Below are 115,343 nucleotides of genomic sequence, written 5' to 3'. Positions count from 1 at the left end.
CGGGCGAGTCCCACCAGTCCCGTGCCTCGGTGATCCCGGGGAAGGCGATCATCACCACGTCCCCGGGCCAGGCGCCCTCCTTCACCTCGTGGCGCGTGACGTGCACCAGGAAGCGTCCGCCGAACGGCTCCAGCGTCGCGGGGATGCGCTCCATGTACTCCGCGATGTCGGGGTGCGGTGCCGCCGGCTGCAGACGGGCGATGGCGTACGCGGTCATGGCGTCCTCCACGGTGTGTCGGGCTGGTACGCGGCGATCGTGGCACCGGGCCAGGGGCGGGGTCGATGACCTCGGAGGTAAGGGAACGGGGTACGGCGCAGGGATCGGGCGGCACGGCCGGTCGGCGGTGTCCGTCACCCGTACGAGCGCACCGGGCGGGCCGGCGGCAGGGGAGCCGGACCATGCGACAGGCGCCCTGCCGGGGCCCGTAGCACAGTGGTGACCATGAATCGTCACCGTCGCCCGCCCCGGCGCGCCCCATGGATCGCCGGCGGCGCCGCCGCGCTGGTCCTCGGAGGCGTCGGCGTGTGGGTGTGGGTGGCGCAGGACGACGGCACCCCCAGCCCCAGGCCGTCCGCCTCGAACGACCTGACCCTGCCGACGCTGGGTCCGCTGCCGACGCCGACCACCGGGACGTCGTCGCCGGGGCCCAGCGGCACGGGCGGGACCGGGGGTCCGGTGCCGACGGCGTCCCGTCCCGGCGGGGCGGCCGAGCCGAGCGGCGGTCCGGCGACCCGACCGTCACCGCCCGGGCAGGGACGGACGCAGCCGCCGGGTGTGCCCGACCAGGGTGCCGGGACCGGGCCCGCCGTACCGGACGGCGGGGCAGGCACCGAGCCTCCGCGAGTGGCGGGCACGTCCGGGGTCGCGCCGTCCAGCCGGGCGCCGGGGTTCGTGCCTGCGCCGCCCACCTCGACGGGCGGGGCGGGAACGGGTACCGACACGGGCACGGGCGCACCGGAGGGGCCCACTCCCCCGGCACGGTCGGCAGCACCCGAGGCCCCGCGCCGGTCGGCCGCCCCTGAGCCGGCGCCTTCGATGCACCCGGCTCCGGCCACGGTGACGCCCCCCGGACCGCGTATCCCTCCGCCGCCCGGGACCGGGACACGCGTGCCCACGGCCCACCCGTCGGTCTCCCCCGCACCGCGGCAGCCGGCCGAGACGGCCACGCCCGAGCCCGCGTCGACCGCCCCGACCGCCCCGACCGCGAAGCCCACCGGAGAGGCGACCGGGAAGCCAAGCACGAAGCCCGCCACCGAGCCGAAGCCCTCGGCCACTCCCCCGCCGACCGACGCCCCCACCACCACCTGGTACACCTCCTCCACCGCCACCGACGCCGCCCGCCGCATGTCCGCCGCAGGCACCGTCGGAGACGCCGCCTGCACCCTGTCGGCCGTGGGGCGGCCCGACCCCGCCCTGGTGCCGCACGAGAGCCGGATCGGGATCGGGCACCACGGCACGTACTGGTGCCTCGTCTGGTGAACCCGTTCCGGTGATCCGGAGCGGGCCGTCTCCGCGTAGGCTGCCCTCGGTACGAACACGGCTGCGCGGGGGAGCACATGACGGCTGGGACGGCACCGAGGTGGGACTCGGCACTCGAATCGGTGACGGTCTACGCGCAGGGCGCGCTGTGCCGTCGCGTCGCCCGGGGCGCGGTCCCGGCGGACGGACAGGTACGGGTGCCGGGGCTGCCGCGCTCGCTCGACCCTCACTCGCTGCGCGCCCGCGTCCTCGGTGCGCCGGGTACGCAGGTCACCGAGGCGCGGGCGGAGATCCACGCGGAGCCGGTGGACGAGGACGCCGTCGCCGAGGCGCGGCGTGAGGTCGGCCGGCTGACCGAGGCGTACCACGCCGCCGCCGCCCGGCGGGACCGGCAGTTGAAGCGCATCGAGGAGGTCGGCGCGCTGCGTCCGGTGCCGCCCGGCCGTAAGCGCGAGGACCCGCATCGCCGCACTCCGGTGGACGCCTGGCTGGAGCTGGCCGGCTTCGTCGACGAGCGCCTGACCGTGCTGCACGACGGGCTCCGCGACCTGGAGGACGAACTCCGGCGCCTGGAGCACGAGATGGAGGTGGCGCAGGACCGGCTGGCCCGGGCGAGCACCGACGCCCCGGTGCCCGGGGTGGCCTCCTCGTACACGGCGGTGCTGACCCTGCGCGGCGCGGCCGGTGCGGAGGCGGAGGTCGAGATCGAGTACGGGGTGCCCGGCGCCGTCTGGGTGCCTGCGTACCGCCTCACGCACCGTCAGGGTGAGGACAGCGGACCGCTGCTGCTGCGGGCCTCGGTCGCGCAGCGGTCCGGTGAGGACTGGACGGGCGTGCGGATCGCCTTCGCCACGGCCGATCTGCGGCGCCGTACCGACCTGCCCCGGCTGCGGTCGGTCCGTATCGGGCGCAGCCAGCCCGCGCCGGCCCCGTCCGGCTGGCGGGAGCCTCCGGCCGGGCTGACCGGCCTGTTCGCCGGGTACGACGCGGCGGGTCCGCGGCCGGAATCCGATGTGATCGCGGGGACGCGAGCGGGCGGGTTGGTCGCGGGCGGTCCCGTCGAGGACACCGCGGTCACGGTGGGCGCCGCCTACGGCGCTCCGTCCCCTCCGGCGCCCTCCGCACCGCCCGCCCCCGGTGCCGCGTACGGCGCGCCCGCTCAGGGCTTCGGTGGTCCGGCGGCGCCGGGCTCGGCTCCCGCCCCGGACCGGGGGCGGCCCCGGTCCCGTCCCGGTTCCGGCCCCCGCCCGGCCGCCGCACCGCGCGCGGGCGGCGGGAGCTATGCGGCCGCCCCGGAGTCGGCGGCAGCCGCGCCGTACGCGCCGCCTCCGCCCGTCCCGGGGCCGCCCCGGCCGGACGAGGCGGAACTCGACTACAGGGCCCTCGTGCTGGGCGGACCCGACGAGCCGGGCGATCGCCGGGGCCGGCTCTTCCCGGACACGGGCTTCGACCCGGTGACCGCCGAGTACCGTCGGCGCGCCGAGAGGCCAGCCGCGCTGCCGCTGCCCGGGCACGCCGTGCGGCCCCGGGAGTCGGCGGGCTCGTTCGACCACCGTTACGACGCGGCGGCGCCCGCCGACATCCCGTCGGACGGCACCTGGCACACGGTCACGGTCGGCGAGATCGCGGTGGGTCTGCGCACGGAGTACGTGTGCGTTCCGGCGGTGGAGCAGACCGTGTACGCGACGCTGGTGCTGTCCAACGCGACCGATCAGGCGCTGCTGGCCGGCCCGGTCGAGGTGAGTGTCGACGGGGAGTACCAGCTGACCGCCGCCCTGCCCACCCTCGCGCCGGGCGGTGTGCGCCGCCTCGGGCTGGGGCCGGCGGAGGCCGTCCGTGTCACCCGGCGGGCGCACCTCACCGAGTCGACCGCGGGGCTGCGCAACAACGTCACCGTGCTCGACCACCGTGTCCATGTGGAGCTGGCGAACCGGCTCCCGGCGGCGGTCCGCGTCGAGGTGCGCGAGCGGGTGCCGGTCACCTCGGAGGCGGACGTGCGGATCGAGGAACGGGCCGGCTGGGCCGAGCCCGAGGACACCGCGGACCGGGAGCGGCACGCCCCGGGCACCCGGATCTGGCGGGTCGACCTGCCGGCCGGCGGCACCGTCGCCCTCGACGGCGGCTACGAGATCAGGATCCCGGCCGGCAAGGCCCTGACCGGCGGCAACCGCAGGAGCTGACACAGACATGTCTACGTCACCGTCATCGGAGCCGACCACCCCGGTTCCCCTCCCCGTCACGGCCGTCACCTGCACCGAGGACCGTGCGCACGTCGAGCGCACCGCGACGCTCGAACTGCGCCCCGGGACGCAGCTCCTGCGGCTCGGTCCGGTCAGCGCCCTGGCCGTCGACAGGACCCTGCACGCCGAGCTGACCGCCGGTTTCCCGGCGACCGTGCTCGATGCGCGCATCGTGCGCGCGTGGACGCCGCGCGGGCCTGAGCCTTCCGGTGACGACTCTCCGCTGCGCCGCCGGGTGACCTACCTGGAGGAGGAGCGGCTGGTGCTTGAGCAGCGCCGGGACCGGCTGAAGGCGCGCGGTGAGGCGCTCGGCCGGCTCGCCGCCGATCTGCTCCGGGAGATCGGCGAGGGCGCCGGCCTCGGCGAGGCCGAACGGGACCGCTGGGAGCGGGAGCTGGACCGCGTCGACGAGGAGCGGGAAGGGCAGGCCGAGCGGCTGCGCGAGGTGGAGACGCGGCTGCGGGTGCTCTCCGACGAGCTGCGCGAGACCGAGCAGGCCCTCGCCGACGCGGAGACGGAGCCCGCCGAGTTGGTCGGGCACGTCGAGCTGACCGTGGAGGCGTCCGGTGAGGGAACGGCGGAGCTGCGGCTGAGCCATCTCACGCCGTGCGCGCTGTGGCGGCCCGCGTACCGGGCCACGCTGGTCGGCGACCGGCTCACCCTGGAGACGGAGGCGATGGTCTGGCAGCGCACCGGAGAGGACTGGTCGGGTGCACGGCTGACGCTGTCCACGGCGCGTTCGTCGGCGGCCACGGAGCCGCCGGTGCTCGGCGAGGACCGGCTGACCCTCCAGGACCGCTCCCCCGAGGAGCGCCGCACCGTCCGTGTCGACCTGCGGGAGGAGGAGATCGCGGACCTGGGTCCCGCTCCCGTGCTCGGGCTGCCGGGGGTGGACGACGGTGGCGAGGTCCGCGTCCTGCATGCCCCCGGCCCGGTGTCCGTGCCGTCCGACGGGCGCGCCCACCGGGTGCCGGTGTCGTCGTTCACCACGGCCGCGCGCAGTGAGTACGCCTGCGCGCCGGAGCTGTCGCCGCTGGTGACGCAGGTGGTGCGGGCCGACAACCGGTCCGGGCACGCGCTGCTGGCGGGGCCGGTTGATCTGATCCGCGGCAACGGGTTCGTCGGGCGCGGCACGCTGGAGTTCACCGCTCCGGGGGCCGCCGTCGAGCTGGCCTTCGGCAGCCGGGACGACCACCGGGTGGTACGGGAGACCGAGGAGACCCGGGACACGACGGGGCTGACCCAGCGGACCGTGCTCACGCGGACCGTGCGGCTGCATCTGTCGCGGTTCTCCGCGCCGGACGAGCGGGACGACCGGGTGGTCGTCGTGCGGGAGCGCGTCCCGGTGTCCGAGGTGTCGGCGGTGGAGGTGCGTCTGCGGGAGGAGGCGTGCTCGCCCGCGCCGGACTCCGTGGACGCGGACGGCATCGCCCGCTGGGAGGTGACGCTCCCTCCGGGCGGGCACCGCACGCTCACGCTGGTCCACGAGGTGTCGGCGAGCAGCAAGGTCACCGGCCTCTGAGCCGACGCGCTTCGCGCCCCTTCCCCGGCCCGCACGGTGAACATGCCGTGCGGGCCTTCACATGAGCTTGACGGGCACAGGGGTGGGAACACGCGAAGTCTTGCTATACAGTTCGTCAGCAAGCGGGTTACCCGCGGTAATGGCGTACGGACTCGACTCGAGGAGGCCCCGGCATGGCTCTGACCACCTCCCGGGCACAGCACCCGGATCAGCCGTCGGACGACGGCGTCGACGTGGCCCGTCGGCTGCTCGACTCGTCCGCGCAGCTCTCGTACGACCCGCTCACCGAGGTCGACTGGGACACTCCGCTGGACAAGGACTTCCACGGCGCGAGCCCGGAGTGGAGCACGCTCTACGGCACCGCGTACTGGGAGGAGATGAGCGACGCGCAGCGCAAGGAGCTGACGCGGCAGGAGGCGGCGTCGGTCGCCTGCACCGGCATATGGTTCGAGATGATCCTCCAGCAGATGATCCTGCGGGACATCTACTCCAAGGACCCCACGGACGAGGCGTTCCAGTGGGCGCTGACCGAGATCGCCGACGAGTGCCGGCACTCGATCATGTTCGCCCGTGGCGCGAAGAAGCTCGGCGCACCGGCCTACCGCCCGCGCCGGGTGGCGGTCGAACTGGGCCGGCTGTTCAAGACCACCGCCTTCGGCGAGGCCGCCTACGCGGCGATCCTGGTCGCCGAGGAGGTCCTCGACGTCATGCAGCGCGACTGGATGCGCGACGAGCGGGTGGTGCCGTTCGTCCGCACCATCAACAACATCCATGTCGTCGAGGAGTCTCGGCACATGATGTTCGCGCGCGAGGAGACGAGGAAGCACCTCGCCCGCGCCGGCCGCGTGCGCCGCCGCATCCACGCGGTGATGATCGCGATCGCCGCGTACGTCATCGTCACCAGCATGGTGAACCGCGAGGTGTACGCGAACGCGGGCCTGGACGAGGAGCGTGCGCTGCGCGAGGCCCGCGCCAACGAGCACCACAAGTCCATGGTGCGGGCGAGCTGTTCGGGCCTCATGGAGTTCCTCTCCTCCTGCGGACTGCTCACCCGTCCCGCCCTCTTCTGGTACAAGCGCGCCCACCTCATCTGACCACGTACGACCTGCCCTCACCGGGCCCTCAGCGGAGCGGACGACCATGGCCTTCGCGATCACCCAGACCTGCTGCAGCGACGCCACCTGTGTGTCCGTCTGCCCGGTCAACTGCATTCATCCGACGCCGGAGGAACGCGCCTTCGGCAGCACGGAGATGCTGCACATCGACCCGAAGAGCTGCATCGACTGCGGCGCCTGTGCGGACGCCTGCCCGGTGGACGCGATCTTCCCGGTCGAGCGGCTGACCGGGGGGCAGCGGGAGTACGCCCGCATCAACGCGGCCTACTACGAGGGCGAGGAGCACCGGCCCGAACAGCCGGTCCGTGGGCCGGTGTTCCACGACTGGGGCGCGCCGTCGTTCGACCGGGTGCTGCCGCCTGACTTCGGGCCGCTCAGGGTCGCGGTCGTCGGCACCGGCCCGGCCGGGATGTACGCGGCGCGGGACCTGCTGCTGCACACGCCCGCCGAGGTGACGCTGATCGACCGGCTGCCGGTCGCCGGCGGTCTCGTCAGGTACGGGGTTGCACCCGACCACCCGTCCACGAAGAAGGCCGGCGAGAGCTTCGCCCGCTTCCTCACCCACCCGCGGGTGCGGCTGTGTCTGGGCCTGAAGGTGGGCGACGGCGGTGTGTCGGCGGACGAACTGGCCGCCCACCACGACGCGGTGATCTACGCCGTCGGCGCGCCGGAGGCCCGGCGGCTCGGCGTCCCTGGCGAGGACCGGCCGGGCAGCGTCGCCGCGACCGAGTTCGTCGCCTGGTGCAACGGGCATCCCGACGTCGCCCCGGACGCCTTCGGCCTGTCGGCGGACCGGGTCGTCGTGGTGGGCAACGGCAATGTCGCGCTGGACGCCGCACGCCTGCTGGTGTCCGACCCGGCGACGCTCGCAGGAACCCCGATCGCCGCGCACGCGCTGGCGGAGCTGCGGCGCAGCAAGGTGCGCGAGGTGGTGGTGCTGGGCCGGCGCGGCCCGGAGCACGCGGCGTACACGCGCACGGAGTTGCTCGCGCTGAAGCATCTGTCCGGTGCGGAACTGCTGGTCGACGACCACGACCCGGCCGTGGGCGCGGCCATCGACGGGGCGGCGGCCCCGGACAAGGCCGCGGTGCTCAAGGACGTACGGCGGGAGGCCGTCGACTGGTCCCTGCCGCCGGCGGCGGACGGCCCGCGCCGCATCGTGCTCCGCTTCCGCTCCGCGCCCGCCGAGGTGTGCGGGGAGGGGTCGGTGCGCGCGGTACGGGTCACCGGCGCGGCGGGCGAGACGGAGATGACGGCCGGCCTGGCCCTCCGCGCGGTGGGCCACCGCGGGACGCCGCTCGACGGGCTCCCGTTCGACGAGTCCACGGGCACGGTGCCCAACGACCGGGGCAGGGTGACCGGCCGCCCGGGCGCCTACGTGGTCGGCTGGGTCAAGCGAGGCGCCTCCGGTGGCATCGGCGCCAACCGGGTCTGCGCGACGGAGACGGTCGGCTCGCTGCTCGACGACGCGGTGTCGGACCGCCTGCCCGCACCGACGGGCAGCGCGCGGGCGTTCCGGAGACTGGCCCGGCGGAGGGGGCGCTGAGGTCCCGGCCGGGGCGGGCCCCGTCGCCGAAGTCCGGCGTTCGGCTCAGCCCGCCGTTTCGGGGTCCGGCACGCGCACCCGGCGCGTCGTCCGCCGACGGGTGGCGCACCGCGCCCCCGCCGCCGGCAGGGCGGAGACCACCGCGCAGGTGACGGTGAGCCCGTTGAGCCACCCGTACTCGGAACTGGGGTACGTCGTCCCGTCCTCCAGGACGCAGTCGAAGGCCGGAGGCAGGTACGAGGCGCGATGGCCGACGAGCTGCTCCACGAGGTGAGGGGCGGCGTCGCGGCAGGCGGGCGGGGGGAAGGAGTCCGTCCCGGAACGGGACTCGTGGTCGGACAGCTGCACGGCGCCGAGGGCCATGACCAGAAGCATGACCGCGGCTGCCGCCGCCATGCCGGCGCCCCAGCGCAGCAACCGCACGCCCCCGTCGGGGTGCCGGCCCGGCAGGACGCCGGACAGCAGCCTGATGACCACGACGACGGCCCACACAGGAGTGGCGAAGAGAGCTGCCATGCCGAGCAGGGCGAACACGATCCGGCTCCTCGTATCGACTGCCGTACGGGCGTCCGGCACAGCCTGGCGGTGCTCCAGCTCTCCCGACCGTGGAACGCGGTGAGCGTGTGACGCCGTGCCGGTGATCGGTGGATGTGCGGGGTCCGCGCGTTACGGAGGCCGCGGGAGGGGGCACTGGAGCCGAATCCGTCGTCCGAGAGGGGCGAGGGAGAAGGGAGAGTGCCGGGTGCTGTGGAAGACCTTCCGGTGGGCGTTCGCCGTGACGGCCGTCGGGCTGGTGGGCGGGGTGCTGTACGACGGGTGGGCGGCGCTCGGGATCGTCGCCATCCTCGCCGTACTGGAGATCTCGCTGTCCTTCGACAACGCGGTCATCAACGCCGGCATCCTCAAGAAGCTCAACGCCTTCTGGCAGCGGATCTTCCTCACCATCGGCATCCTCATCGCCGTGTTCGGCATGCGGCTGCTGTTCCCGGTGGTCATCGTGTCCGTCAGCGCGCGGCTGGCGCCGCAGGAGGCCGTGCACCTGGCGCTCACGGACAAGGAGCGCTATCAGGAGCTGGTGACCGACGCACATCCGTCGATCGCGGCGTTCGGCGGCATGTTCCTGCTGATGATCTTCCTGGACTTCATCCTCGAGGACCGCGAGACCAAGTGGATCGGCCGGGTGGAGCGGCCCCTGGCGCGGCTCGGCCGGATCGACATGCTGTCGGTGTGCGTGGCCCTCGTCGTGCTGCTGGTCACCTCGATGACGTTCGCCACCCAGGCCCACCAGCACGGCGGCCACCACGCCGACAAGGCGCAGACCGTGCTGGTCTCGGGAGTCGCGGGACTCATCACCTATCTGGTGGTGCACGGGCTGTCCGGCTTCTTCGAGTCCAGGCTGGCCGGGCAGCAGGGCGACGAGGAGGGCGACGAGGCCGCGGGCGGGCGCTCCGGGCTCGCGCTGGCCGGCCGGGCCGCCTTCTTCACCTTCCTGTACCTCGAGGTGCTGGACGCGTCCTTCTCCTTCGACGGGGTCATCGGCGCCTTCGCCGTCACCAACGACATCGTGCTGATGGCGCTGGGTCTCGGCATCGGCGCCGTCTACGTGCGGTCACTCACCGTCTATCTGGTGCGCCAGGGCACGCTGGACGACTACGTGTACCTGGAGCACGGCGCCCATTATGCGATCGGCGCCCTCGCCGCGGTGCTGCTCGTCAGCATCCGCTACGAGGTGAACGACATCGTGACCGGCCTGATCGGCGTCATCCTCATCGGCGCGGCGTTCTGGTCGTCCGTCCGTCTCAACCGGGCCACGGCGGGCTGACCGGCGGCTTCGGATGTCCCCCGGTCAGGGGCCGGACGGGGTTCCGTCGACGTAGGGGGCAAGGATGTCGGCGACCGTCCTGTTGCGGGGGGCGGGGACGCCGAGTTCACCGGCGAGGTCGGCCACTCCCCCGCTGAGCCAGGGCAGTTCGAGACGGTGGCCGTGTTCGAGGTCGTTGTGCATGGACGACGTCATGTCGGCGGGGAGGGTGTCGCAGAAGGCGAGCTGCCGCTCTGCGAAATCCTCGGCCAGCTCGACGCCCGACGCGCGCGCGACGGCCACGGCCTCCGCCATGACGTCCCGCAGCAGCATCCGCGTCCGCTCGTGGGAGCGGACGACGCCGATGGGCCGGCGGACGGCCGTGGTGGTGGCCGAGTGGCCGACGAGGAAGACGTACTTCTCCCAGATCACCCGGTCGACGTCCGCGCTGACCTCGGCGTCGATGCCCGCCTCGCTGCACGCCTGCAGGAACTGACGCGCCACCGGCTCCTGCTCGGGGTGACGGGCGCCGAAGACCATGCGCTGCAGGGTGCCGTTGTGCCGGACGACGCCCGGTTCCTCGATGAAGGCCGAGATGAAGCACGCGCCGCCGAGCAGGGACTCGGCGGGCAGATGGCGGGCGAGGACGGTGTCCTTGTGCACGCCGTTCTGCAGGGACAGCACGGGCGTGCCGGCCAGCTCGGAGGCGCCCAGCCCACGGGCGACGTCCTCGGTGTCCCACAGCTTCACGGCGACGATCACCAGGTCCGCGCCGTCCACGTCGGCGACGCTCTCCACCACCGAGCCGGACGAGGTGCGCAGGTCCCCCAGCGGGCTGCGTACGAGAAGCCCCGAACGCCGTACGGCCTCCAGGTGGCGGCCCCGGGCCACGAAGGTCACCCCGTGGCCCGCCGCGGCGAGCCGCGCCCCGAAGTAGCCCCCGACCCCGCCCGCTCCGACAATCGCGATCCGCATGGCCACCCGTCTCCCTTGATAACCGTTTCCGAGGTTACTATCACCGTATGGGAGCCGCGCCGCAAGCACCGCGCACCAGGGTCACCGCCCGGGCACGTGATCTCCGGTTCGACGCCGGTTCGCTGTCGCTGAACCTCGTGGCGACAGTGGGGCGCCGGCCTGTCGGCCCGGTGGAGCGGATGGGCGACGCCGAACGGCTGGCCGCTTGGTGCCGTGGCGTGGGGCTGACCCCGGCGCCCGGGTACGACGCGAAGGCGCTGCTGCGGTCGCTGCACGCCTTGCGTGACGCGGCGTACGACATCGCCTCGTCGCTGCTGGACGGGCACCACCCCTCCCCCGCGTCCGTGGAGCTGGTCAACGACCTCGCCGCCTGCGAACCGCCCGTCGCGCGGCTGGAGTTGACGTCGACCGGCGTACGACCGACGCCGGGCAGCGACCTGCTCACCGAGGACGCCCTGCTGTCGGCGGTCTCGCGGGACCTGATCGAGCTCGTCTCCGACGCGTCACGCAGGGAGCGGCTGACGACGTGCGCGTCCGAGGTGTGCCGGATGCTCTACCTCGACCCGCCCTCGGGCCGTACCCGCCAGTGGTGCTCCATGCGGCGCTGCGGCAACAACGCCAAAGCGGCGGCGCACCGGCGGCGCAGGGCGGCGACGGCCGAGGGCTGACCACCGGGGCCGGGCACCGCCTGGAACGAGACGGATCGTCTTGTTAAGGTGGGTCGTATGCGCCACTACTTCTTTCTCTGAGTCCGGGCACGGCCGACGCCGCCGTCATCGCCCGCTGTCACCTCTCTCACCTCAGGGAAAGACCCATGCGCGCACGTGCCCACGCCCTCGCGCCCGCCTCCGCGGCGCAGCTGTCCGTCAAGGACCTCACCAAGTCCTACGGCGCCCGCACGATTCTCGACCAGATCACCTTCACCGTCCGCCCAGGTGAGCGAGCTGTCGTCATCGGGGAGAACGGGGCCGGCAAGTCCACCCTGCTGCGGCTCCTCGCCGGGGCCGAGACACCTGACGACGGCGAGGTCACCGCCGTCTTCCCCGGCGGCACCGGCCACCTCACCCAGACCCCCGAACTGGAGCCCGACCGCAGCGTGCAGGACGCGGTCGACCACGCCCTCGCCCCGCTGCGCGCCCTGGAGCGCAGGCTGCGTACGGCGGAGGAGCGCCTCGGCGAGGCTTCCGAGGCCGAACTCGCCGCCTACGGCAACCTGTTGAACACGTACGAGCAGCGCGACGGCTACCGGGCCGATGCGCGGGTGGACGCCACCATGCACGGCCTGGGGCTGGCCGGTGTGACCCGCGACCGGCTGCTCGGCACGCTCTCCGGAGGCGAGCAGTCCCGGCTGGCGCTCGCCTGCGTCCTGGCCGCGGACCCCGAACTGCTGCTGCTCGACGAACCGACGAACCATCTCGACGCGTCCGCGGTGCACTGGCTGGAGGAACGGCTGCGCGCGCACCGCGGCACCGTCGTGGCCGTCACCCACGACCGGCCGTTCATCGAGCGGATCGCCACCACGATCCTGGAGGTCGACCGGGACACCCGCGCGGTACGCCGGTACGGCGACGGCTGGGCCGGGTACCGGGCGGCGAAAGCGGCCGCTCGGCGCCGCGCCGAGCAGGAACACGCGGAGTGGATCGAGGAGGTGGCCCGCACCGAGGAGTTGCTGGAGGCGGCGGGCCGGCGGCTGTCCGGCACCGGCGGCGACCCCCGGCAGGGGTTCGGCAAGCACCGCCGGTCCCACGAGGCGAAGCTGGGCGGCCAGGTACGGGCGGTGCGCGAGCGGCTGGCCCGGCTGCGGCGCGCACCGGTGCCGGCGCCGCCCGAGCCGCTACGGTTCACGGCGACTCCGGCGGTGGAGGACGCCGAACGGCCCACCGTGGACACGGGTTCGGCACTCGCGACCGTCGAGCTCGAAGACATCGGCGTCGGTGAACGACTGAGGCTGGACGGGCGGTTGGTCGTCCAGCCCGGGCAACGACTGTTGGTCACCGGGGAGAACGGGGCCGGCAAGTCGACCCTGTTGCGGGTGCTGGCCGGGGACCTGGAGCCGGACAAGGGGTCGGTGCACCGCCCCGCCACCGTCGGTCATCTGCCGCAGGAGCTGCCCGCCCGCGTGGGGCGGCTCCCGCTGCTCGCCGCGTTCGCCGCTCGGCTGCCGGGGCCGGTCGAGGAGCACCGTGACACGCTGCTGTCGCTGGGGCTGTTCCGCGAGGAGGACCTGACGGTGCCGGTCGCGGCGCTGTCGGCCGGGCAGCAACGACGGCTGCAGATCGCCCGGTTGGTGACCCGGCCGGCGGACCTGCTGGTCCTCGACGAGCCGACCAACCATGTGGCGCTCGACCTCGTCGAGGACCTGGAGGCGGCGCTGGCCGCGTATCCGGGTGCCGTGGTGGCCGTGTCCCACGACCGCGGCTTCCGGGCACGCTTCCCGGGTGAGCGGCTCCGGTTGAGGGAAGGGCGGCGGGTCTGACCGCGTGTGCTCACCGCTCCCGCGGCTGCACTTGGGTGCGTCCGGCGGCACCGTCCATGCGTGTGCGTGTGCGTGTGCGTGCCGTCGGGCCCGTCGCCCGTGCCCGGCCCTCGTCCGACCGGTACGCCGGCGGACTCCCGCCCCGGCCTGCCGGGCCCGTTCAGCCGGTCCGGAGGGCCGTGCGGAGCGTGCGGACGGCCTGCTCGACGGCCGCAGTGGCCGCCTGGGTGCTCCGTAGGGAGTTCAGCATCATGAAGTCGTGCAGGGTGGCGTTGTAGCGGATGTTCGTCGTCGGGACCCCCGCCTGCAGCAGCTTGCGTGCGTAGGCTTCGCCCTCGTCGCGCAGAACGTCGTTCTCGTCGACGACGACGAGGGCCGGGGGGAGGCCGCGGAGTTCGTCGAGACCGGCTCGCAGCGGTGAGACCGTGATCTCGGCGCGCTGGGCCGGGCCGGTGGTGTAGCAGTCCCAGAACCACGCCATGGCCGTGGCCGTGAGGTGGGGTCCGTCGGCGAATTCCTCGTAGCTGGCGGTGTCCTGGGCCGCGTCGGTCGCGGGGTAGTACAGGGACTGGTGGACGAAGGTGACGTCACCACGCTGCTTGGCCATGAGGGCCAGCGCGGCCGTCATGTTCCCGCCGGCCGAATCGCCCGCGACGGCCATGCGTGTGCTGTCGAGGCCGTACTGCGCTCCGTTGCCGGTGATCCACCGCGCGGTGGCGTAGGCCTGTTCGACGGCGACGGGACAGCGGGCCTCCGGCGAACGGTCGTACTCGACGAACACGACGGCCGCATCGGCTCCGGTCGCCAGCTCCCGCACCAGCCGGTCGTGGGTCATGGCGTCGCCGAGCACCCATCCCCCGCCGTGCATGTAGAGGACGACGGGAAGGGGGCCCGTGGATCCGGGGGGTTCGACGATGCGTACCCGCACGTCACCCACGCCGGCGGCGACGGTCACCCACTCCTCGTCGACGTCCGGCTTGTCGGTCGGGGCGGCCTGCACCTCGTCCAGGACCTTGCGCGCGCCTTCGGGACCCAGGTCGTGGACGAACGGAGGCCGTGAGGCGGTGTCGGCGAACTCCTGCGCCGCCCGCTCGAGGATCGGCTTGCTCATGAGCGATCTCCTTGGTCCCGGGGCCACGCGGCCGTGCGGGTCGCTCGGCAGCCTTCAGGCTCCTCCGAGCCGCGGTGGTGCTCCGCCGCGGCCGGGAACGAGGGACCGCCGACGGTACGGAGTACGCCTTTCCATCGTGCCGACCGGCTCTCGGCGTCGCACCCCGTGGAGACGACGGGCCGCCGGCCGGCCACAGCTGACCGCGCGGCTCACCTGGTCTCTCGACAGCGAACGATCGCGTGGAGGACGAGCCGGCCCGCGCACGCGCCGACCGCGTACCAGAACAGGTCCGGTGCGTTGAAGGTCGAGCCGAGGACCAGACGGGCGGCGGTGCTGCGCGCGGACAGCTCGGCGGGCAGCCCGGTGAGCTGGAGCAGCTCCACGGCCCAGCTCACCGCGAGCGCGATGCCCGACGCCCGCGCGGGCGTAGAGCGCGGAGCCACCAGCACGACCAGGGCGAGGATCAGAAGGGTGTACAGCGCGTCCCCGCCGTACTTGGCGACGTCGCCCGTCGCCACCGCCCGCAGGCCCAGTCCCGCGCCGACGGTCAGCAGCGCCGCGACCGCCGCAAGGAGGCGCGTACGGCCCGTCGTGTCCGGTGCGGGCGGTCCGTTCCCGTCTGCGGGGCGGGCGGGTCCGACAGCTCTGTCACTCATGAGGGGCGAGTGTGCCAGCCGCCGCCCGGAGGACCGTTGCCGACCTGTGTCCTAGGAGGTCCCGGACCACTGAACGGGGCGGACGGCGCGCACGTTAGTGAAGGGCGGACGGCCTCTGCGCCGCCCCTCCCCCTGCCCTGCGCACCGGCCACTGCAAGGAGTCCCACCATGGGCGTCACCGACCGGCTCGACCGTCACCAGCCGCTGGTCCTCGGTCTGTTCCGCATCGTCATCGGCCTGCTGTTCACCAGTGAGGGCGCGGCCACCCTGTTCGGCGTGCTGGACCGGGACGCCACGCCCGCCGGCGACTGGCCCTTCTGGTACGCGGGGGTGATCGAGCTGGTCTGCGGCGTGCTCATCCTGCTCGGGGTCCTCACCCGGGCCGCCGCGTTCCTCAGCTCGGGCGCCATGGCCTTCGCCTACTTCACCGAGCACCAGCCGGACGACCTCTTCCCCCTTCAGAACGGCGGCCTTTCGCCGGCGCTGTTCTGCTGGGCGTTCCTGCTGCTGGTGTTCTTCGGGCCCGGGGCCCTGGCCCTGTCGGGCCTCTTCCGCCGGGACGCCGCGGCCGCGTCCCGAGTCCGCGGCTAGCCGGGCACGGAAGCCGCCCCCGGCAGCTCGCCGGGGGCGGCTTCCGCATGGCCGGGACGACTTCCGCGTTGACAGGCAAGTGAGCACTTGCCTATCGTGATGGCGTGGCCGACGACCTCTTCAAAGCTCTGGCGGACGGGACCCGCCGCACGATCCTCGACGAGCTGACGGAGAAGTCCGGACAGACACTGTTCGAGATCTGTGCGCGCCTGAGCATGAAGCACGGGCTCGGCATCTCACGTCAGGCGGTGTCGCAGCACCTCGCCGTCCTGGAGGCCGCCGGGCTCGTCGAGACCCGGCGGGAGGGCCGGTACAAGTTCCACGACCTGAACGTCGCGCCGCTGCGGCACATCACCGAGCGCTGGCCCCACCCCCCTGCCCACGCACCGGAGAAGGACCCCTCATGAAGATCCACCTGACCAGTGTCTTCGTCGACGACCAGGCGAAGGCCCTGCGCTTCTACACCGACGTCCTCGGCTTCGTGAAGAAGCACGACGTGCCCCTGGGCGAGACGGACCGGTGGCTCACCGTCACCTCACCCGAAGAGCCGGACGGCACCGAGCTGCTGCTCGAGCCGTCCCACCACCCCGCGGTCAAGCCCTACCGGGACGCCCTCGTGGCCGACGGCATCCCCCTCGCGGTGTTCGCGGTGGACGACGTACGGGCGGAGTACGAGCGCCTGCGGGAGCGGGGTGTCCACTTCATCCAGGAGCCGCTGGAGATGGGGCCCGTCACGACCGCCGTCCTCGACGACACGTGCGGGAATCTGATCCAGATCGCGTCGCAGGCGTAGACCCGGCCGCCTTCGGCCGTTCCCGACCTCAGCGCACCCCACAGTTGAACACGTTCAAAACTGCGGGATAGGGTGAGGGACCTGAAGAGGCCGGAGGGGTCCTATGAAGATCGTTCTGCCCGGGGGGACCGGACAGGTGGGCTCGATCCTGGGCCGCGCGCTGAGCGCGGCCGGGCACGAGGTCGTCGTGCTGACCAGGCGGCCTCGCCGCCCCCGGGACGTCGCGTGGGACGGGGTGACCCTGGGCCCCTGGGCCCAGGTGGTCGACGGCGCGGACGTCGTGATCAACCTGGCGGGACGGAGCGTCTCCTGCCGGTACACCCCGGAGAATCTCCGCGCCATGATGGACTCCCGCGTCGACTCGGCACGGGTCGTCGGTGAGGCGATCGCTTCAGCTCGTCGGCCGCCGAAGGTGTGGCTCCAGATGAGCACCGCGACGATCTACGCCCACCGGTTCGACGCGGCCAACGACGAGGCGACCGGCGTCATCGGCGGCGCGGAGAGCGGCGTGCCGGACTACTGGGCGTACAGCGTCGAGATCGCGAAGAACTGGGAGCGGGCGCAGGAGGAAGCGGCGACTCCCGGCACCCGGAAAGTGGCCCTGCGGGCCGCGATGGTGATGAGCCCTGACAGGGGCGGGGTGTTCGACATGCTGTCGTGGCTCGCCCGGCTGGGGCTGGGCGGTCCGGTCGCGGGCGGCGGGCAGTACGTGTCGTGGATCCACGACGAGGACTTCGTCCGGACGGTGGAGTTCCTGATCGCCCGGGAGGACATGGAGGGCGCGGTGAATCTCGCCGCGCCCGGTCCGCTTCCTCAGCGGGAGTTCATGCGGGTGCTGCGGTCGGCCTGGGGGGTCCCGGTGGGGTTGCCGGCGAGCCGGTGGATGGCGGAGGCGGGGGCGTTCGTGCTGCGCTCGGACACGGAGTTGCTGTTGAAGAGCCGGCGGGTGGCGCCGGGGCGGTTGGCAGACGCGGGGTTCGCATTCGCCCGGAGCGGGTGGGAGGGGGCAGCGGGAGATCTCGTGCGGAGGGCGCGGGGTGCGCGGGCGGGGGCCGGTCGTCGTCGGGTGCGGGTGGGTGGGAGTTGATCGCGCAGTTCCCCACGCCCCTGAGAGGCCTCGGGTGTGCGGGTGAGTTGGAGACTGGCCGCGCAGTTCCCCGCGCCCCTGAGGGTGGTCGCGTGCGGGTCGGTGGGGCCTGATCGCGCAGTTCCCCGCGCCCCTGAGAGGCCTCGGGTGCGGGTGGGTGGGGTCGGTCGCGCAGTTTCCCGTGCTCCTCGGGGCGCTTCACGCGAAGCGCCACAGGTGGTCCTCCGTGCCGTTGTCCTCGTACTGGACCACCTGCGCGCTGTCCGCCGTCGACATGCCGTCCACGCCCAGGACCTTGCCGCTGTGGCGGTTACGGATGCGGTACCAGCCGTCTCCGTCGTCGACCAGGGTCCAGAGGTGGTCGGGGGTGCCGTTGTCCTCGTACTGCACCACCCGGGCGCTGTCCGCCTTCGACATGCCGTCCACGCCCAGCACCTTGCCGCTGTGACCGTTGCGGATCAGGTACCAGCCCTCTCCCTGGTCGATCAGCTGCCAGGCGTGGTCGCCGGTCCCGGTGTTCGCGAACTGCACCACACGGGCGCTGTTCTCGGTGGACATCCCGTCCACGGCGAGGACCTTGCCGCTGTGCCGGTTCTCGATCCGGCGGTACGGCGGCTCGGGCGTCCAGGGCCGCCCGTCCGGGGACGCCGTGGGGAACGCGGTGATCCGCAGCCGGGCCGCGCCCATCGGGATCAGCGTGACGCGCTCCACCGGGGCGTCGCTGCGGACGGGACCGTCCTGGAGGGGGGTGACGACGTGCTCGTCGTCGGCGCTCCACTCGGTGATGCGGCGGGCGTCGGCGGTGATGCGGACGGGGGTGGCGGCGTGGGTGAAGGGGTTGTCGGGGACGGGGCCGGGGGTGCGGGTGAACTCCGGCCGGGGCGAGGGGGCGAGGCCGTAGTTCCAGGGTGTGGTGGCGTGCACCTCGTAGGCGGGAAAGGTGTCGTCGCCCGCGTAGCGGTCGTACCGTTCGCCGATCTCGAGGGAGTACGTCAGCGGGCCGTGCTGGACGGTCACGGCGCCGTGCTGATCCGGCAGGGCCCGCACCTCGGTGCGCTGCGGCAGACGCAGGGTGACCACGTCGCCGTCGCGCCAGGTGCGTGTCACGGTCGCCCAGCCCGGACCGTCCGGCGCGCTCACCGTCCGTCCGGCGACCCGGAGTTCGGGTGAGCGGCACCAGCCGGGCACCCGCAGGCGGAGCGGAAAGCGCACCGGGCGCGGGGTGGAGACGGTGAGGCGGACGGTGTCGGTGAAGGGGTAACCGGTGTGCTCGGTGACGGTGACCGTGGTGCCGCCGGCGACCCGGGCGCGGACCGTGCTGGGCGCGTACATCGCGGCGGCGAGGCCCCCGTCGTCGGTGCCGAGCCACAGTTCCTCGGTGAAGTAGGGCCAGCCCATGCCGTAGTTGTGCGGGCAGCAGCGGTACCGGTCGACGCCCGCGTGGTACGCCTGCATGGCGAAGCCGTTCTGGAACTGGCCCTGCGTCTTGGTGCGGTCGTCCAGGTCGACGCTGTTGGCGCTGGTGATGTAGTGGACGGCCCTGCCCAGCGGGTCGAGGGAGGCGGGGAGCATGTTGAACGCCAGGTCCTCGCAGCGGTCCGCCCACACGGGGTCGCCGGTGATGCGGGTGAGGAGTTCGTGGGAGGCCATGAACTCGACGACGCCGCAGGTCTCGAAGCCCTGCCTGGGGTCGGTGAAGCCGGGCCGGTAGTTCTCGTCGCCGGCCATGCCGCCGCCCGGGAACCTGCCGTACTCGGCCATGACGGAGCCGTAGGCGCGGTAGGTGGCGCGGGTCAGCTCGGCGGAGCCGGTCACCTGGGCGTACTGGGCGGGTTCACGGAAGCCCTGGGCGATGTTGACGTTGTGGCGGGAGGGTGTCGGGCCGGTCCAGTCGGCGCCCAGGGTGTGCATCCTGGTCGCCAGGTCGAGGAGGAAGGCCTCCCCCGTGCGGCGGTACAGCCAGACGGCGATGTCCAGGCCGTCGCCCCAGCGGTAGGAGATCCAGCTGGTGTCGAACGCGCCGGGGCCCTGGGCGTTCATGTGGCGGAGGAACCTCAGGAGGAAGGGCACGACTCGTTCGTCGCCCGTGAACTCCTCGTGGGTGCGCAAGGCTTGGAGCAACGGCAGGAACGGCCAGAAATCGGGGCCGCCGCCCAGTGAGGTGCGCAGGGCGCGCGGCCCGAAGAAGCCGTCAGGCTGCTGGGTGGTGAGGATCGCGTCGATCCACCGGCGCGCGTTCACGAGGGCGGCGGTGTCGCCGGTGGTCACGGCGAGCGGGACGTACCCGCGCAGCCAGTACGGAAGTTCCTCCCAGCCGGGGCGGTCGGGGTGGACCCAGCCGGTGGTGCCGAAGTCGAGGAAGTGGGAGATCTCCTCGTAGCGGCCGCACAACCCGTCGAGCTGGAGCCGCAGTTGGCCGGCCAGCCAGCCGCGGGGGGTGACGCTGCCTGAGGGCAGTCTGCGGAAGACGTCCGGCAGGGGCCCCGCGGCGCGCCCCGAAGCCGCGGCACCACCCGAGGCCAAGGCATTCCCCGAGGCCGCGGCGTTCCCCGGGGCCGCGGAGGCAGGGCGGGCGAGGGGCGTACCGAGTGCGGCCGCGCCGAGACCTGCGGCTCCGGCGCCGAGGAGGGTGCGTCTGGTGACGGGCATGCGCGGGCTCCTGTTCATCGTCGTCCGTGGTCCTGCGGAGGGGGTGCGCGGGACGGGCGGGTGGCTCGCCGTTCGGTCTGCACAACGTTGTAAGGCCCAGACGGGATGAGAGCACGGTGCCGGGGGACCTGTCCAGGGTCCGGACACGCCGTTCGCTCCGGGCGGGCGAAGCGAACGACCCGACAGGGACGGCGGGTTGCGGGAACGGTCGATACGGGCATGACTGGGGCCGTAGGATCAAGTGATCTCGTGGGGGTGGTCATGCTCAGGCGGCGTCCGGGCACACCGACGCTCGAGGAGGTGGCCGCGCTCGCCGGTGTGGGGCGGGGCACCGTCTCCCGCGTCATCAACAACGCGGCGGGGGTCAGGGACACCACCCGCCGTGCCGTGCAGCGCGCCATCGCGGAGTTGGGGTACGTCCCCAACCTGGCCGCCCGCACGCTGGCCGGACGGCGCGCCGACGCGGTCGCGCTGGTCATGACGGAGCCGGACTGGCGGCAGTTCGGCGAGCCCTTCTTCTCCGCGATCGTGCGGTCCGTCGGGGACGCCCTGACGCAGACCGAGGTGCAGTTGCTGCTGACCCTGGTGCGCACGGACGCGGAGCGGCAGCGGCTCGTGGAGTACGCACGCGGCGGCCGGGTCGACGGCGTGATGCTGATGTCCGTGCACGCGGCGGACCCGCTGCCCGACATGCTTGCCGAAGTGGGCCTGCCCACCGTGCTGCTGGGGCGGCGCTCGGGGGACGAGAGCGTGACCTACGTCGACGCGGACAACGTCGGAGGGGCGCGCGCCGCCGTGTCGCATCTGCTGGACACCGGCCGCCGCGCGGTGGCGACCATCACGGGACCGCCCGACATGTACGTGGCCCAGTGCAGGCTGCGCGGCTACCGGGAGGCGATGGAGCGGGCGGGGGTCGAGCCCCGGGCGTCGTGGACCGTGCGGGGCGACTTCTCGGCGGACAGCGGGCATCGCGCGATGGCCGAACTGCTCGAGCGGGCACCGGAGATCGACGGGGTGTTCGCCGCGTCGGACACCATGGCCGCGGGCGCGTTGGGAGCGCTCCGGGCGGCGGGCCGGCGGGTGCCGGACGACGTGGCGGTGATCGGGTTCGACGACTTCCCGCTCGCCCAGCACACCGACCCGAAGCTCACGACGGTCCGTCAGCCGCTGGAGGAGATCGGGCACGCGATGGTGCGGCTGCTCCTGGAGGAGATGGAGGAGCCGTCGTCGGCCTGGCGGCACGTCATCCACCGCACGGAACTGGTGCTGCGCGACTCCGCCTGACCGGTGCGGAATCCCGCGCGGTCGGGCGCGCGTCGAAAGTTTCGGGAGCGCTCCCGTCGTCCGAGGTCAAGTGGATCATCGCGCTGACCTGCGACTTCGAAAGGCATTCGACGGATTGGTGCGCACAGGGTTGTCAGGGACATGGACGCCTTCTACAGTCCCGTCCCGGAACACCATTGGGAGCGCTCCCATCAATGGGGAGGCGGGAGCGCTCCCGCCGCATCCCGCACCCCCACCCGAGAGGTCCCCCCATGCCACGGTTACGGCACCAACCCCGCACCCTGCGCGCCCTGTCGGCGGCGCTCCTCACCGCTCTCGCCGCGCTCGCGGCGATGCTGACCGCGACCGCCCCCGCCCAGGCCGACACCACGATCTGCGAGGAGTTCGGCTCGACCGTCATCCAGGGCCGCTACGTCGTCCAGAACAACCGCTGGGGCACCAGCGCCACCCAGTGCGTCACCGCGACCGACTCCGGCTTCCGGGTCACGCAGGCCGACGGCTCGGTGCCGACCGACGGCGCGCCGAAGTCGTACCCCTCGGTCTTCAACGGCTGTCACTACACGAACTGTTCGCCGGGCACCGCGCTCCCCGCGCGCATCAGCGGCATCTCCTCCGCGCCCAGCAACATCTCGTACAGCTATGTCGACAACGCCGTGTACAACGCCTCGTACGACATCTGGCTGGACCCGACGCCCCGCACCGACGGGGTGAACCGGACCGAGATCATGATCTGGTTCAACCGGGTGGGGCCGATCCAGCCCATCGGCTCGCAGGTCGGCACGGCCGGCGTGGCCGGGCGCACCTGGGAGGTGTGGTCCGGCGGCAACGGCACCAACGACGTGCTGTCGTTCGTCGCCCCCTCCGCGATCGGCAGCTGGAGCTTCGACGTGATGGACTTCGTCCGGGAGACCGTCGCCCGCGGGATGGCGGGCAGCGACTGGTACCTGACGAGCATCCAGGCCGGTTTCGAGCCGTGGCAGAACGGCGCGGGGCTCGCGGTGAACTCCTTCTCCTCGACCGTCGACACGGGCGGAACGCAGAACCCGGGCGATCCGGACGGCCCGGGCACGCCGGCCGCCTGCACGGTGTCGTACGCGACGAACGTGTGGCCCGGCGGCTTCACCGCGAACGTCACGGTCACCAACAACGGTTCGGCCCCCGTGGACGGCTGGCGGCTCGGCTTCACCCTGCCCTCCGGGCAGAACGTCGTGCACGCCTGGAACGCGTCCGTCACCCCCTCCTCGGGCGCGGTCACGGCGACCGGACCCGCCGACAGCCCACGGATCGCCGCCGGCGGCAGCCAGACCTTCGGCTTCCAGGGAACCTACAGCGGCAGCTTCACGCAGCCGGACGCCTTCCAGCTGAACGGCACCACCTGCCGCACCGCCTAAGGGTTCACGGCGGCCTCCCTCCGCCGTGCCCCCGCTTCCGGGCCCGCTCTTCCCTCCCTGCACCCACGGGGCGGGCCCCGAAGCGCGTACGTCCCGCCGAGGGGGCGGCCCGTGAGCCGCGACCGCCGCCCCCACCCGTCCGCGCCGCGGACGGCCGTACCGGCGACGGGTGCCGACGCACCCGCCGCCGGGCGGTCCCCATCCGCCGCGGGACGGCCCTCCGATCCCCCCGCCCGTCCGGCTGGCGCCCTCCCCGGCCGGGCGGGGGCCTCCACCCCCCGCTCCCCTACCCCTCTCGCACCGCCCATGAAGAACTCAGCATCGGGACAGGAGACTCCATGGCTCTGAGAAGCAGACTGGTCTCTCTGGCAGCGGTACTGGCGACCCTCCTCGGAGGGCTCGGTCTCAGTTTCCTCTGGCAGAAGGACGCACAGGCGCACGGCGTGGCGATGATGCCCGGCTCGCGCACCTACCTGTGCCAGCTGGACGCCATCACCGGCACCGGCGCGCTCGACCCGACCAACCCCGCCTGCGAGGCCGCGCTCAACCAGAGCGGCGCCACGGCCCTCTACAACTGGTTCGCCGTCCTCGACTCGCAGGCCGGCGGACGCGGTCCCGGTTACGTCCCGGACGGCACGCTGTGCAGCGCGGGCGACCGCTCGCCCTACGACTTCTCCGCGTACAACGCGGCCCGCTCCGACTGGCCGCGCACGCATCTGACGTCGGGCTCGACGATCAAGGTGCAGTACAGCAACTGGGCCGCGCACCCGGGCGACTTCCGGGTGTACATCACCAAGCCCGGCTGGTCGCCCACCTCGCAGCTGAAGTGGAACGACCTGGAGCTGATCCAGACCGTCACCGACCCGCCCCAGCAGGGCTCCCCGGGCGCCAACGGGGGCCACTACTACTGGAACCTGAACCTGCCCTCGGGCCGTTCCGGTGACGCGCTGATCTTCATGCAGTGGGTGCGCTCGGACAGCCAGGAGAACTTCTTCTCCTGCTCCGACGTGGTCTTCGACGGCGGCAACGGCGAGGTCACCGGCATCCGCGGCTCGGGCAGCAACCCGGACCCCGGCACCGACCCCACCCCCGACCCGAGCGACCCGCCGCACACCGGTGAGTGCATGGCCGTCTACAGCGTGACCAACTCCTGGAACGGCGGTTTCCAGGGCTCCGTCGAGGTGATGAACCACGGGACGTCGCCGCTGAACGGCTGGGCCGTGCAGTGGAAACCCGGGCAGGGCACCGCGATCGGCAGCGCCTGGAACGGCACCCTCAGTACCGGTTCGGACGGCACGGTGACGGTGCGGAACGCCTCCCACAACAGAACGATCGCACCGGACGGGAGCGTGTCGTTCGGCTTCACGGCCACATCCACCGGCAACAACTTCCCGGTGGGCACGATCGGTTGCGTCAATCCGTAGCGTCCGCGCGATGAACGGGTGACAGGACCCGGCCCGATGCGCCGTCCGCCCCTCCCCCGCCGGGAGGGCGGACGGCGCTTCGTCGTTCCGGCTCACTCGACCGGGGCGGATTCCGGTACCGGTGCGGCGTCGTGGCGGACGGCCGCGCGGTCGGCCCGGTGCAGAGGCGTCAGCACGGTGAGACCGACGACCGCGACCAGCACGAAGAAGCCTCCGGACACGGCCGCTCCGGTCACCAGCCCGGCCATCAGCCCGTGCGCGGTCACCACGGCGCCGAGCGCGGGCGCCCCGATGCCCTGGGCGGCGTATCCGACGAGGTAGCCGCCCGACACCATGCCCGCCCGGTACGGAGCGGGTGCGAACCGGCTGAGCACCGTCAGCCCGCCCGCGAAGTCGAAGGCGTAGGCGGCCCCGGCGACGGCCGACGCCACGAAGAAGAGCAGCAGCGAGTGGGTGGCGCCGGTCAGGACGAACAGCCACACCGCGGCGAGGGACCCCACCGCTCCGAGCAGCACGAGCACCCGGACGTGCAGGCGCCGGCCCAGGAGCGCGGAGAGCGTGATGCTCCCGGCGAAGACGGACAGCAGGGCGCCGGTGAGAGTGCCCGTCCGGCCAGCAGCCAGGGAACGCCGTCCGCGACCGCGAAGAGCAGTACTTCGGCGAACTGCGCCACGAGGCCGAGCAGCATGGTGACGCGGGCGCCGAGGTGGTCGGCGAGGTGGCCGAGCAGGAGCAGCACGGGGATCAGGGTGAGCGGGTAGGCGGCGAAGACCCAGGTCACGGTGGTCGTGGAGATGCCCCAGTCGGCCTGGTAGAGCGGGTAGGTCATGGTCGGGCAGGCGCTGGTCCACAGCGCGACGGCCACGACGGCGCCGGCAGTCCAGAAGCTGCCGCGGGTGCCGAGGGATGGCACGGGGCCTCCAGGGGGCACATCGATAGGGGTCGGTGAGGGCCGACGCGGGTCGACACGGTGGCGGTGAGGGGAGCGGGGCGCGAGAAGGCGCACACCCAGCTGAGTTGCCTGGGAAAACTTAGACTGTCTGAGTAGCCCTTTGCAACTCATCGGTACACTGGCCGTATGGCCAAGACGCTCGGCAAGGACTCGACCTGCTCCATCGAACGAAGCCTCCAGGTGCTCGGGGACGCCTGGACGCTGCTGATCGTGCGCGAGGCGATGCTGGCGGGCTCGACGCGCTTCCAGGAGTTCCGGGACGCGCTGGGCATCGCGCCGAACATCCTCACCAAGCGCCTGGCGTTCCTGGTCGACGAAGGGCTGATGGAGCGGCGCAGCTACCGGGAGCCGGGCGAGCGGGCCCGCGAGGAGTACGTGCTGACCGAGGCCGGGCAGGGCCTGAGCACGGTGATCGCCGCGCTGGCGACCTGGGGGCGGTCCCACCGCCCGCACCCCGAGGGGACGTCACCCGAGTTCGCCCTGCCGGACTCGGGTACCACGGCCCGGCTGGCGTTCGTCACCGATGACGGGGAGCGGGTGCGGCCGGAGCGGCTGACGGCACACCGCCGGCCCGACGCGGCACTGGACTCCGGGAGGGTGTGACCGGCGCGGGGCCCGCGCCGCCGGTCGGCCGTGAACAGGCCTGCCCCCAGCCGGTTCGGCCGCCCGCCGCGAGCGGCGGCCCGCCACCACTCCGTCCGCGGCATCGGCCGGACGGCCGACCCGGCCGACACCGGACTGGCCGGCGGCCGACCGGGCGGTTCGCCCGACCGGGCCGCCGACGTGGTCATCTGCGCACACCGAGCGGGCAGTGGGAGACGGGCTCCTCGTTCCACGAGGGGCCCGTCGGTTTTTGGCCGGGTGCGGTCCGTGCGTCCCCCCGGGCCGCACCGGCCGTTTCCGCCGGCGGACCTCGCGCAGGTCAACGGAAGATCACCTGCCGGTCTCGGCGGGACACCGCTGTTCCCGCTTCGAGACGCACCTGCGACACCCCGTACCGCACGTTTCCGCCTGCCGCGCCGTCACAGTCACTGAAGCGGCGTCGACCGACACAGGGGGTACACAGGATGAAGCGGCACGGGACACGACGACCGGCCGGGGTGCTGCTGGCACTCACCGCGGCCTGCGGGCTGCTGCTCACCGGATGCAGCGGGGACGAGGACAGCGGGGCGCGGAGGAGCGACGCCTCCTACGGGGGCGGCAGCCACGACATGCAGCCCCCGCCCGCCCCGGAAGGCTCGAACCGGTACGAGGGCGGCGAGCAGGAGTCGCGGGAGGGGGCCCCGGAGCCCGGCCGTCTGTCGACGTTCGCGCTGGACGTCGACACCGCGTCCTACGGCTACGCGCGGCGCACCCTCGACGAGGGCCGGCTGCCCGACCCGTCGACCGTGCGCCCGGAGGAGTTCGTCAACAGCTTCCGGCAGGACTACCCGCGCCCCGACGGCGACGGCTTCACGGTCACCGTGGACGGCGCCCGCACCGACGAGGAGGACTGGTCGCTGGTGCGGGTCGGGCTCGCCACCCGGACCGCCGAGGCGGACGGCGAACGGCCGCCCGCCGCCCTCACGTTCGTCATCGACATCTCCGGCTCGATGGGCGAGCCGGGCCGCCTCGACCTGGCCCAGGAGGCACTGGGCACGATGACCGGCCAACTGCGCGACGACGATTCGGTAGCCCTCGTCACCTTCAGCGACGAGGCGGAGACCGTGCTGCCGATGACCCGGCTCGACGGCAACCGGGGCGAGATCCACGACGCGATCGACGGCCTGGAGCCGACAGACTCCACCAACCTCGGCGCAGGCGTCGGGACCGGCTACGAGACCGCAGTGGAGGGGCTCCGGAAGGGTGCCACCAACCGGGTCGTCCTGGTGTCCGACGCGCTCGCCAACACCGGGGAGACGGAGGCCGACGCGATCCTGGAGCGCATCGCGAAGTCCCGGCGCGAGCACGGCATCACCCTGTTCGGCGTCGGCGTCGGCAGCGACTACGGCGACGCCCTCATGGAGCAGCTCGCCGACCGGGGCGACGGCCACACCGTGTACGTGTCCGACGAGGAGGACGCCCGCGAGGTGTTCTGCAAGGAGCTCCCCCGCAACATCGAGCTGACCGCGCGGGACGCCAAGGCGCAGGTGGCCTTCGACCCGGAGACGGTCGCCGAGTTCCGCCTGGTCGGCTACGACAACCGCAGGGTGGCCGACGAGGACTTCCGCGACGACCGGGTCGACGGCGGCGAGGTCGGCCCCGGCCACACCGTGACCGCCCTGTACGCGGTGCGCACCCGTGCCGGCGCCGAGGGGCACCTCGCCACCGCGACCGTGCGCTGGCTCGACCCCGACAGCCGTGCCCCGCACGAGGAGACCGGTGACCTGGAGACCGACGGGCTCGAGGAGTCGGTGTGGCGGGCGCGGCCCCGGCTGACGGTGACCGCCACCGCGGCCTACTTCGCCGACGCGCTGCGCTCCCCCGGCCACCGGGACAGCGCGCTGCCGGGCGCCCCGGGCCTCGGGGAGCTGTCCGAGCGCGCCGGGTCGCTGGCCGCGCGGACCGAGGACGCGGACGTACGGGAGCTGGCGGAGGCGATCCGTACGGCTGACCGGCTGGACTGATCGTCCCCCGACCGTTGACTCGTTGCTACGCGCGGGTAAGTTGACTCCAGAGTAAGTAAGCACGGACAGCACCAGCAGGACAGTCAGCCGCGACCGGGAGCCGTCATGGGCGTACGCAAGGATCTGAAACGGGCGAAACGACGGGCCGATCTGGCGGGCCGCGCTTCGGTGGTGACCGTCAAGGACGAACGCGGGACCGTCCGCGAGGTCCGCACGGAGGTCCTGGCCGCGCACCCCGTCACGGGCACGACCGCCGACGTCCCGTTCACCAACGCGGACGAGGCACCCGACGCGGTCGTGCTGCGCCGCGAGGAAGAGGGCGCGTGGCGCCCGGTCACGGCGGCGGCCTTCGCCGCGGAGGTCACCGCCGTGGCCAAGGGCCTGGTCGCGGCCGGTCTCGAGCCGGGCGACAGGGTCGCCGTGATGTCCCGCACCCGTTACGACTGGACACTCCTGGACTTCGCGATCTGGGCGGCCGGCGGGCAGACCGTGCCGGTGTATCCCACCTCGTCGGCGGACCAGGTGGAGTGGATCGTCCGGGACGCCGGCGTCCGGTACGTCGTCACGGAGACCCCGGACAACACCGCGACGGTCCGCGCCGGCGCCGCCGCCCTGCACCCGGCGCCCGAGGTGTGGGAGCTGGACGCGGGCGCCGTGGACGACCTCGTCGCCCGGGGCCGGGACGTCCCGGACGAGGAGGTCACCAAGCGGCGCACCTCCCTCACCGCCGACACGGTGGCGACCGTCTGCTACACCTCCGGCACCACGGGACGTCCCAAAGGCTGCGTGCTCACCCACGGCAACCTGTACGCCGAGTCCGCGAACACGGTCGAGCTGCTGCACCCCGTCTTCAAGGCGGTCACCTCCCAGGTCGCCTCGACGCTGCTGTTCCTGCCGCTCGCCCACATCCTGGGACGCACCCTGCAGATCTCCTGTCTCATGGCACGCATCGAGACGGGACACTGCCCGAGCATCAAGCCGGACGAACTGCGGCCCGCGCTCAAGTCGTTCCGCCCCACGTTCGTGGTGGGCGTGCCCTACCTCTTCGAGAAGATCCACGACACCGGGCGGGCCACCGCCGAGAAGATCGGGCGGGGCGCGTCCTTCGAGCGCGCCCACCGCATCGCCGTCCGCTTCGCGCGGGCGCACCTCGACCGCTTCCTCGGCCACGGCAAGGGCCCCGGGCCCGGCCTGTACGCCGCGTGGGCGCTGTACGACCTGCTGGTCTACCGCAGGGTCCGCAAGGAGCTCGGCGGGCGCCTGCGCTACGCCATCAGCGGTGGCTCCCCGCTGGAGAAGGATCTCAACCTGTTCTTCTACGCGTCCGGCATCATGATCTACGAGGGTTACGGGCTCACCGAGACCACCGCCGCCGCGACCGTCGTCCCGCCGCTGTCCCCGCGCCCCGGCACGGTCGGCCGGCCCGTCCCCGGCACCGCGGTGCGCATCGCCGACGACGGCGAGGTGCTGATCAAGGGCGGCATCGTCTTCGGCTCGTACCGGAACAACCCGGCGGCCACCGAGGAGGTGCTGCGCGACGGCTGGTTCGCCACCGGGGACCTCGGCTCCCTCGACGAGGACGGCTATCTGACCATCACCGGCCGCAAGAAGGACATCATCGTCACCTCCGGCGGCAAGAACGTCTCCCCCGCCGTGCTGGAGGACCGGCTGCGCAGCCGCCCGCCGGTCGGGCAGTGCCTCGTCGTCGGCGACAACCGGCCCTTCGTGGCCGCGGTGGTCACCCTCGACCCGGAGACGGTGGCCCACTGGCTGTCGGTGCGCGGGATGCCCGCCGGCACCCCGATGTCCGAGGTGGTCCGCGACCCGCGCATACAGGCCGAAGTGCAGAAGGCGGTGGACTACGCCAACGAGGCAGTCTCCCGCGCGGAGTCCATCCGCAAGTTCGTCGTCGTCGACGGCGAGTTCACCGAGGAGAACGGTCTGCTCACCCCGTCGCTGAAGGTCAAGCGGCAGGCGGCGCAGGAGACGTTCGCGGAGGAGATCGCCGCACTGTACGCGTGAGCGGTGCGGCCCGCGCCGTACACGAGAGCGCGGCGGCCCGCGGCGTACGCGTGAGCCGTCGGTCGGGCCGCCCGTGCCGTGCGCCGTGTGTCCTCAGCGCAGGTCGAGCCGCATCAGCACGCGGGGGTGGCCGGACAGCACCGAGGTGGTGTCGGCGGCGTGGGTGAACCCGGCCCGCTCGAAGTTCCTGCGGAGCCCGGGGTAGGCCATGGTCAGGTCGACGCGGGCGTCGCCGTTGTCGAGGGGGTACGCCTCGACTGCGGGGGCGCCCTGCGCGCGGGCGTACCGGACGGCTCCGGCGATCAGGGCGTGCGAGAGGCCCTTGCCGCGGTGGCCGGGCCGAACCCTGACGCACCACAGGGACCACACCGGCAGGTCGTCGACGTGCGGGATCTTTCGGTTGCGGGCGAAGGAGGTGTCCGCGCGCGGGGCGACGGCGGCCCAGCCGACGGGCTCGCCGTCGTCGTACGCGAGCACGCCGAGGGGAGTGCCTGAACGAAGCAACCCGGCGACGTACTCTCCGCGGGCGGGGCCGCGCAGCTCGCGGTTGAGCTTGGAGGGGACGCGGTAGCTCAGGCACCAGCAGACGTTCGCCTGCGGCGACTTGGGACCGAGCAGGGCACGGACGTCCTCGAACTCCGAGGCCGGGCGGACTTCGACGGTCATGCGTCCACAATGGCACGAACGGCCCGCCGGCGCCCTCATACGGGAGGCGTCGGCGGGCCCGGACGTCAGAGTGCGGCCGGGGTCTCCTTCAGGAAGTCCGCGAGACCGTCGATCAGGCGGTCGACGTCCTCGCCGGAGGTGTAGCAGGCGAGGCCGACGCGCAGGCCTCCGGTGTCCCCGAGGCCGAGGTGGCGGGATGCCTCCAGGGCGTAGAAGTGGCCGGAGGGGGCGTGGACGTTCCGTCCGGCGAGGAAGCGGTAGGCGTCCTCGGTGCGGCGGCCGTCGAAGGTGACCAGCAGGGTCGGGGTGCGGCGGGCCGCACGGGAGTGGACGGTCGCCCCGTCGAGTCCCGCCAGGCCCTCCTCCAGACGGGCCCGCAGCCGCGCCTCGTGCGCCCCGATCGCCTCGTACGCCGCGTGGAGCCGGGCGCGGCGGTCACCGGCGCCCGGCCCGCCGAGCCCGGCGAGGACGTCGACGGCCGCGCGGGTGCCGGCCAGGAACTCGTAGGGCAGGGTGCCCAGCTCGAACCGCTCGGGCACCGCGTCCGAGGACGGCAGCAGCTTGTCCGGGCGCAGGGTCTCCAGCAGCTCCGGTGCGGCGGCCAGGACTCCGTGGTGCGGGCCGAGGAACTTGTACGGCGAGCAGACGAAGAAGTCCGCGCCCAGCGCCCGCACGTCGACCGGTGCGTGCGCCGTGTAGTGCACGCCGTCGACGTACAGCAGGGCGCCCGCCTCGTGGACCAGCCGCGCGATCTCGGCGACCGGGGGCATGGTGCCGATCAGGTTCGAGGCGGCGGTGACCGCGACCAGACGGGTACGCGGCGAGAGCTGGGCGCGGACGTGGTCGGCGGTCAGCTCCCCCGTGTCCTGGTCGAAGTCCGCGCGGCGGACGGTGGCGCCGGCCCGTTCGGCCGCCTGCACCCACGGGCGGATGTTGGCGTCGTGGTCGAGCCGGGTGACCACCACCTCGTCGCCCTCCGCCCAGCCGGCGGCGAGGGTTCGGGCGGCGTCGTAGGTGAGCTGGGTGGCGCTGCGGCCGAAGACGACGCCCGCCGGGTCGGCGCCGAGCAGGTCGGCCATGGCGCGGCGCGCCTCGACGACGAGGGTGTCGGCGTGGCGCTCGCCGGGGAGCAGGCTGCCCCGGTTGGACAGCGGCAGTGCCAGGGCGTCGGCGATCGCCTCGATGACGGGGCGCGGCGTCTGGGTGCCGCCCGGGCCGTCGAAGTGGGCGGTGCCGGCGGCCAGCGCGGGGATGTCGGCGCGCAGTGCGGTGAGGTCGTACGTCACGGGAGCTTCCTGGAGGTCGGAGGGGGTCAGGCGGCGGGGGCGCCGGGCGCCGGGGACTGCGGTGCCGTCGGCCGCGGAGCGTCGGACTGCGGCGCCGAGGGATCCGGCGTCGACGGTTCCGGAGGCCGGGGCGCCGATGGTTCCGGCGCCGGCGGTGAAGGCGGGTCGGTGAGCTGTTCCCGGAGGTAGTTCCAGACGACCGCGATCAAGGCGGCGACCGGCACGGCGAGCAGGCTGCCGACGATGCCGGCCAGGCTGCCGCCCAGCGTCACCGCGAGCAGGACAACCGCGGCGTGCAGCCCGAGACCGCGGCTCTGGATGATCGGCTGGAACACGTTGCCCTCGAGCTGCTGCACGACGATGATCACGGCGAGTACCAGCAGCGCGTTGACCAGCCCGTTGGACACCAGCGCGATCAGCACGGCGACGAGCCCGGCGAACAGGGCGCCGATGATGGGCACGAACGCGGACACGAAGGTCAGGACCGCGAGCGGCAGGACCAGCGGCACGTCGAGGATCCACAGGCCGATGCCGATGAGCACACCGTCGATGAGACCGACCAGCGCCTGCGACCGGACGAACGAGCCGAGGGTGTTCCAGCAGCGGGCGGCGACGGCCGGCACGTCGGTGGCGAGCCGGCCGGGCAGCTGGCGGCGCAGCCACGGAAGGAAACGCGGCCCGTCCTTCAGGAAGAAGAACATCAGGAAGAGCGCCAGCACGGCCGTGACGACGCCGCTGACGACGGTGCTCACCCCGGTGACCGCGGTGGTGGCGATGGACCCGGCACTGTCCTGGATGCGGGCCATGGTCGCGTCGAGGGCGGTGGAGATCTGGGCGTCGTCGATGTTCAGCGGCGGGCCCTCCGCCCAGTCGCGCAGCTTCTGCACGCCCGCGACGACACCGTCGCCGAGTTCGCCGGCTTCCGACGCGACGGGCACGGCGATGAGCGCCACGGTGCCCACGCCGATCAGCAGGAACAGCACGGTCACCAGGGAGGCGGCGACCGCCGGGCGCAGTCCGCGCCGCAGCAGCCAGCGGGTCGGGGGCCAGGTGAGCGTGGTGAGCAGCAGACCGACCACCAGGGGCCAGACCACCGACCACATCCGGCCCAGCAGCCAGAGGGCCACTCCGGTCGCCACCAGGACCAGCAGCAGCTCGCCCGAGATGCGTGCCGAGGTGCGCAGCGCGGCGCGCGTTTTACCGGCGTTCAACGAGGCAGACATGGTGGAACCTTATGGTGCCCGCGGGGGCGCGCGGTGATCGCGGGGCACAACGGGCGGGCGCCCACGGGCCGTCGGGCGTGTGCCGCCCCGGCCGGCAGGCCGGCAGGGGCGGCGGGCGGGAGCGGTCAGTCGAGCGGGTCGAGTGTCAGGGACGCCCCGCGCGGGTCGCCGTCGTGGACGAGCGACTCGTGGGCGCCGACGTCGTCGAAGGCGAAGGCGTACGCCTTCCCGTCGGCCATGTGCGCGTGGACGATCCGCGCGTAGTGGTTGGTGACCGGCTCCTGGTAGAACCCGGCCGCGCTCCGGTCGGGCTGGTTCGGGTTGGCCAGCAGGGTGGTGCGGTTGAAGCCCGCGCACAAGGTGCGCGAGATGGGGCCGCGCACCTGGTCGTTGGGCGCGTCGAGGAGACGGTGACAGCCGAAGACGGACGAGGCGTCCGGCTTCTGGAAGGCGGTGACCTCGTTGCCGGCGCCGTCCCTGAAACGCAGGACGCCCCCGGAGACCCGGCCGGTGTACCGGACGTCGGGACGGTCGGCGAAGGGGGTGACGGTCAGGTCCGTGCCCGTGTACTTGTCCCAGACGCGGTTGATGTAGTCGTCCATGACGGACGCCGGGAGGGCGCCGGTCTCCACGCCGTAGAGCGGGGACAGGGCGCGCAGCACGGTGCCGTCGGAGCGGGTCTGGATGAGATCCGCCCAGCCGCCCGGCTGTGCTCCGAGGGCGTTGAACACGCCGTTGTAGCCGCCGGGCTTGAGCTTGCCCGCGCTCAGCGTGCTGCCGTCACCGCGTCGCACGCCCACCGTGTAGGGCGCGGAGAACATGTCGACCTGGGTGCTGTTGATCCACAGTCCGGAGTCGTTGAGCGTGTACTCGGACCAGTTGAAGAGGATGTCGCGGTTGGGGTCGGTGGGGTTCTGCACGGCGGGCTGCACCAGACCGCCGGTGGTGAGCCGGAACTCCATCTTGCGGCCGTAGGAGAAGTAGATGCGGCCCGAGAACTTGGGGACCCGGATGGTGGTGGACGCGCCGGGCGCCGGGCCCGGGATGGAGGCGTCGGGCGCGGGGGTGGGCGGGTTGCCGCCGGCGGGCCATGGGTGGAAGGCGCCGCTCGCGTCGGCCCATCCCTGGCGGCCGGACGACAGCTCGGTGCCGAGGTTGTAGATGTGGACCTGCTCGGCGCGGCCCGAGTTGTTGGTGATGGTCAGCGGGATGGTGGCCGGGACAGCGGCGTGCGCGGGGGACGGGACCCCGGCGGCGAGCCAGCCGCCGCCCAGCGCGGTGGCGATGCCCAGAGCCACGGCGGTGACCCGGCGTCTGAGGGTGTGCAGCATGGTCGTTCTCCGTTCGACGAGTGGCCGACTACGGGTGTGAGAGCGCTCTCAAAGAGAGTCTCGCCTTGGTATGGACCTGTCAACGTTTCAAGCACGAATTGAGGAGGAGATGGTTCCGCATCTCGTGGGCGCATGCGCCGGACGGTGCGGCTCAGTCGTGCTGGACGACTCCGTGCGCCGAGAAGCTGACCGGCCCTCGGGACGTGAGGTCGCCGGGCGGGAAGCCGGGGTGGTGGCCTCCTTGAGCCCCTTCCGCCCCGCCCGCGCGCGGGGCACCCGGACCGAGGGCGAGCCGGGAGACGATGCGGTAGCGGTCGCCCCGGTAGACGGAGCGGACGTACTCCACCGGACGCCCCTCGGTGTCGGTGGTGAGGCGCTCGAACAGGAGGGCCGGCGACAGCTCGGGCACGTCGAGCAGCTCCGCCTCCGCACGGGTCACCACGGTCGGCTCGACGGACTGCACCGCCTCGATGACCCGTACCCCGTGCCGGTCGCGGAAGTGCTCGTAGAGGTCGCCCCGTTCGAGCTCCGCCTCGGTGAGTCCCGGCACCAGAGCGACGGGGAGGTGCAGATGCTCGATGGCCATCGGGGCACCGTCCACCAGCCGCAGTCGGGCCGCGTACCGGACCTCGGCGGCCGGTGACACACGCAGCCTGCGGCCCACACGGGCGCCGGCCGGGAGGGTGCGGAACTCGAGGATGCGACTGGTCCACACGCCCTTGGCCTGCGGCACGGCCAACGCGCCGTGTCCTGGTACGAGTTCCTGGGTGATCTTCTCGGCGGCGACGAACATGCCCCGCCCGTGCTCGCGCACCAGCAGCCCCGCGACCACGAGTTCGTCGACCGCCGCCCGCACGGTGGGGCGCGAGACACCGAGCAGGGCACAGAGGGCCCGCTCGGAGGGGACGGCGTCCCCGGGACGGCGGGCCTCGATGAGTTCGAGGAGCGCGTCGCGTACCCGTTCCCGCTTGAGCACCGCCCCCGAGGCGGCGGGATCGACAGGCATACGGGCCTCCCCTCGTCGTCGGCCGCGGCGGGCGCGCGGGGCGACTGGTATGCCCTCGACCTTAACTGGTCCGGTCTGCGTCGGGACGCCTCCCGAGGCATGCAACTTCCGTTTCTACGCGCAGGGTTGACGCGCTCATTGGTCTATGCCACCTTCTCTCGACATCAACTGGTAAGGCCCCGGCGGGCAACTGGTCAGTTCCGAGGACCGGTCCGTCACCGCGAGCCCCGCGCCGGGCGGCGCCCCCACGCCCGCCGCGCGGACGCACCCCCGTGCGCCACCCCCACCGCGAAAGGACCACGGATGCGTACTCGTCACCCCGGCCGCCGCGCCCGCGCGGCACTCGCCCTCACCGCCCTGCTGGGCGGCGCCGCCCTCACCGGGCTCCCCGCCCCGGCCGCCACGGCCTCGGCCGGCCCGCTCGCCGTGCAGTACCGCACCAGCGCCGCCGGCGCGATCGCCGACCAAGGTGAACCCTGGTTCAAGGTCCGCAACACCGGCTCCGCACCGGTGCAGTTGAGCCAGGTGAAGATCCGCTACTACTTCAAGGCCGACGCCCCGGACGTCCCGTACCGGTTCGCCTGCTCCTGGGCGGTCGTCGGCTGTGCGGCCGTCACCGGCACCTTCGGTACGCTCCCCGAGCCCACCGCGACGGCCGACCGCTACCTGGAGATCGGGTTCACCCCGTCCGCCGGGACGCTCGCGCCGGGCGCCGACACCGGGGACCTGCAACTGCGCTTCCACCGGGCCGACTGGCAGACGCTGCGGCAGAGCGACGACTACTCCTTCGGCGCCGCGCGGACGTCGTACGCCGACTGGGACAAGGTGACCGCGCGGCTCGCGGGCGCCACCGTGTGGGGCGCGGGACCAGAGGGCGACGACCCGACCGTCCCCGCGGACCCGGCCGACCCGCCCGGCGAGGGCGGTCAGGCGCTGTTCGACGACTTCGACTACGCGTCGCACACCGACCCCGACCTCGCGGCGCACGGCTGGCGCGTCCGCTCCGACGCGGGCGGCCCCGGGGTGCCGGGGGCGACCTGGGACCCGTCGAAGGTGACGTTCTCCTCCTCGGGCGGCAACTCGGTGATGGACCTGGAGACGTCCACCGCGGGCACCGGCGCCTCCACCACGCACACCGAGATCCTCACCCGGAGCATGAAGTTCGCGTACGGCACCTACGCGGCCCGTGTCCGCTTCTCCGACGCCCCCGTCTCCGGCCCGGACGGCGACCGCGTCGTGCAGACGTTCTTCACCATCAACGACCTCAAGGCGCCGATGGCCGACGACTACGCCGAGTACGACTTCGAGTATCTGCCCAACGGCGGCTGGGGCGAGCCGTCGTCGATCCTGTACACGACGTCCTGGGAGACCTACGCCCCCGACCCCTGGCAGGCCGTCAACCAGCACAGCGAGAGCCGCCGCAGCTTCGCCGGCTGGCACGACCTGGTCGTCACCATCGACGACTCCGGCATCACGTACTACGTCGACGGCAGCCACTTCGGCACCCATGACGCCGCGTACCTGCCGGAGCGGCCGATGTCGATCAACTTCAACCAGTGGCTGATCGACCTGGAGGGCCGGTCGTCGGCCACACCCCGCGCCTACCACCAGCAGGTCGACTACGTCCTGCACGTCAAGGACGAGGTGCTGACACCCGCTCAGGTCACGGCGAGGATCGACGCCTACCGCGCGTCGGGCACGTCGTTCGTGGACGAGGTGCCCGCGCCCTGACGGGCCGTTGCGCCGGCCGGGCCCGCCCGTCGCGGGTCCGGGCGGCGCACCGCGTGATGTTCCCCGCACTTCAACCGGTCGTCTCCCAGGGCTTCCGCCCGCGACGCCGGGGCGCTGAACTGTAGGCCGCGAGAGCACCGGGTCGCGAGCAGACAACGTTGTCAGCACCTCATGGAAGGCAGGAAGACCCCGTCATGTGGAGAGCCACCGAGTCGCCCGCGCCGACGCCGCCTCCGGGCCGTCGCAGACTCCTCACCGCCGCCCTGGTCCTCGGATCGCTGGTCGCCGGACTGGTGCCGGCCGGCGGGGCGGCCGCCTCCCCGGGCCGGAGCGACGTCGCGGCGTTCGACGCCGTCGACCCGTTCATCGGCACCCGCCTGGACACCTCCCAGAACAAGGGCAACAGTGCCTACGGCAACACCTATCCGGGAGCCACCGTCCCGTTCGGCATGGTGCAGTCCTCCCCCACCACGTACCGCTCGTCGGACGGGGACCAGAAGGGCGGCTACGAGTACACGGCGGACAAGCTTCGCGGCTTCGGCATGACCCGGCTGTCCGGCACCGGCTGCGAAGGCCGGTTCAGCGGCTTCGACTTCCCCGTGCTGCCCTACACCGGCGCGCTGCCCGGAGGCGCCCTGCCCACCGCGCCCGCCGACCGGATCACCGACTACTACCTCGGTTTCGACCACGCCGACGAGAAGGCCGACCCCGGCTACTACTCGGTCGGCCTCGCGAACGGCGTCGACGCGGAGCTGACCGCGACGACCCGCACCGCGGTGAGCCGCTTCGACTTCCCCACCGACGCCGGCGCGACGCTGCTGCTCGACGTCGCCGGGTCCAACAACCGGGTGTTCGGCAGCGAGGTGACGGTCGACGGCGCCACCGTGAGCGGCTGGGTGGAGGCCGCCTCGGTGTGCGACGAGGGCGGACGCTACCGGGCGTACTTCTCGACCACGTTCGACCGTCCGGTGCGCTCCTACGGCACCTGGCAGGGCTCGGAGGTGCGTCCCGGGGCGGACACCGCCTCCGGCGGCACGGCCAAGCACGGGGCGGGCGCCTACCTGGTGTTCGACCGTGGCGCCCGGGTCACCGCGAAGACCGGCCTGAGCTACGTGAGCGTCGAGGGCGCCGCGCGCAACGCGGCCACGGAGACCCGCGGCAGGTCCTTCGACGCGGTCCGCGCGCAGTCCGCGCGCGTGTGGCGGGACGCCCTCGGCACGCTGCGCGTGGACGGCGGTACCAGGGACCAGCGCGTGAAGTTCTACACCGCGCTGTACCACGCGCTGCTGCACCCGAACGTCTTCGACGACGTCAGCGGCGAGTACCGCGGCTACGACGGCGAGCTGCACCGGGTCGAGCGGGGCAGACACCACTACGTCACCTACGCGGGCTGGGACATCTACCGCAGTCAGGCACAACTGGTGGCGCTGCTGTTCCCGGAGGTCGGCAGTGACATCAACCAGTCGCTCACCGACATGGCCAGGCAGTCGGGCGCCTGGCCCAACTGGCCACACCTCAACCAGCTCCAGCAGAAGATGAGCGGCGACTCCCTGCAGTCGGTGGTCGCCTCGCTCGACGCGTTCGGCAGCACGGACTACGACCGGCGCGCGGCGCTGGAGTCGATGCGGTCGACGCAGACCCTGCCCGCCGACGCCACGCTGCGCCGGCACGCCTACCAGTACGCGACGGTCGGCTTCGTCGAGAGCCGCAAGGGCGACTCGGCGACGTCGAAGACGCTCGAGTACGCCGTGGACGACTTCGGCATCGCGCAGCTGGCGAAGCGGCTGGGCGACGAGGAGACGTACGACCGGTTCATGGTACGGGCGCAGAGCTGGCAGAACGTCTTCGACGACGCCGACGGGCACATCCGGCCGCGGGAGCGTACGGGCTTCGACCGGAACTTCGACCTGGGTGAGCGGGGCAACCAGTTCGAGCAGGCGACGGGGTACCAGTACGGCTGGATGGTGCCGCACAACGTGGGCGCGCTGATCGAGAAGCGGGGCGGGACCGAGGCGGCCCTGCGGGACCTGGACGAGCACACGCGAGAGCTGGACGCCGGGGTGTACGGCACCAAGGGCGCCTATCTGAGCAACCAGCCCAGCTTCACCATGCCGTTCGTCTACCACTGGCTGGGCCGGCCGGACCGCACGGGCGAGGTCCTGCGCCGCGCGGCGGACGAGATGTACGACACGACGCCCTCGGGGCTGCCCGGCAACGACGACCTCGGCTCGCTGAGCAGCTGGTACGTCTGGGCGAACATCGGCCTGTTCCCCGCGGTCCCGGGCACCGCCGACCTGATGGTGAGCAGCCCGGTGTTCGAGCGCGTGGTGGTGGACAGCGCCGGCAGCCGGCGCCGGATCACGGTCGACGCACCCGGTGCCGCGCGAACGCCTTACGTGGCGGCGCTGAAGGCCGACGGACGGGCCACCTCGAAGTCCTGGGTGCCCGCGGAGTTCACCCGTGAGGGCGGCCGGCTCGACCTGCGGATGGCGTCGCGTCCCGGCACCTGGGGCACCGGCGCGCGAGATCTGCCGCCGTCGTACGCGGACGGCACGGACGCCCGGAACAACATCGGCGTCACCCCGGACGGTCACGGGAACCTGGGGTCGCTCGACCTGAGCGACAACTCGCTGTCCCGGGAGCGACTGGCCGAGGCGGGCGCGGCGCCGGGCGCCGAGCTGCCGCTCGGTGACACCGGGGTGGTGTTCACCTGGCCGGACAGCGGGCCCGGTGAGCCCGACAACTGGATCCCGCACGGTCAGCGCGTCCCGCTGGGCGGCCGGAAGGCCACCGGGATCTCCTTCCTGGGGCTCGCCACCAACGGTCCGTCGCGGGGCACCGCGGTGGTCGAGTACACCGACGGATCGACGCAGACCGTGCCGCTCGGCCTCACCGACTGGACGCCCGGGACGGACTACCGGTTCGGGAACGAGCCGCTGGTGGTCACGACGGGCCGCAACCGGGCGGCGGGCGGTTCGGACACCGCGCAGACCAAGGTGTTCGGGACGCGTCCCGTGGCGCTGGATCCGGCCAAGCGGGTGTCTGCCGTCGTGCTGCCGCGGGACACCGACCGGGGTGTGATGCACATTTTCGACGTGGCGCTCACCGACCGGCCGCTCGCGGCGGACGGACAGGACGGCTGACGCCTGGCGCTGACGACTGACGGCTGACCGCTGACGGTCGTACACATGGAAGCCCCCGTTCCGATCGGAGCGGGGGCTTCCCTTGCCGTCGGCGGACGGGTGACGCACGCTGGACGCATGGGTGCGAGCCCGACGCTCATCTCCTCCGTGCAGCGCGCCTTCCGGCTGCTGGAGGTGGCGAGCGCGCACGAGACGGGCGCGCCGGCCAAGCAGCTGGCGCGGGAGACCGGGCTGCCCCTGGGCACCGCCTATCACCTGCTGCGCACCCTGGTTCACGACGGCTACCTGCGGAAACTCGACGACGGCAGCTTCGTCCTGGGCGACCGGCTGCAGTCCCTGCACACCGGCGGCCGCGGCCAGGCGCGGCTGGCCCGGGTCCGGCCGGTCCTCTCCGCGCTGCGCGACGAGCTGTCCAGCGCCGCCTACCTCACCTTCTACGAGGAAGGCGAGATCCGCGTCTCCGAGGTCGTGGACGGGCCCCGCGCCCCGCGCGTCGACCTGTGGGTGGGGTTCGAGGACGCCGGCCACGCCACCGCGCTCGGCAAGGCCGTGCTGCGGGAGCTGGACGACGACTCCCGCAAGGAGTACCTGTCCCGGCACACGCTGAACGACCTCACCCCGCACACGGTCACCACGTGCGTGGAGCTGATCCGCCGGCTGGAGGACACACCCCTCGCCCCGGCCGTGACGGACCTGGAGGAGTACGCGCTGGGCACGGTGTGCGTGGCGGTGCCGGTGTACAGCGGCGGCACCGTGGGTTCCCTCGGGGTGTCCATGCCCCGTAACCGCCTCGACCGGATCGACGAGGTCCGCGAGCGTCTGCTGCCGATCGCCCACCGGGTCACCCGCAGCCTGTCTCTCACTATGTGAAAACCGCGTCCTTGTGATGCCGGGCACCATCACCTTTCCTTGAGATACCAGGCAAATCGGACACGCGCACAGGTGAGGAACCGGACAGGACATGAGTCACGCCCGTCAGCATGGACGCGACCACTCGCCGATACGGCCGTACCCGCGCGGGCTGGAGTCTCTTCGATCCCCTCGCGCCCGGGCGTGCGGGCACTGGGTCGCCGAGACGCCGGCGCTGCCCGTCCTGGTCCTCTGTGTCATCGTGGCCATCGACATGGCGGCCGGCACCGGCCGGATCTGGCTGCCGCTGCTCGCCACGGGCCCCGCGCTGGCGGCCGCCACCAGCCGGCCCCGCGAGGTTCTGGGTGTGGGCGCCCTGGCCGTCCTGCTCGGCACGAGCATCGCCTACCGCCACGACATGGCTCTCGCGCACCTGTCCGTGGTGCTGTCCGCCCTGGTGACCGTCACCCTCGCGGGGTCCCTCACCAGCGCGCTGCGCGCACGACGTGAACGGGTGCTGGCCGCCGTGCGGTCCGTCGCGGAGACCGCGCAGCACGCGCTGCTCCAGCCGGTGCCGGAAACGGTCGGCCCGTTCCAGACGGCGGTGCGCTACAGCGCTGCCGCCGCCGAGGCCAGGATCGGCGGCGACCTCTACGCCCTCGTCCCCACCCCGTACGGCGTGCGGATGATCGTCGGGGACGTGCGGGGCAAAGGCCTGCCCGCCGTGGGAACGGCCGCCCTGGTGCTCGGCGTGTTCCGGGAGGCGGCGTACGACGAGCCGGACCTGCTGGACGTCGTGGGGCGGATCGAGCGGAGCCTGGCCCGCAACCTGGGCGGCGACGACTTCGTCACCGCCGTGGTCGCCGGCTACCCGGAGCCCGGACGGCTGGAGGTGGTCAACTGCGGCCACGCTCCCCCGCTGCTGATCCGCGGCACCGACGTCACGGCCGTCGAGCCCGTCCGTCCCGCGCCCCCGCTGGGGCTGCGCGCCCTGTCGGATGACGTGCCCCACCTCCAGGTGGTGCCCTTCCACGACGGGGACCAGCTGCTCCTCTACACCGACGGCGTCACGGAGGCGCGGGACGCCGACCGCGCGTTCTACCCCTTGACCGAGGGCGTCACGCGGCACCTGTGCGACGAGCCCGCCCGGACGCTGGCCGCGCTGCACGAGGACCTTCTGGACCACGTGGGCGGCCGGCTGCACGACGACGCGGCGCTGCTCCTGCTGCGCAGGCCGGCCGCCGCACAGGCCGGGGAGTCCGCCGGGGCGCCCCCCGTGGCGGACGTGGACGGCGTCACGGCCGCCTGAGGCGCACCCCCTTCAGAGCCGGCCTCGGCGGACACCGGCATTGCGAAGGCGTCGAACTGCACGACGTCCGGCAGCGACATTGGACGAGGCCGTCCGCCCCCTGGGTGGGACCGGCCCGGTGGGTTCCGGGGCCGGCGGCACTGTGGAAGGGTAGGTGAAGCGCTTCGACACCGGGCCGCCACGATGGGGGTCTCGTCTGCCACTGCACCGGGGTGTAATTTGTTTGGCCTGACAACCAATACGCCGCCACGAGTCGGCCGCGCCAGCCCGCCAGCAGCACGATCTTCTCGCGCCAGGGCGTGACAGGTTCCGCGGATCCTGCCATAGTTCCTGGTCAGAGGTCCCTCTCTCCCTTCCTTCGCCCTCCCCATCCCGAGGAAGACCATGAAATTCACCGACGGCTTCTGGCGCATCCGCGACGGCGTCCAGATCTCGTACGCCACCGAGGTGCGAGACGTCCGCGCGGAATCGAAGCGCTTCACCAGCTATGCGTCGACGAAGCAGGTGACGCGCCGGGGCGACACCTTGAACGCCCCGCTGGTCACGGTCGACTGCTTCTCCCCCGCCGAGGGCGTCGTCGGCGTGCGGGTCACCCATCACGCCGGGAAGCGCCACCCCGGACCGGACTACGCGCTCGCCGCTGACGCCGGGGGCGCGGGCGAGGTGCGCCGGGACGGCGCGGTCACGGAGCTGACCAGCGGCCCGCTCACCCTGCGGCTGGACGCGGACGGCGGCTTCGGGCTCACCTTTCTCGACGCGGACGGACGGCAGCTGACCCGGGCGGGCGCCAAGAGCACGGCGTACGCCACCACCGCGGAGGGGACGCACCACATGCTGAGCCGGCTGTCCCTCGGCGTCGGCGAGCACGTCTACGGCCTGGGCGAGCGCTTCACCCCGTTCGTCAGGAACGGCCAGACCGTCGACGTGTGGCAGGCCGACGGCGGCACCAGCAGCGAACAGGCCTACAAGAACGTGCCGTTCTACCTGTCCTCACGCGGCTACGGCGTCTTCGTCAACCACCCCGGCGCTGTCTCCTTCGAGGTCGGTTCCGAGTCCGTCGGGCAGGTGCAGTTCAGCGTCGAGGACCAGACGCTGGAGTACTACGTGATCGCGGGTCCGACCCCGAAGGAGGCACTGGGCCGGTACACCGCGCTCACCGGCCGCCCGGCGCTGCCGCCCGCCTGGTCCTTCGGCCTGTGGCTGAGCACCTCGTTCACCACCTCGTACGACGAGGCGACGGTGACCTCGTTCGTCGACGGCATGGCGGACCGCGGCATCCCGCTGTCGGTGTTCCACTTCGACTGCTTCTGGATGCGCGAGTACCAGTGGTGCGACTTCCGGTGGGACCCGGAGGTGTTCCCGGACCCGGAGGGCATGCTGGCCCGGCTCAGGAACAAGGGCCTGCGGGTCAGCGTCTGGATCAACCCGTACATCGCGCAGAAGTCGCCGCTGTTCGACGAGGCCGCGGCGCTCGGACACCTCGTGCGCCGGTCCGACGGTGACGTGTGGCAGTGGGACCTGTGGCAGGCCGGCATGGGCCTGGTCGACTTCACCAGCCCCGACGCCCGCGCCTGGTACCAGGGCAAGCTGAAGGCGCTGCTCGACCAGGGGGTGGACTGCTTCAAGACGGACTTCGGCGAGCGCATCCCCACGGACGTCGTCTGGCACGACGGCTCGGACCCCGAGCGGATGCACAACTACTACACACACCTGTACAACCGCACCGTGTTCGAACTGCTGGAGAAGGAGCGAGGACAGGGCGAGGCGGTCGTCTTCGCCCGGTCGGCGACCGCCGGCGGCCAGCAGTACCCGGTGCACTGGGGCGGCGACTGCTGGTCGTCGTTCGAGGCGATGGCGGAGTCCCTGCGCGGCGGACTGTCGTTGTCACTGAGCGGGTTCGGCTTCTGGAGCCACGACATCGGCGGGTTCGAGGGCACGCCCGACCCGGAGGTGTTCAAACGCTGGCTGGCGTTCGGGCTGCTGTCGTCGCACAGCAGGCTGCACGGCTCCACGTCGTACCGGGTGCCGTGGGAGTTCGGCGACGAGGCGGTGGACGTCGCCCGGCAGTTCACACTGCTGAAGCACCGGCTGATGCCGTACCTGTACGGCGCGGCGGCCGAGGCGCACCGCAAGGGAGTGCCGGTGATGCGGCCCATGATCCTCGAGTTCCCGGCCGACCCGGCGTGCCGCCCGCTGGACCGCCAGTACATGCTGGGCCCCGACCTGCTGGTCGCGCCGGTGTTCGGCGCCGACGGCGACGTGGAGGTGTACCTGCCGCAGGGCACCTGGACGCATCTGCTGAGCGGCGAGCGGGTGACGGGCCCCTGCTGGCGAACCGAGCGACACGGCTACGACAGCCTCCCGCTGTACGTCCGTGAGGGCGCGGTGCTGCCGCTGGCCGGGGACGACTCCCGCGCGGACGGCGACTGGCTGGACGCGCCGGTGCTGCTGGTGCACCCGTCGGGCGCGTCCGACTACGCGGCGGAGGTCACGGTGCCGGACACGGCGGGCCTCCCCGCTGCCACGTTCCACGTCCGGCGGGACGGGGACGCGCTCCGGGTGACCGCGTCGGGCACGGACCGGCCGTTCACCGTGCGGGTGCCGGGCGGCGCGGAGGCCTCGGGCAGCGGGGAGGTTTCGGTGCCGGTGAGCTGAGGCTGCCGGTGCGGTGAGATCGCCCCGTTCCGGTGGAGGGGCTCGGCGGGGCCGGGCGGTTCGGCGCGGGCACGTCCCGGGGATGCGCCCGCGCCGCGCAGTCGCCGCGAGCCGCCCGGCGGCGGGTGTCACGGCCGGGTTCACGACCCCGGCCGCTGCCCGCCGTCCGGGTGGGCGCCCGGGCCGTGGCCGGGGCCCGCCAAGGGGGTCGGGGACAGGGCCTCGGGTTCCTCGCCCGGCTCCAGCAGGGTGTGCGCCGCGCCCACGATCAGCGGGTCCGGCTTGCCGAGCGCCTCGTGGTCCTTGGCCGGGTAGTCGCAGCGGTCGAGGAGGCTGCGCATCGCTTCCAGGCGCCCGCGCCGCTTGTCGTTGTTCTTCACGACCGTCCACGGGGCGTGCGGGGTGTCCGTGGCCCGGAACATCTCCACCTTGGCCTTGGTGTAGTCGTCCCAGCGGTCCAGCGACTCCAGGTCCATCGGCGACAGCTTCCAGCGCCGCAGCGGGTCGACCTGGCGGATGGCGAACCGGGTGCGCTGCTCGGCCCGCGACACCGAGAACCAGAACTTCACCAGCATGATGCCGTCATCGGTGAGCAGCATCTCGAAGAGCGGGGTCTGCTCGAGGAACAGCCGGTACTCCTCCTCCGAGCAGAAGCCCATGACCCGCTCGACGCCGGCCCGGTTGTACCAGGAACGGTCGAAGAAGACGATCTCCCCGCGGGCCGGGAGATGGGCGACGTAGCGCTGGAAGTACCACTGCCCGGCCTCCCGCTCGGTCGGCTTCTCCAGGGCGACCACGCGAGCGCCACGCGGGTTGAGGCGTTCCATGAACCGCTGGATGGTGCCGCCCTTGCCGGCCGCGTCGCGTCCCTCGCAGACGACGACCATCCGCTGGCCGGTGTCCTTCACCCACCGCTGCATCTTCAGCAGCTCGATCTGCAGGACGCGCTTGGTGCGCTCGTACTCCGACCGGCGGATCCTCCGGTCGTACGGGTGGTTCTCGCGCCAGGTCTCGATGGGCGTGCCGTCGGCGTCCAGCAGCACGGGGCGCTCCGGCCGGCGGACGTCCACCTCCAGCCCGTGCAGCAGATTCTCGCCGGTGGTGCGCGACTGCTTCGCTCCCCCGTCCGTGTCCGCACGGTCCTCATGGGTGTCCGGGTGGTCACGCCCCTGTCGCTCGTCCGGGTGGTCGGCCGTCACGTCGTCTCCCGCCTTTCGGGTCCCGTCTCACCGGGTTCCCCCTCGTGCAGCGTATGCCCGGACGGGCGTGCGCGGTGGTGCGGAAACGTGTGCCCGCGCAGGGCGCGCCGAAGCACGGCGGCGGCTGTGATTCGGCGGCGGGCTGGAGGGAAGTCGGAGCGGGTCGAGAGGCGCGCGCGGGCGGTGGTCCGCGGGCTGCGCCGCTGCATCCGGCTGGAGAGGTGAGGACGTGCAGATCGATCTCAAGGGCCGTACCGCGCTGGTCACGGGTTCCACCCAGGGCATCGGGGCGGCGATCGCCGCCGGGCTCGCGCGGGCGGGGGCGCGGGTCGGGGTGAACGGACGGTCGGAGGAGCGGGTGCGGGAGGGCGCGGCAGCGCTCGAGCGCGAGGTGCCCGGCGCCGAGGTCGTGCCGGTCGCGGCGGACGTGACCACGGAGGAGGGCGCCCGGCGGGTCGTGGAGACACTCCCGCAGGTGGACATCCTGGTGAACAACCTCGGCGTGTTCGGATCCGCCGACCCGCTGGAGATCAGCGACGACGAGTGGCGCCGCTACTTCGAGGTGAACGTCCTGGCGGCCGTGCGGCTGATCCGTCTGCTGCTGCCCGGGATGACCGAGCGCGGCTGGGGCCGGGTGCAGAACATCGCCAGCGACTCGGCGATCGTCACCCCGGCCGAGATGATCCATTACGGCATGTCGAAGACGGCCCTGCTGGCCGTGAGCCGCGGCTTCGCCAAGCAGGCGGCGGGCACGGGCGTCACCGTGAACTCGGTCATCGCGGGCCCCACCCACACGGGCGGGGTGGAGGACTTCGTCTACGAACTGGTGGACCGCGACCTGCCGTGGGAGGAGGCGCAGCGCGCCTTCATGCGCGAGCACCGGCCGCAGTCGCTGCTGCAGCGGCTGATCGAGCCGGAGGAGATCGCGAACATGGTCGTGTACCTGGCCTCGGAGCAGGCGTCGGCGACGACGGGCGGTGCGGTGCGGGTGGACGGCGGCTACGTGGACTCGATCCTGCCGTGAGGTGACTCCGGCGGGGCGGGCCGGCACCCGCAGGGCAGGTGCCGGCGCGTTTCACCCCCGCCGACAGGCGTCTACTCCCTCATCCGGTCCCGGATCCAGACGCCCGCGGGCTTGAGCTGCCGCGTGCCGGCCCACGGGCCGTCCGCGGCGCAGGTGCCCGGGGTGAACACGGCTCCGCTGCGGTGGTCGTCGGAGAAGTTCCAGTTGACCCAGCTGATCTTCCTCTGCGCCATGAGGTCGAGGTAGCGCCGGGACATCTCGAAGTCGTCGGCGCCCTCCCCGGCGTAGTTCTGCGTGCCGAACTCGGTGACGAACACGGGGATCCGGTCGGCGGCGCGGGAGAGGGCCGCGAGGTACTCGTCGCGGTGCGAGGCGGCGTAGAAGTGGAACGTGTACATGATGTTGGCCGCGTCGACCGGGTCGTTCACGACCTCCGACTCGTCGGCGCCCTCCGACACGCCGAACGAGGACCAGGCCCGGGTGCCGACCAGGACGGGCGCGTCGGGGTCGTTGCCGCGGATGACCGGGATGATCCGCTCGGCGTACTCCTTGATGCGGGACCAGCTCACGCCGTTGGGCTCGTTGGCGATCTCGTAAAGGACGTTGACGCGGTCCTTGTGGCGGCTCGTGATGTCGGTGAAGAACCTGGTGGCGCGGTCGAGGTTGGCCATGGGGTCGCCGGGGGTCAGCATGTGCCAGTCGACGATCACGTAGAGCCCGCGGTCGCTCGCCTGCCGGATCAGCCGGTCGGCGAGGGCGGTGAAGTGCGCGGGGTCGGTCTCGTAGCCGCCCTCCTGGACGTAGGTGGAGACGCGGAGGACGTCGGCGCGCCAGTCGTGGGCGAGGGCGTCCAGGGAGGCGTCCGTCAGGCACTGTGCGTACCACTGCGTGCCGTGGGTGCTCATGCCGCGCAGCTGGACGGGGGCGCCGTGCTGGTTGCAGAGCCGGGTGCCGCAGACCTGGAGGCGGCCGTTGGCGTCGACGGGTGTGGCTGCGCGGTGGGTGATCGGCACGTTCGCACCGTAGCCGGTGGGGCGGGCGGCGGTGGCGGGGAGGGCGGCGGTCAGGGAGAGGAGCAGAGCGCCGGCGAGGGCCATGAGGAGCGCGGCGAGGCGCGGGCTCGGCTTCGGGTGCGGTTTCGGGCAGGCCGATGCCGTGTGGGGGGCCGGTGTCATGTGGGGGGACTCCGTCCGGGACATGGGTTGTTAGGAAAGTTTCCTGACGTGATGAAACTGCCGCCGCACGCGGATGACAAGAGGCGTGCTGAAGCTCTTGTGGCGCAGTGGCGTACTCCGGCGCCTCAGCGCAGGACGAGTTGGACGAGCGCGACGGTCCCGACGGCGACGACGAGGGCGCGCAGCACGGCGGGGCGGAAGCGGCGGCCCGTGGCGGCCCCGAGCTGGCCGCCCAGCGTGGAGCCGGCCGCGATGAGGGCGACGGCCGTCCAGTCGAAGTCGGCGACGAAGAGGAAGAAGACGGCGGCGACCGCGTTGACGACGGCGACGAGGACGTTCTTCACGGCGTTCAGCCGTTGGAGCGGCTCGTCGAGGAGCAGTCCCATCAGGGAGATGTAGATGATTCCTTGCGCGGCGGCGAAGTAGCCCCCGTAGACGCTGGCGAGTGTCAGACCCGCGAACAGCGTCCGCCCGCCGTCCTGCCGCACCGGCCGGTCCGAGGACCGGCGTTCCCGGACCTTGCGGCCGATCAGCGGCTGGAGGGTGACGAGGACGAGGGCCAGCCCGACCAGACAGGGCACGATGGTCTCGAACGCCTCGGCGGGCAGCGCGAGCAGCAGGACGGCGCCGGTGATCCCGCCGAGCGCGGAGCCGACGGCCAGTCTGCGCACGCGGCGGCCCTGTCCGGCGAGTTCGCGGCGGTAGCCGACGGCCCCGCTGACGGCTCCGGGTACGAGGCCGAGGGCGTTGGACACGGTGGCGGTGAGGGGGGACAGCCCGGCGGCGAGCAGCACGGGGAACGTCACGAGCGTCCCGGACCCGACCACGGCGTTCAGGGCCCCGGCCCCGACACCGGCGCCGAACACACCCGCCATCTCGAGCGGGGTCACGCCGCGCCTCGGGCGGGCCGAGTGGGGCGGTGACGGGAAGGGGCCGTGGGGACGCTCATGGGGGCACGCTAGCTGGCGGTCGCTTCGGCGCCCGCCGAACCATGGCTGCCGGTACGGGTCGGCTTGTCTCTTTCTCGCTCTGTCGACGCGGACGCCCGCCGGGGGAAGCGGCGGCCAGGCACGCCGGGCGTTCTCACGCCCGCTCTCCGCCGTGCCGCCGGCGGATCCGGTGTCCGCGAAGGAGGCGAGGAGGTGCGGCTGTTCATCGCTGCCGCTGCGCCCGGCGGTGGCCGGCGTAGTGCCGGCCACCGCGGTTACGTACCGGGCGGCAGCACGCCCGGTGGAGGTGCTGTCAGGCCGCGCGGTCCATCGACGGCTTCGTACGCGGCTTACGGCGGGATGCCGCGTCGTCGCCTCGGCGGGCGCGGCCGCCGGCGGTGCGGTCCTGGGCGGACTGGGCGCCGCCCTTGGCCGTACCGCCCTGGCCCTGAGCCTGCCCCTGCCGGCCCGGCGCGCCGCGACGGCGGCGGTTGCGGGACGGGGAGGAGGCGGCGCGGCGGGGGCGCTCCACCACCGGGACCGTGATGACGACCGGGACACCGGAAGGCGTCCGCGCACCGGTGATGCGGTTCAGCTCCTCGTCGCCGGGGCGTACCTGCGTGATGCGCGGGGTGATGCCCGCCTGGGACATCAGCCGGCTGACGTCGCGCCGCTGGTCCCGCGTGACCAGGGTGATCACGCTGCCGGACTCGCCGGCGCGGGCCGTGCGGCCGCCGCGGTGCAGGTAGTCCTTGGGGTCGCCGGGCGGGTCGACGTTGACGACCAGGCCGAGGTCGTCGACGTGGATGCCGCGCGCCGCGACGTTCGTCGCCACCAGCACGGTGACGTGGCCGTCCTTGAACTGGGTGAGAGTCCGCGTCCGCTGCGGCTGCGACTTGCCGCCGTGCAGACCGGCGGCGCGCACGCCGTTGTTCAGCAGGTGCTTGGTGAGCCGGTCCACCGCGTGCTTGGTGTCGAGGAACATGATGACCCGGCCGTCGCGCGCGGCGATCTCCGTGGTCGTCTGCCGCTTGTCCGTCTCGTCGAGGTGGAGCACGTGGTGCTCCATGGTGGTCACCGCGCCCGCGGACGGGTCGACGGAGTGGACCACCGGGTCGCTGAGGTAGCGGCGGACGAGCTGGTCGACGTTGCGGTCGAGCGTGGCGGAGAAGAGCAGGCGCTGGCCGTCGGGGCGCACCTGGTCGAGCAGCCGGGTGACCTGCGGCATGAAGCCCATGTCGGTCATCTGGTCGGCCTCGTCGAGCACCGTGATGGCGACCTCGTCGAGTATGCAGTCGCCCCGGTCGACCAGGTCCTTCAGCCGTCCCGGCGTCGCGACGACGACCTCGGCGCCGGCGCGCAGCGCGGACGCCTGCTTGCCGATCGACAGCCCGCCGACCACGGTGGCGACCCTCAGCCGCACGGAGCGGGCGTACGGGGTCAGCGCGTCGTTGACCTGTCCGGCGAGTTCCCGGGTGGGGACGAGGACGAGGGCCAGCGGCTTGCGGGGCTCGGCACGGCGGCCGACCGTGCGGGCGAGGAGAGGCAGGCCGAAGGCGAGGGTCTTGCCGGAGCCGGTGCGGCCACGGCCGAGCACGTCACGGCCGGCCAGGGAGTTCGGCAGCGTGGCCGCCTGGATGGGGAACGGCGCGGTGACGCCTTGACTGCCGAGGGTGGCGAGCATCTCGCCGGGGAGGCCGAGGTCCTCGAAGGCCTCCACCGCGGGGAGCGCGGGGGTGATCGTCTCGGGGAGGGCGAACTCCCCCGAGGTCACGGTCCTGCGGCCCGAACCGCCCTTGCCCTGCCCCTGCCGGGGCGCTCCGCCGCGGCCGCCGGAGCCGCCGAAGCGGCGGCCACCGCTCTTGGGGGCGCCCTTGTATGCGGAGCGGGTGCGGCCTGATCGATCGTTCGCGCGTGCCTGTGTCACGGAGAACCTTCCTTGATGTGGCGCGTCTCAAGGAATGTCCGCCGCAGTGGGACGCGGGGAATTGCAAGAACGAGCCTGGGTGAATGGGGCCGCGGGGGCGGTTCCGCCCGGTGAGGGCGCGGCCCTTGAGAAGCAGCGACGGGAGTGTGCACCTCTCCGTGTGATCCGTGTGAGATCTTGCTGCGCAGTAGGCGCCGGTGCTGGCGCAGTGCCGGTCCCTCCGACCCCGCGGGTCGATGACCGCACGACTACAACAGAGATCGACACTAGCACGGCGATCGCCGGAACACTGTGACGGGCGTCGCCCGCCCCTCTCCCCCGGTCCGGAAATCGCCGCCCGCGACGGGAAGATCCGGTCCGTGGAACGGCCGTTGCTGTTCCTGGACTGTGGACGGCCCGCTCGACCCGTACGCGGCCCGGCCCGAGAGGCGCCCCGAGGGTCACATCACCCTCGGGGCGCCCCGGAACGGCGCCCTCGTCGACGTGGTGAGCCGGTCGCCCCGTCGGCGCCCCTGCGGGTCCGGCGCAAAGCACGGACGTGCCCCGATCCGGCTGGAATACGACCTGTGCCGGGCGACGACATGGACGGACGAGGCCGAAACCACGCCCGCTCGGTCAGGACGGGGTCACAACCGCGCCGCCTCCCTCCTGGCGCCCGTGACGACGTGAAGGAAGGGAAGCGCGATGAGCAGCGCTGTCGCGACGAAGAGGCCGGCCGCGTAGAGCGGTCCCGAGAAGCCGGCTCCGGTGCCGAGCGTGGCTCCGGCCGCGACGGGGCCGACGGCTGCGCCCACGTTGAGTGCCGCCGTCGCGTACGAGCCGGCCATCGTGGGGGCGCCCGCGGCCTCGTGGAGGACGCGGGCGATCAGTGTGCTGCCCAGCGCGAACGACAGCGCGCCCTGCGCGAACACCAGCGGGAGCAAGGCGGCCGGCTCGTGGGCCAGCACCGCCAGGGCCGGCCAGCCGACCAGCAGCAAGGGGCCCGCGACCGCGACGACCCGGCCGGGGTTCCGGTCGGACAGCCGTCCGGCGGCGGTGACGCCCACGAAGGAGCCGGCGCCGAAGAGCATCAGGGCGACGGACACCCACAGCTCGCCCAGTCCGGCGGTGTCGGTCACCACGGGTGCGAGGAAGGTGAGGCCGCCGAAGGTGCCCGCGTTCACCAGCGCGCCGAGCAGCGTGACAAGGATCAGCCGGGGCCGGGTGAGTTGGGCGAGTTCCGTCCGCAGCGCCGGCTTGCCGGTCGCCCCGTGTGCACCCTGCCCCGCGGGAATGCCCATGAGGATGCCGGCAGCCGCCGGCAGGCAGAGCGCGGTCACGGCCCAGAAGGTGGCCCGCCAGCCGGCTTCCGCGCCGAGCACCGCTCCGCCGGGCACGCCGGCGATCGTGGCCAGTGTCGTGCCGGACAGTAGAACGGCCAGCGCGCGTCCCTTCCTGCCGGGCGGGACCAGGGCGGCCGCGGTCGTCAGGGCGACGGCGAGGAATCCGGCGTTCGCGAGCGCGGCGACGACCCGGGTGAGGAACAGGAGGGCGAAGCTCGTGGACACGGCCCCCACGGCGTGGGCCGCGGCGAAGGCGAGGAGGAAGCCCAGAAGGGCAGGACGCCTGGGCCGGTCGCGGGCCGCCGCGGCCGCCAAGGGGGCTCCGACGATCATGCCGATCGCGTAGGCCGAGGTGAGCGAGCCCGCCGTCCCGACGGTGACGCCGAGATCCAGGGAGATGTCCGGCAGGAGGCCGGCGAGCATGAATTCCGAGGTGCCCATGGCGAAGACCGCCAGGGCGAGCACGTACAGCGGAAGGGGCATCGAGTGGCTCCGAGGTGAGGAGAGGCACGAGGGGGTCGTCTCGTCACCGCGGCCAGCCGTGAACACACGCGCGCCCCACCGCGGAAGGCGGTGCGACGACGGGACTACGAACCAGGTGGTTCAGGGGCTGACGGCGTGACCGGCAGCCCCCACCTCGTCCGACTCAGGGCTCGACATGTCCCGCACGCTACCTGACCGATGCCTGCCGGAGCATTGCGGTTTCCCCGGACGCCGTCACGGGACCGGAGAGCACGCACCTCCGGGTGCCGGCAGTCGGCCCCGTCGGCTCTCGGCCCTCCGCCCGCCCCTTACGCCGTCCCCCCGGACGGCACCCTCGCCACTCCCGCGTAGATCCCACTGTCCTCGGCCGCGGGCGCGGGCTCCGCACGGAACCATTCCGGGGCCGTCACCAGGCCCGGGGCGACCAGGTCGAGGCCGTGGAAGAAGCGGGCGACCTCGTCGCGCGTGCGGAAGCCGAGGCGGATGCCGGCGCGGGCGTACTCCTCGGTGACCTGGCGTGCAAGGTCGGAGTGGAGGTCGGACGCGGCGTGGGACAGCACGAGGTGGCTTCCCGGCGGAAGCGCGCCCACCAGTTCCCTGACGATGCCTTGGGGGTCCTGGTCGTCGGGAAGGAAGTGGAGGAGGGCGATCAGGGACAGCGCGACGGGCCGGGAGAAGTCGAGGACGTCACGGGCGTGCCGCAGTATCCCGCCGGGGTCGCGCACGTCGGCCTGGACGTACTCCGTGGTGCCCTCGGGGCTGCTGACGAGCAGCGCCTCGGCGTGACGCAGCACGATGGGGTCGTTGTCGACGTATACGATCCGCGCCGCGGGGACCACGCGCTGCACGATCTGGTGGAGGTTCGGCTCGGTGGGGATGCCGGTGCCGATGTCGAGGAACTGGTCGACCCCCTGGTCCGCGAGCCAGGCGGCGGCGCGGTGCATGAAGGCGCGGTTCTGCCGGGCGGCGTCCTTCGCCTGCGGCGGGAGTCTGCGTCCGACGGCCTCGTCGACCGGGTAGTTGTCCTTGCCGTCCAGCAGCCAGTCGTAGACCCGCGCTGGCTGGGCCCTGCTGGTGTCGGTCCGCGGCGGGGTGGGGGGTGTGCCCGTCGGCATGAACTCGTCCGTTCCGGTGGGTGCGACGACTCTTTACGCCCTGACGATCATCGAGTCTGGCACATCAACGCCCTCACCGACACGGGTCGTTGATCGCTCGACGACCGCCGTCCCGCGTCGGCGGCGGGCTCGCGGAAGCCCTTCAGCGTCCCGACGGCGGCGGGGCCGTGCTCTCCCTCACCACCAGCCGCGCCGGCACCAGCGTGGTCCCCCGCTCCGGCCCCTCCTGCCGCATCTTCCGCAGCACCGCCTGCACGCACAGCCGCCCCACCTCGGCGAAGTCCTGGTGCAGCGTGGTCAGCGGGGGCAGGAACGACGACGCCTCCGGGATGTCGTCGAAGCCGACCACGCTGACGTCCTCCGGCACCCGTCTGCCGTGTTCGTGCAGCGCTCTCAACAGCCCCAGTGCCATCTGATCGTTGGCGGCGAAGACGGCCGTGCAGTCCTCGCGGGCGGCGAGTTCGAGTCCGGCCCGGTAGCCGGACTCGGCCGACCAGTCGCCACGGACCGGCGGCGGCAGCTCCCGGCCCGCCTCGGACAGCGCGGCGCGCCAGGCGTCCGTGCGGCGCTGGGCGGCGAACGAGTCATCGGGGCCCGCGAGATGCCACACGGTGCGGTGGCCGAGGCCGAGCAGGTGCCGCACCGCGGCGCGGGTGCCGCCGTGCTGGTCGGTGTCGACGACCGTGTAGCGGTCGCCGGCGTCGGAGTCGACGACCACCACCTGCACGTGCGGCGGGAGCTGGACCGTCGCCGCGTCCAGGAGGTGCACCTCCATGATGACGATCACGGCGTCGACGGCGAGCTCCTCGAGGCGGGTGAACGCGCCGCGCACCTCGTCCTGCGTGGGCACGGCGACCGGCAGCAGCGTCACCGCGTAACCCTCGCGCGCGGCGGAGTTGGCGATGGCCTCGAGGGTGCGCACGTTGCCGGTGGTGGAGAGCGAGAAGGTGATGACGCCTATGGTGCGGAACTCGCCGCGCTTGAGGGCGCGTGCGGCGCTGTTGGGCCGGTAGCCGAGCTCCTGCATCGCGGCGAGGACCTGGCGGCGGGTCTCCTCGGTCACCCCGGGGTAGCCGTTGGAGACGCGGGAGACCGTCTGGGCCGAGACCCCCGCGAGCCGTGCCACGTCCGCCATGGAGGCGGTGGCGCGGGCCCGGGTGCGGCGCCGGGGGGCGGGCGCGGCCGTCCCCGGGCCGTCTCCCGCCGTCGCGGCGGCCGGGCCGCCCGGGTTCACCACCGCGTCGTCGACCGTCTCCACGTGTTTCCCCCCGCCTTCCTGTCTCTCGTGTCACGGTCCGTCTGAGGACCCTTGACCGTCGTCATCGGGGCAGTGTAGACATGCCGCCACCGAATGTTTACGTAAACATAACAGCTCGACGCGCTTCCCGGGCCGAGCGATGTTTACGCAACCATCCGGACCGGGCGACCTGCCGCCCGGCTTCGTGCCGGGTGCCGAGCCGCTGGTTACCGGAACGCCGAACAGCGAGGAACGACATGACGACGCTGCAACCGCCGACGGCCGCAGGGCCGCGGCCGGCCCCGCCTCCGGCGAGACGGGACCGGCGCTCGTGGAAGGGCTGGGGCTTCATCGGCCCGTTCGCGGCCGTGTTCGCCCTGGTGTTCCTCGCTCCGATCGCCTACTCGGTCTATCTCAGCCTGTTCCGCGACCAGCTCATCGGCGGCACCACGTTCGTCGGTCTGGAGAACTACCAGCAGGCGCTGAAGGACGAGCTGTTCTGGGCGTCGCTGGGCCGGGTCGCGCTGTTCCTGGTGATCCAGGTGCCGATCATGCTGGGCATCGCCCTGCTGGTGGCGCTCGCCCTGGACAGCGGCCGGCTGTACGGAAAAAGCTTCTTCCGCATCACGATCTTCCTGCCGTACGCGGTGCCCGCCGTGGTCGCCACCCTGATGTGGGGCTTCATGTACGGCACCAAGTACGGCCTGGTCGGTGACTTCAACTCGGCCTTCGGCTGGTCGCTGCCGGACCCGCTCTCCGCGGACCTGGTCCTGGCCTCCATCGGCAACATCGTCACGTGGGAGTTCGTCGGCTACAACATGCTGATCTTCTACTCGGCGCTGCGGGTCGTCCCGCACTCCCTGTACGAGGCGGCGGAGATCGACGGCGCGAGCCAGTGGCGGGTGATCACCGCGATCAAGCTGCCCGCCATCCGCGGCGCGCTGGTCATCGCGACGATCTTCTCCATCATCGGCAGCTTCCAGCTCTTCAACGAGCCCAGCATCCTGCGTCCGCTGGCCCGCAACGCCATCACGACGGACTACACGCCGAACTTCTACACGTACTCGCTGTCCTTCAGCGGACAGCAGCACAACTACTCCGCGACCGTGGCCATCATCATGGGCCTGATCACGATGGTGGTCGCCTACGTCGTGCAGCTTCGCGGCATGCGCAAGGGAGCGTGACCCGATGACCACCCCTGTCACCACCCCCGCACCCGCCACCACGGCCCCCGGCGCGGTGAGGAGCGCCCCGCGTCTGCGACGCGTGAAGGAGCACCGCCCGGGCCGCCCGCGGCGCAGCAAGCTGCTGACCGTGCTGACCTCGCTGGTCGTCCTCTACACCGTGGTCCCGCTGATCTGGCTGGTGGTCAACGCCACGAAGACGCAGGCCGGGCTGGCGAGCTCCAACGGCCTCTGGTTCGCGGACGACTTCGCACTGTGGGACAACATCCGGGACACGTTCACCTACGGCGACGGCATCTTCACCCGCTGGCTGCTCAACACCCTGCTGTACGTGGTGCTGGGCGCGGGCGGCGCGACCCTGCTGGCGGTGCTCGGCGGGTACGCGCTGGCGAAGTTCGACTTCCCCGGCAAGCGCGGCGTCTTCGCCACGGTGATCGGCGCGGTGGCGGTCCCGGCCACCGCGCTCGCCGTCCCCACCTTCCTGATGTTCAGCAAGATGGGGCTGACGGACACCCCGTGGGCGGTCATCCTGCCGTCGCTGGTGTCCCCGTTCGGCCTCTACCTGATGTGGGTCTTCGCCAGTGAGGCGATCCCCACGGAGCTGCTGGAGGCCGCCCGGATGGACGGCGCGGGCGAGGTGCGGACCTTCTTCACCGTCGCGCTCCCGCTGCTCGCCCCCGGCATTGTGACCGTGCTGCTGTTCACCACGGTGGCCACCTGGAACAACTACTTCCTGCCGCTGATCATGCTCAAGGACCCGGAGTGGTACCCCCTGACGCTGGGCCTGAGCGCGTGGAACTCCCAGGCGGAGACCGTCGGCGGCGAAGTGATCTTCAACCTGGTGATCACCGGTTCGCTCCTCACGATCGTGCCGCTCGTCGTCGCGTTCCTGTTCCTCCAGAAGTTCTGGCAGTCGGGTCTCGCCGCCGGAAGCGTCAAGGAGTGACCCGGCGGCCCCGGCCGCCCCTCGACCCCACGTTCCCCTTCCCCCACCCCTCCCCCTGTCCCACCCACGAAGAAGTGGATCCACACTCATGCGCAGAAGGACCAGCCGCCTGCTGGGCGGCATCGCCCTCGTGACCTCCCTCGCCCTGGGCGCCACCGCCTGCGGTGGCTCGGACGACGGCGCCGGCACCGAGGCGGTCTCCGCCGAGGACATCCAGGCCGCCCTGGACAAGGGCGGCACGGTCACCGTCTGGTCGTGGGAGCCCACGCTGAAGACGGTCGCCGCCGACTTCCAGAAGAAGCATCCCAAGGTCAAGATCAACCTGGTGAGCGAGCGCTCCGGCGACAAGCACTACACGGCGCTGTCGAACGCCATATCCGCGGGCAAGGGCGTCCCGGACGTCGCCCAGCTCGAGTACTTCTCGGTCGGCCAGTACTCCCTCACCAAGGGCCTGACCGACCTGTCCGGCTTCGGCGCGGACAAGCTGGCCTCCAAGTACACCCCGGGCCCGTGGAACGCCGTCACCGAGGGCGACAAGGTGTACGGCCTGCCGATGGACTCCGGTCCCATGGCGCTGTTCTACAACAAGCAGGTCTTCGACAAGTACAAGATCGCCGTCCCGACCACCTGGGACGAGTACCTGGACGCGGCCCGCAAGCTGCACAAGGCCGACCCGAAGGCGTACATCGCCAACGACACCGGTGACGCCGGCTTCACCACCAGCATGCTGTGGCAGGCCGGTTCGCGGCCCTACAAGGTCGACGGCACCAACGTGAAGATCGACTTCGGTGACGCGAACGCCAAGAAGTTCACGGACGTCTGGCAGAAGCTGATCGACGAGAAGCTGCTCGCGCCCGTCACCAGCTGGACCGACGACTGGTACAAGGGCCTCGGTGACGGCTCCATCGCCACGCTGTCCACCGGCGCCTGGATGCCCGCCAACTTCGAGTCCGGGGTGCCGAACGCCTCCGGCCAGTGGCGCGTCGCCGCGCTCCCCGCGTGGGCCAAGGGCGACAAGTCGAGCGCGGAGAACGGCGGCAGCGCGCTGACCGTGCCCGCGCTCGCCAAGAACAAGGAACTGGCCTACGCCTTCGTGGAGTACGCCAACTCCGGTGAGGGCGTCGCCTCCCGTGTCTCCGAGGGCGCCTTCCCCGCCACCCAGGCCGAGCTGAAGTCCGCCGATTTCCTGGGCAAGGAGTTCCCGTACTTCGGCGGCCAGAAGGCCAACGGGATCTTCGCCGACTCGGCCGCGAACGTCGCCGACGACTGGTCGTACCTGCCCTTCCAGGCGTACGCCAACTCGATCTTCAACGACACCGTCGGCAAGGCCTACATCTCCGGCACGCGCCTCGCGGACGGTCTGAAGGCCTGGCAGGACGCCTCGGTGAAGTACGGCGAGGAGCAGGGCTTCACCGTCGAGAAGTAGCGACACGCACCACCCGCGGGGCGGCGCGCACCATGCCGCGCGCCGCCCTCGACGCGCCCACCGGAAGGACCACCATGATCTCCACCCTTCTGTCCCGCAGCGTCGGGCCGGACGGTGACACCGCCCCCCGTCTCCTCTTCGGCGCCGACTACAACCCGGAGCAGTGGCCCCGGCCCGTGTGGGAGGAGGACGTCCGGCTGATGCGGGAGGCCGGCGTCAACGTCGTGTCCGTCGGGATCTTCTCCTGGGCCCGGCTCCAGCCGACGGCGGACACCTGGGACTTCGGCTGGCTGGACGACGTGCTCGACCTGCTGCACGAGGGCGGCGTCGGCGTCGACCTGGCCACCGCGACCGCCTCCCCGCCGCCGTGGCTGACCACCGCCCACCCGGAGGTCCTCCCGGTGACCGCGACCGGCGAGACCCTGTGGCCGGGTGCCCGCCAGCACTGGCGGCCCACCTCGCCCGTCTTCCGGGAGTACGCGCTGCGCCTGGTCCGCACGCTCGCCGAGCGGTACAAGGACCACCCGGCGCTCGTCGCCTGGCACGTCAGCAACGAGCTGGGCTGCCACAACGTGTACGACTACTCCGACGACGCGGCCCGCGCCTTCCGGGAGTGGCTGCGCGAGCGGTACCGCACGCTGGACGCGCTCAACGACGCCTGGGGCACGGCGTTCTGGTCGCAGCGCTACTCCGCGTGGGAGCAGATCCTGCCGCCGCGTCTCGCCGCCTCGCACCCCAACCCGACGCAGCAGCTGGACTTCAAGCGGTTCTCGTCGGACGCGCTGAAGGACCACCTGCGCGCCGAGCGGGACGTGCTGCGGGAGATCACCCCGGACGTGCCGGTCACCACCAACTTCATGGTGATGGGCAACACCAAGGGCATGGACTACGCGGACTGGGCGGAGGAGATCGATTTCGTCTCCAACGACCACTACGTGCACCCCGGTCCGCAGGACCGCGACGAGCTGTCCTTCTCCGCCAACCTCACCAGCGGCATCTCCGGCGGCCGGCCGTGGTTCCTGATGGAGCACTCCACCAGCGCCGTCAACTGGCAGCCGGTGAACGTGGCCAAGCGCCCCGGCGAGCTGGCCCGCGACTCCCTGCTGCACGTGGCGCACGGCGCGGACGCGGTCTGCTTCTTCCAGTGGCGGCAGTCGGCGGCGGGCGCCGAGAAGTACCACTCGGCGATGGTGCCGCACGCCGGCGCCGACAGCGACCTGTTCCGCGCGGTGGCCGAGCTGGGCGCCACGCTCAAGGCACTGGCCCCGGTGGCCGGCAGCGAGCGGGAGCCCGCGAAGGTCGGCATCGTGTACGACTGGGACTCCTGGTGGGCCAGCGAGCAGGACTCGCACCCCACCGCCCTGCTGAAGTACCGGCAGGAGGCCCTCGACTGGTATTCGGCGCTGCTCCGCCTCGGCATCCGCGCCGACCTCGTCACCACCCGCTCGGACCTCCAGCGCCACCAGGTGCTGATCGCGCCCGTGCTGCACATGGTGCCCGCCGACCTGGCCAAGACGCTCACCCGCTACACCGAGCAGGGCGGCCACCTGATCACGACGTACTTCTCCGGGGTCGTCGACGAGCACGACCATGTGTGGCTCGGCGGCTACCCGGGCGCCCTGCGGGACCTGCTGGGCATCCGGGTCGAGGAGTTCGCGCCGCTGCTCGCGGGCGACAGCGTGGAGCTGGACGACGCCACCACCGGCACGCTGTGGACCGACCGGATCACGGTGACCGCCGACGACACGGACGTCCTCGTCCGCTACCGCACCGGCGAGCAGGCCGGCCGGCCCGCCGTCACCCGCCGCGCCTCGGGCCGCGGCACCGCCGCCTACGTCTCCACGCGGCTCGGCGTGGACGGGCTGGCGGCGCTGCTGCCGCGTCTGCTGGAACCGGCCGGCGTGGAGAGCGAACTGCCCGCCGAGGCGCGGGGTTCGGTCGAGCCGGTGGTGCGCCGGGGCCCGGAGGGCCGGTTCCTGTTCCTGGTGAACCGGACGGACGACACCGTCCCGGTGCCGGGGCTCGACGGCGAGGTGCTGCTCGGCTCCGCCGACGCCGACGGCACCCTCACCCTCGGCCCGCGCGCCGTCGCCGTCCTGCGGCAGCCCGCTTCCTGACCTCACTCGCCAGGCCCCCGGCACGGCCACGCGCCGTTCCGGGGGCCGTCCCAGTCGTTGCCCGCACCTCTGGCTGCATCCCCGCTGCTGCCGAGAAGCCGGATGCCGGCGGGCTCCTCGGGTGCACGGGGGCGCTCGGCGCACCCGCCGTCCGGACGCCTGGTCCGCCGGGCCGGCCCGGGCCGCCGGGCTGACGTCGCAACGAGGTCGAGCGGACCAACAACCGGCTCAGGAGATCCCGCGCGGTCGCGACCCTTTATGACGAGAGGGCCTACGTCTTCCACGGCACAGTTGCCGCCGCTGCGATCCGGCTCCGGCTCCGGCTCCGGCTCCGGCTCCGGCTCCGGCTCCGGCTCCGGCTCCGGCTCCGGCTCCGGCTCCGGCTCCGGCAATGATCCGCCGGCCAGAGCCGCGCGGCGCTCTTCGTCCCCGGTCCCCTGGTGGGCGGCCACCGCCTCGACCACTTCGAAGGCCGGTGGACGACGGCACCGGGCCGTTCGCCACGGCCGTGGCGGTCCCGCACGCCTGCGGAAGCCGCCGTGCGAGCCCTTGGAGCACGCAGAGCTCGAGGAGTCCCGCGAACGGCGACCTGCGGGTTCGAGAGGAGTCCCGGCCGGCCCCGCGCTACCGCCCTCACGTCCGTCAGCGGGCGTACAGGGGCCCGCCCCGCTTCCCAGCAGGGGCAGGACACGCCTGGCCGCCTGCACGCGCTGCCGATCGGCGACACACCGCTCCCCCGAGCCGACCGGTACACGGACGGGTCCCGGTGGCCGGCCCGTTCGGCCAGGTGCCCGCCGTTCCTCCGCACGACCGTATGCATAGGCCGGCGCCGGCAGACCCCGCACGTAGTCACGCATCCGCCACCGCAGATCCGCCAAGGCGAACCGACCCGCAGCCCGAGCGAACATTGACTCCAACTCCGGCTGTCAGGCGGTGACTTCAGGCGTCACGTCCATCTGGGCACATACAACCAGCAGCTCGGGAAACGGATTCCGACTGGAGCATCCAGGCCCGCGGTCGGCCCGGGTGCGGCTCCTTCGTCTCCCGCGCGGCACCGTCTTCCGGGGCCGTATGAGTCGTCGTACTCATGTGTACGCCGGAGTCCCCCGGCTAGGCTGCGGCCACCACGGGGGCAGGGCGGCGGAAAACACGGGGAGGGACCGGGACATGTGGGCGGAGGGTGCGGCGGGCGAGGTGCGGGCGCTGCGGCCGGAGGATCCCGGACAGATCAGCGGTTACCCGCTGCTGGCCCGTATCGGCGAGGGCGGCATGGGCACGGTCTACCTGTCCCGCACCCGGGGGAACCGGCCCGTGGCGCTCAAGGTGATACGCCGGGAGCACGCCGAGGAGCCGCACTACCGCCACCGTTTCGCCCGGGAGGCCCAGGCGGCCCGGAAGGTCGCCGGGTACCACCTGGTGCCCGTCCTCGACTTCGACACCGACGCCGGACAGCCCTGGATCGTCACCCCCTACCAGCCCGGTCTGTCCCTGGACACGGTCCTCGGCACACACGGGCCGCTCCCGGTGGCCACCGTCCTGCAGATCGCGGGCTGCGTGGCACGCGCGCTGCACGCCGTGCACACCGCCGGGTACGTCCACCGGGACGTCAAGCCCAGCAACGTCCTCGTCGGCGCGGACGGCCCCTGGCTGATCGACTTCGGGATCGCCCGCTCGGCCGACGGCACCGACCTCACCGCCACCGGCGGCATCATCGGCACGCCCCGCTTCATGTCCCCCGAGCACACGCGAGGCCGGCCGGGACCGCCCGGCGATGTCTTCTCACTCGGTCTGCTGAGCGCGGTCGCGGCCACCGGACTGCACCCCTACGGCGAGGGCAGCGGTCTGGGCATCGCGGCGCGGATCGCCGGCGCGGACACCCAGCCGCCCGACCTGGACGCGTGCCCTGCCGCCCTGCGCGGCCTCCTGCGGGCGGCCCTCGCCGCCGACCCTGCCCAGCGGCCCACCGCGGCCGAGTTCGCGGACCAGTGCGAGCAGGTGGCCGACCGGCCGCTGAACGACTTCGGCGCATGGCTGCCCGAGCCCGTCAACGCCGCCGTGGCCGCCGCCGAGCGACGGGCGAGCGGGTTCCTCCGCGTACCCCGGGCGACCGTGGCCGCACCGCCCGCCGGGTTCGGGCCGCCTCCTGCCATGGCCCCGCCCCCCGCCGTCCGTCCCGGCCGGTCGCGCCGCCCTCGGCACGCTCTCGTCGCCGCCCTCGCCGTCGCGGCCGTCACTGCGGCCGTCACCGTCCCGGCCCTGTGGGGGTCGAAGGGCGGCGAGGCGGGAGGCGCCCGGACGAGCCCGCCGACCGGATCACCGGAACCGGCGCGCGACGGGACGGGCGACGGTGGGACGGGCGCGCCGTACGCGCCGCCGGGCTACCGGCCGCTCTTCGTGGACAAGCCGTTCACCTTCGCCCCGCCACCCCTCAAGGACCAGGCCAACCACCTCGACCTCGACCTCCCGCAGGCCACCTACCTCGAACGTGACGCCCTTCCCGGACCGGCCGAACTCCTCTACACCTCCGACGGCTGGCTGGGCAGCGTCCTGCTGGTCGTCGGGAAACGGAAGACCGTCTGCACGGAGGAGCAGCAGACCGCCGTGCTGCCCCACCCCCTGCCGGCCGCCGAACTGCGCCTGGGGCGCGTGGTGAAGACCGGCACCACCCTGTGCGCCGTCACCAGCGACGACCACGTCGCCGAGGCCAGGATCACCGAGATCGTCCCGGGCCGGGGAAACGACGGGCTGCCCACGTACAAGGGATACGTCACCGTGTGGGAACGCCCGCTCCCCACCGGCACCGCCGCCGCGGACGGCCGGTAGGCGCGTGCCGCCAGCTAGTCCGGAAGGCGGCCCACGAAGTCGAGCAGGAGAGCGACGAAGAGGTCTGGCCGTTCCAGTGGGGCGAGGTGCCCGGTGTCCGGTACGACGACGACCTCGCCGGCCCGGAGCTCCTCACGGAGGATCGCTCCGCCCTCGAAGAAGTCCGGCATGTCGAACTCACCGACACCTACCAGGGCCGGAACGGACAAGGAGCGGAGGGCGTCGGTGTCCTTGCCCACCGGGTCCGCCGCCGGGGTCGGTTCGCCGTACCTGACGCGTGCGACCAGTTGCCGGCGCATCATGTCGGCGGCCCGCGCACGGACCTCGTCCGGTGTCCCGGGGGCCAGCCAGGCCTCGACGTTGGCCTGGACGGCGGCTTCGATGTCGTCGGCCTCCAGCGCCGCCCGCTCCCTGTCCCACGCGGTCCGCAGGCGGGCCGACGGCGGCAGGGCGTGCGGCCGGTAGCCGATGGAGACCAGTCCCTGTACCCGTCGGGGTTCCGCGACGGCGATTCGCAGCGCCACCAGGGCGCCGAGCGAGTTCCCGGCGACAGTGAAACGGTCGACCCCGAGATGGTCGAGCGTGTCCAGTACATCGGACCAGGGAGCCGCCTCGTCGGGCTGGGCCCCGGCGGCGTCGCCGTGACCGGGGAGATCCATGGCCAGGGCCCGGACACCGGCCTCACGGAGCAGGGGGAGGTGCGCCCGCCACATCGTGCGGTCGACGGGCCGGGCGTGCAGCAGGACGACCGGCCGGCCCCGGCCGACGTCGTCGAACGGAAGAATCACAGCTACCTGCGTCTCTGGGAAAGGTGGGTGGTGTCGGCGGGGTCGGCCGTGCGGCGGGTCTCCCGCGGGCGGCTTCCCCCACGGCGGGCGTGGAGGCGTGACGGACCGGAGGCAGTGCCCACGTCGCTCGTGTGAGGAGTGGGCCACCTGACCACGGCGCCCGTCGCTCTGCCGGGGCGTGCTCGTGTCCGGCGTCGACCGGCTCCTGCGGGCCGCACCGCCGAGCCGGCCAGGGAGTACGTCGCTACGCGGCCGCGTCGAGTTCCTCGAGCTCCGTGTCGCTGAGCCGGAGCCGGGCCGCCGCCAGATTGTCCTCCAGGTGGGCGACCTTGGACGTGCCCGGGATGGGCAGGACGACGTCGGAACGGTGCAGCAGCCAGGACAGCGCCACGTTCGACGGCGTGGTGCGGTGGGCGGCGGCGATGTGGCCGAGCGGCCCGCCCGGGTCCGCCAGCCGGCCCGCGGCCACGGGAGCCCAGGGAATGAACCCGATGCCGTGCCGGGCGCAGTGGTCCAGGACGTCGGCGGAGCTCCGGTCGGAAACGTTGTAGCGGTTCTGGACCGTGGAGATCTCCGCGATCCGCCGCGCCTGCTCGATCTGGTCGACCGTGACCTGCGACAGCCCGATCGCGACGATCTTGCCCTCGTCCTGGAGGTTCTTCAGCTCGCCGACCTGTTCCTCCAGTGGCACCCGGGGATCGATGCGGTGGAGCTGGAACAGGTCGATCTGGTCGAGGCCGAGCCTGCGCATGCTCATCAGAGCCTCCTGGCGGAGGTACTCGGGGCGGCCGAGCGGCGGCCAGGCTGCGGGCCCGAGGCGCAGGAGTTCGTCTCCCTGCCTGATGACGTCCGGGCCCTTACGCGTCAGGCCCGCCTTGGTGGCGATGAGCACGTCGTCCGGGTAGGGATGGATCGCCTCCCGGATGATCTCCTCGCTGATGTGGGGTCCGTAGGAGTCGGCGGTGTCGATGAGCTGCACGCCGAGTTCGACCGCACGCCGTACGACACGGACGCACTCGGCGCGGTCCTCGGGTTCGCCCCAGATCCCGAGGCCGGTCAGCCGCATGGCGCCGAAGCCCAGCCGCGCGATCTTCTTCCCCGCGATCTCGAAGGTGCCGACGCTGTCGGCAAGGGATGTGTTCATGTCCGGGAGTCACCTTTCTCCAGCGTCCTGTCCTGCCCCGCACAGTCGGGGTCGGTGGCGGCCGGCTCCGCGAGTCGGCGCAGCAGGGCCAGGCCCTCATGACTGACGCTGCCGGGTTCGGCACTGTAGACGGACAGGTGTTGTCCAGGGGCGCCGGCGACCGCCAGCGTCTCGAAGTGCAGCCGTAGTTCCCCCACCTGCGGATGCACGAAGTGCTTTTCCTCGCGGGTCCGTGGACGCACCTCGTAGCGGGCCCACAGATTCGAGAACGCCGGGCTGCGCAAGGTCAGTTCGCCGACGATCTGCTGAATGCGGCCGTCCGCGGGGAACTGCGAGGACGACGCCCGCAGGTTGTTCACCGCGCGACTCGCCACGGCCTCCCAGTCACCGTAGAAGGACCGTGCATAGGGGTCCAGGAAGATCATGCGCAGGAGGTTGTCGTACCGGGCGAATCCGCGGTACAGCTGCCGCGCCATGGCGTTCGCGCCCAGGATGTCCTGCGCGGCGCCGACCAGGAAGGCCGGCAGGTCCGGCATGCCGTCCATGAGCCGCACCAGTTCCGGAGCAGCGGTCGACGACGTGGCAGCCCTCTCCCCGAACACCGGCAGGCCGAGCCGGAACAAATGCTCGGCGGCGGCGTCGTCGAGCCGCAGCGCACCGGCGATCGCTCGCAGCACCTGGTCGGACGGATGCCGCTCCCTGCCCTGCTCCAGCCGGATGTAGTAGTCCGTACTCACCCCCGCGAGCAACGCCACCTCGTCGCGCCGGAGCCCCGGCACCCGCCGCGGTCCGTCGTCGGGCAGACCGACGTCGTGAGGCACGATCAGTGCTCGTCGGGCACGAAGGTAGTCACCGAGCCTGTTCTCACTGTCCACCCTGACGACGGTAATGCGGGTTCGCGTCCCGGGCGTGGGTGCGGCGCACCCACGCTCGGTGGCCGGCGCCCCTCACCGGGCCGAGCGGCCAGGTGAGGGGCGCTCGCGCGGACGGACCGCGCGAGCCGAGCGAGCCGGGGCCCGACCACCCGGCGACGGCCGGTCGTGTCGACGCCCGTGCCCGGTCACGACGGGAAGGAACTAGTCCGGAGCGGTGATCACCGTCAGATACTCCTCGGTGCGGAATCCGAGCGACTCGTAGACACGCCTGCCCATGTCCCATGCGTACAGGTAGGAAGTCGCAGCGCCTGTCATGTGGCCTGCGCGAACCATCTCCGACACAGTGGCCCGCCCGTAGCCGCGCCGCCGGAATTCCGGGAGGGTGGTGATGTTGAATATCCCGGCGACATCGCCGGCTGTGGCCGTCATGCCTGTCCCCACCGGGACACCGCCCAGCTCCGCCAGGTAGAAGGTCATGCCGTCGATGTTCCCCACGGCGGGGTCGGCGAGCACCTGGAACAGTTCCGGCGGAGCTTCGAAACCGTCGGCCACCGTCCTCGCGTACACATCCAGTTCGTCCACCGGTACGGCCCTGACGTGGAAGTCCTTGGGCGTCGGCCCGTTCGGGACGCCCTGATCTGAGTGCCGGAGCATGAGCGGCTCCCGCTCATGACGGGTCAGCCCGTACCGTGCGGCCACCGCCGTGACCTCAGGGCCCGGGACCCCCCGGACTCGGATGCTCCAGGGCGGGCCCTCCTCCCCCAGCCTTTCGGCGTCCGCCAACTCGATGATCTCCTCGACGCTCGCCTCGCGAGTGGTACTCACGATCATGTTCAGTGCGGCAGTCGGCGCTCCGGAGACCGCCAGCACGGAACCATGCGCACCTCTCCGTGTACGCCCGGTGGTGGCACCGGCCAGATGACTGAAGGCGTCGGCATAGGCGGTGACGATCCTCTCCAGTGGGTCGTTCTGCTGTGTCATACGGGTTCCCTTCCTTTCGTGTATGCGCGCTGTGGCCTGTTCGTCACCTACGGCTGTGCCGGTGCGCCGGCGTGTGCTTCGGGGCGGGCAGGACGGTCACCGACCTGCCCGCCTGCTCTCACCTCGCGGATCCACTCGCCGCGGGGGGACGCGGCAGCCGGCGGGTCCGTGCGCGCGAGCCGCCTCCTTGTCCCGCTGGGCGAGTACGACCAGCAAGGACGCCGCAGCCACGCCCGCGGCGAAGAGGATGATCGCGTGTGGTCCGCCGAGGTCGAGTGCGATGCCACCGGTGACGGCCCCCAGGGCGCTGCCGAGATAGATCATGGATCCGTTGAGGCCCAGCGCGATGACCCCCGCGTCCTTCGCAGCGGCGAAGACCCGTCCCTGCTGTGCGGTGAGTTGCGCGGGGCCGGCCACACCGAGCGCGGTCAGGACCACGAGCGTGAGAGCGAAGTCCCCCTGCACGGTCCACAGCGCCACCAGAGCGGCCGTGGTCACGAGCAGCCCGCCCAGGAGGACGGGCCGGGGGCCGCGCCGGTCGGTCAGCCACCCGACCAGGCGGTTGCCGACGAAGTACGCGGTGCCGAAGACCACGAGGGCGACGACGGTGCGTGCGGCGTGCTGCCCGGTATGACCGACGACGGGGGCGATGTAACTGACGACGGTGAACTGGGGGACCAGGACCAGCGCGGTCGTGGTGAGCAGACCGAGCATCCGTGGGCGTGCGAGGAGGGAGAGGCGGTGGCGCAACGGCACGTGGTCCAGCCGCACGGGGTCGAGGAGGAACACGGTCGCGGCGGCTACCAGGGCGAGCCCGGCGACGGCCCACAGCGCTCCACGCCAGCCGATCCACTGCCCGACCAGGACACCGAGCGGAACGCCGGCGATGTTGGCGAGGCTGGTGCCGGCGGCCACGACCGCCAGTGCTCGCCCGCGGCGCTCGGGGGGAGCGATGACGGTGGCGACCGCGTAGGCGTTGGCCTGGTAGGCGGCGGCCCCGATCCCGGCGAGAACCCGCCCCGCCATGACCGTCCCGTACGTCGGACCCGCGGCCTGTGCGGCCATGCCGGCCACGAACACCGCCATACCCGCGAGGAGCACGGGCCTGCGGTCGAACCTGCCGGTGGCGGTCGCCAAGAGGGGCGAAGCAACCGCGTAGGTCAACGCGAAGACCGTGGTCAGCCGTCCCGCGCTCGCGAGGCTGACGTCGAGGTCGTCGGCGACGGCCGGCAGCAGCCCTGCCAGGAGCAGCGCGTCGATGCCGAGGACGAACGTTCCGCCGGCCAGCAGCCACAGTCGCAGCCTCACCCGCGCCCACCGCCCCCGTGGGAACGGAGCACGGCCGTCAGGGCGTCGAGTGCGCGGACCGTGTCGTCCTGCGCCGACGGGACGGCTCTCCGCATCAGCACGAAGCCGTGCACGTTGCCGGTCGCCTCGTGGAACGTGGTCTCCACCCCGGCCGTGACGAGGCCGGCCGCATAGGCGCGTCCCTCGTCGCGCACGGGGTCTTCGCCCGCGGTCAGCACCACGGCGGGCGGGAGCCCGGCCAGGCTGCCGAGCAGCGGTGACCCGCGCCAGTCCGACGGATCGGCCTGGTAGTGGCCGTGATACCACTCCAGGGCCTCACTGGTGAGGATGCGGCCGGTCCCGTACTCCGCGCGCGAATCGTACCTGCGGGAGAGATCGGTACCGGGGTAGACAACGAGTTGCGCCAGGACGTTCCGGGCCGCCGGAGCGTCCCTGAGCGCCATCGCGGTCGTGATGGCGAGTGTGCCGCCGGCACTGTCGCCGCCGACGACGACGGCGTCGGCCTCGCGTCCGAGATCGGCGGGGCTGTCCGCGACCCATCGCGCGGCGTCCTCCGCATCCTCGACCGCTGCCGGGAACGGGGCTTCCGGCGCGAGCCGGTAGTCGACGAGCACGACCGGGAGGTCGGTGTGACGGGCGACGTGGGCGGCGAACGACCTGTGCGTGTCCAGGCCGCCCGTGACGAAGCCGCCTCCGTGGTACCAGAGGAGAACCGGACCGGGACCGCGAGTGAGGCGGGCGTCGAGCAGCAGGCCCGCGATGTTCCCGGCCCGGGTGGGGATGGTCAGCGGACGCTCCACGGCGATGTCGCTCACCGGCAGGTCCGCGCTCAGAACGGACTCCTCCAGTTGGGCCCGTGCCTGGGCCGGGGACAGTTCCTCGACGCCGGGAGCGCCGAGCGAGTCAAGACGGCCGAGGACGGACGCGACGTCAGGGCGGGTCATGTGCGACTCCTTCATCGGAACCTCAGTGATGTCAGGTTGTGACATCACTCTAACCACGATGTCGCACTGTGACATTCCCGGTAAGGTGTTCCCATGGGACGCTGGGAGCCGGGAAGCCGGGCGCGGCTGCAGGCAGCCGCTCTCGACCTCTTCCTGGAGCGCGGATACGAGGCGACCACCACGGCCGACATCGCCGAACGGGCCGGAGTCACCGACCGGACCTTCTACCGGCACTTCAAGGACAAGAGTGAAGTCCTCTTCGGCGACGAGGAACGGATCACGGCACTGCTGGTGGACGCGGCCGAGCGCGCCGACGGTGATGTGGTGAACGCGCACCGTGCGGCACTGCGGGCCCTGGCTCAGGACTTCCAGCCGCGGCGCACGGAGATCGTCAAGCGTGCGACCGTGGTCCAGTCCACCCCCGATCTCGCCGAGCGCGAGCTCTTGAAGCTGCAGGCGTGGTCCCGGGCTCTCGCTCCCGCCCTGCGTACTCGCACGACAGGCGCCTACGTCTCGGACGTCCACGCGGAGATCGCGATCGCCGTGTTCCGTACCGCGTTCCGGTGGTGGGTGAACGACGCCCGGGCACCCGGCCTGGATCGTTTGATAGACCGCGCCTACCAGGGCGTCGGCCTGTAGAACACCGCCGCGCGCGGCGCGCTCAGGACCTGGAGCCCCTCAGGCGGACGTGCCCGCCCATGCGATCCGGTGCCAACGGCACTCCGCGACACGGCACCTGCCGCCTGCCACTCACCCCCGGCACAGGGGAAAGGGCTCCCCGGCCGTGCCGCGGCTCGTGCGCGCAGGGGCGCCTGAGACGGGGGTGACGACGGAACCCGGAACCCGGAGGCCGGCGCGGTCAGGATGGTGCGCCGCCCGTCACCCTGTCAGGTGGTTTTTCCCCGGGTGGGGCGGCCTCTCCACGGAGAACGTGCGGTAGTTGCGGTGTAAACCGACCTCCCCCACGGGCATGCCTTGTCATGAACCTGCGGTCCGGTGGTCGGACCGCAGTCTCATGGAGGTGTGGGATGCACCGAAGAATCGCCGCCGCACTCGCCACCCCGGCCCTCGCCCTCGTCGGCGTCCTCGGCACGGCCACCGCCGCCGTCGCGGCACCCGCCGACAAGCCGCAGGTCCTGGCCAGTTGGACCCAGACCAGCGCATCGAGCTACAACCAGTGGGCCGCCGCACGCTCCAACCAGGGCGCCTGGTCCGCGTACGCGTTCGACTGGTCCACTGACTACTGCTCCTCCTCCCCCGACAACCCCTTCGGCTTCCCGTTCTCGAACGCCTGCGCCCGACACGACTTCGGCTATCGCAACTACAAGGCCGCCGGTTCCTTCAGCGCCAACAAGTCCCGGCTCGACAGCGCCTTCCACGAGGACCTCAAGCGCGTGTGCAACGGCTACAGCGGCGCCACCAGGACCACCTGCAACAGCACCGCGTGGACCTACTACCAGGCCGTCAAGGCCTTCGGCTGAACCGTCACCCCGCCGAGGAACGACGCGGGCCCCGCGACCGGGAGGTGAACTCCCCGCCGCGAGGCCCGCGGTGACGAACCGCCCCGCTCAACGCCGGGCGCGCACCAGTACGTAGAGGAAGTACGGCGTGCCGATGACCGCCGTCATCAGGCCGGCGCCCAGCTGCGCCGGGGCGATGACGGTGCGGCCCAGCAGGTCCGCCGTGCACACGAGCACGGCGCCCAGCAGCACCGCGACCGGCAGCACCCGTGTGTGCCGGCGGCCCACAAGGGCGCGCGCCGCGTGCGGTGCCACCAGGCCGACGAAGCCGATGGTGCCCGCGGCAGACACGGCGGTCGCCGTGAGCAGCACGCTCAGCACGAGGAAGCCGAGCCGGCCCCGCGCGAGGTCCAGGCCGAGGAGCCTCGGTGTGTCCTCGTCCAGGGAGACCAGGTCGAGCTCCCGGTGCCGTACGCCCGCCACCGCCACGCCGACCGCGAGCACCGCCGCGAGGGGCAGCACGTCGGGCAGGTCACGGCCGTAGGTGGAGCCCGACAGCCAGGTGAGCGCCTTGGTGGCGTTGAACGGGTCGGTGAGCACGATCAGCAGGCTGATCACTGCGGTCGTCCCGGACGCCACACCGATGCCGACGAGCACCAGCCGGTTCTGCTGGAAGCCGCCGCGCGCCGCGAGCCCGAACACGAGGACCGCGGTGAGCGCGGACCCCGCGAAGGCGGCGGCCGAGACGCTCCATCCCCCGGCCACCGGGACGGTGGTGACGAGGATGACCGCGCCGAGCGCACCGCCGCCGGAGACGCCGAGGACGGCGGGGTCCGCGAGCGGGTTGCGGGTGACGGCCTGGACGAGCGTGCCGGCCAGCGCCAGGGCGGCGCCGGCGAGCAGCGCGGCGAGCACCCGCGGGATGCGCGTGTCCAGGACGAACGAGACCGTCCGGCCCGCGTTGCCCTGCGCCCAGTTGGCCACGTCGCCCAGCAGCAGCTTGTGGTCGCCGAGCAGCAGCCCCGCGACGGCGACGCCGACCAGCGCGAGCACCAGTGCCGTGAGCGTGACGACGAAGACCCCGCGACTGCGGATGCTGAGCTTGTCGGGTGCGGCGGCGCCGCCCGTGTCGCGCAGCCGGGCCGCCATCACCACCAGGAACGCGGCACCCACGAAGCCGGTGACCACGCCGGTGGGCACCGCGACGGCGGTGTCGGCGTCGATCATGGCGCGCAGCAGCACGTCCGCGCCGAGCACCAGCGCGGCGCCGACGAGACCGGTGACCGGGGCGCCGACGCGCAGGCGCCGTACGCCCCGGACCCAGCGGGCGAGCGGCCGGGCGAGCGCCGGGGCGCACAAACCGACGAAACCGATCGGTCCCGCGAGGGTGACGGCAGCGGCGGACAGCAGCGTCGCCAGCACGACGGCCGTGACGCGGGTGGCCCGCACCGGCACGCCCAGGCCGCGCGCGGTGTCGTCGCCGAGCGCGAGGGCGTCCACCCGGCGCGCGACGAGGAACAGCCCGGCGAGCCCGATGACGACGACGGGCAGCATCTGCAGCACTCCGTCGAAGCCGTTCTGGCCGATGCTCCCCTGGTTCCACTGGTAGAGGCCCTCGGTCTCCTCGGGGAACAGCAGGAGCAGTCCTTCGGTGACGGCGGTCAGGCCGAGCGCGAGCGCGGTGCCGGCCAGCACGAGCCGTACGGTGCCCGCGCCGAGCCCGGACAGGCCGAGGACGACCGCCGCCGCGCCCAGACCGCCCGCGAAGGCGACGGCCGAGGAGGCGATCAGCGGCAGCGACAGACCGGTGACGGCGACGACACCGAGGGCGAAGTAGGAGCCCGCGTTGACGGCGAGGGTGTCCGGGGACGCCAGGACGTTGCGGCTGACGGCCTGGAGGGCGAGGCCCGCGACGCCCAGGGCGGCGCCCACGAGCAGCCCCGCCGCCATACGGGGCAGCCGCGAGGCGATGACGACGGACGCGTCGCCCGGATCGGCCCGGCCGGTGAGGGCCTTGAGGACCTCGGCCGGGCCGACCGCGGCCGTGCCCTGGGCGATGTCGACGACGGCGAGGGCGGCGACCAGGAGCACCAGCGCGGTCGTCACCGCGGCCGCGCCCGCCCGGGACGGAACCGTCTCCGGGCGGACGGTGGGAGGGGTTGCGGTGACGGCCATCGGCTACTTCGTCAGCGCCGCGACGAGGGCGTCGACGTAACGCTCCATCGAGCCGGTGCCGCCGAACATCCAGATGCCGTCGTCCAGGCGGTGCACGTCGCCGGACTTCACGAACGGCAGCGACTTCCACACGGAGTTGTTCTTCAGCTCGTTGCCGAACGGGTCGCTGGCGGCGTCCTGTTCGTTGCCGATGTAGGCGAACTGCACCTTGCCCAGGGCGGTCAGGCCTTCGACGTCGGTGGCGGCGAGGCCGTACGCCTCGTCCCCCTTGAGCTTCCACGCGTTCTTCAGGCCGAGCCGCTCGTTGACGCCGCCGATGAGCGAGCCGGAGGTGTAGGGGCGCAGGGAGACCTGGTTGGAGACGACGTAGCCGTCGGAGAAGGCGATCCCGGCGCCCTTCAGGCCGGCGTCCTCGAGGGCCTCGGCGCCCTCGGCGAGCTTGGCGTCGAAGTTCTTCTTCAGGGTGGCGGCCTGCTCGGTGGTGCCCGTGGCCTTCGCGATGAGGTCGAGGTTCTCCAGCATCTGCCCGACGGGGTCGGAGGCGTCGGCGGACTTCACCTCGAGGACCGGGGCGATCTTCCGCAACTGCTTCACGGCGTTCGGCTGGAGGTCGGTGGTGGCGACGATGAGGTCGGGGTTCAGCGCGGCGATGGTGTCCGTGCTGGGCTCGCCGCGGGTGCCGATGTCCTTGGCGTCGTTGGTGAGCGGTACGGCGCTGTTCCAGGTCTTGTAGCCCTTGACGTCGGCCACGCCGACGGGCTCCACGCCGAGCGAGAGGAGGTGCTCGACGACGTTCCACTCCGTGCCGACGACCTTCTTGGCGGGGCCGTCGAGCTCCACCTCGGCGCCGGACGCGTCGGTGAGGGTGATGGGCTCGGCCGACGCCTTGGGCGCCTCGTCGGCCGCGGGTTCGGTGGTGCCGCAGGCGGCGAGCAGGAGGGCAGCGGCGGCCAGGGGCGCGGTGCGCAGGAGGCGTCTCATGAGGTGGTGCTGAGCCTTTCGCTTCGGGTGTGGTGACGGCCGAGGGCGCGGGTGCGCAGGCGGCCGGTGAGGGGGTCGGTGTCGACCTCGATGCGGATGCCGTAGACCTCGGTCAGCCGCTCGGGGGTGAGGACGTCCTCGGGCGCTCCCTCGGCGACGACACGTCCGTCCGCCAGGAGCACGATGCGGTCGGCGACGGCGGCCGCCTGGTCCAGGTCGTGCAGCACGACCCCGACGGCAATGCCCTGGTCGTCCGCCAGATCGCGCACCAGATCGAGGAGTTCGACCTGGTAGCGCAGGTCGAGGTAGGTGGTGGGCTCGTCGAGGAGCAGCACGCCGGTCTCCTGGGCGAGACAGCCGGCCAGCCAGACGCGCTGGAGCTGTCCGCCGGAGAGGTGTTCGGCGCCGCGGTCGGCGAGGCCGGTGACGCCGGTGAGGGCGAGGGCGCGGTCGACGGCGGCCCGGCCGCCCGGGTCGGTGCCGCCCCAGCGCCCGCGGTGCGGGTAGCGGCCGAACTCCACGACGTCGCGCACGCTGAGGCCGCTGGGCGTGGGCCGGCTCTGCAGCAGCAGCGCGACGTGGCGGGCGAACTCCCGCGGGCCGAGCGCGAGCGCGTCGGTGGCGGCGTCGAGCGTGAGCGCGGCGTGCCGGGGGCGCTGGAGCCGGGCGACGGTGCGCAGCAGGGTCGACTTGCCGCTGCCGTTGGGGCCGACGAGTGCGGTGACCTCGCCGGGGCGCAGCGTCAGCGCCGCGTCGTGCACGACGTCCGTGCCGTCGTACGCCACGGTCACGCCGGTGGCCGCCAGTTCATGCCCTCGCAGGCCCGAGGACGCGTCTTCACCTGGAATCACGTGGCAAGGTTAGCCTAACCTTAATTCACGTGGCAGGGGGGTGGCCTGCGGAGTCTTCCAGGCCGGTGACGCCTCAGAACGCGTAGCGCACGCCCAGCCAGGGGGTGCGGCGTTCGATGAGCCCGCGGAGCTCCGCGAGGGCCTGGCGTTTGACGCCCGCGTGGTAGCGGAGGTTGAGGGCGCCGTTCTGCGAGCGCTTCGTCTCCTGCAACTCGGGCCGCCACAGGACGTCCTCGCCGCGCGGGTGCCAGCGGAGGTTGACCTCGTGCAGGTCCGCGTTGTGGGTCAGCATGATGACCTCGGCGAGCGCCTGGCGCTTCACCCGCTCGGGCAGGACGTCGTCCATCTGCCGCAGCAGTTCGTCCCACGCGTCCTGCCAGCCGGGGCGGACCACGACGGGCGACAGGTTGAAGTGCACCTCGTAGCCCGCGTCGAGGAAGTCCGCGGCGGCGGCGATCCGCCGGTCCACCGGGCTGGTGCGCAGGTCCAGCAGGCGGGAGTCGTCGGCGGGCATCACGGAGAAGCGGATGCGGGTCCGGCCACGGGGGTCCAGGTCCAGCAGGTCCGGGTTGACGAACTTGGTCGCGAACGACGCCTTCGCGGTGGGCCAGTCGCGGAAGGCGCGGATCAGGTCGGCGGTGTTGTCGCAGATCAGGGCGTCGACCGAGCAGTCGCCGTTCTCCCCGATGTCGTACACCCACGCCTCGGGGTCGCACTGGTTCGGCTCCGTCTTGGGACCCTGCGCGGCGACGTGGCGGCCCAGGTGGGCGACGAGGGCGTCGATGTTCGTGAAGAGGGTGATGGGGTTGGCGAAGCCCTTGCGGCGGGGGACGTAGCAGTACACGCAGGAAAGGGCGCAGCCGTTGGAGGGGCCGGGCGCGATCCAGTCCGCGGAGCGGCCGTTGGGGCGGGTGGTGAGCCTCTTCCTCACGCCGAGGACGAGGGTTTCCCGCTTGACGCGCATCCAGCGGTCCGCGCTGCCCTCGTTGCCGTGCAGGTCGGGGATGCGCCAGTGGGAGGGGACCTCGACGAGGCGGGCCTCGGGGAAACGGGCGAGGATCTGACGGCCTCGGGGGGAGGCCGCGGCGGCCGGTTCGGCGTGGATCTCCTTCACCGCGAGGAGGCGGTGGGCTTCGCGGGAGTCGCGGAAGGGGGTGGTTCTCGGTTCCACCGGCTCCGACGGCGGGTGGGGCATCTCGTCGATGCCGAAGAGGGGGTCCTGGTGGGACATGGGGCGGCTTCCGGGGTGGGGTTTCCAGAGTACGGCTGCGGGCCGGCGTTCGGGGTGATCGCGCAGTTCCCCGCGCCCCTGAGGGGTGACACCGGGCCGGTGCACGTGGGGGCCCGGTGGGGGCTTGATCGCGCAGTTCCCCGCGCCCCTTCGCGGTGGTGCCGGTCCGTTTCCGAGAGCGGGTCCGGTGGGGCCGAGCGCGCAGTTCCCCCGCCCCTGAGGGTGTGCACTCACGGCGAGTGCAGCCCACCCGAGGGGCGCGGGGAACTGCGCGATCAAGCCCCACTCGGCCGCAGCCGCCCCGCGACCGTGGGCCCAGGGGCCGTAGGCACTGCCCTCACCCGCCGGAGGTGAACCGTTCCCAGACCCGGTGGGAGGCCAGCAGCGTGCGGACCTGGTCCAGGGCCGACGGGCCGGAGTCCGTCACCACGACACCCGGAGCGTCGACGGGAACGCCCGCCGCGCCGAGCGCCGCCTCACCGCCCGCCCACGCGGCGATCGCCTTCCCGTGCCGGAACGCCTCCTGGAGCAGCTGGACGACCCGCGGGTCCGGCGCGGCCGGCGGGGCACCCGGCGCGCCCTTCCCGTCCGTCGCCCCCGGCGCGTCCGGCCCCGCCGCGGGCGGCCCGGCCAGCATCACCGCGTCGAACTCGATCGACCGGGCCGTGACATGGCTGCGCTGTGCTGTCAGGGCGTGGTCGCCCGTACCGACCGTACCGCCCGTCGGCGCGACGACCAGCGGGATCATGCCGGCCTCCAGCACGGCGTCCCGCACCGCGTGCACCCCCTCGAGGTCGCCGTCCGGGCCGGTGAGGATGCCGATGACGCGCCCGTCGACCGGCCAGGTCCCGCCGACCTGCGACAGGGCCGGGCTCGGCTCGACGTCGGCGAGCGGCACCGTCGGCTCCGGCGCGGGCAGGCCGAGGCCGTCGGCGACCCGGGAGCACAGCTCGGGGTCGATGTTGGCGAGCACCTGGAGGGTGCGCACCCGGATGGCCTCCTCGTAGCACCTGCCCAGCTCGAAGGTGTACGCGCCGATGATGTGCTCGCGCTCGACCGGGCTCATGGACAGCCAGAAGCGGCGGGGCTGGCTGAAGTGGTCGGAGAAGGACTCGGGCGCCTCGCGCACCTTCCGTCCCTCGGGGACGGTCACGGGCGTCTCGACGTAGGCGCTCATGTCGGCGCCCGCGGTGAACGGGCAGCCGCCGTCGAGGGAGTTGGGCTGGTAGGGCGCGACGCCCCGGTGCACGGCGGTCTGGTGCATGCCGTCGCGCAGCATGTCGTTGACGGGCGCGTGCGGCCGGTTGATGGGCAGCTGCGGGAAGTTGGGGCCGCCGAGCCGGGTGATCTGGGTGTCGAGGTAGGAGAACAGCCGGCCCGCGAGCAGCGGGTCGTCCGTGACGTCGATGCCGGGCACGAGGTGGCCGACGTGGAAGGCGACCTGCTCGGTCTCGGCGAAGAAGTTCGACGGGTTGCGGTTGAGCGTCATCAGCCCGATCGGCTGCACCGGGGCCAGTTCCTCCGGCACGATGTTCGTCGGGTCGAGCAGGTCGATGCCCTCGAAGGTCTGGTCCGGGGTGTCGGGGAAGGTCTGGATGCCCAGCTCCCACTGCGGGTGGGCGCCCGCCTCGATCGCGTCGGCGAGGTCCCGGCGGTGGAAGTCGGGGTCGTTGCCGTTGATGAGCTGCGCCTCGTCCCACACCAGGGAGTGCACGCCCAGCTTGGGCTTCCAGTGGAACTTCACCAGGGTGGTCTTCCCCTCCGCGTCGACGAGGCGGAAGGTGTGGACGCCGAAGCCCTCCATCATCCGGTACGAGCGCGGGATGCCGCGGTCGCCCATGAAGAAGATGGTGTGGTGGGTGGCCTCGGTGTGCAGCGAGACGAAGTCCCAGAAGGTGTCGTGGGCGCTCTGGGCCTGCGGGATCTCCCGGTCGGGGTGCGGCTTGGCGGCGTGCACGACGTCGGGGAACTTGATGGCGTCCTGGATGAAGAAGACCGGGATGTTGTTGCCGACCAGGTCGAAGACGCCCTCGCTGGTGTAGAACTTCGTCGCGAAGCCGCGGGTGTCGCGGACGGTGTCGGCGGAGCCGCGCGAGCCGACGACCGTGGAGAAGCGCACGAAGACCGGCGTCTCGACGTCCGGGGCGAGGAAACCGGCCTTGGTCACGGCGGAGGCCGTGCCGTAGCTCTGGAAGACGCCGTGCGCGCCGGCGCCGCGGGCGTGGACCACGCGCTCCGGGATGCGCTCGTGGTCGAAGTGCATGATCTTCTCGCGCAGATGGTGGTCCTGGAGCAGGACCGGGCCGCGCGGGCCCGCCTTGAGCGAGTGGTCGGTGTCGTACAGCCGGGTGCCCTGGGCGTTCGTCAGATGGCTGCCGGACTGGGCCATGCGCGCCTGGTCGGCGCCCGTGGGGGATCCGGTGGGCGAGACGGTGTCCGGACCGCTCTGGTCGGGCTTGGGCGGCAGCGGCTCACGGGGTTCCACCGGCCGCTCCACCGTGGGCGGTTCGGGGGCGGGACGGCCGGGGATGCCGTCGGCCGGAGCCGACGCGCCGCCCTGCAGGGTCTCGGCGACCTTCTTGGCGGCGCGACGGACGGGGTTGGCCTCGCTCATGGGTGAATGCTCCTCCGCTTCGGACCGGCCACGTCGGGGTGGCCGTGCTGCTTCACTTGCCGGCTGCGGGTGACCTCGGGACGCAAGGTGCGAAAAGGACGTCGACCTCCGTCAACGTCTCATGGCTCGTTGTCCCGCGCAGGAGACGCCCGCCGATGGAGTGAACTCGGGCCCCGGCCCCCGCGTCACGGCGTGCGAGTCCTCGCGCACCCTCCCTCTCCGTGGTCCGACCGCTCCCGCCGCGTACCCCTCACACCGGTTTCAAGGCACACCGATTTCACGCCGGCGTGCACCGGAGGCGTCCCGCGGTCAGAAGAGCTGCCCCTGCTGGGCGTCGGGGGTGACGCGGCGCGGGGCGGGGCGGCGCGGGGCGGGGCGGCGCTCCGGGACCTCGTCGCCGAAGAGCGGGGCGGTGCCGTACTCGTCCGGTTCGGCGGGGACGACGACGGGACCGGTGCCCACGTTGAGGCAGAGCGGGGCCTCGCTGTCGAAGTCCCCGGGCGTCATCGCCGTCCAGTCGCGTTCCCGATGCTCGCCCACCCGGCACCCCCGCTCCCCGTCCACCCGGAAAGGTTATCGGCAGGTCCGGTGCCCGCCGGACGCCACGTCGTACGACGACACAGAGCGATGTGACGCAGGTCACACAACGAGGGCTGTCACACATCGCCGGGCTGTTCCGTCAGTGAAGCGACACCGTAACGACGGACCGACCTTGGAGAGCACATGAACGCGCGTATCGACTTCTTCGCCAACCCCGTCGCCGGCAAGGTGCTGCGGCACATCAACTCGGCGGGCAAGGCAGCGGGGGACGCCGGTCTGCCGCACGCCACCCAGGAGCTGGTGAAGATCCGCGCCAGCCAGATCAACGGCTGCGGCTTCTGCACCGACATGCACACCAAGGACGCCGCCGCCGCGGGCGAGACCCAGCTGCGTCTCAACCTGGTCGCCACCTGGCGCGAGGCCACCGTCTTCACGGAGGCGGAGCGCGCCGCGCTCGAACTCGCCGAGCAGGGCACCCGCATCGCGGACGCGGCCGGCGGCGTCTCCGACGAGGCGTGGGCCGCCGCCGCGAAGCACTACGACGAGGACCAGCTCGCCGCGCTGATCTCGCTCATCGCGATCATCAACGCCTACAACCGGATCAACGTCATCAACCAGCAGCCCGCGGGCGACTACCAGCCGGGCCAGTTCGGCTGACGCCCGGCCTCACGAAGCTGACGCCTCCCTCGCGAAGCTGACGCCTCCCTCGGAAAGCTGACGTCCACGGAAAAAGGGGCCCCTCCCGCGAAGGAAGGGGCCCCTTTCCGTCACACCTGGCCGAGCGCGGTACGCAGGGCCGCCGGGGTGGCCGCCGCCCACGCCTGCGGCGAGCAGGAGTGCGGGTACGGCACCGGGGCGGGGGCGTCCGCGCGGCCGTAGCCGGCGAAGACCTCGGGCAGCCGGTAGCCGCAGCGGGCGGCGGCCGCTGCGAGCCCGTCGGCGAGGGCGTGCACCTCGTCACCGAGGCCGTACCGGGCCAGGCCCAGCGCGATCAGGGCGTTGTCGTGCGGCCAGGCGCTGCCGCGGTGGTACGACAGCGGGTGGTAGGGCGCCTGTCCGCCCGCCAGGGTCCGCACGGCCCAGCCGGAGAAGAAGTCCGGCTCCAGCAGCCGCCGCCCGGTGGCGCGGGCCCGCTCCTCGTCGAGAATCCCCGACCACAGCAGATGGCCCGCGTCGGAGCCCAGGGCGTCGGCCTGCCGGCCCGCGCCGTCCAGGGCGAGCGCGGGGAAGCCGGCCTCCGGCATCCAGAAGTCCCGCAGGAAACGCTCGCGCAGTCCCGCCGCGAGGTCGTCGAGGCGGCGGGCGTAGTCCTCGTCGTCCCAGACGTCCCTGGCCAGCCGGGCTGTGCGCAGCAGGGCGTCGTAGGCGTAGCCCTGCACCTCGGAGACGGCGAGCGGGCCCTCGGCGACCGTGCCGTCGGCGAAGCAGATGGAGCCCGGGGAGTCCTTCCAGTTCTGGTTGAGCAGGCCGCCCGGGTCCGGGGTGTAGACGAGGTAGCCGCGCTCCTGGAGCCCGCCGTCGGTGAGCATCCAGTCGACGGCGCGGCGGGCGTGCTGCTCCAGACGCGCGGCGAGCGTGCGGTCGCCGGTGGTCTCGTGGTGGGCGTGCAGCAGGACCAGGAAGAGGGGCGTGGCGTCGACGGTGCCGTAGTAGCGCGCGTAGGGGATCTGCCGGAAGTGGGCGAGTTCGCCCTTGCGGACCTCGTGGACGATGCGGCCCGGCTGCTCGCCGCGGAACGCGTCGTAGGTCCGTCCTTGGGTGGCGGCGAGCGCGCTGAGCGTGGCCGCCGCGGTCTCCGGCGCGTAGGGCAGCAGGAAGTGCGAGGTGAGGAGGGAGTCCCGGCCGAACAGGGTGAGGAACCAAGGGCTGCCGGCCGCGGGGACCGCGAGGTCCTCGCCGTCGACGCCGGCGGCGTGGACCGTCAGCAGGTCGAGGTCGGTCATGCCCTGGTCGAAGGCGCGGTCCAGGTCGGACGCGCCGGGCCCCGGGGTCGGCCGGGCCTGGTCCGGCTTGCGGGGGACGGGCGGGACCGGGGCGTGCGGGCGGGCGTGCACGACCAGGCGCAGCTCGGCCCGGCCATGGGGCTCCAGGGAGAGCCGCCAGCGCAGGGTGCGGGCGGTGCCGCCGTCCGGCGTCTCGCGCACGGAGTCGGGGGCGGGCGCGCACTCCACGACCGTACGGGCGTGCCAGTCGTCCCTGCGGTAGTCGAACCGCACGCCGCCGTGCACCGGCTGGGCACTGTGCTCGGCGCCCTGCCTCTCGTACGTCCGCCGGTCGGCGCGGAGTTCGAACAGGTCGGCGAAGTCGGCGTCGGCGGTGAGCTCCAGCTCTGCGGTGACCGGCTCGGGGAGGTTGCTGACGAAGGTCAGGCGCTCGGTGAGGACCCCGCCCGTCACGCTCTGGTCGCGGAACACCGTGTAGGCGGGAGGCGCCTCGCGGGTGCCGGGGGGTGTGAGGACGCTGACGGACGAGGCCCCGGCCGGGTCCTCCTCGGCCGGCCGGAGCGTGACCGGCGCGGCCCCGGAGACGCGGAGCTGCCAGCGGCTGAGGTGGCGCGCGTCGTGGGCGAACAGTCCGTCCGGCGCGGTGCCGCCCACGCCGTCGATGTCGCCGGCCGGGCCCAGTCGGGCGAGCGTGCCGTCGTGCACGAGCTGCACGCGCCCGGTGGTCTCGGTCATCGGGAGAGCTCCTCTTGGTCGGTGAGCGGCAGGTCGTGCCCGGTGAGCGCCGGGGCCGGTGCGTGGTCGGCCGGCGTCAGGTCCGGGTCGTGGCCCGTGTGGAGCAGGTCCAGGGCGAGAGCGGCCGTCCAGGAGAACTGCCGGGCGCCGCGGGCCCCGCCGGTCAGCGGGTCGACGTACTCGGCGAAGGCGGTGCGTCCGGCCTCCGCGACCACCGCCTCGCGCAGGCTCCGGGCGCGCGCGTCCCGGCCGTGGGTGCGCAGCCCGCGTTCGACGAGCCAGGCGGTGTTGAACCAGGCGGGGCCGCGCCAGTAGCGGGTGGCGTCGAAGGACGGTCCGGTCAGGTCGTTGCTGGGGACGAGTCCGGTGGCGGGGGCCCGGAACCGCGGGCCGTCCAGGGTGTCCGTCAGCGCGCGGACGACGTCTGCGGGCAGGCCGGGCACGACGAGCGGGAGGAGTCCGGCGACGCCGGTGTGGTCGACGAGGGTGTCGTTCACGAGGTCGCGCGCGCGGAAGATCCCGGCGTCGCCGTCCCACAGGCGGTCCACGAGCCTGTGGGTCAGCTCGGCGGCGCGTTCCGTGTGGCGGGCGCCGTCCTGTCCGAGGTGGTCCGCCATGCGGGCCAGGGCGAGTTCGCCGGTGACGAGGAGCGCGTTGAAACCGGGGTCCTCCAGGGCGAACTCGTGGCCGGTGGCCCGGTCGTCGTAGCCGGCCGCGCGGTAGGTGGACGCGAGCCGCACGTAGCGGCCGTAGTCCAGGTCGGTGGGCCGGTCGGCGGGGTCGCCGTGGTCGAGGTCGGCGCGGCGGAAGGTGCCGGCGGCCGGTTCGACGCGGGCGAGGGCGCGGTCCCAGGCGGGGCTGTTGTCCATGCCGGGTTCCCACGGGTGGACGACCGCCGCCAGTCCCCCGCCGCCGAGGTCACGGCGGGTCAGGAGGTAGTCGTGCCAGGCGGTGAGGCGGGGCAGCACGCGGGCCAGGAAGCCGCGCCGTGCGGACTCTGCTGGGTCGGCGCAGTGGACCAGCCAGGCGGCGAGGGCGTGCACCGGGGGCTGCACGATGCCGGAGGTCTCGGGCGCGGCGGGGGCGCCCGCGTCGCGGCCCGCGCGGGAGGACTGCCAGAAGTCGGGGCTCGGGAAGTAGGCGCCGTACGGGACGCCGGGGTTGAACACGATGTGCGGGACGCGTCCGTCGGCCCACTGGCCGGCCAGTAGGGACTCGAGTTCCTGCTGGGCGCGGCGCACGGAGAGGTGGCGCAGGCCGATGGCGATGAACGCCGAGTCCCAGCTCCACTGGTGGGGGTAGAGGGTGCGGGAGGGGACGGTGGAGGCGCCGGTCCAGTTGCCGAGGAGGACCCGCGCCGCACCGCGCCGCAGTGTCAGGTGGTCTGCGGGCGCGGTGGGCGCGGGCCGGCCGAGGGGGGTCTGCCGGTCGAGGAGGGTGGTCTTCACGCGCCGGACCTCTTCAGGAAGGCGGGGACTGAGCGGACGGCCTCCACGGGGTCGCCGGTGAGCCGGCATTCCAGGGCGAGGTGGCCGTCGTAGCCGATGGTGTGCAGGGCGGTGAGCCAGGCGCGCCAGTCGAGGTGTCCCGCGCCGGGCTGGAAGCGGTTGGAGTCGGAGACCTGCGCGTGGCCGATGAGGTCGGCGTGGGCGAGGATCGCGGCGGCGGGGTCGGACTCCTCGATGTTCATGTGGTAGCTGTCGATGCCGATGCGTACCGAGTCGAGGCCGGTGGCACGGATCAGGTCGGCGGCCTGGTCGAGGCGGTTGACCATGTGGTCCTCGTAGCGGTTGAGCGGTTCGAGGAAGAGCGTGACACCTTCCCGGCCCGCGTGCTCGCCGAGTTCGGTCAGACCGGCCAGGAGGATCTCGCGGTCCTCGGCCTCGTCGCGCGGCGGTTCGAAGGGCGGCAGGCGGCGGGAGAACATGCCGTAGGAGGCGGGGGTCTGCGCGCCGGTGCCGCCGATCTCGGCGATGACGGTGAGCTGGGACTTCATCTGGGTGATGGCGTCGCGGCGCAGGTCCTCGTCGAACGCGCCGAGGAAGTGGAGCATGTCGACGCACACGGTCGGCATGACGACGCCGTCCTTGCGTGCCTGCTTCAGCTCGTCGAGGCGGGAGGCGAAGTGCAGGTCGCCCTTGCCGCGGAGTTCGATCGCGTCGTATCCGGCCTGTTGGGCGAACTCCCATTTGGCCTGGAGGGTGTCTCCGGGCAGGAGTTGCTCCTGTGCGGCGGTCTTGAGCATGTGGGGGCCTTTCGGGCTCTCAGAATTCCAGGACGACCTGAAGGGCCTCGGCGGGGCGCTCGTCCAGCAGGACGTAGGCGTCCGCCGCGTCGGCGGCCGGAACGACATGGCTGACCAGGGAGGTGACGTCGACCTGGCCCTCGGCGACCAGCCGCAGGAAGGTGCGCTGGAGGCGCTCGACGCTCCAGCGTCCGGAGAGCTGGGGCGGCACGCCGCCGATCTGGGAGCAGACGAGCTGGACGCGGTTGTGGTGGAACTCGTCGCCGAGCCGGAGGCCTGTCCCGTCGCCCTGGTAGAAGCCGGAGGCGACGACGCGTCCGCCGACCGCGACGGAGCGCAGGGCCTCGTGCAGGGCGGGGTAGGCGCCGCTGATCTCGATGGCGAGGTCGGCGCCGAGTCCGCCGGTGGCCTCGCGGACGCGTTCGGCGACCTGGTCGGTGCGGGCGTTCAGCGTGGTGTGGGCGCCGTAGCGGCGGGCCGTCTCGAGGCGGCCGTCGAGGGCGTCGACGGCGGTGACGCGGGCGCCGTTCAGCTGGGCGAGACGGGTGGTGAGCAGGCCGATGACGCCCTGCCCGAAGACGGCCACGTCCTCGCCGAGGTGGATGTCGCCGGCCAGGACGGCGTTGTGGGCGATGGCGCCGACCCGGGCGAAGGCTCCGGCCAGCGGGTCGAGTCCCTCCGGGAGGGTGTGACCGATGACACGTTCGGCGGGGACGATTCCTTCGCTGCGATGCCCCCATATGCCCCATATGAGGTCTCCCGTGACGGGAAGTCCGGGAGTGCCGTCCAGCTCCGGGGAGACCTCGACGACCTCGCCGACCTCGGAGTAACCCCAGCCGGCCACCGGGTACTCGATGCCGGCCGCACCCTCGCGGAAGAGGCGAGCCTCCGGGTCCCAGGTGCGGGTCAGATACGGGTTGGTGCCGCGGTACGCGGTGAGTTCGGTGCCCGCGGAGATGCCCGAGTAGCGGGTGCGCACGCGCAGATGACCCGGCGGCAGGGGTTCTCTCTCGTGCTCGGCGATCTCCACATGACGGGGGCCGGTGAACTGGACGACGCGTTCCACGGATGGCTCTCCGGAGGGTGTGGTGGGCGGGTTGCGTCGACGATAGCTCTTACTTATGTCTTGTCAACAAGCAAAAGTGATGCTGAGATGCGCTGTCAGCAGACGTAAGTCGACACAAGGACGTGCAATGCGCTTGAGGACCCTGCGGTCGCGGATGACCGCGGTCGGCGTCGCGGCAGCCCTGGGAAGCGGGTTGCTGGCCGGCTGTTCCACCGGCGGCACCGGGCCCGGCGCCCCGGACCGCGAGATCAAGGTGTGGTCCCTGGAGAACCTCCCGGACCGGGCCGCGGCGACACGGAAGACCGTCGCCGGGTTCGAGAAGAAGACCGGGATCGACGTCCAGCTCGTCACGGTCGACGAAGGCCAGCTGCCCCAGCTGATCATGTCCGCCGCGGCGGCCGGTGAACTGCCCGACGTCATCGGCGCCGTGCCGATGGGACAGGTCTGGCAGATGTACAGCAACGGGCTGCTCGACACCGAGATCCCGAAGCAGGTCATCGACGGGCACGGGCGGGACACCTTCAACGCCAACGCCCTCGAGCTGACCTCGGACGGCGCGACCAGCCTCAGCGTCCCCTCCGACTCCTGGCTCCAGCTGCTGGTGTACCGTCAGGACGACTTCGACAAGAAGAAGCTCGCCGCGCCCGACACGTACGAGCGGGCGCTGACCGCCGCGGAGGCCCTCACCACCAAGGGCCACGACGGCGTCTCGGCGGCGACCGACCCGGGTGACGTCTTCACCTCGCAGAGCTTCGAGAGCATCGCCCTCGCCAACGACTGCCAGCTCGTCGACGACGCGCACGAGGTGGCTCTCGACTCACCGCAGTGCCAGACGGCGTTCCGCACCTACGACAAGCTGGCCCGGGAGTACGGCGCCCCCGGCACGCAGACCGTGGACTCCACCCGCGCGACCTACTTCTCCGGCCGGTCCTCGATGATCGTCTGGTCCTCGTTCCTGCTGGACGAACTGGCCGGCCTGCGCAAGGACGCGCTGCCCAGCTGCCCCGAGTGCCGGAAGGACCCGCGCTTCCTGGCCGACCACAGCGGCATCGTGACCTCCCTCAAGGGCCCGGACGCCGCCGAGCCCGCGCAGTTCGGCGAGATCACCTCCTGGGTGACGACGAAGACCGCCGAGACGGACGCCTCCCGCGAATTCATCCAGTACATGACGAGCGACGGCTACGAGTCGTGGTTCGGCATGGCCCCCGAGGGCAAGATCCCGGTCCGGCGCGGCACCCAGGAGGACCCCGACCGCTACCTCGACGCCTGGCGCAACAGCGAGATCGGCGTCGACACCAAGAAGCCGTTCGACGAGGTCTACCCGCCCGAACTGCTCGACCAGCTCGCCGACGGCATCACCAACCTGCGCCGCTGGGGCATCACCCAGGGCGACGGCGCCCTGGTCGGCGCGACCAACGGCGAACTGCCCGTACCCAAGGCCGTGGGCGCGATGACCAGCGGCCAGTCCTCCCCCGAGGAGACGGCACGCGAGGCCGACGAAGAGATCTCCGAACTGCAGCAGTCCCTCCAGTAGCAGCCGCCCGCACGCACGCCGCAAAGGTCCTTCCATGACAACAGCCCCCGCCGGCGCACAGAAGCGCCGGACCCCGTCGCCCCGGCCCACGGGCGGCCCCGGCCGGCCGGGCCGCCGCCCCGCGACCGCCCGAAGCCGCGCCAACCGCGCGGGCCTGGCCTTCGTCTCCCCCACCTTCCTGGTCGTCCTGGTGGTGGTCGTCCTGCCCATCGTCTGGACGGTGCTGCTGGCCTTCCAGGACGCCAAGCTCGTCGACATCCAGGGCATGGGCCTGTTCGGCAACTGGTCGCTGGACAACTTCGGCGACGTGTTCGCCTCGGCCGGCTTCTGGTCGAGCCTGAAGACCACCCTCATCTACACCGCGGGCAGCACCGCCGGCTCCGTCCTGCTCGGGCTGGTCGCCGCGCTCGCGCTGCGCAAGCCGTTCCGCGGACGCGGCCTGCTCCGGGCCGCGATGCTGCTGCCGTACGTGGCGCCCGTGGTGGCCGTCGCGTTCGTGTGGGAGGTGGCGCTCAGCCCGCAGTACGGCATCGTCAACGACTGGGGCCGCCGCCTGTTCGGCTGGGACGACCCCATCGCCTTCCTCTCCACCCGCGAGTACGAGGTGAACCTCCTCGGGGCGCACTTCGACATACCGCTCGCACTGCTGACCGTCATCGCGTTCGAGTGCTGGCGGTACTTCCCCTTCGCGTTCCTGTTCATCCTCGCCCGGCTCCAGGCCGTGCCCTCCGTCCTGGAGGAGGCCGCGACCGTGGACGGCGCGACGCCGCTCCAGCGTTTCCGGCACATCCTGCTCCCCCAGTTGATGCCGGTGATCGCGCTGCTGTGCGTGCTGCGGTTCATCATGACCTTCAACAAGTTCGACGACGTCTACCTGCTGACCGGCGGCGGCGCCGGCACCGACGTCGCGGCCGTCCGGGTCTACGACTTCCTCACCGCCCGCTACGACGTCGGCGCCGCCGCGGCCCAGGCCCTCGTGCTGGCCGCCTCACTGATGATCCTGCTGGGCTTCTACTTCAAGTTCTTCGGCAACAAGGTCCAGGAGGAAGCGTGACCGGCAAGACCGCCCTGTCCCGGGCCCAGGTCGAGGACCGCGTCCTCGGCGTCCTGAAGTGGCTGGTCATCGCGTTCCTCGCGGCGATCACCCTGCTGCCCTTCTACTACATGCTCCTGCTGTCCCTGAAGCCCATCGACGCGCTGCTGCTGGACCCCGGGTCGCTGTGGCTGTCGGCGAAGGACTTCACGGTCGCCACCTACCAGGACGTCATGCGCTCCACCGACGCCGGCGGGCAGGGCTTCGTGCGCTTCCTGCTCAACTCGGCGCTGGTGTCCCTGGGCACGGTGCTGCTGACCCTCGCCGCCGCGGTGCCCGGCGCCTACGCGGTGAGCCGGCTGAAGTTCTTCGGGCACCGGCAGGTCAGCGCCCTGTTCCTGGCCGTCTACCTGTTCCCCGCGACGCTGCTCGCCGTCCCGCTGTTCGTGATCTTCGCCAGGATGGGGCTGTCGTCCAGCCTGGTGGGCCTCGCCGTGGTCTACGTGGCGCAGACGGTGCCGGTGTCGGTCTACATGCTGAAGAACTACCTGGTCACCATCCCGTACTCGATCGAGGAGGCGGCGGCCCTGGACGGGTGCAGCCGGCTCCAGACCGTGCGCAAGGTGATCCTGCCGCTCGCGCTGCCCTCGCTGATGGCGACCGGCCTGTACGTCTTCATGATCGCCTGGAACGAGTTCCTCTTCGCCCTGCTGTTCCTGGCCGCCGACCCCGACAAGTGGACGGTGTCGCTCGGTCTCGCGCAGCTCTCCAACGGCGTCGAGGTGCCCAAGACGGTTCTGATGGCCGGTTCGGTGGTGCTGACCATCCCCGTGGTATTCCTGTTCTTCGCCGCCGAACGGCTGCTCACCGAAGGCCTCACCAGCGGCGCCGACAAGAGCTGACGCCATGGGGGAACGTGTGACGACGCCGCAGCCGGTCAGCGCGGGCGGACTGCTGGACCTGATCCGCAGCGGACGCGCCAACACCCGGGCCGCCCTGCAACGCGCGACCGGGCTGTCCCGGTCCACCGTGGGGCAGCGGCTCGACCTGCTCAACGGGGCCGGCTGGCTGCGGCACACCACGGGCGCCTCCACCGGCGGCCGCCCCTCGGAGCGGATCGTCTTCGACCCCGCGCACGCCTCGGTGCTCGCCGTGGACCTGGAGACACGGCACGCCCGGGCGGCGGTGCTCGACCTGACGGGCACGATCCTCGCCGAGCACACCGGGCCGCTGGACATCACCGAGGGACCGGACCACGTCCTGGACCATGTCGCCCGGTGGTTCCCCGACCTGATCGCCGCGGCGGGCGCCGACGCGTCCCGTGTCTGCGGGGTGGGTCTGTCGGTGCCCGGCCCGGTCGACTGGGAGGTCGGCCGGGTCGTCGAGCCGCCCATCATGCCCGGCTGGGACCGTTACCCCATCCGCGAGCGCCTCCAGGACGCGTACGCGCGGCACGTGGGCGCGAGCCTGGAGAGCGGCCCGGTGCCCGTCCTGGTGGACAACGACGCCAACCTGATGGCGCTGGCCGAGCAGCAGGCCAACCACCGGGACTGCGGCGCCTTCGTGCTGGTGAAGGTCTCCACCGGCATCGGCGCCGGCGTGGTCGTCGAAGGCCACGTCTACCGGGGCATCGACGGCGGCGCCGGCGACATCGGACACATCCGGGTGCACGACCGCACCGACGCGCTGTGCATGTGCGGCTCGTACGGCTGTCTGGCGGCCGTGGCGAGCGGCCGGGCCCTGGCGAAGGAGCTGTCCGGGGCGGACGGGAACGCCGCGTCCGGCTCCGACGTCAGGCGGCTGCTCGCCGAGGGGCATCCGGACGCGATCCGGCTCGCCCGGGAGGCGGGCCGCCGGGTGGGCGAGGTCCTCGTCACCGTCGTCACCCTGCTCAACCCCGGGGTGCTGATGCTCGCCGGGGACCTGTCCGGAGTGCCGTTCATGACCGGGGTGCGCGAACTGCTCTACCAGCGGGCCATGCCCCGCACCACGGCCAACCTCCAGATCGTCACCTCCCGCCTCGGCGACCACGCCGGCCTCATAGGGGCCGCGACCACGGTCGTCGAGCACCTCTACTCCCCCGCCCGTGCGGACGCCCGGCTCGCCCGGATCCTCACGCCTCAGTCAGGACGACCGTGACCTTCTCCCCCTGGACCCGCCGGCCCGTCGAGGTCGGCCTGGTCGGCGCGGGCCCCTGGGCCCGCGCCATGCACGCCCGTATCCTCGCCGCAGGACCCGAGACCCGGCTCACCGCCGTGTGGGCCCGCCGCACCGAGGCGGCGCACGCGACGGCCGCCCCGTACGGGGCCGACGTGGCCGGCTCCTTCGAAGAGCTGCTCGACCGGTGCGAGGCGGTGGCGTTCGCCGTGCCGCCCGCCGTGCAGGCCGAGCTGGCGCCCCTCGCCGCGGGACGCGGCAGGGCGCTGCTGCTGGAGAAACCGCTCGGGCCCGACCTGGACACGGCCCGGCGCGTCGCGGACGCGGTGGCCGATTCCGGCGTGGTCTCGCAGCTCGTGCTGACCAAGCGGTACCACCCGGTGACCCGGGCGTTCCTCGCCGCCGCGCGGGACGTCGAGGTATCCGGCGCCCGCTCCTGCTATCTCCACGGCGCCTTCCTCGGCGGGGAGTTCGCGACGGGCTGGCGGCTGGAGCAGGGTGCGCTGCTGGACCTGGGCCCGCATCTGCTGGACCTGCTGGACGCGGCGGTCGGGCCGGTCAAGGCGATCCGTGGCACCGGCGACACCCGTAGCTGGCTGGAGCTGACCTGCGAGCACGAGAACGGCGCGGTCAGCCAGGCGTCGCTGTCCGGCGCGGTGAACGTGCCCCGGGCGGTCACCCGCGTCGAACTGTTCGGCGCCGGACAGCCGTTGGTGTACGACACGGCGGAGATCGACCACGAGGAGTGCTGGCCGGTGCTGCGCCGGGAGTTCGCGACGGCGGTGCGCACCGGCGTCACGACCGCCCCGGACGCGGCACGCGGGCTGTACCTCCAGGAGCTGATCGCGCAGGTGGTGTGACGGCACGTCAGCCGTGTGCACGACGAAGGGGGCGCGCCCGCCGTGCGGGCGCGCCCCCTGTCGTGTGCCGCCGTCGGCTCAGGACGCCGCGCGCCTCGGCAGGCGCCAGTTGGGCCGCGGGAAGTGGCAGGTGTAGCCGTCCGGGTAGCGCTGGAGGTAGTCCTGGTGCTCCGGCTCGGCCTCCCAGAAGTCCCCGGCCGGGGTCACCTCGGTGACCACCTTGCCCGGCCACAGCCCGGACGCGTCGACGTCGGCGATGGTCTCCTCGGCGACGCGCTTCTGCTCGTCGTCGTAGTAGAAGATCGCGGAGCGGTAGCTCATGCCGATGTCGTTGCCCTGGCGGTTCTTCGTGGACGGGTCGTGGATCTGGAAGAAGTACTCCAGGATCGTCCGGTAGTCGGTGACCGCCGGGTCGTAGGTGATCTCGATGGACTCGGCGTGGGTGCCGTGGTTGCGGTAGGTCGCGTCGGGGACGTCGCCGCCGCTGTATCCCACCCGGGTGCTCAGCACGCCCGGCAGCGTGCGGATCAGCTCCTGCATGCCCCAGAAGCATCCGCCCGCGAGCAGCGCCTTCTCCTCGGTCCTTGTCATCGTGTGTCGCCCTTCTCCCAGGTGTGCTGCGACGTTCCTCAGTGAGAACCGTGCCGGGACCTGCATTGTTCCGGCCGCGCCCGGTGCACCGGACACCGGGTCGCGTGGTCCTTCCGGGGAGCGCCGGGCGGGGTCAGCGCCCGGGCCCCGAGGCGCACTCCAGGTCCTTCAGGCGGACCTCGTCGGCCATCGCCAGCATCCCCTCGTCGGTGAAGTGGAGGTGGTCGCCGTTGTCGTAGGCGGGCCGGATGGACTCGGGGTCGCCGGGGTCGCGCACCGCCCGGTCGAAGTCGGCCACGGCGTCGAACAGTCCTTCGGTGCGGATGAACGCGTTGACCTCCTGGCGGACCGCCTCGGCCGCCGGGTCCCACTCGGGCCAGCCCTTGAACGGCGCGATCGTGGCGGCGACCACGCAGTGACCGGCAGCGTGGACGCGGTCGGTGAGCAGGCGGTAGCCGTCGATCAGGTCCTGGGCCGTGACGCCGGTGTGCGCCTTGAGATCGTTGACGCCCTCGAACAGCAGGACCGTGCGGACGCCCGGGTGGGACAGCACGTCCCGGTCGAGGCGGTTCAGGGCGCTGGGCGAGGCGGTGTCGGCGAGCACCTTGTTGGCGGAGATGCCCGCGTTGGCCACGCCGCGGACGGTGGTGGCGAGGGAGTGCTGGAGGCGGCGGGAGAGGTGATCGGGCCAGCGTCGGTTGAGGTCGGTGGTGGACTCCCAGCCGTCGGTGATGGAGTCGCCGAGCGCGACGACCGCGCCGGTGCGGGCGGGGGTGCGGACGGTGACGGCGTCCAGGTAGAACCACGACGTGACGGTCGTCGTCCAAGGGGTGGCGGACTCGTCGGCGGTGTGGTCGCCCTGGGTGACGTACGAGGTCTGCATGGCCAGCCGGTGTCCGGTAGCGGGGCCGGCCGCGTCGGGACTGTGGAGGCTGACGACCAGGTTGGTGCGGGCGCGGATCCGTCCCGGGAGCGGGTCGCTGAGGACGAGGCCGCCGGGCGGGACCGTCACGCTCGTGCGGCCGTCGAAGGTGAGCCGTCGGTTGCTGCCGGGGACCAGGGCGGCGCCCTCCCGCTGGAGGCCGGCGTACACGCTGTCGAAGGTCAGCGGCCGGTCACCGAAGGCGTTGGAGAGCCGTACGCGCATCCGGTCGCCGCCGACGCTGGTGTGCACGACCAGCCGGTAGGCGCGGTCGGGCACGCCCGTGCCCAGCCGGAACGCGCTGGTGGCCCACGTGACCACGTCGTGCCGGGGCGGTGCGCTCCCGGCCGCCGAGGGGACGGGGCCGAGGAGGGCGGCGAGGAGGGCCAGGACGAACAGCCCGCGCAGCCGGGTCCGCCGCGGGGGAAGCCTTCGAGGGTGGAGCGTCGTGGTGTTCAGCGTCGCCTCCCACGTGTCCCGTGATGTTGTGGTGACCCCTAGTGAGACTAGCGGCACGGGCCGGGCCCGGCACCGCCTGCATCAGGCCGTCATCGGCCGTTCATCTCCGGGTCTCCGGCACGCGGGCGTCAGCGGCCGACGAAGGTATGGATGGCCGTGGCGGCGGCGCCCCGGGCCCACTCCTCGAACGGCAGCGGGCGGGTGCGGACCTCGCAGCGGGCGGCGGAGCCGAAGGCGGCCGTGGTGAAGGCGTCGCGGATCTGCCCGGCGAACAGCTCGTACGCGGCAAGGCCCTCACCGGAGATGATCACGCGTTCGGGGCCGAGCAGGTTGGCCACGGCGGCGATCCCCCGGCCGATGGCCTCCCCCGCCCTGGCGTAGACGGCGCGCGCCCCCTCGTTCCCCCGGCGCGCGAGAGCGAGGGCTTCCGTGGCATCGGCGACCGGGACGCCGGTCACCTCGCGGACCCGGGCGGTGATCGCCGCGTCGGAGGCGACGGCCTCCAGGCAGCCGCGGTCGCCGCAGTGGCAGGACGGACCGTCGGGGACGACGGGGACGTGGCCGATCTCCCCCGCGACGCCGTGTGCGCCGGAGACGATCCTGCCGTGCACCACGAGTCCGCAGCCGATGCCCGCGCCCACGGTGACGACGGCGAAGTCGGACAGGCCCACGCCGTCGCCGAACCACTGCTCGGCCACGGTCAGCGCACGGACGTCGTTGTCGACGGTGACCGGCAGCCCGGTCGCCACCTCGACGAGCCCGGCGAGGGGCACGTCGTGCCAGTCCAGGAAGGGCGACCGGCGCACCGTGCCCGCGGCGCGGTCCACGACCCCGGCGACCGCGATGCCGACCCCCAGGACCGGCACGCCGAACCCCTCCGCCTCGGTGAGCAGTTCCCGTACGAGGTCGACGGCGACCGGGAGGACCTCGGGGGGCGTCCGTCCGGGCAGGGGGACGCGACGGGCGACGCGGATGCGGCAGCACAGGTCGGTGAGCACGCCGATGATCTCGTCGCCGGTCGCCTTGAGCCCGACGAACAGTGCCCGTCCGCCGTCGACCCGCACCGGGTTGGCCGGGCGGCCGACCGCCGGGCGGACCTCCGCGCCCGCGTCCTCCACCAGGAAGCCGGCCTCGATCAGCGGCCGTACGGCCTTGGTGACCGCCGCCGGGGACAGACCCGCCCGCCGGGCCGCCTCCTGCCGGGTGAGCGGGCCGTGCGTGAGGACGGTGGTGAAGATCTGGGAGGCCGCCGGGGTGTGCGCCGGGAACGTCCCGGCGGGCGAGGTCGAGGGCATGGCCGGGAACCTAGGACTCTTGTTTTCCGCTGTCAATGAAAGGAGGCGTCTTTCTTTCGAAGGCTAGGCAGAGTCCGTATCCGCCTTGTAAATGCAAGAGCCGGTCGCCTCTTGACACATGATCGAAGGCCACGCTTGGGTGTGCGGTGCAATCTCCTGACGCCGATCGTGAGGCACCATGCCGCTCATCACCCGCTCCCCCGACACCGGGGTCTGGCTGCTGACCACCCCGCGCACGTCGTACGCGCTGTGGATCGACGACACCGGCGCGCCCTGTCATGTGGCGTGGGGCCCTCGCCTCACCCCCGAGGAGGCGGACACGCTCGCGGCGCCCTTCGCGGCGCCGTCGAACAGCTTCGAGGGGCGCCCGCCCGTGGGCGAGGAACTGCCCGTGGACGGCGGCACCCGCTACGGTCCGCCCTCGCTCCAGGTGCGGTACGCCGACGGCTCGCGCGCCTTCGAGTGGGAGCCCGCCGGCCACCGGGTGGACGATTCGGTGCCGGGCCGCGAGGAGTTGGTCCTTCGGTTCCGGGACCGGGTGGTCCCGCTGTCGGTCGCGCTGCACTACCGGGTCCGGGCCGACACGGACGTGATCGAGCGCTGGACCGTGCTGCGCAACGACGGCGACGAGCGGGTGGACCTGCTGCGCGCCGACTCCGCCGCGTGGACGCTGCCGCCGCTGGCCGACTACCGGCTGAGTCATGTCACCGGCCAGTGGTCGGCGGAGACGCGGCTGCGCCGGGAGCGACTGGCGCACGGCGAGACCGTGCTGACCAGCCGGCGCGGTATCACCAGCCACCACGCCAACCCGTGGACCATGCTCGACGACGGCTCCGCCGACGAGGACCGGGGCCGGGTGTGGAGCACGGCCCTGGCGTGGAGCGGCAGCTGGCGGATCACCGTGCAGCGCACGCCGGACGGGCGGGCGGGGCTGACCGGCGGCGTGGGCCACGAAGGGACGTGCGTGCCGCTCGCACCGGGTGACGAGTTCACCACGCCGGTGGCCGCGGGACTGTTCACCGACGGCGGTTTCGGCGCGGCGAGCCGGGCGTGGCACGCCTACGTCCGTACGCATGTGCTGCGGCACGCCGGCGAGACGGCGCCGGTGCTCTACAACTCCTGGGAGGCCACGGGCTTCGACGTGGACGAGGCGAGCCAGCTCGCGCTCGCCGAGCGCGCGGCCAGGCTCGGCGTGGAGCTCTACGTCGTGGACGACGGCTGGTTCGGCGCCCGCCGCAGCGACCGGGCGGGCCTCGGCGACTGGACGCCGACGCCCGACCGCTTCCCGCACGGACTGCGGCCGCTGTCCGACGCCGTGCACCGGCTCGGCATGCGGTTCGGCCTCTGGGTGGAGCCGGAGATGGTCAACCCGGACAGCGACCTGTACCGGGCCCACCCCGACTGGGTGCTGCACCTGCCGGGCCGGCCGCGCACCGAGCTGCGCAACCAGCTCGTGCTGAACTTCGCCCGGCAGGACGTCGCCGACTGGGCCTTCGGCCGGCTCACCCGGCTGGTCGCCGAGCACCGCGTGGACTTCCTCAAATGGGACATGAACCGTGTCTTCGGCGAGTCCGGCTGGGCGGGCCGGGAAGGCGGCAACGACCAGCTGTGGACGCGCTACGTGCACCAGCTGTACGGCGTCATGGACCGGCTGCATCAGGCGCACCCGGAGCTGCGGATCGAGACGTGCAGCGGGGGCGGCGGCCGGGTCGACCTGGGCATCCTCGCGCGCACCGACCAGGCGTGGACGTCCGACAACACCGACGCCGTGGACCGGCTGGGCATCCAGCAGGGCTTCAGCCAGGTGTATCCGGCGCGGGTGATGTCCGCGTGGGTGACGGACGTGCCCAACCAGCTCACCCGGCTGTCCGTGCCGCTGCGGTTCCGCTTCCACGCGGCGATGGCCGGGCTGCTCGGCCTCGGCGGGGATCTCACCCGCTGGAGCGAGGAGGAACTGGCCGAGGCCGCGGCACTGGTGGCCCGCTACAAGGAGATCCGGCATCTGGTGCAGCACGGTGACCAGTACCGGCTCGGCGACCCGTACGGCGACGGCGCGTCGGCCGTGCAGTACGTGGCCGCGGACGGGGGTGAGACGGTGGTGCTGGTCTTCGGCGCCAGCCCGCGGCACGGGTCCCCGCGGGTGCCGCTCCGGCTGCGCGGCCTGCCGTCGGGCGTCCGCTTCCGGGACTCGGAGACGGGGACGGTGCACCACGCGACGGTGCTGACGGAGTACGGACTGGACGTCGCCCTGCCGAGCGGCGACTGGGCGAGCGCCGTGATCCACCTGGAGCGGGTGCCGGACGGCGCCGGGGACCGGGCGGAGCGCTGAGGTTCCGCCGGGGACCGGGCGGAGCGCCGGGAAGGGGAGGCGGTCAGGCGGAGAGGGCGATACGCGCGGTGATGCTCTTGCCCTCCGCCTCCCGACGGATGTCGAGGGCCTCGGTGACGGCCATGACGATCTCGAGACCGTGCTGCCCCACACGGCCGGGGTCGGAGTCCCGGGGCCGCGGCGCCTCCGGGTTGCCGTCGTGGACGACCACCTCCACGGCGTCGCCGAAGACCCGCAGATCCAGCCCGACGGGGCCCGGCGCGTACTTGCGGGCGTTGGTCACCAGTTCGCTGACCACGAGCTGGGTGATCTCCACCACCCGGTCCGGCACCGGCACACCGTTCTCCGTCCGCGCCCGGTCGAGGAACTCGGCCGCCAGGCGGCGTGCCTGCGCTATCCACGCGCCCTCGGCGTCCAGGGCGTAGGAAGCCCTCAGCCGAGGTGCGCCTGTCACCGTCTCCCCCTCATCGACAGGAACTGATTTCATCCGGTCCGCCTTTACTCGATCACACCGCGCGACTACCCGCATCGCTCCCCCGCACGCCCAAGAAGTGTGACAGGTACGTCGGACAGGTCAGTCCGCCAGGTGCCGCTCGAGCCAGTCACCTGCGGCGCGGCGGAAGAAGCGTCGGTTGTCGGCGCGGCGGAAGTCGTGGCCTTCGTCACGCAGGAGGAGCAGTTCCGCCTCCAGGCCGCGTTCCCGTGCGGCCCTGACGAACTGCTCGGACTCGCCGGGCGGCACGTTGGTGTCGTGCTCGCCGTGCACGGCGAGGACCGGGGCGCGCAGGGCGTCGACCCGGCTCATCGGCGACAGGGCGCGCAGCAGGTCCCGGTCGTGTTCCGGGTGGCCGTACTTGTGCGCGGCGGACTGCGCGATCCAGGGCTCGGTCCCGGCGAAGAAGGTGGTCAGGTCCGACATGCCGCACACGGCCACGCCGGTGCGGAACAGGTCGGGGTGCCAGACCAGGGACGCCATGGTGAGGTAGCCGCCGTAGGAGCGGCCCATGACGGCCATCCGCCGTGGGTCGGCGAGGCCCTGCACCATGACGTGCGCCGCGCAGTCCGCGACGTCGTTGACGGCCGAGAAGCGTCCGGCGCCCAGGTCGGCGTCGGTGAAGCTGCGGCCGTGGCCGGAGGAGCCGCGCACGTCGGGGGCGAACACGTCCAGACCGCGGCCGAGCAGCTCCAGGTAGAGCGGGTCGAGGACGGGACGTTCCTGTTCCTCCGGCCCGCCGTGCAGATGCAGGACGCAGGGTGCGGGTTCGCCGGGCGAGCGGCCGGGGGCGCGGTAGTACCAGCCGCCCAGCCGGAGGCCGTCCCGGGCGACGGGCCGCACGGGCGTGGGGCGCACCGGGGTGAGGCCGGGCGGGAAGGCGTCCTCGTCGCGGGAGGACCAGGGGGTGCGCAGGGGCGCGCCGTGCGGCAGCCACCACACTCCGGGGTGGCGCGCCGACCCGGACAGCGCGACGACGGGCGCGTCGGGGTCGGCGGTGGGCGCGATCCGGGTGACGACCTCGTGGGGCAGGTCGACGCGGCGTGCGCCACCGGCCGAGGGCGGGGTGACCGAGCGGGGCGCGGCGCCGTGCGGCGGGGCGGCCCTCAGGGCGCGCAGCTCCGGCTCGCTGACCCCGAGCCGGTTCCACGACAGCACGGCGCGGCGGCCGTCGCGGCCGAGGGCGAGGAGTTCGAGGCCGCAGTCGTCGCGTTCGGCGGCCACCCGGGTGCTGTGGAGCCCGCCGCGCGTGTCGAGGTGTGCGGCGAGCAGGGCCGCGTACTCACGTCCGGCGTCGCTGCGCAGCCAGAGCGTGCCCGCCGACGGGGAGAAGCCGCCCACCCAGGGGTCTCCGTCGGCGACCGGGAAGGCGCAGGTCACGGCGGAGTCCTCGGTGCGGACGACCAGGGCCTCGCGGCGTCCGCGGGGGCCCCGGTAGACGAGGGCGAGGCGGCCGTCGCGGCTGAGGTCGCACACCCGCTGGTTGGCGGCGCCGCGTTCGCTGAACAGCAGGACGGGCGCGGCGGTGCCCTCCGGGTCGACGAGGTAGGCGGACAGGGTCCGCTCCTCCAGCTCCCGGCCGGACCCGGGCAGTACGCCGCCGTCGCCGGAACCCAGCCGTCCGCCGGCCGGGTCGAGCAGGACGGCCCGGCCACCGCGGCCCGCCCACTGCGGCGCGTGCTCGGTGCCGGGCGGTCCGGGGGCCTCCGCGTGGTACCGGTCGTCGTGACCGGGCGGGGCGGACTCGGTGACGGTCACCGCGATCGCGGAGCCGTCGTGCTGCCAGCAGCCGAGTCGCGCGGACGTGCCCGGCTCACCGCCGGCCAGCAGATGCCGGCCGCTGCCGTCGGGGCGTACGCAGAGCACCCGGGTCAGCTCGCCGCCGCCGGGCGCCGTGGTGTAGGCGATCCACCGGCCGTCCGGCGACCAGGACACCTCCGTGACGGGGTGCGGGTCGGCGTCGAGCCGGCGCACCTCCGGGCCGTCGACCGGGCCGGTCCACAGCTGCGGCACCCCGGCCCGGTCGCAGATGAAGGCGACGTGCCGGCCGCTGGGGTCGGCGGAGGGGTACCAGCAGCCGTGCACCGCCGCGGGCGGCAGGTCGTACGGCGCCGAGGTGTCGGCCAGCGGGGCGGACTCCGGGGCGTGGAGCGCGCTGCCGGGGTTGCGGGTCGCCGTCATCGGATCCCGTGGGTCTGGAGCCAGGTCTCGAGCAGCGCGATCTGCCACAGGGCGTTGGCGCCGCGCCGGGTGCGGTGGGCGTCGGGCTCGGCGAGCAGCCGCTCCACGTACTCGTCGCGGAACACGCCGCGCGCCCGGGCCTCGGGGGCGGTCATGGTGTCGCGGACCCGCTGGAGTACGGGCCCGGCCATGTGCCGGATCGCCGGGACCGGGAAGTAGCCCTTGGGCCGGTCGACGACCTCGCGCGGCAGCACCCGGCGGCCTGCGGCCTTCAGGACGCCCTTGCCGCCGTCGGCGAGCTTCAGCTCGGGCGGGCAGGCGGCGGCGAGTTCGACCAGCTGGTGGTCGAGGAACGGCACTCGGGCCTCCAGCCCCCAGTCCATGGTCATGTTGTCGACCCGCTTGACCGGGTCGTCGACCATCATCACCAGGGTGTCCAGGCGCAGTTGGGCGTCGAGGGCGGTGTCGGCGCCGTCCTGCGCCATGTGCTCGCGGATGAACTCCGCCGAGGTGTCCCGGTCGGGCAGCATCTCGGGGCGCAGCACATCCGCCATGTCGGCGTGGCAGCGGTCGGCGTAGGCGTCGACGTACGCCTCGGCGGCCCGCTCGCGGGGAGCGCCCGCCATGGCCGGGTACCAGTCGTACCCGGCGAACACCTCGTCGGCGCCCTGCCCGCTCTGCACGACCTTGACCTCCTTGGCGACCTGCTCGGACAGCAGGTGGAAGGCCACCACGTCGTGGCTCATCATGGGTTCGCTCATGGCGCGGACGGCTCCGTCGAGCGCGCCGGCGACCCGGTCGGAGGGCACCATCAGCTGGTGGTGGCGGGTGTCGAAGTGCCGGGCCACCAGGTCGGAGTAGTGGAACTCGTCGCCGTCCTCGTCGCCCTCGGACTCGAAGCCGACGCTGAAGGTCGCCAGGTCCCGCTGCCCCTCGTCGGCCAGCAGCGCGACGATCAGGCTGGAGTCAAGGCCGCCGGAGAGCAGCACGCCCACGGGCACGTCGGCGACCATGCGGCGGCGCACGGCGGTGCGCAGGGCGTCCAGGACCGCGTCGGTCCAGTCGTCGGCGGTCAGGTCCGCGTAAGCGGGGCGCCGGGTGTGGAGGGGGTGCCAGTAGCGGCGGTCGTGCTGGGTGCCGTCGGGCTCGACGACGCGCACGGTGGCCGGGGGCAGCTTGCGGACGCCGTTGAGGACGGTGCGGGGCGCGACGACCGTGGCGTGCCAGCTCAGGTACTGGTGCAGGGCGACGCGGTCGAGGGAGGTGTCGACGCCGCCGGCCGCGAGCAGGGCGGGCAGCGAGGAGGCGAAACGCATTCGCTCGGCGGTGGCCGAGAGGTAGAGGGGCTTGATGCCGAGCCGGTCACGGCCGAGGACGAGGCGGCCGGTGTCCTGCTCGACGATCACGAAGGCGAACATGCCGTGGAAGCGGTCGACGCAGTCGGTGCCCCACTGCCGGTACGCCTTGAGCACGACCTCGGTGTCGGAGTGCGAGAAGAAGCGGTGCCCGAGGGCGTGCAGTTCGTCGCGCAGCTCACGGTAGTTGTAGACGCAGCCGTTGAAGACGCCGGTGAGGCGGGCGCCCGGGTCGGTCATGGGCTGGGCGCCGCACTCCGACAGGTCGATGATCTTCAGCCGCCGGTGTCCGAGGGCGACCGGGCCCTGGGACCACAGGCCGCGCCCGTCCGGGCCGCGCGGTGCGAGCCGGTCGGTCATGCGCTCCACCGCCGCGATGTCGGGCCGTCCGCCGTCGAACCGTATCTCCCCGCTGAGGCCGCACATCAGCAGTTCCTCCCTTCCCTCGGTTCCCGGTCCCTGGGGGCGGTGTCCTGCTGGGTGAGGGCGTGGCTGTTCCTGGACATGGGGTGATGATCACTCTCCTGGTTCGGGATCGGGTGGCGGGCCCGGCGCCGGACGCGGCGCGGGCCGGTGCGCCGGATCAGCCCGGCGTGCCCGGGATGGTGACCGGGTGGAGGTGTGAACGGCCGTTGGCGTGCCGGGTGGCTGCCTGGGGGCGCGGGCGACGGGCGCCCACGCGGGCCGGGAGGCGGTCGCCGCGCGTCTCGGTGACGAGCAGGTCGATGCCGGTCGGCAGGTCGGCCTCGCGGACCGTGCGACGCAGCCGGTCGGCCGCGCTGCCGACGGCGAGGGCCTCGTCGAGGAGATCGCGCACGGTGACGAAGTCGCCGGACGCCTCCAGGGCCGGGCGCAGCCGGTGCAGCATACGGCGCAGCACCAGGTGGGCGGGCGCGGCGCGGCGGGTCCACGGGTCGACCAGCGGGCCCTCCAGGCCGGAGCGTGCGGCGCGCCAGCCGGCGGCGCGCAGCCACTCGTGGTGGCCGTCGCAGCGCGGGTCGGCGCCGCGCTCCAGGCGGTGGCATGCGTCGCGCACCAGCGCCCGGAAGAGTCCGGCGATCAGCACGACCGTCTCGGCGCGCGGACAGGCGTCGCCGATCCGCAGCTCCAGTGTGCGCTGGTGGGCGGAGGGGCGTACGTCCTGGTAGAGCATGCCGGTGTCGCTGATGACGCCGGAGCCGATCAGTTCGGTGACGGCGGCGTCGTACTCGGCGGCGTCCCGGTAGCAGCCGGCCGGGCCGGCGGTGGGCCAGCGCTGCCAGAGCATGGTGCGCCAGGAGGCGTAGCCGGTGTCGGAGCCCAGCCAGTACGGGGAGCTGGCGGACAGCGCGAGCAGCGGCGGCAGCCAGGGCGACACCAGGCACATGGCGCGGACCGCGGTGTCGCGGTCGGGCACGTCGGCGTGCACCTGGGCGCTGCAGATGAGTTGTTCGTCGGCGACCCGGCGGTACTCGTCGGCCATCCGCCGGAAGCGGGGGTTCTCGGTGACGTCACGGGGGGTCACCCGGGCCAGTGGCACGGTGCCGGCGGCGACGACGGCCAGGCCCTCCCGGGCGGCCGCGGCGGCCAGACGGCGCCGGGTGCCGGACAGGTCGGCGTAGAGCCCGTCGAGGGTGTCGTGGACCTCACTGTTGCTCTCGACCGCGGACTGCTGCAGCTCGCTGCTGAAAGCGGCCGTGCCGAGTCTTTCCAACAGCATCCCGGCCCGGGGCACGAGTCGCCCGCTGTCCGCGTCCAGGACGTGGAACTCTTCCTCTGCTCCGATACGCACCGTCACCGCCGGTTTCCCCTTGCCTAGTCCTGTGCCGGCCCCGCGACGGCTCGGAGGCCACCGGCGGCGCTTTCGGCACACCCCGGGTGCCCCGGATGGCCCCGGCGCAATCGAACAGCCCTCGTCAGCGATGCGCGGGCGGCGACGTGCAGGAGGCGGCAGGACGGGTGCGTGCGGTCAGTTCGCCGGGAGGCGGTGGCTGTCCCGGATGTCGAAGACCTGGTCGAGACCGGTCAGGTGCAGCAGCCGGCGCAGCGCCTCGGGCACGGCCACCAGGATCAGTCCGGCGCCGTCCGCGTCCACGTGGTTGCGGACGGCGATCAGCGCGGTGATGCCGCTGGAGTCGCAGAAGCCCAGCTCGCCCAGGTCCACCACGAGCATCAGCCCGGCGGGGACGACCGCGCCGGCGGCGGCCCGGCGCAGTTGCTGCGCGTTGCTGTGGTCGAGATCGCCGGCGACCTCGAGGAGGGGGCCGGCGGGGGTGTGTGACGAGACGATCGTCAGGGGTGTCATGGCGGGCAGCTCTGTTCGTTCCGTGAAACTGTGCGTCGGGGAGGAGGGGGCGCTGTGCACCGGTGCGGCGCGGGACCGGTCAGGGGCCGGCGGGGACGCCGATCGCGAGGAGCGCGGTGTCGTCGTCGAGGCCGTCGCCGAAGTCGCGCAGCAGCCCGGTGAGGGCGTCGATCAGCGCGCGGCTGCCGGTGGGGGCGCGCGCGGCGGTGAACGCCTGCAGCGCGTCGTAGCCGTAGAGCTCACGGTCGGGGCCGACGCGGGCCTCGGTGAGGCCGTCGGTGTACAGCAGCAGCGTGTCGCCGGGCCGCAGCACGGTGCTCACCTCGACGAACTGTGCCGTGGCGAGGACGCCGACCAGCATTCCGCCGCGGGTGCTCAGGAACTCGGCCGTGCCGTCGGCGCGCAGGACCAGCGCCGGGGGATGGCCGCCGGAGGCCAGCCGGACCTTCAGGGTCTCCCCCTCGCGTTCGAACACGCCGGCCACGGCGGTGCAGTAGCGGGGGTCGTCGCCGGTGTAGCGCGCCATGAGGGCACGGTTGAGGATGCGCAGGTCGTCCACCGGGTCCGCGTCCTGGATCATGGCGGCGCGCAGGGTGTAGCGGGTGAGCGAGGTGAGGGCGGCGGCCTGGGGGCCCTTGCCGCAGACGTCGCCGAGGAAGAAGGCGGTCCGGGTGTCGTCCAGCGGGAACAGGTCGTAGAAGTCGCCGCCGAGTTCCATCGGGGAGGCCGTGTGGTAGTAGCCGGCCGTCTCCACGCCGGGCAGGTCGGGGAGGGTGGCGGGCAGCAGGCTGCGCTGGAGGACGGCCAGGGCCTCCCGCAGCTGGGCGCGGTCGGCCTCGGCCTGTTCGCGGGCCTCGTCGGCGGCCCGGCGGGCGCGCAGCAGTTCCTGCTCGTAGGCCCGCCGGTCGGTGGCGTCGAACACGGTGGTCCGGATCAGCAGCGGCTCGCCGTCGGCGCCGCGCTTGAGGGTGGAGGTGACCAGCACGGGCAGCCGGGTCCCGGTGGTGGTGCGCATCTCCAGGGCGATGCCGCCGAGGTGTCCCTGCATGCGCAGCAGGGGGGCGAAGTGCGTCTCGTGGTAGAGCTTGCCGCCGACCGTGAGGAGGTCGGCGAACCGCTTGTGGCCGACGACCTCCTCGCGGGAGAGGCCGAGCCACCCGAGCAGGGTGGCGTTGATCTTGGCGATGGTGCCGTCCAACAGTGTGGACAGGTAACCGCACGGCGCCGACTCGTAGAGGTCCTCCGCCGAGTCCTCCAGCAGGGCGCTGAACGCCGCGTGGGTCGCGGGCCCGCCCGCGCCGGGCTCCTCCGGGCCGCCCCGGTTCAACGGGGCCCGGCTGACAGGAAGGCGCTTATGGCCGATGCGGTGGCCTCGGGGGCGCTGAGCTGCGGGCAGTGGCCGACGGCGTCCAGGGTGACCAGCGTGCTGCCGGGCACGGCGGCGTGCACGTACGCGCCGACCTCGCGGGGCGCGATGACGTCCTGTTCGCACTCGAGGATCAGGGTCGGGACGGTCACGGTTTCGAGGTCCTTGCGGCTGTCGGAGAGGAACGTCGTGCGGGCGAACACCCGGGCGATGTCCGGGTCGGTCGCGCAGAAGCTGTTGGTCAGCTCCTCGCCGAGCTCCGGACGGTCCGGGTTTCCCATGATGACCGGCGCCATGGTCGCCGACCAGCCGAGGTAGTTCGACTCCAGGGACTCCAGCAGTTCGTCGATGTCGCCGGCGCTGAAGCCGCCGCGGTAGCCGTCCTCGTCGATGTAGCGCGGCGAGGGGCAGACCATGACCAGGGCACCGATGCGCTCCGGGGCGGCGGCCGCGGCCAGCACGCCGGTCATCGAGCTCACCGAGTGCCCTACGACGATCGCGTCACGCAGGTCGAGCTCCTCGCAGACCTCCACCAGGTCGCGGGCGTAGCCGTCGAGGGAGGAGTAGCGGTCCTCGCTCCAGGCGGACAGGTCCGAGCGCCCGGCGCCGACGTAGTCGAAGAGCACCAGCGGGTGGTCCTCGGCGAGGAGCGGCTCGACCAGACGCCACATGTTCTGGTCGCAGCCGAAGCCGTGCACGAGGACGACAGGACGCCCGGCGGTCGCTCCGGTCACTCGGACGTTGTTCCTGCGGAGGATGCTCATCCGCCCATGCTCGCACGCCGGGCACGGTGGCCGTCGGCGGCCTCAGACGACGACGTCGCCCTGCGCGTGGGCCCCGTCGGTGCGGGCCTCCAGGGCGCGCAGCACGGCCACCATGTCCTCGTCGCCGTGTCCGCCCGTCACGGTCTCCCGGAAGAGGGCGTGGCACACGTCGAGCAGCGGGGAGGCCACCCCTGCCGCGCGGGCGGCCTCGGCGATCAGCCGGTTGTTCTTGAGCACGTCGACGGCGGCGGCCTGGACCGCGAAGTCCCGGGCGAACAGCTTGGGCGCCTTCATCCTGGAGACGGAGCTGGCCATGGGTCCCGCGTCCAGCACGTCGAGGAAACGGGCGCGGTCCAGTCCGTGCCGGTCGGCGAAGTGGAACGCCTCGGTGAGCCCGGTGACCTGGGTGATCAGGAAGAGGTTGACGGCGAGCTTCATCAGCAGGGCGCCCGGCACCGGCCCGCAGTCGAAGCTCTCCCGGCACATGGGGGCGAGCAGGGGGCGCACGTCCGCGAGGACGGAGTCCTCCCCGGCCAGCATCGCGACGAGTTCGCCCTGCTCGGCGGGGACGCGGGAGCCGGAGACGGGGGCCTCGGCATAGGCGCCTCCGGCAGCGCGTACGTCCTTCTCCAGCGCGGCGGAGTACTCGGCGGAGGTGGTGCCCATGTGGACGACGGTGCGTCCGGCCAGGCGGGTTTCGAAGGCGGGGGTGCCGCGGCCGAGCACCGCGTCGACGGCCGCCTCGTCGGCCAGCATCAGCAGGACGGTGTCCGCCCGTTCGAAGACCTCCGCCGGGCTCGCGGCCACCTCGGCGCCCGCCTCGCGCAGGGGCGCGCACCGCTCCGGGGTGCGGTTCCACACGACCAGGGGGGTCCCGGCGCGCGCGAGGTTGAGCGCCATGGGGCGGCCCATGACGCCGAGTCCGACGAAGCCCACACGCATGACGCACCACCGTTCCCCGGTTCTCCGCTATGACCACTGTCATAGTAGCGCCGTTCATGACCGCGGTCATAGGGTGGACCGGCGGGACGCCGGACGAGATGCGGGAGGCCTGGATGGCAGGGGCCGAGCGGGGGCCGCGGGAGCGGATGGTGTTCAGCGCCGCCCAGCTGATCCGGCGCGAAGGGGTCGGCGCGACGGGCATGCGTGAGGTGGCCGCGCACGCGCGGGCGCCGCGCGGCTCGCTCCAGCACTACTTCCCCGACGGCAAGGAGCAGCTGGTCAACGAGGCCGTCGGCTGGGCCGGCAGATACGCGGGGAACCGGGTGTCACGGTTCCTCGCCGCGCTGCCCGAGCGGACGCCGTCCGGTCTGTTCTCCGAGATGGTCCGCCAGTGGACCGACGAGTACGAGACCGAGGGGTTCGACGGCGGCTGCCCGGTCGCGGCGGCCACGGTGGACTGTGCCCGTACGGCCGACTCCACGCGGCAGGCCGCGGAGGCCGCCTTCGCCCGATGGACGGGCGCGGTGGCCGGCGCCCTGGCGGACATGGGCGTGCCCGAGGAGCGCAGCCGGCCGCTCGCCACGCTGATGATCAGCTCCCTCGAGGGGGCCATCCTGATCGCCCGGGCCGAGCGCAGCGTCCGCGCCCTGACGACGGCCGTCCGGGAACTCGGCCCCCTGCTGGACGCGGCGGTGACCCGGCCCGCGACGGACGGCGGAACGGCCGAAGCCGCCGGGAGCTGACGCCTCGTTGACTACAGTGATCGCGCCAGTATCCGGCGTCTCTGGACCTGTGAGGTAATCGCGAACCATGTCGACCGAAACGTTTGAGTTCCAGGTAGAGGCTCGTCAGCTCCTCCAGCTGATGATCCACTCGGTCTACTCGAACAAGGACGTGTTCCTCCGTGAGCTCGTCTCCAACGCCTCGGACGCACTCGACAAGCTGCGGCTGGCCAAGCTGCGCGACGACACGCTCGACGCCGACGTCTCCGACCTGCACATCGAGCTGGAGACCGACCGGGACGCCGGGACGCTCACCGTGCGGGACAACGGCATCGGCATGTCGTACGACGAGGTCGGCCGGCTGATCGGCACCATCGCCAACTCGGGCACGGCGCAGTTCCTGAAGGAGCTGAAGGAGGCCCAGGAAGCGGTCGGGGCGGAAGGGCTGATCGGGCAGTTCGGCGTCGGCTTCTACTCCGCGTTCATGGTCGCCGACGAGGTGACCCTGACGACCCGCAGGGCAGGCGAGAAGCAGGGCACTCGCTGGTCCTCGCACGGCGAGGGCACGTACACGCTCGAGCGGGTCGACGACGCACCGCAGGGCACCTCCGTCGTGCTGCACCTCAAGCCCGCCGACCCGGACAACCAGCTGCACGACTACACGTCGGTCTGGAAGCTCAAGGAGATCGTCAAGCGCTACTCGGACTTCATCACCTGGCCGATCCGGCTCGTCGGCGAGAAGGACGGCGAGGGCGACGACGGCGAGGGCGACGACGGCGAGACCGCCGAACCCGAGACGCTGAACTCCATGAAGGCGCTGTGGGCGCGCCCGCGTGACGAGGTGTCCGAGGACGAGTACCACGAGCTGTACAAGCACATCGGCCACGACTGGCGCGAGCCGCTGGAGACGATCCAGCTGCACGCGGAGGGCACCTTCGAGTACCAGGCCCTGCTGTTCGTCCCGTCGCACGCCCCGCACGACCTGTTCCGGCAGAACATGCGGCACGGCCTCCAGCTGTACGTGAAGCGCGTGTTCATCATGGACGACTGCGAGGCGCTGCTCCCGTCGTACCTGCGGTTCGTCAAGGGCGTGGTGGACGCGCAGGACCTCTCGCTCAACGTGTCCCGCGAGATCCTCCAGCAGGACCGGCACATCCGGATGATGCAGCGCCGCCTCACCAAGAAGGTGCTGTCCTCGGTGAAGAGCATGCTGACCGGTGACGCGGACAAGTACGCCACGTTCTGGCGGGAGTTCGGCGCGGTGCTGAAGGAGGGTCTGGTCACCGACCCCGACAACCGGGACGCGCTGCTCGCGGTGGCGTCGTTCGCCTCCACGCACGAGGACGGCGAGGCGGTCACGCTCAAGCAGTACGTCGAGCGGATGCCGGAGGGACAGGACGACATCTACTACATCACCGGCGAGTCCCGCGAGACGATCGACAACTCCCCGCACATGGAGGCGTTCCGGGAGCGCGGCATCGAGGTGCTGCTCCTCACCGACCCGGTCGACGAGGTGTGGGTGGACGCCGTCGGCGAGTTCGAGGGCAAGAGGCTGCGGTCGGTCGCCAAGGGCGAGATCGACCTGGACGCGCGCGAGGACGACAAGAGCGAGGACGAGCAGAAGCAGCAGGCGGAGGCGTACGCGGGGCTGCTCGGCTGGATGCACGAGCGGCTGGACGACGACGTCAAGGAGGTCCGTCTGTCGACGCGGCTCACCCGGTCCCCGGCCTGTCTCGTCGCCGACGCCGACGACCTCACTCCGGCGCTGGAGAACATGTACCGGGCCATGGGCCAGGAGGTGCCGCAGAGCAAGCGCATCCTGGAACTCAACCCGGACCACGCCCTGGTGAAGGGGCTGAACGAGGCGTACACGGAGCGGGAGGACCGCTCGGAGCTCGCCGACACCGCCGAACTGCTGTACACCCTGGCCGTGGTGGCGGAGGGCGGCCGGCCCAAGGACCCGGCGCGGTTCGTGCAGCTCACGGCGGACCGCCTGGAGCGCACGCTGTGAGGTGACGCGGCCCGCCGTCCCCGCCCGTCAGACCCGGGCGGGCTCGGCGGGCGCCGGCCCGCGGGCCGCCTCCCGCAGCCGCCTGCCGCGGCGGGTGAGGCCCCAGGGCTTCAGGACCGAGATCACCGTCATGAAGACATAGGCGGACAGGGACACGACCGGGCCCATCAGGACGTCCCCGCCGTCCGGCAGCGGGTGCCCGGCGGACACGGCCGCCACCGCGTCGTTCACGCCCGGCCGCAGCGCGAAGGCGGTCGCGGCTGTGGTGGCGAGGGTCAGCCAGAACTTGGTCCACACCCAACGGTGCCGGGCCAGCCCCCAGGGCGTGCCCAGGGCCAGGACCAGACCGCTGCCGAGGGTCAGCAGGGCGACCGGCAGCAGCAGCCAGTCGGCGAAGAGCTGCATGGACCGCACGGACGCCTCCACCGTGGCGGGCGCCCCGGTGGTGTTCGCGGCCAGGCCGAGCGCGAGCAGCCCGACGGAGAGCCCCAGCCAGCCGGCGGAGGCGACGACATGGACGGCGAGGACGGCCCGGCGTGCGGGGCGGACGAGTTTCACGCCGTCCACGGTGCCGGACCCGCCCGGCCGGGACATCCCACGGCGGGAGTAACCGCGTGTACCGACAGGGGCGTACGCCACGGGAGGCGGGGGCACAAGTGAGCGGTGACCACAGCAGATCTCCTCTTCGCCCTCCTCGGCGCGGTCGCCCTGGGCGCGGCCGTGCTCCCGCGGCTGCTCGCCCGCAGGCCGCTCTCCCTGCCCCTGGTGTTCCTGGCGCTCGGCGCCGCCGTCCAGGTGCTGCCCGTCCCGCTGCCGGACATCGATCCGGTCGCGGACGGGGTGTGGGTGGAGCATCTGGCGGAGATCTGCGTGGTGCTCTCCCTGATGGGCGCGGGCCTCGCCCTGAACCGGCCCTTCGGCCGCGCGAGCTGGCAGGGCGTGTGGCGTCAGCTCGGCATCACGATGCCGCTGACGATAGCCGCCGTCGCCGCCCTCGCCTGGGGTCTGCTGGGCTGGCCGGTGGCGACCGCACTGCTGCTGGCGGCGGTGCTCGCGCCGACCGACCCGGTGCTCGCCTCCGAGGTACGCGTCGGTGAGCCGACGGACGCCGAGCACGACGAGGACGAGGTCCGCTTCACCCTGACCGGTGAGGCGGGGCTGAACGACGGGCTCGCCTTTCCGTTCGTCGCCGCCGCGATGGCCCTGGCCGCCGCGGGCGGGCAGATCACCGGCGGCGGTGTCGGCCACTGGCTGATGGTCGAGGTGCTGTACAAGTGCACGGCGGGCGTGGCCGCGGGGCTGGCCGTCGGGGCGCTGCTGGGCCGGCTGTTCTTCCGGGCCCGGTGGCAGGTGCTGCGGCTGTCGGAGCACAGCGAGGGGTTCGTCGCGCTCGGCGCGACCTTCCTCGCGTACGGGGTTACGGAGCTGGTGCACGGCTACGGCTTCCTGGCCGTGTTCGTCACCGCCTGCCGGATCCGCTCGGCGGAGCGCACGCACGGCTACCACACCGTGCTGCACGACTTCGTGGAGCAGATCGAGCGGCTGCTGACGGCGGTGCTGCTGTTCCTGGTGGGCGCGTTCGTCGCCCAGGGCGGTCTGGACCCGCTCAGCTGGCAGGGCGCGGCGGTGGCGGTGCTGCTGCTCCTCGTCGTCCGTCCGCTGACCGGGTGGGTCGCCCAGCTCGGCGCGGCGGCGGGCCCGCGGGAGCGGGTGGTCACGGCGTTCTTCGGCATCCGCGGCATCGGCTCCCTGTTCTACCTGGCGTACGCGCTGGACTCGCACGACTTCGGGGTGCCGCCCGAGGTGCTGTGGGCGGTGGTGACCTTCACGGTGGTCGCCTCGGTGTGGCTGCACGGGGTCAGCGCCACACCCGTCATCTCCCGCCTCGACCGGCTGCGGCTGCACCGCGCCGAGGCGAGCGGCGCCGGGCCTGATCCCGACGGCCACGAGGTGGCGGGCGAGCGGCTGTGAACGCCCTGACGACGAGCGTCCGGCGAGCGGATCGTCCCGATGTGCGAGGCCGCCGGGTTCGGTGTTGTGTGGGGCTCATGCGGCGCGAGGACGGGCGGCCGGGCCCCGAGGACGATGTCGAGGCGGTCCTCGACGAGCTGTACGCGCTGCCGCCGTCGGAGTTCGTGGCCCGGCGGGAGGAACGCGCCGCGCGGGCCCGGACGGGGCGCCGCGTCCAGGACGCACGCCGTATCCACGCCGCCCGCCGTCCCACCCTCGCCGGATGGGCCGCGAACCTGCTGCGCCGGTCGCGGCCCGACGAGGCGGAGCGCTTCCTGGAGCTGGGACGCGCGCTGCGGGAGGCGTACGCCACGCTCGACCCGAGCGGTCTCAGGGAGCTGTCGGCGCAGCGGCGGCACATCGTCTCCGAGATGTCGCGGCAGGCGGCGGCGCTTGCGCGGGAGGCGGGTCATCCGCTGTCGGACGCGGTGCAGCGGGACGTCGAGACGACGCTGCGGGCCGTGCTGGCCGACCCGGAGGCCGCCGCGGTGTGGCAGGCGGGCCGGGTGGAGGGTGTGCTCACCCCTCCTTCGGAGTTCGGCGCGGACGCGGTCGCCGCCGCGCCGGCCCGCCGCGCGTCCGCGCCCGCCCGGCCGCCCCGTGAGGACACGACGTCGGCGCGGAGGAAGAAGGACGAGGAGGCCGAGCGGCGGCGCGCCGAGCGGGAGGAGCGCGCCGTCCGGGCCCGGGAGGAGGCGCGGGCCGCCGAGGAGCGGCTGCGCGAGCGGCGAACGGTCCGCGAGGAGGCCGCGGCGGCGCTGGAACGGGCCGACGAGCGGGAACGGGAGGCGGGTGAGCGGGTGGCCGCCCTGGAGGAACAGCTCGCCGTAGCCCGTACGGAACGGGAGCGGACGCACGCGGAACTCGGCGAGGCGCGCGAGCGCGAACGGGCCGCGGCGGAGGAATTGGCGGAGGCCGGGCGCGAGGCGGAGGCCGCCGCGCGCCGGGCCGGGCAGGCGGAGAGGGACGGCGCGTGACCGGGCAGCACGGGAGACGGACGAACGGGGAGAGACGGGCGCGGCGGTGCGGGTACCCGGGGGCCGCGCCCGCCCCTGGGGAAGCCCGGGCGGAGGCGCGCGGACGGAGCGGAGCACGGGAGGTGTCTCACGTGACGGAGCGGGGACGGGCCGCCCGCCGGACGGAGGCCGCGGGATGACGCACGACGAGACGCGGGACCCGGCGGACGGCGTCCACGGGACTGTGCCGGCGTCGCTGCCCTCGCTGCTGGCGTCCCTCGACGCCGCGGCGTACGTGGTGGACGCGACGGGCGCGGTCGTGGCCGTGAACGCACGGGCCGAGAAGCTCCTGGGACGGCCGGCCGGGGACTTCGTCGGCCGGGACGCACACGAACTGCTGCACCGCAGCCGGTACGGCGCCACCCTGCCGCGCGCGCAGTGCGGGATGCGGCAGGCGTACATGGCGGGCCGGACGGTGCAGTCGGAGGAGGAGTGGTTCGAGCGCGGCGACGGGTCGCTGGTGCCGGTTTCCTGGCTGGTGACCCCGTGCCGTACGGACGACGGGACGGTCCGCACGCTGGTGCTGTTCCACGCGCCGCACGACCCGGTGGAGACGCGCACCCCGGGCGACCGGTTCGGCAGCCCGCTGCCCGAGCTGGAGCGGCTGGCCCTGCTGGCGGAGACCACCACCCAGCTGACCGCCACACTGGACGTCGGACAGGCGCTGCGCAGGCTGGTGCGGCTGGTCGTGCCGCAGCTCGCCGACTGGGCGGTCGTCGACCTGGTCACCGAGGGCGGCCGGGTCCACCGCTCGACCGTCGTGCATGCGGAGGACGGCAACCTGGTGCGGCACGAGGACCTCCAAGGGCCCCTCTCCCCCGTCCCGGAGGACTCGCTGCTGCCACTGGCGCGGGCGCTCCGCGGCGTCTCCCCCTCGTTGGCCGAGCCCTCCCCACGGCTCGCGTCGGACTCCCCGCTCGGGGCGCAGCAGGCCCGCCTGTTCGCGGAGTCGGGCATCCACTCCGCGGCCGTCGCGCCGATCCGGGGCGTGCGGGAGGTGCTCGGCGCGCTGACCCTGGGCCGCTCCGACCGGTCGGAGGCGTTCACCTCGGACGACCTGCCGCTGCTGGAGGACATCTGCCGCCGGGCCGGACTGGCGCTGGACAACGCCCGGCTCTACGAGCGGCAGCGCACGGTCGCCGAGACCATGCAGCGCCATCTGCTGCCGCAGCTCCCGCACGTGCCCGGCCTGGAGATGTACGCGCGGTACCTGGCCGCACCGGACGCCTCGCAGGTGGGCGGCGACTGGTACGACGCGTTCGTGCTGCCGGACGGGGCGACCGCGCTGGCCGTCGGGGACGTCGTCGGGCACGACCTCGACGCGGCGGCGGGCATGGCACAGCTGCGCAACGTGCTGCGGGCCTACGCGTGGGCGCAGCAGGAGCCGCCCAGCGCCATCGTGTCGCGGCTGGACCGGTCGGCCATGCACATCACCGATGTCACCATGGCGACCCTGCTGTTCGCCCGCCTGGACCGGGAGGACGACGGGCGGTGGACGCTGACGTGGACCAACGCGGGCCACCCTCCCCCGCTGCTGGTCACGCGCGACGGCGAGGCGCGCTTCCTCACCGACGGGCACGGCATGCTGCTCGGCACCGCCCTGGACCGGCCACGCCCCGTGGGCGAGGCCGAAGTGCCGCCCGGAGCCACGCTGTTGTTCTACACGGACGGCCTGATCGAGGAGCCGAGCCGGTCGCTGGACGACGGCCTTGAGCTGCTGCGCACCCACGCGGCCGCGCTGGCGGAACACCCGCCCGCCCGGTTCACCGACCTGGTGCTGGAGCGTACCCGCCCGGCCGGGAACGACGACGACGTCGCGCTCCTCACCGTGCGCGTGCCCGTGGAGTAGCGAGCCCTCTGGCAACGGCCTCCGGCCATACGGCCGGAACTTGGCATAGACCTGCCATGATCAAGTCGCTAGGCTTCGCCCCGACTCGCTTGAGAGCGCTCTCATGCGTGTGTGTTCCACCCCCACCTCTGCTGGAACGACGAAGGGCGACCTTCCATGAGACGACGCACCGGACTCACGCACGCGGCCGTGGCCGCGGCACTGCTGATCGGCAGCTGGGCGGCGGCCGGCACACTCCCCGCCTCGGCGCAGGAGGCCCCCGCCTCCGCAGCGGCCGACGCCTCCGCGCCCGCCTCCCCCGGACTGCTCGACGCGATGCAGCGCGACCTCGGCCTGACCCGCGCCGAGGCGGAGGACCGGCTGGCCGCCGAGCGGCGGGCCACCGCGCTGGCCCCCACGGCGCGCAAGGCCGCCGGATCCGCCTACGGTGGCTCCTGGTTCGACGCCCGCAGCGGCACGCTGACCGTCGCCGTCACCCCGGACGCCGATGCCGCGACCGTCCGCACCCTGCGCGGGTCCGGCGCCGCCGTCCGCACCGTCGAGCACACCGAACGGCAGCTGGACACGACCAAATCCCGCCTCGACCGGCTCGACGCCCCGGCGGGCGTGGCCAGTTGGGCCGTGGACCCGGCCGCCAACACGGTCGTGGTGAACGTGGTCGAGGACGCCCGGACCGACAACGATGTCCGCGCCTTCGTGCGGAAGGCGCGCGCAGCCGGCCCGGTGACCGTGCGCACGGTCGCGGACGCGCCGTCCACGTTCGCCGCGGGCACGGTCGGCGGCGACCCGTACTACACGGGCAACGTGCGCTGCTCCATAGGCTTCTCGGTGCACGGCGGGTTCGTCACCGCCGGGCACTGCGGGGGCGTCGGCCAGCAGGTGCGCGGGTGGGACGGCTCGTACATCGGGAACTTCCAGGGCTCCTCGTTCCCGGGCGACGACTACGCCTGGGTGAACGTGGGCAGCGGCTGGTGGACCGTGCCGGTGGTGCTCGGCTGGGGCACCGTCTCCGACCAGCTGGTGCGCGGCTCGGCCGAGGCCCCGGTCGGAGCCTCGGTCTGCCGCTCGGGCTCGACGACCCACTGGCACTGCGGGCGCGTGCTGGCCAAGAACGAGACCGTCAACTACGCCCAGGGCGCGGTGCACCAGATGACGAAGACCAGCGTGTGCGCCGAGGGCGGCGACTCGGGCGGCTCCTTCATCAGCGGCGACCAGGCACAGGGCGTCACCTCCGGCGGCTGGGGCAACTGCTCCAGCGGGGGCGAGACCTGGTTCCAGCCGGTCAACGAGATCCTCAACCGCTACGGACTGACGCTGCACACGGCCTGACCGCTCCCCTTCCGCACTCCCGCGGGCCCCGCCGGACTCTTGGGTTCTAACGGTCCTCGCAACACCCGCGATCTGTGGGAGTTGCGAGGACCGTGGCCGTTGGACGCGATGATCTTGCGGGGATGCGGGAGCG

The 115,343-nt window shown here is 72.8% G+C and carries 93 protein-coding genes and 1 pseudogene (1 of these 94 running past the window's edge); 45 read left to right on the top strand and 49 right to left on the bottom strand.

The genetic code is table 11. The annotated features are described in order from the left end of the window. Positions 1 to 217 carry the 5' portion of a DUF1330 domain-containing protein gene (locus tag ACF1AG_RS26805; protein WP_359607930.1) on the bottom strand. The gene continues 137 nt to the left of window position 1, outside the view, so 217 of the gene's 354 nt are visible here — the first part of the coding sequence; its start codon is at positions 215 to 217; its stop codon lies beyond the left edge, outside the window. 233 nt (positions 218 to 450) lie between these two features. Further along, positions 451 to 948, bottom strand: coding sequence for a hypothetical protein (locus tag ACF1AG_RS26800; RefSeq protein WP_359607928.1), 498 nt, complete (start codon positions 946 to 948; stop codon positions 451 to 453). A gap of 160 nt (positions 949 to 1,108) precedes the next feature. Here ACF1AG_RS26800 and ACF1AG_RS26795 point away from each other — a divergent pair, with 160 nt between their 5' ends. The 5 genes from ACF1AG_RS26795 (at position 1,109) to ACF1AG_RS26775 (ending at position 7,903) form a co-directional block, all read left to right on the top strand. Continuing rightward, the gene (locus tag ACF1AG_RS26795) at positions 1,109 to 1,480 is read left to right on the top strand and encodes a hypothetical protein (RefSeq protein ID WP_391810527.1); all 372 of its coding nucleotides are present in this window, start codon (positions 1,109 to 1,111) and stop codon (positions 1,478 to 1,480) included. 77 nt (positions 1,481 to 1,557) lie between these two features. Further along, positions 1,558 to 3,660, top strand: a complete 2,103-nt coding sequence (locus tag ACF1AG_RS26790; protein ID WP_391810526.1) for a DUF4139 domain-containing protein — start codon at positions 1,558 to 1,560, stop codon at positions 3,658 to 3,660. A gap of 7 nt (positions 3,661 to 3,667) precedes the next feature. After that, positions 3,668 to 5,242 (top strand): mucoidy inhibitor MuiA family protein, encoded by a 1,575-nt coding sequence (locus ACF1AG_RS26785; protein WP_391810525.1) that lies wholly within the window; start codon positions 3,668 to 3,670, stop codon positions 5,240 to 5,242. A 173-nt stretch (positions 5,243 to 5,415) separates the two neighbouring features. Continuing rightward, positions 5,416 to 6,336, top strand: coding sequence for a diiron oxygenase (locus tag ACF1AG_RS26780; protein ID WP_391810524.1), 921 nt, complete (start codon positions 5,416 to 5,418; stop codon positions 6,334 to 6,336). 46 nt (positions 6,337 to 6,382) lie between these two features. After that, on the top strand, positions 6,383 to 7,903 hold the full coding sequence (locus ACF1AG_RS26775) for an FAD-dependent oxidoreductase (RefSeq protein ID WP_391810523.1): 1,521 nt from the start codon (positions 6,383 to 6,385) through the stop codon (positions 7,901 to 7,903). A gap of 45 nt (positions 7,904 to 7,948) precedes the next feature. Here ACF1AG_RS26775 and ACF1AG_RS26770 read toward each other — a convergent pair whose 3' ends face one another. Beyond that, positions 7,949 to 8,437 carry a hypothetical protein gene (locus ACF1AG_RS26770; RefSeq protein WP_359606652.1) on the bottom strand — a complete coding sequence of 163 codons (489 nt, stop codon included), beginning with the start codon at positions 8,435 to 8,437 and terminating at the stop codon, positions 7,949 to 7,951. Between the two features lie 208 nt (positions 8,438 to 8,645). Between ACF1AG_RS26770 and ACF1AG_RS26765 the strand changes: the two genes are divergently transcribed. Further along, a complete protein-coding gene (locus tag ACF1AG_RS26765; RefSeq protein WP_359606650.1) occupies positions 8,646 to 9,725 on the top strand; it encodes a DUF475 domain-containing protein in 1,080 nt (359 codons plus the stop codon). Between the two features lie 24 nt (positions 9,726 to 9,749). Here the strand turns inward: ACF1AG_RS26765 and ACF1AG_RS26760 are convergent, their stop codons facing one another. Further along, positions 9,750 to 10,679 carry a 2-dehydropantoate 2-reductase gene (locus ACF1AG_RS26760; protein ID WP_359606648.1) on the bottom strand — a complete coding sequence of 310 codons (930 nt, stop codon included), beginning with the start codon at positions 10,677 to 10,679 and terminating at the stop codon, positions 9,750 to 9,752. Between the two features lie 47 nt (positions 10,680 to 10,726). Between ACF1AG_RS26760 and ACF1AG_RS26755 the strand changes: the two genes are divergently transcribed. Both ACF1AG_RS26755 and abc-f read left to right on the top strand, forming a co-directional pair. Continuing rightward, positions 10,727 to 11,347, top strand: a complete 621-nt coding sequence (locus tag ACF1AG_RS26755) for a CGNR zinc finger domain-containing protein (protein ID WP_359606646.1) — start codon at positions 10,727 to 10,729, stop codon at positions 11,345 to 11,347. Positions 11,348 to 11,493: 146 nt separating this feature from the next. Then, a complete protein-coding gene (gene abc-f, locus ACF1AG_RS26750) occupies positions 11,494 to 13,155 on the top strand; it encodes a ribosomal protection-like ABC-F family protein (protein ID WP_359606644.1) in 1,662 nt (553 codons plus the stop codon). Positions 13,156 to 13,315: 160 nt separating this feature from the next. On the opposite strand, the gene ACF1AG_RS26745 is transcribed toward abc-f, so the two are convergent. Together ACF1AG_RS26745 and ACF1AG_RS26740 are read right to left on the bottom strand one after the other, a co-directional pair. Continuing rightward, the gene (locus tag ACF1AG_RS26745; protein WP_391810522.1) at positions 13,316 to 14,266 is read right to left on the bottom strand and encodes an alpha/beta hydrolase; all 951 of its coding nucleotides are present in this window, start codon (positions 14,264 to 14,266) and stop codon (positions 13,316 to 13,318) included. A gap of 209 nt (positions 14,267 to 14,475) precedes the next feature. Continuing rightward, entirely contained in the window at positions 14,476 to 14,922 is a 447-nt protein-coding gene (locus ACF1AG_RS26740) for a DUF2809 domain-containing protein (protein ID WP_359606640.1), read from the bottom strand. Between the two features lie 168 nt (positions 14,923 to 15,090). On the opposite strand from ACF1AG_RS26740, the gene ACF1AG_RS26735 reads away from it, so the two are divergent. The 4 genes from ACF1AG_RS26735 to ACF1AG_RS26720 all read left to right on the top strand — a co-directional run bounded on the left by ACF1AG_RS26735 (position 15,091) and on the right by ACF1AG_RS26720 (position 17,393). Continuing rightward, positions 15,091 to 15,513, top strand: a complete 423-nt coding sequence (locus ACF1AG_RS26735; RefSeq protein ID WP_391810521.1) for a DoxX family protein — start codon at positions 15,091 to 15,093, stop codon at positions 15,511 to 15,513. Between the two features lie 104 nt (positions 15,514 to 15,617). Then, a complete protein-coding gene (locus ACF1AG_RS26730; protein ID WP_359607571.1) occupies positions 15,618 to 15,920 on the top strand; it encodes a metalloregulator ArsR/SmtB family transcription factor in 303 nt (100 codons plus the stop codon). Continuing rightward, positions 15,917 to 16,306 carry a VOC family protein gene (locus ACF1AG_RS26725; protein ID WP_359607573.1) on the top strand — a complete coding sequence of 130 codons (390 nt, stop codon included), beginning with the start codon at positions 15,917 to 15,919 and terminating at the stop codon, positions 16,304 to 16,306. The genes ACF1AG_RS26730 and ACF1AG_RS26725 overlap by 4 nt, the downstream gene beginning before the upstream one ends. 103 nt (positions 16,307 to 16,409) lie before the next feature. Beyond that, positions 16,410 to 17,393, top strand: coding sequence for an NAD-dependent epimerase/dehydratase family protein (locus ACF1AG_RS26720; protein WP_387795093.1), 984 nt, complete (start codon positions 16,410 to 16,412; stop codon positions 17,391 to 17,393). Between the two features lie 198 nt (positions 17,394 to 17,591). Here ACF1AG_RS26720 and ACF1AG_RS26715 read toward each other — a convergent pair whose 3' ends face one another. After that, positions 17,592 to 20,042 (bottom strand): RICIN domain-containing protein, encoded by a 2,451-nt coding sequence (locus ACF1AG_RS26715; RefSeq protein ID WP_391810520.1) that lies wholly within the window; start codon positions 20,040 to 20,042, stop codon positions 17,592 to 17,594. Between the two features lie 261 nt (positions 20,043 to 20,303). Between ACF1AG_RS26715 and ACF1AG_RS26710 the strand changes: the two genes are divergently transcribed. The 3 genes from ACF1AG_RS26710 (at position 20,304) to ACF1AG_RS26700 (ending at position 24,141) form a co-directional block, all read left to right on the top strand. After that, positions 20,304 to 21,326, top strand: a complete 1,023-nt coding sequence (locus ACF1AG_RS26710; protein WP_391810535.1) for a LacI family DNA-binding transcriptional regulator — start codon at positions 20,304 to 20,306, stop codon at positions 21,324 to 21,326. 251 nt (positions 21,327 to 21,577) lie between these two features. Continuing rightward, a complete protein-coding gene (locus ACF1AG_RS26705) occupies positions 21,578 to 22,717 on the top strand; it encodes a cellulose binding domain-containing protein (protein WP_391810519.1) in 1,140 nt (379 codons plus the stop codon). Between the two features lie 338 nt (positions 22,718 to 23,055). After that, positions 23,056 to 24,141, top strand: coding sequence for a lytic polysaccharide monooxygenase (locus tag ACF1AG_RS26700; protein ID WP_359606337.1), 1,086 nt, complete (start codon positions 23,056 to 23,058; stop codon positions 24,139 to 24,141). A 92-nt stretch (positions 24,142 to 24,233) separates the two neighbouring features. Here the strand turns inward: ACF1AG_RS26700 and ACF1AG_RS26695 are convergent, their stop codons facing one another. Next, the gene (locus ACF1AG_RS26695; protein ID WP_391810518.1) at positions 24,234 to 24,623 is read right to left on the bottom strand and encodes a hypothetical protein; all 390 of its coding nucleotides are present in this window, start codon (positions 24,621 to 24,623) and stop codon (positions 24,234 to 24,236) included. Next, entirely contained in the window at positions 24,605 to 25,054 is a 450-nt protein-coding gene (locus tag ACF1AG_RS26690; RefSeq protein WP_359606333.1) for an MFS transporter, read from the bottom strand. The genes ACF1AG_RS26695 and ACF1AG_RS26690 overlap by 19 nt, the downstream gene beginning before the upstream one ends. 165 nt (positions 25,055 to 25,219) lie before the next feature. Between ACF1AG_RS26690 and ACF1AG_RS26685 the strand changes: the two genes are divergently transcribed. From ACF1AG_RS26685 to ACF1AG_RS26675, 3 genes are all read left to right on the top strand, one after another. Next, a complete protein-coding gene (locus ACF1AG_RS26685) occupies positions 25,220 to 25,696 on the top strand; it encodes a winged helix-turn-helix transcriptional regulator (protein ID WP_391810517.1) in 477 nt (158 codons plus the stop codon). Positions 25,697 to 26,160: 464 nt separating this feature from the next. Next, positions 26,161 to 27,699 (top strand): von Willebrand factor type A domain-containing protein, encoded by a 1,539-nt coding sequence (locus ACF1AG_RS26680; RefSeq protein ID WP_359606329.1) that lies wholly within the window; start codon positions 26,161 to 26,163, stop codon positions 27,697 to 27,699. A gap of 105 nt (positions 27,700 to 27,804) precedes the next feature. Beyond that, positions 27,805 to 29,721, top strand: coding sequence for an AMP-dependent synthetase/ligase (locus ACF1AG_RS26675; RefSeq protein WP_391810516.1), 1,917 nt, complete (start codon positions 27,805 to 27,807; stop codon positions 29,719 to 29,721). A gap of 93 nt (positions 29,722 to 29,814) precedes the next feature. Here the strand turns inward: ACF1AG_RS26675 and ACF1AG_RS26670 are convergent, their stop codons facing one another. From ACF1AG_RS26670 to ACF1AG_RS26650, 5 genes are all read right to left on the bottom strand, one after another. Beyond that, positions 29,815 to 30,387: a GNAT family N-acetyltransferase gene (locus tag ACF1AG_RS26670; protein ID WP_387795099.1), complete on the bottom strand. Its 573-nt coding sequence runs from the start codon at positions 30,385 to 30,387 to the stop codon at positions 29,815 to 29,817. A 65-nt stretch (positions 30,388 to 30,452) separates the two neighbouring features. After that, the gene (locus ACF1AG_RS26665; RefSeq protein WP_391810515.1) at positions 30,453 to 31,673 is read right to left on the bottom strand and encodes a cysteine desulfurase-like protein; all 1,221 of its coding nucleotides are present in this window, start codon (positions 31,671 to 31,673) and stop codon (positions 30,453 to 30,455) included. Between the two features lie 26 nt (positions 31,674 to 31,699). Beyond that, positions 31,700 to 32,896: an AI-2E family transporter gene (locus ACF1AG_RS26660; protein WP_359606323.1), complete on the bottom strand. Its 1,197-nt coding sequence runs from the start codon at positions 32,894 to 32,896 to the stop codon at positions 31,700 to 31,702. Between the two features lie 125 nt (positions 32,897 to 33,021). Then, positions 33,022 to 34,227, bottom strand: a complete 1,206-nt coding sequence (locus ACF1AG_RS26655; protein ID WP_391810514.1) for a glycoside hydrolase family 64 protein — start codon at positions 34,225 to 34,227, stop codon at positions 33,022 to 33,024. 151 nt (positions 34,228 to 34,378) lie between these two features. Beyond that, on the bottom strand, positions 34,379 to 35,233 hold the full coding sequence (locus tag ACF1AG_RS26650) for a GntR family transcriptional regulator (RefSeq protein WP_391810513.1): 855 nt from the start codon (positions 35,231 to 35,233) through the stop codon (positions 34,379 to 34,381). 303 nt (positions 35,234 to 35,536) lie between these two features. Between ACF1AG_RS26650 and ACF1AG_RS26645 the strand changes: the two genes are divergently transcribed. The 5 genes from ACF1AG_RS26645 (at position 35,537) to yicI (ending at position 44,920) form a co-directional block, all read left to right on the top strand. Then, on the top strand, positions 35,537 to 36,964 hold the full coding sequence (locus ACF1AG_RS26645; protein ID WP_391810512.1) for a cellulose binding domain-containing protein: 1,428 nt from the start codon (positions 35,537 to 35,539) through the stop codon (positions 36,962 to 36,964). Between the two features lie 194 nt (positions 36,965 to 37,158). Further along, positions 37,159 to 40,107, top strand: a complete 2,949-nt coding sequence (locus tag ACF1AG_RS26640) for a GH92 family glycosyl hydrolase (RefSeq protein WP_391810511.1) — start codon at positions 37,159 to 37,161, stop codon at positions 40,105 to 40,107. Between the two features lie 117 nt (positions 40,108 to 40,224). Beyond that, positions 40,225 to 40,977 carry an IclR family transcriptional regulator C-terminal domain-containing protein gene (locus ACF1AG_RS26635; protein ID WP_359606724.1) on the top strand — a complete coding sequence of 251 codons (753 nt, stop codon included), beginning with the start codon at positions 40,225 to 40,227 and terminating at the stop codon, positions 40,975 to 40,977. Positions 40,978 to 41,068: 91 nt separating this feature from the next. Further along, complete coding sequence (locus tag ACF1AG_RS26630; RefSeq protein ID WP_391810510.1) at positions 41,069 to 42,265, top strand: PP2C family protein-serine/threonine phosphatase; 1,197 nt, start codon at positions 41,069 to 41,071, stop codon at positions 42,263 to 42,265. Positions 42,266 to 42,649: 384 nt separating this feature from the next. After that, entirely contained in the window at positions 42,650 to 44,920 is a 2,271-nt protein-coding gene (gene yicI, locus ACF1AG_RS26625; RefSeq protein ID WP_391810509.1) for an alpha-xylosidase, read from the top strand. A 140-nt stretch (positions 44,921 to 45,060) separates the two neighbouring features. Here the strand turns inward: yicI and ppk2 are convergent, their stop codons facing one another. Continuing rightward, the gene (ppk2, locus tag ACF1AG_RS26620) at positions 45,061 to 46,119 is read right to left on the bottom strand and encodes a polyphosphate kinase 2 (protein WP_391810508.1); all 1,059 of its coding nucleotides are present in this window, start codon (positions 46,117 to 46,119) and stop codon (positions 45,061 to 45,063) included. Between the two features lie 229 nt (positions 46,120 to 46,348). Here ppk2 and ACF1AG_RS26615 point away from each other — a divergent pair, with 229 nt between their 5' ends. Next, entirely contained in the window at positions 46,349 to 47,143 is a 795-nt protein-coding gene (locus tag ACF1AG_RS26615) for an SDR family oxidoreductase (RefSeq protein ID WP_359606728.1), read from the top strand. Between the two features lie 71 nt (positions 47,144 to 47,214). On the opposite strand, the gene ACF1AG_RS26610 is transcribed toward ACF1AG_RS26615, so the two are convergent. The 6 genes from ACF1AG_RS26610 to ACF1AG_RS26585 all read right to left on the bottom strand — a co-directional run bounded on the left by ACF1AG_RS26610 (position 47,215) and on the right by ACF1AG_RS26585 (position 55,229). Next, positions 47,215 to 48,318, bottom strand: coding sequence for a glycoside hydrolase family 5 protein (locus ACF1AG_RS26610; RefSeq protein ID WP_359606730.1), 1,104 nt, complete (start codon positions 48,316 to 48,318; stop codon positions 47,215 to 47,217). A gap of 125 nt (positions 48,319 to 48,443) precedes the next feature. Next, positions 48,444 to 49,208 (bottom strand): sulfite exporter TauE/SafE family protein, encoded by a 765-nt coding sequence (locus ACF1AG_RS26605; RefSeq protein WP_359606732.1) that lies wholly within the window; start codon positions 49,206 to 49,208, stop codon positions 48,444 to 48,446. 352 nt (positions 49,209 to 49,560) lie between these two features. Beyond that, on the bottom strand, positions 49,561 to 51,174 hold the full coding sequence (locus ACF1AG_RS26600; protein WP_387795111.1) for a DEAD/DEAH box helicase: 1,614 nt from the start codon (positions 51,172 to 51,174) through the stop codon (positions 49,561 to 49,563). A 626-nt stretch (positions 51,175 to 51,800) separates the two neighbouring features. Then, complete coding sequence (locus tag ACF1AG_RS26595) at positions 51,801 to 52,979, bottom strand: Cmx/CmrA family chloramphenicol efflux MFS transporter (protein ID WP_387795112.1); 1,179 nt, start codon at positions 52,977 to 52,979, stop codon at positions 51,801 to 51,803. A 308-nt stretch (positions 52,980 to 53,287) separates the two neighbouring features. Further along, the gene (locus ACF1AG_RS26590; RefSeq protein WP_359605803.1) at positions 53,288 to 54,094 is read right to left on the bottom strand and encodes an SAM-dependent methyltransferase; all 807 of its coding nucleotides are present in this window, start codon (positions 54,092 to 54,094) and stop codon (positions 53,288 to 53,290) included. Positions 54,095 to 54,236: 142 nt separating this feature from the next. After that, positions 54,237 to 55,229, bottom strand: a complete 993-nt coding sequence (locus ACF1AG_RS26585) for a LacI family DNA-binding transcriptional regulator (protein ID WP_387795284.1) — start codon at positions 55,227 to 55,229, stop codon at positions 54,237 to 54,239. Between the two features lie 359 nt (positions 55,230 to 55,588). Between ACF1AG_RS26585 and ACF1AG_RS26580 the strand changes: the two genes are divergently transcribed. The 6 genes and pseudogenes from ACF1AG_RS26580 to ACF1AG_RS26555 all read left to right on the top strand — a co-directional run bounded on the left by ACF1AG_RS26580 (position 55,589) and on the right by ACF1AG_RS26555 (position 63,827). Further along, positions 55,589 to 56,515 carry a sugar ABC transporter permease gene (locus ACF1AG_RS26580; RefSeq protein WP_359605799.1) on the top strand — a complete coding sequence of 309 codons (927 nt, stop codon included), beginning with the start codon at positions 55,589 to 55,591 and terminating at the stop codon, positions 56,513 to 56,515. A 4-nt stretch (positions 56,516 to 56,519) separates the two neighbouring features. Next, positions 56,520 to 57,461, top strand: a complete 942-nt coding sequence (locus ACF1AG_RS26575; protein WP_387795113.1) for a carbohydrate ABC transporter permease — start codon at positions 56,520 to 56,522, stop codon at positions 57,459 to 57,461. A gap of 88 nt (positions 57,462 to 57,549) precedes the next feature. Next, on the top strand, positions 57,550 to 58,887 hold the full coding sequence (locus ACF1AG_RS26570) for an extracellular solute-binding protein (protein ID WP_359605795.1): 1,338 nt from the start codon (positions 57,550 to 57,552) through the stop codon (positions 58,885 to 58,887). 74 nt (positions 58,888 to 58,961) lie between these two features. Continuing rightward, positions 58,962 to 61,004 carry a beta-galactosidase gene (locus ACF1AG_RS26565; RefSeq protein WP_387795114.1) on the top strand — a complete coding sequence of 681 codons (2,043 nt, stop codon included), beginning with the start codon at positions 58,962 to 58,964 and terminating at the stop codon, positions 61,002 to 61,004. 194 nt (positions 61,005 to 61,198) lie between these two features. Further along, positions 61,199 to 61,327 (top strand): annotated as a pseudogene (locus ACF1AG_RS26560) (IS5/IS1182 family transposase); the annotation flags it as partial. 844 nt (positions 61,328 to 62,171) lie between these two features. Then, positions 62,172 to 63,827: a serine/threonine-protein kinase gene (locus tag ACF1AG_RS26555; RefSeq protein WP_391810507.1), complete on the top strand. Its 1,656-nt coding sequence runs from the start codon at positions 62,172 to 62,174 to the stop codon at positions 63,825 to 63,827. Positions 63,828 to 63,841: 14 nt separating this feature from the next. Here the strand turns inward: ACF1AG_RS26555 and ACF1AG_RS26550 are convergent, their stop codons facing one another. The 6 genes from ACF1AG_RS26550 to ACF1AG_RS26525 all read right to left on the bottom strand — a co-directional run bounded on the left by ACF1AG_RS26550 (position 63,842) and on the right by ACF1AG_RS26525 (position 69,867). After that, the gene (locus ACF1AG_RS26550; RefSeq protein ID WP_359605789.1) at positions 63,842 to 64,615 is read right to left on the bottom strand and encodes an alpha/beta hydrolase; all 774 of its coding nucleotides are present in this window, start codon (positions 64,613 to 64,615) and stop codon (positions 63,842 to 63,844) included. Positions 64,616 to 64,859: 244 nt separating this feature from the next. Continuing rightward, positions 64,860 to 65,759: an aldo/keto reductase gene (locus ACF1AG_RS26545; RefSeq protein ID WP_387795116.1), complete on the bottom strand. Its 900-nt coding sequence runs from the start codon at positions 65,757 to 65,759 to the stop codon at positions 64,860 to 64,862. Then, positions 65,756 to 66,634: a helix-turn-helix transcriptional regulator gene (locus ACF1AG_RS26540; protein ID WP_359605786.1), complete on the bottom strand. Its 879-nt coding sequence runs from the start codon at positions 66,632 to 66,634 to the stop codon at positions 65,756 to 65,758. Before ACF1AG_RS26540 ends, ACF1AG_RS26545 begins: the two co-directional genes overlap by 4 nt. Positions 66,635 to 66,835: 201 nt before the next feature. Next, positions 66,836 to 67,504, bottom strand: coding sequence for a GNAT family N-acetyltransferase (locus ACF1AG_RS26535; RefSeq protein ID WP_391810506.1), 669 nt, complete (start codon positions 67,502 to 67,504; stop codon positions 66,836 to 66,838). Positions 67,505 to 67,711: 207 nt separating this feature from the next. Next, complete coding sequence (locus ACF1AG_RS26530) at positions 67,712 to 68,923, bottom strand: MFS transporter (RefSeq protein WP_387795118.1); 1,212 nt, start codon at positions 68,921 to 68,923, stop codon at positions 67,712 to 67,714. After that, a complete protein-coding gene (locus tag ACF1AG_RS26525; RefSeq protein WP_387795119.1) occupies positions 68,920 to 69,867 on the bottom strand; it encodes an alpha/beta hydrolase in 948 nt (315 codons plus the stop codon). The genes ACF1AG_RS26530 and ACF1AG_RS26525 overlap by 4 nt, the downstream gene beginning before the upstream one ends. Positions 69,868 to 69,960: 93 nt before the next feature. Here ACF1AG_RS26525 and ACF1AG_RS26520 point away from each other — a divergent pair, with 93 nt between their 5' ends. Continuing rightward, positions 69,961 to 70,506 carry a helix-turn-helix domain-containing protein gene (locus ACF1AG_RS26520; protein WP_359606398.1) on the top strand — a complete coding sequence of 182 codons (546 nt, stop codon included), beginning with the start codon at positions 69,961 to 69,963 and terminating at the stop codon, positions 70,504 to 70,506. Positions 70,507 to 70,895: 389 nt separating this feature from the next. Continuing rightward, positions 70,896 to 71,348 carry a phospholipase gene (locus ACF1AG_RS26515; protein ID WP_387795120.1) on the top strand — a complete coding sequence of 151 codons (453 nt, stop codon included), beginning with the start codon at positions 70,896 to 70,898 and terminating at the stop codon, positions 71,346 to 71,348. Positions 71,349 to 71,435: 87 nt separating this feature from the next. Here ACF1AG_RS26515 and ACF1AG_RS26510 read toward each other — a convergent pair whose 3' ends face one another. The 6 genes from ACF1AG_RS26510 to ACF1AG_RS26485 form a co-directional block, all read right to left on the bottom strand. Beyond that, on the bottom strand, positions 71,436 to 73,502 hold the full coding sequence (locus tag ACF1AG_RS26510) for an iron ABC transporter permease (protein WP_387795121.1): 2,067 nt from the start codon (positions 73,500 to 73,502) through the stop codon (positions 71,436 to 71,438). A 3-nt stretch (positions 73,503 to 73,505) separates the two neighbouring features. Beyond that, positions 73,506 to 74,483: an iron-siderophore ABC transporter substrate-binding protein gene (locus ACF1AG_RS26505; protein ID WP_359606392.1), complete on the bottom strand. Its 978-nt coding sequence runs from the start codon at positions 74,481 to 74,483 to the stop codon at positions 73,506 to 73,508. Beyond that, a complete protein-coding gene (locus tag ACF1AG_RS26500; protein ID WP_359606390.1) occupies positions 74,480 to 75,334 on the bottom strand; it encodes an ABC transporter ATP-binding protein in 855 nt (284 codons plus the stop codon). The genes ACF1AG_RS26505 and ACF1AG_RS26500 overlap by 4 nt, the downstream gene beginning before the upstream one ends. A gap of 73 nt (positions 75,335 to 75,407) precedes the next feature. After that, on the bottom strand, positions 75,408 to 76,565 hold the full coding sequence (locus tag ACF1AG_RS26495; RefSeq protein ID WP_391810505.1) for a spore photoproduct lyase family protein: 1,158 nt from the start codon (positions 76,563 to 76,565) through the stop codon (positions 75,408 to 75,410). A 337-nt stretch (positions 76,566 to 76,902) separates the two neighbouring features. Beyond that, the gene (locus ACF1AG_RS26490; RefSeq protein WP_359606388.1) at positions 76,903 to 79,179 is read right to left on the bottom strand and encodes a catalase; all 2,277 of its coding nucleotides are present in this window, start codon (positions 79,177 to 79,179) and stop codon (positions 76,903 to 76,905) included. A gap of 309 nt (positions 79,180 to 79,488) precedes the next feature. Next, the gene (locus ACF1AG_RS26485; protein WP_359606387.1) at positions 79,489 to 79,719 is read right to left on the bottom strand and encodes a hypothetical protein; all 231 of its coding nucleotides are present in this window, start codon (positions 79,717 to 79,719) and stop codon (positions 79,489 to 79,491) included. A gap of 183 nt (positions 79,720 to 79,902) precedes the next feature. Here ACF1AG_RS26485 and ACF1AG_RS26480 point away from each other — a divergent pair, with 183 nt between their 5' ends. Beyond that, complete coding sequence (locus ACF1AG_RS26480) at positions 79,903 to 80,376, top strand: carboxymuconolactone decarboxylase family protein (protein ID WP_359606385.1); 474 nt, start codon at positions 79,903 to 79,905, stop codon at positions 80,374 to 80,376. 110 nt (positions 80,377 to 80,486) lie between these two features. Here ACF1AG_RS26480 and ACF1AG_RS26475 read toward each other — a convergent pair whose 3' ends face one another. From ACF1AG_RS26475 to ACF1AG_RS26460, 4 genes are read right to left on the bottom strand one after another with little or no spacing between them, the layout of a single operon-like run. Beyond that, on the bottom strand, positions 80,487 to 82,397 hold the full coding sequence (locus ACF1AG_RS26475; RefSeq protein ID WP_391810504.1) for a glycogen debranching N-terminal domain-containing protein: 1,911 nt from the start codon (positions 82,395 to 82,397) through the stop codon (positions 80,487 to 80,489). Further along, the gene (locus tag ACF1AG_RS26470; RefSeq protein ID WP_391810503.1) at positions 82,394 to 83,845 is read right to left on the bottom strand and encodes a hypothetical protein; all 1,452 of its coding nucleotides are present in this window, start codon (positions 83,843 to 83,845) and stop codon (positions 82,394 to 82,396) included. The genes ACF1AG_RS26475 and ACF1AG_RS26470 overlap by 4 nt, the downstream gene beginning before the upstream one ends. Beyond that, positions 83,842 to 84,642, bottom strand: coding sequence for a sugar phosphate isomerase/epimerase family protein (locus tag ACF1AG_RS26465; protein WP_359607528.1), 801 nt, complete (start codon positions 84,640 to 84,642; stop codon positions 83,842 to 83,844). The genes ACF1AG_RS26470 and ACF1AG_RS26465 overlap by 4 nt, the downstream gene beginning before the upstream one ends. Positions 84,643 to 84,661: 19 nt before the next feature. After that, positions 84,662 to 85,708 carry a zinc-binding alcohol dehydrogenase gene (locus tag ACF1AG_RS26460; protein ID WP_391810502.1) on the bottom strand — a complete coding sequence of 349 codons (1,047 nt, stop codon included), beginning with the start codon at positions 85,706 to 85,708 and terminating at the stop codon, positions 84,662 to 84,664. 127 nt (positions 85,709 to 85,835) lie between these two features. Between ACF1AG_RS26460 and ACF1AG_RS26455 the strand changes: the two genes are divergently transcribed. From ACF1AG_RS26455 to ACF1AG_RS26435, 5 genes are read left to right on the top strand one after another with little or no spacing between them, the layout of a single operon-like run. Beyond that, a complete protein-coding gene (locus tag ACF1AG_RS26455) occupies positions 85,836 to 87,242 on the top strand; it encodes an extracellular solute-binding protein (protein ID WP_359607524.1) in 1,407 nt (468 codons plus the stop codon). 34 nt (positions 87,243 to 87,276) lie between these two features. Continuing rightward, a complete protein-coding gene (locus tag ACF1AG_RS26450; protein ID WP_359607522.1) occupies positions 87,277 to 88,296 on the top strand; it encodes a sugar ABC transporter permease in 1,020 nt (339 codons plus the stop codon). Then, complete coding sequence (locus tag ACF1AG_RS26445; protein WP_037643348.1) at positions 88,293 to 89,177, top strand: carbohydrate ABC transporter permease; 885 nt, start codon at positions 88,293 to 88,295, stop codon at positions 89,175 to 89,177. The genes ACF1AG_RS26450 and ACF1AG_RS26445 overlap by 4 nt, the downstream gene beginning before the upstream one ends. Positions 89,178 to 89,181: 4 nt before the next feature. Next, a complete protein-coding gene (locus ACF1AG_RS26440; protein WP_387795125.1) occupies positions 89,182 to 90,414 on the top strand; it encodes an ROK family protein in 1,233 nt (410 codons plus the stop codon). Continuing rightward, complete coding sequence (locus ACF1AG_RS26435) at positions 90,411 to 91,292, top strand: Gfo/Idh/MocA family protein (RefSeq protein WP_387795126.1); 882 nt, start codon at positions 90,411 to 90,413, stop codon at positions 91,290 to 91,292. Before ACF1AG_RS26440 ends, ACF1AG_RS26435 begins: the two co-directional genes overlap by 4 nt. 78 nt (positions 91,293 to 91,370) lie before the next feature. Here ACF1AG_RS26435 and msrA read toward each other — a convergent pair whose 3' ends face one another. From msrA to ACF1AG_RS26420, 3 genes are all read right to left on the bottom strand, one after another. Further along, a complete protein-coding gene (msrA, locus tag ACF1AG_RS26430; protein ID WP_359750826.1) occupies positions 91,371 to 91,883 on the bottom strand; it encodes a peptide-methionine (S)-S-oxide reductase MsrA in 513 nt (170 codons plus the stop codon). A 133-nt stretch (positions 91,884 to 92,016) separates the two neighbouring features. Further along, positions 92,017 to 93,126, bottom strand: a complete 1,110-nt coding sequence (locus ACF1AG_RS26425) for an SGNH/GDSL hydrolase family protein (RefSeq protein ID WP_387795127.1) — start codon at positions 93,124 to 93,126, stop codon at positions 92,017 to 92,019. Positions 93,127 to 93,392: 266 nt separating this feature from the next. Then, entirely contained in the window at positions 93,393 to 94,559 is a 1,167-nt protein-coding gene (locus ACF1AG_RS26420) for an ROK family protein (protein ID WP_391810501.1), read from the bottom strand. A gap of 178 nt (positions 94,560 to 94,737) precedes the next feature. On the opposite strand from ACF1AG_RS26420, the gene ACF1AG_RS26415 reads away from it, so the two are divergent. Further along, positions 94,738 to 96,888 (top strand): alpha-galactosidase, encoded by a 2,151-nt coding sequence (locus ACF1AG_RS26415; protein ID WP_391810500.1) that lies wholly within the window; start codon positions 94,738 to 94,740, stop codon positions 96,886 to 96,888. 43 nt (positions 96,889 to 96,931) lie between these two features. On the opposite strand, the gene ACF1AG_RS26410 is transcribed toward ACF1AG_RS26415, so the two are convergent. From ACF1AG_RS26410 to ACF1AG_RS26375, 8 genes are all read right to left on the bottom strand, one after another. Then, positions 96,932 to 97,375, bottom strand: coding sequence for an ATP-binding protein (locus ACF1AG_RS26410; RefSeq protein ID WP_359603744.1), 444 nt, complete (start codon positions 97,373 to 97,375; stop codon positions 96,932 to 96,934). 87 nt (positions 97,376 to 97,462) lie between these two features. Further along, entirely contained in the window at positions 97,463 to 99,562 is a 2,100-nt protein-coding gene (locus ACF1AG_RS26405; RefSeq protein WP_391810499.1) for a prolyl oligopeptidase family serine peptidase, read from the bottom strand. Further along, positions 99,559 to 101,343: an N-acetylglutaminylglutamine amidotransferase gene (locus ACF1AG_RS26400; RefSeq protein WP_391810498.1), complete on the bottom strand. Its 1,785-nt coding sequence runs from the start codon at positions 101,341 to 101,343 to the stop codon at positions 99,559 to 99,561. The genes ACF1AG_RS26405 and ACF1AG_RS26400 overlap by 4 nt, the downstream gene beginning before the upstream one ends. A 157-nt stretch (positions 101,344 to 101,500) precedes the next feature. Beyond that, positions 101,501 to 102,694: a YbdK family carboxylate-amine ligase gene (locus tag ACF1AG_RS26395; protein ID WP_359750837.1), complete on the bottom strand. Its 1,194-nt coding sequence runs from the start codon at positions 102,692 to 102,694 to the stop codon at positions 101,501 to 101,503. Between the two features lie 171 nt (positions 102,695 to 102,865). Further along, positions 102,866 to 103,201: an STAS domain-containing protein gene (locus ACF1AG_RS26390; protein WP_359603736.1), complete on the bottom strand. Its 336-nt coding sequence runs from the start codon at positions 103,199 to 103,201 to the stop codon at positions 102,866 to 102,868. Between the two features lie 79 nt (positions 103,202 to 103,280). Continuing rightward, on the bottom strand, positions 103,281 to 104,528 hold the full coding sequence (locus tag ACF1AG_RS26385) for a SpoIIE family protein phosphatase (protein WP_359603734.1): 1,248 nt from the start codon (positions 104,526 to 104,528) through the stop codon (positions 103,281 to 103,283). Next, entirely contained in the window at positions 104,525 to 105,331 is an 807-nt protein-coding gene (locus ACF1AG_RS26380; protein WP_359603732.1) for an alpha/beta hydrolase, read from the bottom strand. Before ACF1AG_RS26380 ends, ACF1AG_RS26385 begins: the two co-directional genes overlap by 4 nt. Positions 105,332 to 105,373: 42 nt before the next feature. After that, complete coding sequence (locus ACF1AG_RS26375) at positions 105,374 to 106,273, bottom strand: NAD(P)-dependent oxidoreductase (RefSeq protein ID WP_359603730.1); 900 nt, start codon at positions 106,271 to 106,273, stop codon at positions 105,374 to 105,376. A 113-nt stretch (positions 106,274 to 106,386) separates the two neighbouring features. Between ACF1AG_RS26375 and ACF1AG_RS26370 the strand changes: the two genes are divergently transcribed. Next, a complete protein-coding gene (locus ACF1AG_RS26370) occupies positions 106,387 to 107,016 on the top strand; it encodes a TetR/AcrR family transcriptional regulator (protein ID WP_359603752.1) in 630 nt (209 codons plus the stop codon). Positions 107,017 to 107,083: 67 nt separating this feature from the next. Continuing rightward, complete coding sequence (gene htpG, locus ACF1AG_RS26365; RefSeq protein ID WP_391810497.1) at positions 107,084 to 109,006, top strand: molecular chaperone HtpG; 1,923 nt, start codon at positions 107,084 to 107,086, stop codon at positions 109,004 to 109,006. 27 nt (positions 109,007 to 109,033) lie between these two features. Here the strand turns inward: htpG and ACF1AG_RS26360 are convergent, their stop codons facing one another. Continuing rightward, positions 109,034 to 109,600, bottom strand: coding sequence for a DUF2269 family protein (locus ACF1AG_RS26360; RefSeq protein WP_391810496.1), 567 nt, complete (start codon positions 109,598 to 109,600; stop codon positions 109,034 to 109,036). Positions 109,601 to 109,669: 69 nt separating this feature from the next. On the opposite strand from ACF1AG_RS26360, the gene ACF1AG_RS26355 reads away from it, so the two are divergent. The 4 genes from ACF1AG_RS26355 (at position 109,670) to ACF1AG_RS26340 (ending at position 115,210) form a co-directional block, all read left to right on the top strand. Next, on the top strand, positions 109,670 to 110,977 hold the full coding sequence (locus ACF1AG_RS26355) for a cation:proton antiporter (RefSeq protein WP_387795130.1): 1,308 nt from the start codon (positions 109,670 to 109,672) through the stop codon (positions 110,975 to 110,977). A gap of 77 nt (positions 110,978 to 111,054) precedes the next feature. After that, positions 111,055 to 111,993 (top strand): hypothetical protein, encoded by a 939-nt coding sequence (locus ACF1AG_RS26350; RefSeq protein ID WP_391810495.1) that lies wholly within the window; start codon positions 111,055 to 111,057, stop codon positions 111,991 to 111,993. 175 nt (positions 111,994 to 112,168) lie between these two features. Next, on the top strand, positions 112,169 to 113,881 hold the full coding sequence (locus ACF1AG_RS26345; RefSeq protein WP_391810494.1) for a SpoIIE family protein phosphatase: 1,713 nt from the start codon (positions 112,169 to 112,171) through the stop codon (positions 113,879 to 113,881). A gap of 156 nt (positions 113,882 to 114,037) precedes the next feature. Next, the gene (locus ACF1AG_RS26340; RefSeq protein ID WP_359603719.1) at positions 114,038 to 115,210 is read left to right on the top strand and encodes a S1 family peptidase; all 1,173 of its coding nucleotides are present in this window, start codon (positions 114,038 to 114,040) and stop codon (positions 115,208 to 115,210) included. Positions 115,211 to 115,343: the final 133 nt, after the last annotated feature.

It is taken from the genome of Streptomyces sp. NPDC014764, from assembly GCF_043082785.1.
Lineage (GTDB): Bacteria > Actinomycetota > Actinomycetes > Streptomycetales > Streptomycetaceae > Streptomyces > Streptomyces althioticus.
The sequence above is the reverse complement of the archived record's forward strand: the minus strand, read 5'-3'. Positions and strand labels throughout refer to the sequence as shown.

Bases quoted from the DNA above. Each gene is read 5' to 3' on its own strand.
- ACF1AG_RS26790 (WP_391810526.1), top strand. From the start codon at position 1,558: ATGACGGCTGGGACGGCACCGAGGTGGGACTCGGCACTCGAATCGGTG.
- ACF1AG_RS26785 (WP_391810525.1), top strand. From the start codon at position 3,668: ATGTCTACGTCACCGTCATCGGAGCCGACCACCCCGGTTCCCCTCCCC.
- ACF1AG_RS26780 (WP_391810524.1), top strand. From the start codon at position 5,416: ATGGCTCTGACCACCTCCCGGGCACAGCACCCGGATCAGCCGTCGGAC.
- ACF1AG_RS26775 (WP_391810523.1), top strand. From the start codon at position 6,383: ATGGCCTTCGCGATCACCCAGACCTGCTGCAGCGACGCCACCTGTGTG.
- ACF1AG_RS26760 (WP_359606648.1), bottom strand. From the start codon at position 10,679: ATGCGGATCGCGATTGTCGGAGCGGGCGGGGTCGGGGGCTACTTCGGG.
- ACF1AG_RS26755 (WP_359606646.1), top strand. From the start codon at position 10,727: ATGGGAGCCGCGCCGCAAGCACCGCGCACCAGGGTCACCGCCCGGGCA.
- abc-f (WP_359606644.1), top strand. From the start codon at position 11,494: ATGCGCGCACGTGCCCACGCCCTCGCGCCCGCCTCCGCGGCGCAGCTG.
- ACF1AG_RS26745 (WP_391810522.1), bottom strand. From the start codon at position 14,266: ATGAGCAAGCCGATCCTCGAGCGGGCGGCGCAGGAGTTCGCCGACACC.
- ACF1AG_RS26740 (WP_359606640.1), bottom strand. From the start codon at position 14,922: ATGAGTGACAGAGCTGTCGGACCCGCCCGCCCCGCAGACGGGAACGGA.
- ACF1AG_RS26735 (WP_391810521.1), top strand. From the start codon at position 15,091: ATGGGCGTCACCGACCGGCTCGACCGTCACCAGCCGCTGGTCCTCGGT.
- ACF1AG_RS26725 (WP_359607573.1), top strand. From the start codon at position 15,917: ATGAAGATCCACCTGACCAGTGTCTTCGTCGACGACCAGGCGAAGGCC.
- ACF1AG_RS26720 (WP_387795093.1), top strand. From the start codon at position 16,410: ATGAAGATCGTTCTGCCCGGGGGGACCGGACAGGTGGGCTCGATCCTG.
- ACF1AG_RS26715 (WP_391810520.1), bottom strand. From the start codon at position 20,042: ATGCCCGTCACCAGACGCACCCTCCTCGGCGCCGGAGCCGCAGGTCTC.
- ACF1AG_RS26710 (WP_391810535.1), top strand. From the start codon at position 20,304: ATGCTCAGGCGGCGTCCGGGCACACCGACGCTCGAGGAGGTGGCCGCG.
- ACF1AG_RS26705 (WP_391810519.1), top strand. From the start codon at position 21,578: ATGCCACGGTTACGGCACCAACCCCGCACCCTGCGCGCCCTGTCGGCG.
- ACF1AG_RS26700 (WP_359606337.1), top strand. From the start codon at position 23,056: ATGGCTCTGAGAAGCAGACTGGTCTCTCTGGCAGCGGTACTGGCGACC.
- ACF1AG_RS26685 (WP_391810517.1), top strand. From the start codon at position 25,220: ATGGCCAAGACGCTCGGCAAGGACTCGACCTGCTCCATCGAACGAAGC.
- ACF1AG_RS26680 (WP_359606329.1), top strand. From the start codon at position 26,161: ATGAAGCGGCACGGGACACGACGACCGGCCGGGGTGCTGCTGGCACTC.
- ACF1AG_RS26675 (WP_391810516.1), top strand. From the start codon at position 27,805: ATGGGCGTACGCAAGGATCTGAAACGGGCGAAACGACGGGCCGATCTG.
- ACF1AG_RS26670 (WP_387795099.1), bottom strand. From the start codon at position 30,387: ATGACCGTCGAAGTCCGCCCGGCCTCGGAGTTCGAGGACGTCCGTGCC.
- ACF1AG_RS26660 (WP_359606323.1), bottom strand. From the start codon at position 32,896: ATGTCTGCCTCGTTGAACGCCGGTAAAACGCGCGCCGCGCTGCGCACC.
- ACF1AG_RS26655 (WP_391810514.1), bottom strand. From the start codon at position 34,227: ATGCTGCACACCCTCAGACGCCGGGTCACCGCCGTGGCTCTGGGCATC.
- ACF1AG_RS26650 (WP_391810513.1), bottom strand. From the start codon at position 35,233: ATGCCTGTCGATCCCGCCGCCTCGGGGGCGGTGCTCAAGCGGGAACGG.
- ACF1AG_RS26645 (WP_391810512.1), top strand. From the start codon at position 35,537: ATGCGTACTCGTCACCCCGGCCGCCGCGCCCGCGCGGCACTCGCCCTC.
- ACF1AG_RS26640 (WP_391810511.1), top strand. From the start codon at position 37,159: ATGTGGAGAGCCACCGAGTCGCCCGCGCCGACGCCGCCTCCGGGCCGT.
- ACF1AG_RS26635 (WP_359606724.1), top strand. From the start codon at position 40,225: ATGGGTGCGAGCCCGACGCTCATCTCCTCCGTGCAGCGCGCCTTCCGG.
- ACF1AG_RS26630 (WP_391810510.1), top strand. From the start codon at position 41,069: ATGAGTCACGCCCGTCAGCATGGACGCGACCACTCGCCGATACGGCCG.
- yicI (WP_391810509.1), top strand. From the start codon at position 42,650: ATGAAATTCACCGACGGCTTCTGGCGCATCCGCGACGGCGTCCAGATC.
- ACF1AG_RS26610 (WP_359606730.1), bottom strand. From the start codon at position 48,318: ATGACACCGGCCCCCCACACGGCATCGGCCTGCCCGAAACCGCACCCG.
- ACF1AG_RS26595 (WP_387795112.1), bottom strand. From the start codon at position 52,979: ATGCCCCTTCCGCTGTACGTGCTCGCCCTGGCGGTCTTCGCCATGGGC.
- ACF1AG_RS26590 (WP_359605803.1), bottom strand. From the start codon at position 54,094: ATGCCGACGGGCACACCCCCCACCCCGCCGCGGACCGACACCAGCAGG.
- ACF1AG_RS26585 (WP_387795284.1), bottom strand. From the start codon at position 55,229: ATGGCGGACGTGGCACGGCTCGCGGGGGTCTCGGCCCAGACGGTCTCC.
- ACF1AG_RS26580 (WP_359605799.1), top strand. From the start codon at position 55,589: ATGACGACGCTGCAACCGCCGACGGCCGCAGGGCCGCGGCCGGCCCCG.
- ACF1AG_RS26575 (WP_387795113.1), top strand. From the start codon at position 56,520: ATGACCACCCCTGTCACCACCCCCGCACCCGCCACCACGGCCCCCGGC.
- ACF1AG_RS26570 (WP_359605795.1), top strand. From the start codon at position 57,550: ATGCGCAGAAGGACCAGCCGCCTGCTGGGCGGCATCGCCCTCGTGACC.
- ACF1AG_RS26565 (WP_387795114.1), top strand. From the start codon at position 58,962: ATGATCTCCACCCTTCTGTCCCGCAGCGTCGGGCCGGACGGTGACACC.
- ACF1AG_RS26555 (WP_391810507.1), top strand. From the start codon at position 62,172: ATGTGGGCGGAGGGTGCGGCGGGCGAGGTGCGGGCGCTGCGGCCGGAG.
- ACF1AG_RS26545 (WP_387795116.1), bottom strand. From the start codon at position 65,759: ATGAACACATCCCTTGCCGACAGCGTCGGCACCTTCGAGATCGCGGGG.
- ACF1AG_RS26525 (WP_387795119.1), bottom strand. From the start codon at position 69,867: ATGACCCGCCCTGACGTCGCGTCCGTCCTCGGCCGTCTTGACTCGCTC.
- ACF1AG_RS26520 (WP_359606398.1), top strand. From the start codon at position 69,961: ATGGGACGCTGGGAGCCGGGAAGCCGGGCGCGGCTGCAGGCAGCCGCT.
- ACF1AG_RS26515 (WP_387795120.1), top strand. From the start codon at position 70,896: ATGCACCGAAGAATCGCCGCCGCACTCGCCACCCCGGCCCTCGCCCTC.
- ACF1AG_RS26510 (WP_387795121.1), bottom strand. From the start codon at position 73,502: ATGGCCGTCACCGCAACCCCTCCCACCGTCCGCCCGGAGACGGTTCCG.
- ACF1AG_RS26505 (WP_359606392.1), bottom strand. From the start codon at position 74,483: ATGAGACGCCTCCTGCGCACCGCGCCCCTGGCCGCCGCTGCCCTCCTG.
- ACF1AG_RS26495 (WP_391810505.1), bottom strand. From the start codon at position 76,565: ATGTCCCACCAGGACCCCCTCTTCGGCATCGACGAGATGCCCCACCCG.
- ACF1AG_RS26490 (WP_359606388.1), bottom strand. From the start codon at position 79,179: ATGAGCGAGGCCAACCCCGTCCGTCGCGCCGCCAAGAAGGTCGCCGAG.
- ACF1AG_RS26480 (WP_359606385.1), top strand. From the start codon at position 79,903: ATGAACGCGCGTATCGACTTCTTCGCCAACCCCGTCGCCGGCAAGGTG.
- ACF1AG_RS26475 (WP_391810504.1), bottom strand. From the start codon at position 82,397: ATGACCGAGACCACCGGGCGCGTGCAGCTCGTGCACGACGGCACGCTC.
- ACF1AG_RS26465 (WP_359607528.1), bottom strand. From the start codon at position 84,642: ATGCTCAAGACCGCCGCACAGGAGCAACTCCTGCCCGGAGACACCCTC.
- ACF1AG_RS26455 (WP_359607524.1), top strand. From the start codon at position 85,836: ATGCGCTTGAGGACCCTGCGGTCGCGGATGACCGCGGTCGGCGTCGCG.
- ACF1AG_RS26450 (WP_359607522.1), top strand. From the start codon at position 87,277: ATGACAACAGCCCCCGCCGGCGCACAGAAGCGCCGGACCCCGTCGCCC.
- ACF1AG_RS26440 (WP_387795125.1), top strand. From the start codon at position 89,182: ATGGGGGAACGTGTGACGACGCCGCAGCCGGTCAGCGCGGGCGGACTG.
- msrA (WP_359750826.1), bottom strand. From the start codon at position 91,883: ATGACAAGGACCGAGGAGAAGGCGCTGCTCGCGGGCGGATGCTTCTGG.
- ACF1AG_RS26420 (WP_391810501.1), bottom strand. From the start codon at position 94,559: ATGCCCTCGACCTCGCCCGCCGGGACGTTCCCGGCGCACACCCCGGCG.
- ACF1AG_RS26415 (WP_391810500.1), top strand. From the start codon at position 94,738: ATGCCGCTCATCACCCGCTCCCCCGACACCGGGGTCTGGCTGCTGACC.
- ACF1AG_RS26410 (WP_359603744.1), bottom strand. From the start codon at position 97,375: ATGAAATCAGTTCCTGTCGATGAGGGGGAGACGGTGACAGGCGCACCT.
- ACF1AG_RS26405 (WP_391810499.1), bottom strand. From the start codon at position 99,562: ATGACGGCGACCCGCAACCCCGGCAGCGCGCTCCACGCCCCGGAGTCC.
- ACF1AG_RS26400 (WP_391810498.1), bottom strand. From the start codon at position 101,343: ATGTGCGGCCTCAGCGGGGAGATACGGTTCGACGGCGGACGGCCCGAC.
- ACF1AG_RS26390 (WP_359603736.1), bottom strand. From the start codon at position 103,201: ATGACACCCCTGACGATCGTCTCGTCACACACCCCCGCCGGCCCCCTC.
- ACF1AG_RS26380 (WP_359603732.1), bottom strand. From the start codon at position 105,331: ATGAGCATCCTCCGCAGGAACAACGTCCGAGTGACCGGAGCGACCGCC.
- ACF1AG_RS26375 (WP_359603730.1), bottom strand. From the start codon at position 106,273: ATGCGTGTGGGCTTCGTCGGACTCGGCGTCATGGGCCGCCCCATGGCG.
- ACF1AG_RS26370 (WP_359603752.1), top strand. From the start codon at position 106,387: ATGGCAGGGGCCGAGCGGGGGCCGCGGGAGCGGATGGTGTTCAGCGCC.
- htpG (WP_391810497.1), top strand. From the start codon at position 107,084: ATGTCGACCGAAACGTTTGAGTTCCAGGTAGAGGCTCGTCAGCTCCTC.
- ACF1AG_RS26360 (WP_391810496.1), bottom strand. From the start codon at position 109,600: ATGTCCCGGCCGGGCGGGTCCGGCACCGTGGACGGCGTGAAACTCGTC.
- ACF1AG_RS26350 (WP_391810495.1), top strand. From the start codon at position 111,055: ATGCGGCGCGAGGACGGGCGGCCGGGCCCCGAGGACGATGTCGAGGCG.
- ACF1AG_RS26345 (WP_391810494.1), top strand. From the start codon at position 112,169: ATGACGCACGACGAGACGCGGGACCCGGCGGACGGCGTCCACGGGACT.
- ACF1AG_RS26340 (WP_359603719.1), top strand. From the start codon at position 114,038: ATGAGACGACGCACCGGACTCACGCACGCGGCCGTGGCCGCGGCACTG.